At 66.0% G+C, this 114,062-nt stretch carries 108 protein-coding genes, 2 tRNA genes and 2 pseudogenes (1 of these 112 running past the window's edge); 47 read left to right on the top strand and 65 right to left on the bottom strand.

All coding sequences use genetic code 11. The features are described 5' to 3' along the window. A protein-coding gene (locus tag RI03_RS08810) for a cell wall hydrolase (protein ID WP_010216732.1) crosses the window boundary here: on the top strand, positions 1-693 show its 3' portion. It extends 630 nt beyond the left edge of the window; 693 of the gene's 1,323 nt are visible here — the last part of the coding sequence; the start codon falls outside the window, past its left edge; it ends in the stop codon at positions 691-693. 116 nt (positions 694-809) lie between these two features. Here the strand turns inward: RI03_RS08810 and RI03_RS08805 are convergent, their stop codons facing one another. The 6 genes from RI03_RS08805 to RI03_RS08780 all read right to left on the bottom strand — a co-directional run bounded on the left by RI03_RS08805 (position 810) and on the right by RI03_RS08780 (position 7,183). Further along, a complete protein-coding gene (locus tag RI03_RS08805) occupies positions 810-1,523 on the bottom strand; it encodes a class I SAM-dependent methyltransferase (RefSeq protein WP_010216731.1) in 714 nt (237 codons plus the stop codon). Between the two features lie 134 nt (positions 1,524-1,657). Continuing rightward, entirely contained in the window at positions 1,658-4,000 is a 2,343-nt protein-coding gene (locus RI03_RS08800; protein ID WP_238542326.1) for a TonB-dependent receptor domain-containing protein, read from the bottom strand. 7 nt (positions 4,001-4,007) lie between these two features. Beyond that, positions 4,008-4,961, bottom strand: a complete 954-nt coding sequence (locus RI03_RS08795; RefSeq protein ID WP_010216729.1) for a FecR family protein — start codon at positions 4,959-4,961, stop codon at positions 4,008-4,010. Next, the gene (locus RI03_RS08790; RefSeq protein ID WP_010216728.1) at positions 4,951-5,529 is read right to left on the bottom strand and encodes an RNA polymerase sigma factor; all 579 of its coding nucleotides are present in this window, start codon (positions 5,527-5,529) and stop codon (positions 4,951-4,953) included. Before RI03_RS08790 ends, RI03_RS08795 begins: the two co-directional genes overlap by 11 nt. 69 nt (positions 5,530-5,598) lie before the next feature. Continuing rightward, positions 5,599-6,390 (bottom strand): glycosyltransferase, encoded by a 792-nt coding sequence (locus tag RI03_RS08785; RefSeq protein ID WP_010216727.1) that lies wholly within the window; start codon positions 6,388-6,390, stop codon positions 5,599-5,601. 334 nt (positions 6,391-6,724) lie between these two features. Next, entirely contained in the window at positions 6,725-7,183 is a 459-nt protein-coding gene (locus RI03_RS08780) for a YaiI/YqxD family protein (protein ID WP_010216725.1), read from the bottom strand. A gap of 80 nt (positions 7,184-7,263) precedes the next feature. On the opposite strand from RI03_RS08780, the gene RI03_RS08775 reads away from it, so the two are divergent. Beyond that, positions 7,264-7,788 carry a gamma carbonic anhydrase family protein gene (locus RI03_RS08775; protein ID WP_010216723.1) on the top strand — a complete coding sequence of 175 codons (525 nt, stop codon included), beginning with the start codon at positions 7,264-7,266 and terminating at the stop codon, positions 7,786-7,788. Between the two features lie 87 nt (positions 7,789-7,875). Here RI03_RS08775 and RI03_RS22265 read toward each other — a convergent pair whose 3' ends face one another. Beyond that, on the bottom strand, positions 7,876-8,556 hold the full coding sequence (locus tag RI03_RS22265; RefSeq protein ID WP_010216722.1) for a class I SAM-dependent methyltransferase: 681 nt from the start codon (positions 8,554-8,556) through the stop codon (positions 7,876-7,878). 334 nt (positions 8,557-8,890) lie between these two features. On the opposite strand from RI03_RS22265, the gene RI03_RS08765 reads away from it, so the two are divergent. After that, positions 8,891-9,877, top strand: coding sequence for a class I SAM-dependent methyltransferase (locus RI03_RS08765; RefSeq protein ID WP_138995636.1), 987 nt, complete (start codon positions 8,891-8,893; stop codon positions 9,875-9,877). Positions 9,878-9,996: 119 nt separating this feature from the next. Here RI03_RS08765 and RI03_RS08760 read toward each other — a convergent pair whose 3' ends face one another. Continuing rightward, on the bottom strand, positions 9,997-12,588 hold the full coding sequence (locus tag RI03_RS08760) for a M1 family metallopeptidase (protein ID WP_026046573.1): 2,592 nt from the start codon (positions 12,586-12,588) through the stop codon (positions 9,997-9,999). Between the two features lie 109 nt (positions 12,589-12,697). On the opposite strand from RI03_RS08760, the gene RI03_RS08755 reads away from it, so the two are divergent. After that, a complete protein-coding gene (locus RI03_RS08755) occupies positions 12,698-13,657 on the top strand; it encodes an NAD(P)H-dependent flavin oxidoreductase (RefSeq protein ID WP_010163598.1) in 960 nt (319 codons plus the stop codon). 109 nt (positions 13,658-13,766) lie between these two features. Here the strand turns inward: RI03_RS08755 and RI03_RS08750 are convergent, their stop codons facing one another. Further along, positions 13,767-14,240, bottom strand: coding sequence for a DUF1465 family protein (locus tag RI03_RS08750; RefSeq protein WP_010163596.1), 474 nt, complete (start codon positions 14,238-14,240; stop codon positions 13,767-13,769). A gap of 91 nt (positions 14,241-14,331) precedes the next feature. Then, positions 14,332-14,529 carry a YdcH family protein gene (locus tag RI03_RS08745; RefSeq protein ID WP_010163594.1) on the bottom strand — a complete coding sequence of 66 codons (198 nt, stop codon included), beginning with the start codon at positions 14,527-14,529 and terminating at the stop codon, positions 14,332-14,334. 176 nt (positions 14,530-14,705) lie between these two features. On the opposite strand from RI03_RS08745, the gene RI03_RS22660 reads away from it, so the two are divergent. Next, positions 14,706-14,864, top strand: a complete 159-nt coding sequence (locus tag RI03_RS22660; protein WP_010163592.1) for a YdcH family protein — start codon at positions 14,706-14,708, stop codon at positions 14,862-14,864. 46 nt (positions 14,865-14,910) lie between these two features. Here the strand turns inward: RI03_RS22660 and RI03_RS08740 are convergent, their stop codons facing one another. Together RI03_RS08740 and dksA are read right to left on the bottom strand one after the other, a co-directional pair. After that, complete coding sequence (locus RI03_RS08740) at positions 14,911-15,318, bottom strand: PilZ domain-containing protein (protein WP_010216716.1); 408 nt, start codon at positions 15,316-15,318, stop codon at positions 14,911-14,913. A 61-nt stretch (positions 15,319-15,379) separates the two neighbouring features. After that, positions 15,380-15,841, bottom strand: coding sequence for an RNA polymerase-binding protein DksA (gene dksA / locus RI03_RS08735; RefSeq protein WP_010216714.1), 462 nt, complete (start codon positions 15,839-15,841; stop codon positions 15,380-15,382). 394 nt (positions 15,842-16,235) lie between these two features. On the opposite strand from dksA, the gene RI03_RS08730 reads away from it, so the two are divergent. From RI03_RS08730 to RI03_RS08705, 6 genes are all read left to right on the top strand, one after another. After that, positions 16,236-17,024 carry a hypothetical protein gene (locus RI03_RS08730; RefSeq protein ID WP_238542325.1) on the top strand — a complete coding sequence of 263 codons (789 nt, stop codon included), beginning with the start codon at positions 16,236-16,238 and terminating at the stop codon, positions 17,022-17,024. A gap of 69 nt (positions 17,025-17,093) precedes the next feature. Next, positions 17,094-18,374, top strand: coding sequence for a serine--tRNA ligase (serS, locus tag RI03_RS08725; protein ID WP_010216711.1), 1,281 nt, complete (start codon positions 17,094-17,096; stop codon positions 18,372-18,374). After that, the gene (surE, locus tag RI03_RS08720) at positions 18,374-19,144 is read left to right on the top strand and encodes a 5'/3'-nucleotidase SurE (RefSeq protein WP_010216710.1); all 771 of its coding nucleotides are present in this window, start codon (positions 18,374-18,376) and stop codon (positions 19,142-19,144) included. The genes serS and surE overlap by 1 nt, the downstream gene beginning before the upstream one ends. Before the next feature lie 152 nt (positions 19,145-19,296). Continuing rightward, a complete protein-coding gene (locus RI03_RS08715) occupies positions 19,297-20,451 on the top strand; it encodes a M23 family metallopeptidase (RefSeq protein WP_010216709.1) in 1,155 nt (384 codons plus the stop codon). 54 nt (positions 20,452-20,505) lie between these two features. After that, complete coding sequence (gene tyrS, locus RI03_RS08710; RefSeq protein ID WP_010216708.1) at positions 20,506-21,732, top strand: tyrosine--tRNA ligase; 1,227 nt, start codon at positions 20,506-20,508, stop codon at positions 21,730-21,732. A gap of 137 nt (positions 21,733-21,869) precedes the next feature. Then, positions 21,870-22,181 (top strand): pilus assembly protein PilZ, encoded by a 312-nt coding sequence (locus tag RI03_RS08705; protein ID WP_010216707.1) that lies wholly within the window; start codon positions 21,870-21,872, stop codon positions 22,179-22,181. A 40-nt stretch (positions 22,182-22,221) separates the two neighbouring features. Here RI03_RS08705 and recG read toward each other — a convergent pair whose 3' ends face one another. Next, positions 22,222-24,279: an ATP-dependent DNA helicase RecG gene (recG, locus tag RI03_RS08700; RefSeq protein ID WP_010216706.1), complete on the bottom strand. Its 2,058-nt coding sequence runs from the start codon at positions 24,277-24,279 to the stop codon at positions 22,222-22,224. Positions 24,280-24,364: 85 nt separating this feature from the next. On the opposite strand from recG, the gene RI03_RS08695 reads away from it, so the two are divergent. Together RI03_RS08695 and mfd are read left to right on the top strand one after the other, a co-directional pair. Then, positions 24,365-24,631: an FAD assembly factor SdhE gene (locus tag RI03_RS08695; protein WP_010216705.1), complete on the top strand. Its 267-nt coding sequence runs from the start codon at positions 24,365-24,367 to the stop codon at positions 24,629-24,631. Between the two features lie 112 nt (positions 24,632-24,743). Beyond that, positions 24,744-28,196: a transcription-repair coupling factor gene (mfd, locus tag RI03_RS08690; RefSeq protein ID WP_010216703.1), complete on the top strand. Its 3,453-nt coding sequence runs from the start codon at positions 24,744-24,746 to the stop codon at positions 28,194-28,196. A gap of 166 nt (positions 28,197-28,362) precedes the next feature. Here mfd and RI03_RS08685 read toward each other — a convergent pair whose 3' ends face one another. After that, the gene (locus RI03_RS08685) at positions 28,363-30,327 is read right to left on the bottom strand and encodes a putative bifunctional diguanylate cyclase/phosphodiesterase (protein ID WP_010216702.1); all 1,965 of its coding nucleotides are present in this window, start codon (positions 30,325-30,327) and stop codon (positions 28,363-28,365) included. A 148-nt stretch (positions 30,328-30,475) separates the two neighbouring features. On the opposite strand from RI03_RS08685, the gene moaA reads away from it, so the two are divergent. Continuing rightward, on the top strand, positions 30,476-31,486 hold the full coding sequence (moaA, locus tag RI03_RS08680) for a GTP 3',8-cyclase MoaA (RefSeq protein ID WP_026046571.1): 1,011 nt from the start codon (positions 30,476-30,478) through the stop codon (positions 31,484-31,486). Next, positions 31,483-32,262: an NAD kinase gene (locus RI03_RS08675; protein ID WP_010216698.1), complete on the top strand. Its 780-nt coding sequence runs from the start codon at positions 31,483-31,485 to the stop codon at positions 32,260-32,262. The genes moaA and RI03_RS08675 overlap by 4 nt, the downstream gene beginning before the upstream one ends. 27 nt (positions 32,263-32,289) lie before the next feature. On the opposite strand, the gene RI03_RS08670 is transcribed toward RI03_RS08675, so the two are convergent. From RI03_RS08670 to RI03_RS08655, 4 genes are all read right to left on the bottom strand, one after another. Continuing rightward, positions 32,290-32,820, bottom strand: a complete 531-nt coding sequence (locus RI03_RS08670; RefSeq protein ID WP_010216697.1) for a GNAT family N-acetyltransferase — start codon at positions 32,818-32,820, stop codon at positions 32,290-32,292. Further along, complete coding sequence (gene ndk, locus RI03_RS08665) at positions 32,813-33,235, bottom strand: nucleoside-diphosphate kinase (RefSeq protein WP_010163573.1); 423 nt, start codon at positions 33,233-33,235, stop codon at positions 32,813-32,815. The genes RI03_RS08670 and ndk overlap by 8 nt, the downstream gene beginning before the upstream one ends. 85 nt (positions 33,236-33,320) lie before the next feature. After that, entirely contained in the window at positions 33,321-33,764 is a 444-nt protein-coding gene (locus RI03_RS08660; protein ID WP_010216696.1) for a DNA polymerase III subunit chi, read from the bottom strand. 129 nt (positions 33,765-33,893) lie between these two features. Beyond that, complete coding sequence (locus tag RI03_RS08655; protein ID WP_010216695.1) at positions 33,894-35,366, bottom strand: leucyl aminopeptidase; 1,473 nt, start codon at positions 35,364-35,366, stop codon at positions 33,894-33,896. 168 nt (positions 35,367-35,534) lie between these two features. On the opposite strand from RI03_RS08655, the gene RI03_RS08650 reads away from it, so the two are divergent. From RI03_RS08650 to rsmA, 4 genes are all read left to right on the top strand, one after another. After that, a complete protein-coding gene (locus RI03_RS08650; RefSeq protein ID WP_010216694.1) occupies positions 35,535-37,772 on the top strand; it encodes an LPS-assembly protein LptD in 2,238 nt (745 codons plus the stop codon). Between the two features lie 98 nt (positions 37,773-37,870). Further along, positions 37,871-39,289 (top strand): peptidylprolyl isomerase, encoded by a 1,419-nt coding sequence (locus RI03_RS08645; protein ID WP_010216693.1) that lies wholly within the window; start codon positions 37,871-37,873, stop codon positions 39,287-39,289. After that, positions 39,267-40,301 carry a 4-hydroxythreonine-4-phosphate dehydrogenase PdxA gene (gene pdxA / locus RI03_RS08640; protein WP_081469553.1) on the top strand — a complete coding sequence of 345 codons (1,035 nt, stop codon included), beginning with the start codon at positions 39,267-39,269 and terminating at the stop codon, positions 40,299-40,301. The genes RI03_RS08645 and pdxA overlap by 23 nt, the downstream gene beginning before the upstream one ends. Then, the gene (gene rsmA / locus RI03_RS08635) at positions 40,298-41,140 is read left to right on the top strand and encodes a 16S rRNA (adenine(1518)-N(6)/adenine(1519)-N(6))-dimethyltransferase RsmA (RefSeq protein WP_010216692.1); all 843 of its coding nucleotides are present in this window, start codon (positions 40,298-40,300) and stop codon (positions 41,138-41,140) included. The genes pdxA and rsmA overlap by 4 nt, the downstream gene beginning before the upstream one ends. Before the next feature lie 65 nt (positions 41,141-41,205). Here rsmA and RI03_RS08630 read toward each other — a convergent pair whose 3' ends face one another. The 5 genes and pseudogenes from RI03_RS08630 to RI03_RS08610 all read right to left on the bottom strand — a co-directional run bounded on the left by RI03_RS08630 (position 41,206) and on the right by RI03_RS08610 (position 46,760). After that, positions 41,206-41,727 (bottom strand): tetratricopeptide repeat protein, encoded by a 522-nt coding sequence (locus tag RI03_RS08630; protein WP_170318363.1) that lies wholly within the window; start codon positions 41,725-41,727, stop codon positions 41,206-41,208. A 34-nt stretch (positions 41,728-41,761) separates the two neighbouring features. Further along, complete coding sequence (locus RI03_RS08625; RefSeq protein WP_010216690.1) at positions 41,762-42,934, bottom strand: RsmB/NOP family class I SAM-dependent RNA methyltransferase; 1,173 nt, start codon at positions 42,932-42,934, stop codon at positions 41,762-41,764. Between the two features lie 225 nt (positions 42,935-43,159). Beyond that, positions 43,160-44,617, bottom strand: coding sequence for an IMP dehydrogenase (gene guaB / locus RI03_RS08620; protein WP_010163562.1), 1,458 nt, complete (start codon positions 44,615-44,617; stop codon positions 43,160-43,162). 94 nt (positions 44,618-44,711) lie between these two features. Continuing rightward, a complete protein-coding gene (locus RI03_RS08615) occupies positions 44,712-45,026 on the bottom strand; it encodes a hypothetical protein (RefSeq protein ID WP_010216689.1) in 315 nt (104 codons plus the stop codon). Between the two features lie 127 nt (positions 45,027-45,153). Then, positions 45,154-46,760: pseudogene (locus tag RI03_RS08610) on the bottom strand (phosphoenolpyruvate carboxykinase). A gap of 222 nt (positions 46,761-46,982) precedes the next feature. Between RI03_RS08610 and RI03_RS08605 the strand changes: the two are divergent. The 7 genes and pseudogenes from RI03_RS08605 to RI03_RS08575 all read left to right on the top strand — a co-directional run bounded on the left by RI03_RS08605 (position 46,983) and on the right by RI03_RS08575 (position 52,149). Continuing rightward, positions 46,983-47,690: a response regulator transcription factor gene (locus RI03_RS08605; protein WP_010216687.1), complete on the top strand. Its 708-nt coding sequence runs from the start codon at positions 46,983-46,985 to the stop codon at positions 47,688-47,690. Continuing rightward, entirely contained in the window at positions 47,659-49,254 is a 1,596-nt protein-coding gene (locus RI03_RS08600) for a sensor histidine kinase (RefSeq protein WP_010216686.1), read from the top strand. Before RI03_RS08605 ends, RI03_RS08600 begins: the two co-directional genes overlap by 32 nt. Further along, complete coding sequence (locus RI03_RS08595) at positions 49,251-49,673, top strand: HPr kinase/phosphorylase (RefSeq protein ID WP_010163557.1); 423 nt, start codon at positions 49,251-49,253, stop codon at positions 49,671-49,673. Before RI03_RS08600 ends, RI03_RS08595 begins: the two co-directional genes overlap by 4 nt. Continuing rightward, positions 49,670-50,611, top strand: a complete 942-nt coding sequence (gene rapZ / locus RI03_RS08590) for an RNase adapter RapZ (protein WP_010216684.1) — start codon at positions 49,670-49,672, stop codon at positions 50,609-50,611. Before RI03_RS08595 ends, rapZ begins: the two co-directional genes overlap by 4 nt. Positions 50,612-50,658: 47 nt before the next feature. Continuing rightward, the gene (locus RI03_RS08585; RefSeq protein ID WP_010163554.1) at positions 50,659-51,066 is read left to right on the top strand and encodes a PTS sugar transporter subunit IIA; all 408 of its coding nucleotides are present in this window, start codon (positions 50,659-50,661) and stop codon (positions 51,064-51,066) included. After that, positions 51,066-51,338: an HPr family phosphocarrier protein gene (locus RI03_RS08580; RefSeq protein ID WP_010163553.1), complete on the top strand. Its 273-nt coding sequence runs from the start codon at positions 51,066-51,068 to the stop codon at positions 51,336-51,338. The genes RI03_RS08585 and RI03_RS08580 overlap by 1 nt, the downstream gene beginning before the upstream one ends. 8 nt (positions 51,339-51,346) lie before the next feature. Beyond that, positions 51,347-52,149 (top strand): annotated as a pseudogene (locus RI03_RS08575) (TrmH family RNA methyltransferase). A 191-nt stretch (positions 52,150-52,340) separates the two neighbouring features. Here the strand turns inward: RI03_RS08575 and RI03_RS08570 are convergent. Genes RI03_RS08570 through rmuC form a run of 3 tightly spaced genes read right to left on the bottom strand, consistent with a single transcriptional unit; the run spans position 52,341 to position 54,412 of the window. Continuing rightward, positions 52,341-52,751: a PilZ domain-containing protein gene (locus RI03_RS08570; protein WP_010216682.1), complete on the bottom strand. Its 411-nt coding sequence runs from the start codon at positions 52,749-52,751 to the stop codon at positions 52,341-52,343. 1 nt (position 52,752) lies between these two features. Beyond that, on the bottom strand, positions 52,753-52,890 hold the full coding sequence (locus tag RI03_RS24040) for a hypothetical protein (protein WP_170318362.1): 138 nt from the start codon (positions 52,888-52,890) through the stop codon (positions 52,753-52,755). A 37-nt stretch (positions 52,891-52,927) separates the two neighbouring features. Beyond that, entirely contained in the window at positions 52,928-54,412 is a 1,485-nt protein-coding gene (rmuC, locus tag RI03_RS08565; protein WP_010216681.1) for a DNA recombination protein RmuC, read from the bottom strand. Positions 54,413-54,543: 131 nt separating this feature from the next. Here rmuC and RI03_RS08560 point away from each other — a divergent pair, with 131 nt between their 5' ends. Next, positions 54,544-56,208 (top strand): formate--tetrahydrofolate ligase, encoded by a 1,665-nt coding sequence (locus tag RI03_RS08560; RefSeq protein ID WP_010216680.1) that lies wholly within the window; start codon positions 54,544-54,546, stop codon positions 56,206-56,208. A 113-nt stretch (positions 56,209-56,321) separates the two neighbouring features. Here RI03_RS08560 and def read toward each other — a convergent pair whose 3' ends face one another. Together def and recR are read right to left on the bottom strand one after the other, a co-directional pair. Then, positions 56,322-56,852: a peptide deformylase gene (def, locus tag RI03_RS08555; protein ID WP_010163547.1), complete on the bottom strand. Its 531-nt coding sequence runs from the start codon at positions 56,850-56,852 to the stop codon at positions 56,322-56,324. Positions 56,853-56,996: 144 nt separating this feature from the next. Then, the gene (gene recR, locus RI03_RS08550) at positions 56,997-57,593 is read right to left on the bottom strand and encodes a recombination mediator RecR (protein ID WP_010163546.1); all 597 of its coding nucleotides are present in this window, start codon (positions 57,591-57,593) and stop codon (positions 56,997-56,999) included. A 117-nt stretch (positions 57,594-57,710) separates the two neighbouring features. On the opposite strand from recR, the gene fmt reads away from it, so the two are divergent. Beyond that, positions 57,711-58,640: a methionyl-tRNA formyltransferase gene (fmt, locus tag RI03_RS08545; RefSeq protein ID WP_010216679.1), complete on the top strand. Its 930-nt coding sequence runs from the start codon at positions 57,711-57,713 to the stop codon at positions 58,638-58,640. Beyond that, complete coding sequence (gene truA, locus RI03_RS08540; protein WP_010216678.1) at positions 58,637-59,377, top strand: tRNA pseudouridine(38-40) synthase TruA; 741 nt, start codon at positions 58,637-58,639, stop codon at positions 59,375-59,377. Before fmt ends, truA begins: the two co-directional genes overlap by 4 nt. A 248-nt stretch (positions 59,378-59,625) precedes the next feature. Here the strand turns inward: truA and thiS are convergent, their stop codons facing one another. Continuing rightward, positions 59,626-60,630, bottom strand: coding sequence for a sulfur carrier protein ThiS (gene thiS, locus RI03_RS08535; RefSeq protein ID WP_170318366.1), 1,005 nt, complete (start codon positions 60,628-60,630; stop codon positions 59,626-59,628). 138 nt (positions 60,631-60,768) lie between these two features. Here thiS and aroQ point away from each other — a divergent pair, with 138 nt between their 5' ends. From aroQ to purL, 5 genes are all read left to right on the top strand, one after another. Beyond that, positions 60,769-61,215, top strand: coding sequence for a type II 3-dehydroquinate dehydratase (aroQ, locus tag RI03_RS08530; RefSeq protein WP_010216676.1), 447 nt, complete (start codon positions 60,769-60,771; stop codon positions 61,213-61,215). Positions 61,216-61,254: 39 nt separating this feature from the next. After that, positions 61,255-61,731, top strand: coding sequence for an acetyl-CoA carboxylase biotin carboxyl carrier protein (gene accB, locus RI03_RS08525; RefSeq protein ID WP_010216675.1), 477 nt, complete (start codon positions 61,255-61,257; stop codon positions 61,729-61,731). A 2-nt stretch (positions 61,732-61,733) separates the two neighbouring features. Continuing rightward, on the top strand, positions 61,734-63,086 hold the full coding sequence (gene accC, locus RI03_RS08520; protein WP_010216673.1) for an acetyl-CoA carboxylase biotin carboxylase subunit: 1,353 nt from the start codon (positions 61,734-61,736) through the stop codon (positions 63,084-63,086). Positions 63,087-63,449: 363 nt separating this feature from the next. Next, positions 63,450-64,433, top strand: a complete 984-nt coding sequence (locus tag RI03_RS08515) for an alpha/beta fold hydrolase (protein WP_026046569.1) — start codon at positions 63,450-63,452, stop codon at positions 64,431-64,433. A gap of 159 nt (positions 64,434-64,592) precedes the next feature. Continuing rightward, entirely contained in the window at positions 64,593-66,833 is a 2,241-nt protein-coding gene (purL, locus tag RI03_RS08510; RefSeq protein WP_010216671.1) for a phosphoribosylformylglycinamidine synthase subunit PurL, read from the top strand. A 184-nt stretch (positions 66,834-67,017) separates the two neighbouring features. On the opposite strand, the gene RI03_RS08505 is transcribed toward purL, so the two are convergent. The 22 genes from RI03_RS08505 to RI03_RS08400 all read right to left on the bottom strand — a co-directional run bounded on the left by RI03_RS08505 (position 67,018) and on the right by RI03_RS08400 (position 88,926). Continuing rightward, positions 67,018-67,296, bottom strand: a complete 279-nt coding sequence (locus RI03_RS08505) for a DUF1467 family protein (protein WP_010216669.1) — start codon at positions 67,294-67,296, stop codon at positions 67,018-67,020. Positions 67,297-67,326: 30 nt separating this feature from the next. Then, complete coding sequence (locus RI03_RS08500; protein WP_051007259.1) at positions 67,327-68,904, bottom strand: ribonuclease J; 1,578 nt, start codon at positions 68,902-68,904, stop codon at positions 67,327-67,329. A 193-nt stretch (positions 68,905-69,097) separates the two neighbouring features. Next, positions 69,098-69,880 carry a type III pantothenate kinase gene (locus tag RI03_RS08495; RefSeq protein WP_010216667.1) on the bottom strand — a complete coding sequence of 261 codons (783 nt, stop codon included), beginning with the start codon at positions 69,878-69,880 and terminating at the stop codon, positions 69,098-69,100. An 18-nt stretch (positions 69,881-69,898) separates the two neighbouring features. After that, positions 69,899-70,708 carry a biotin--[acetyl-CoA-carboxylase] ligase gene (locus RI03_RS24600; RefSeq protein ID WP_443208552.1) on the bottom strand — a complete coding sequence of 270 codons (810 nt, stop codon included), beginning with the start codon at positions 70,706-70,708 and terminating at the stop codon, positions 69,899-69,901. A gap of 56 nt (positions 70,709-70,764) precedes the next feature. Continuing rightward, positions 70,765-72,219: an NADH-quinone oxidoreductase subunit NuoN gene (gene nuoN / locus RI03_RS08485; RefSeq protein WP_010163530.1), complete on the bottom strand. Its 1,455-nt coding sequence runs from the start codon at positions 72,217-72,219 to the stop codon at positions 70,765-70,767. After that, a complete protein-coding gene (locus tag RI03_RS08480; protein WP_010216663.1) occupies positions 72,216-73,745 on the bottom strand; it encodes an NADH-quinone oxidoreductase subunit M in 1,530 nt (509 codons plus the stop codon). The genes nuoN and RI03_RS08480 overlap by 4 nt, the downstream gene beginning before the upstream one ends. After that, complete coding sequence (gene nuoL, locus RI03_RS08475; protein WP_010216659.1) at positions 73,742-75,928, bottom strand: NADH-quinone oxidoreductase subunit L; 2,187 nt, start codon at positions 75,926-75,928, stop codon at positions 73,742-73,744. Before nuoL ends, RI03_RS08480 begins: the two co-directional genes overlap by 4 nt. Positions 75,929-75,933: 5 nt before the next feature. Further along, positions 75,934-76,242, bottom strand: a complete 309-nt coding sequence (nuoK, locus tag RI03_RS08470; RefSeq protein WP_010163525.1) for an NADH-quinone oxidoreductase subunit NuoK — start codon at positions 76,240-76,242, stop codon at positions 75,934-75,936. Further along, on the bottom strand, positions 76,239-76,850 hold the full coding sequence (locus RI03_RS08465) for an NADH-quinone oxidoreductase subunit J (protein ID WP_010163524.1): 612 nt from the start codon (positions 76,848-76,850) through the stop codon (positions 76,239-76,241). Before RI03_RS08465 ends, nuoK begins: the two co-directional genes overlap by 4 nt. A 34-nt stretch (positions 76,851-76,884) precedes the next feature. Next, positions 76,885-77,370 (bottom strand): NADH-quinone oxidoreductase subunit NuoI, encoded by a 486-nt coding sequence (nuoI, locus tag RI03_RS08460; protein ID WP_010163523.1) that lies wholly within the window; start codon positions 77,368-77,370, stop codon positions 76,885-76,887. After that, entirely contained in the window at positions 77,367-78,536 is a 1,170-nt protein-coding gene (gene nuoH / locus RI03_RS08455; protein WP_010216654.1) for an NADH-quinone oxidoreductase subunit NuoH, read from the bottom strand. Before nuoH ends, nuoI begins: the two co-directional genes overlap by 4 nt. Further along, complete coding sequence (gene nuoG, locus RI03_RS08450; protein ID WP_010216651.1) at positions 78,533-80,533, bottom strand: NADH-quinone oxidoreductase subunit NuoG; 2,001 nt, start codon at positions 80,531-80,533, stop codon at positions 78,533-78,535. Before nuoG ends, nuoH begins: the two co-directional genes overlap by 4 nt. Next, entirely contained in the window at positions 80,533-81,837 is a 1,305-nt protein-coding gene (nuoF, locus tag RI03_RS08445; protein WP_010216648.1) for an NADH-quinone oxidoreductase subunit NuoF, read from the bottom strand. The genes nuoG and nuoF overlap by 1 nt, the downstream gene beginning before the upstream one ends. Then, positions 81,837-82,505, bottom strand: a complete 669-nt coding sequence (locus RI03_RS08440; protein WP_010216646.1) for a complex I 24 kDa subunit family protein — start codon at positions 82,503-82,505, stop codon at positions 81,837-81,839. Before RI03_RS08440 ends, nuoF begins: the two co-directional genes overlap by 1 nt. Further along, entirely contained in the window at positions 82,505-83,740 is a 1,236-nt protein-coding gene (locus RI03_RS08435; protein ID WP_010216644.1) for an NADH-quinone oxidoreductase subunit D, read from the bottom strand. Before RI03_RS08435 ends, RI03_RS08440 begins: the two co-directional genes overlap by 1 nt. Next, the gene (locus tag RI03_RS08430) at positions 83,737-84,561 is read right to left on the bottom strand and encodes an NADH-quinone oxidoreductase subunit C (protein ID WP_010216643.1); all 825 of its coding nucleotides are present in this window, start codon (positions 84,559-84,561) and stop codon (positions 83,737-83,739) included. The genes RI03_RS08435 and RI03_RS08430 overlap by 4 nt, the downstream gene beginning before the upstream one ends. Further along, on the bottom strand, positions 84,558-85,112 hold the full coding sequence (locus RI03_RS08425) for a NuoB/complex I 20 kDa subunit family protein (RefSeq protein ID WP_010216641.1): 555 nt from the start codon (positions 85,110-85,112) through the stop codon (positions 84,558-84,560). The genes RI03_RS08430 and RI03_RS08425 overlap by 4 nt, the downstream gene beginning before the upstream one ends. Continuing rightward, a complete protein-coding gene (gene ndhC / locus RI03_RS08420; RefSeq protein WP_010163508.1) occupies positions 85,103-85,477 on the bottom strand; it encodes an NADH-quinone oxidoreductase subunit A in 375 nt (124 codons plus the stop codon). Before ndhC ends, RI03_RS08425 begins: the two co-directional genes overlap by 10 nt. A gap of 277 nt (positions 85,478-85,754) precedes the next feature. Beyond that, complete coding sequence (locus tag RI03_RS08415; RefSeq protein WP_010216638.1) at positions 85,755-86,567, bottom strand: inositol monophosphatase family protein; 813 nt, start codon at positions 86,565-86,567, stop codon at positions 85,755-85,757. A gap of 148 nt (positions 86,568-86,715) precedes the next feature. After that, complete coding sequence (efp, locus tag RI03_RS08410) at positions 86,716-87,279, bottom strand: elongation factor P (RefSeq protein WP_010216636.1); 564 nt, start codon at positions 87,277-87,279, stop codon at positions 86,716-86,718. Positions 87,280-87,342: 63 nt separating this feature from the next. Beyond that, positions 87,343-87,969 carry a M23 family metallopeptidase gene (locus RI03_RS08405; RefSeq protein WP_010216634.1) on the bottom strand — a complete coding sequence of 209 codons (627 nt, stop codon included), beginning with the start codon at positions 87,967-87,969 and terminating at the stop codon, positions 87,343-87,345. A 15-nt stretch (positions 87,970-87,984) separates the two neighbouring features. Beyond that, entirely contained in the window at positions 87,985-88,926 is a 942-nt protein-coding gene (locus tag RI03_RS08400; RefSeq protein WP_010216632.1) for a L,D-transpeptidase family protein, read from the bottom strand. Between the two features lie 188 nt (positions 88,927-89,114). Here RI03_RS08400 and RI03_RS08395 point away from each other — a divergent pair, with 188 nt between their 5' ends. Further along, the gene (locus RI03_RS08395) at positions 89,115-89,639 is read left to right on the top strand and encodes a DUF882 domain-containing protein (protein ID WP_010216629.1); all 525 of its coding nucleotides are present in this window, start codon (positions 89,115-89,117) and stop codon (positions 89,637-89,639) included. Between the two features lies 1 nt (position 89,640). Here the strand turns inward: RI03_RS08395 and RI03_RS08390 are convergent, their stop codons facing one another. The 5 genes from RI03_RS08390 to RI03_RS08370 are packed head-to-tail and all read right to left on the bottom strand — an operon-like array spanning position 89,641 to position 92,189. After that, complete coding sequence (locus tag RI03_RS08390) at positions 89,641-89,913, bottom strand: type II toxin-antitoxin system RelE/ParE family toxin (RefSeq protein ID WP_010216627.1); 273 nt, start codon at positions 89,911-89,913, stop codon at positions 89,641-89,643. After that, on the bottom strand, positions 89,891-90,085 hold the full coding sequence (gene relB, locus RI03_RS08385) for a type II toxin-antitoxin system RelB family antitoxin (protein ID WP_010216625.1): 195 nt from the start codon (positions 90,083-90,085) through the stop codon (positions 89,891-89,893). The genes RI03_RS08390 and relB overlap by 23 nt, the downstream gene beginning before the upstream one ends. Positions 90,086-90,117: 32 nt before the next feature. Continuing rightward, on the bottom strand, positions 90,118-90,801 hold the full coding sequence (gene thiE, locus RI03_RS08380; protein ID WP_010216623.1) for a thiamine phosphate synthase: 684 nt from the start codon (positions 90,799-90,801) through the stop codon (positions 90,118-90,120). Then, positions 90,791-91,240: a hypothetical protein gene (locus RI03_RS08375; protein WP_010216621.1), complete on the bottom strand. Its 450-nt coding sequence runs from the start codon at positions 91,238-91,240 to the stop codon at positions 90,791-90,793. The genes thiE and RI03_RS08375 overlap by 11 nt, the downstream gene beginning before the upstream one ends. 40 nt (positions 91,241-91,280) lie before the next feature. Beyond that, positions 91,281-92,189, bottom strand: a complete 909-nt coding sequence (locus RI03_RS08370; protein ID WP_010216620.1) for a class I fructose-bisphosphate aldolase — start codon at positions 92,187-92,189, stop codon at positions 91,281-91,283. Positions 92,190-92,325: 136 nt separating this feature from the next. Here RI03_RS08370 and RI03_RS08365 point away from each other — a divergent pair, with 136 nt between their 5' ends. Then, positions 92,326-93,522, top strand: coding sequence for an MFS transporter (locus tag RI03_RS08365; protein ID WP_010216618.1), 1,197 nt, complete (start codon positions 92,326-92,328; stop codon positions 93,520-93,522). Between the two features lie 53 nt (positions 93,523-93,575). Continuing rightward, the gene (locus RI03_RS08360; protein WP_010216616.1) at positions 93,576-94,082 is read left to right on the top strand and encodes a TlpA family protein disulfide reductase; all 507 of its coding nucleotides are present in this window, start codon (positions 93,576-93,578) and stop codon (positions 94,080-94,082) included. Positions 94,083-94,110: 28 nt separating this feature from the next. Here the strand turns inward: RI03_RS08360 and RI03_RS08355 are convergent, their stop codons facing one another. Genes RI03_RS08355 through gap form a run of 3 tightly spaced genes read right to left on the bottom strand, consistent with a single transcriptional unit; the run spans position 94,111 to position 96,778 of the window. Further along, positions 94,111-95,304, bottom strand: a complete 1,194-nt coding sequence (locus RI03_RS08355; protein WP_026046566.1) for a phosphoglycerate kinase — start codon at positions 95,302-95,304, stop codon at positions 94,111-94,113. A 5-nt stretch (positions 95,305-95,309) separates the two neighbouring features. Beyond that, a complete protein-coding gene (locus RI03_RS08350) occupies positions 95,310-95,768 on the bottom strand; it encodes an MOSC domain-containing protein (RefSeq protein WP_026046565.1) in 459 nt (152 codons plus the stop codon). Then, positions 95,768-96,778: a type I glyceraldehyde-3-phosphate dehydrogenase gene (gap, locus tag RI03_RS08345; protein ID WP_010216607.1), complete on the bottom strand. Its 1,011-nt coding sequence runs from the start codon at positions 96,776-96,778 to the stop codon at positions 95,768-95,770. Before gap ends, RI03_RS08350 begins: the two co-directional genes overlap by 1 nt. A gap of 168 nt (positions 96,779-96,946) precedes the next feature. Here gap and RI03_RS24595 point away from each other — a divergent pair, with 168 nt between their 5' ends. From RI03_RS24595 to RI03_RS08325, 4 genes are all read left to right on the top strand, one after another. Then, positions 96,947-97,282 (top strand): hypothetical protein, encoded by a 336-nt coding sequence (locus RI03_RS24595; protein ID WP_238542324.1) that lies wholly within the window; start codon positions 96,947-96,949, stop codon positions 97,280-97,282. Continuing rightward, positions 97,282-97,581, top strand: a complete 300-nt coding sequence (locus RI03_RS08335; protein WP_010163486.1) for a cell division protein ZapA — start codon at positions 97,282-97,284, stop codon at positions 97,579-97,581. The genes RI03_RS24595 and RI03_RS08335 overlap by 1 nt, the downstream gene beginning before the upstream one ends. Before the next feature lie 459 nt (positions 97,582-98,040). After that, positions 98,041-98,622 carry a 5-formyltetrahydrofolate cyclo-ligase gene (locus RI03_RS08330; RefSeq protein WP_010216601.1) on the top strand — a complete coding sequence of 194 codons (582 nt, stop codon included), beginning with the start codon at positions 98,041-98,043 and terminating at the stop codon, positions 98,620-98,622. Continuing rightward, entirely contained in the window at positions 98,619-98,831 is a 213-nt protein-coding gene (locus RI03_RS08325; protein ID WP_010216597.1) for a DUF2842 domain-containing protein, read from the top strand. Before RI03_RS08330 ends, RI03_RS08325 begins: the two co-directional genes overlap by 4 nt. A 70-nt stretch (positions 98,832-98,901) precedes the next feature. Here RI03_RS08325 and RI03_RS08320 read toward each other — a convergent pair. The 3 genes from RI03_RS08320 to RI03_RS08310 all read right to left on the bottom strand — a co-directional run bounded on the left by RI03_RS08320 (position 98,902) and on the right by RI03_RS08310 (position 100,389). Further along, positions 98,902-98,978 (bottom strand) — tRNA-Asp (locus RI03_RS08320). A gap of 78 nt (positions 98,979-99,056) precedes the next feature. Further along, positions 99,057-99,133 (bottom strand) — tRNA-Asp (locus RI03_RS08315). 23 nt (positions 99,134-99,156) lie between these two features. Continuing rightward, positions 99,157-100,389: an AI-2E family transporter gene (locus RI03_RS08310; RefSeq protein WP_010216595.1), complete on the bottom strand. Its 1,233-nt coding sequence runs from the start codon at positions 100,387-100,389 to the stop codon at positions 99,157-99,159. 54 nt (positions 100,390-100,443) lie between these two features. On the opposite strand from RI03_RS08310, the gene RI03_RS08305 reads away from it, so the two are divergent. From RI03_RS08305 to RI03_RS08290, 4 genes are all read left to right on the top strand, one after another. Next, the gene (locus RI03_RS08305; RefSeq protein WP_010163481.1) at positions 100,444-101,925 is read left to right on the top strand and encodes an FGGY family carbohydrate kinase; all 1,482 of its coding nucleotides are present in this window, start codon (positions 100,444-100,446) and stop codon (positions 101,923-101,925) included. Between the two features lie 148 nt (positions 101,926-102,073). Beyond that, positions 102,074-103,465, top strand: a complete 1,392-nt coding sequence (locus RI03_RS08300; protein WP_010216592.1) for a carbohydrate porin — start codon at positions 102,074-102,076, stop codon at positions 103,463-103,465. A 113-nt stretch (positions 103,466-103,578) separates the two neighbouring features. Beyond that, complete coding sequence (locus tag RI03_RS08295) at positions 103,579-103,785, top strand: hypothetical protein (protein ID WP_010216589.1); 207 nt, start codon at positions 103,579-103,581, stop codon at positions 103,783-103,785. Between the two features lie 158 nt (positions 103,786-103,943). Further along, positions 103,944-104,876 carry a glycosyltransferase family 2 protein gene (locus tag RI03_RS08290; protein ID WP_138995638.1) on the top strand — a complete coding sequence of 311 codons (933 nt, stop codon included), beginning with the start codon at positions 103,944-103,946 and terminating at the stop codon, positions 104,874-104,876. A gap of 438 nt (positions 104,877-105,314) precedes the next feature. Here the strand turns inward: RI03_RS08290 and RI03_RS08285 are convergent, their stop codons facing one another. The 3 genes from RI03_RS08285 to RI03_RS08275 all read right to left on the bottom strand — a co-directional run bounded on the left by RI03_RS08285 (position 105,315) and on the right by RI03_RS08275 (position 110,419). Beyond that, positions 105,315-106,637 carry a hypothetical protein gene (locus RI03_RS08285; RefSeq protein ID WP_238542331.1) on the bottom strand — a complete coding sequence of 441 codons (1,323 nt, stop codon included), beginning with the start codon at positions 106,635-106,637 and terminating at the stop codon, positions 105,315-105,317. A 239-nt stretch (positions 106,638-106,876) separates the two neighbouring features. Beyond that, on the bottom strand, positions 106,877-108,625 hold the full coding sequence (locus RI03_RS08280; protein ID WP_010216581.1) for a chloride channel protein: 1,749 nt from the start codon (positions 108,623-108,625) through the stop codon (positions 106,877-106,879). Between the two features lie 48 nt (positions 108,626-108,673). After that, on the bottom strand, positions 108,674-110,419 hold the full coding sequence (locus tag RI03_RS08275) for a class I adenylate-forming enzyme family protein (RefSeq protein ID WP_010216579.1): 1,746 nt from the start codon (positions 110,417-110,419) through the stop codon (positions 108,674-108,676). A 141-nt stretch (positions 110,420-110,560) separates the two neighbouring features. Here RI03_RS08275 and RI03_RS08270 point away from each other — a divergent pair, with 141 nt between their 5' ends. Both RI03_RS08270 and RI03_RS08265 read left to right on the top strand, forming a co-directional pair. Continuing rightward, positions 110,561-111,796 carry a serine hydrolase domain-containing protein gene (locus RI03_RS08270; protein WP_010216577.1) on the top strand — a complete coding sequence of 412 codons (1,236 nt, stop codon included), beginning with the start codon at positions 110,561-110,563 and terminating at the stop codon, positions 111,794-111,796. A gap of 127 nt (positions 111,797-111,923) precedes the next feature. After that, positions 111,924-113,969, top strand: coding sequence for a 3-hydroxyacyl-CoA dehydrogenase NAD-binding domain-containing protein (locus RI03_RS08265; RefSeq protein WP_010216575.1), 2,046 nt, complete (start codon positions 111,924-111,926; stop codon positions 113,967-113,969). The last annotated feature ends 93 nt before the right edge of the window (positions 113,970-114,062 follow it).

The following is a 114,062-nucleotide window of genomic DNA, read 5'->3' as shown; positions in this document are numbered from 1 at the left end:
CATTTGTTTTTCCGCTGGACCGGCTGGTGGGGCACGCCCGCCGCCTTCAACCGCCAGGTGTCGAGCGCAGAACCGATCATCGCCGCGCTCGCGCCCTATTCCGAGGCGCATCGCGGCGCGGAGGGGTTCCCGATCGCGCAAGGCGCGCTGTACGACACCGCTGCCGCGGAATCCCCGCTCCCGCCCGCGTTGGCGGGGGATGGCAACAGCTTCCTTCTCACGCTCGACCCCGACACCATGTCGCCGGACGGCTTCGCGCAATTCGCCGCGCGGATCTGCGCAGACCGCTCCTATTGCAAGGTAATGGGCTGGATCGATCCGGCGATGACGCCGGCATCGCTCCCGCTGCAACCCGCGCAGGTGGCCGCGATGGCGTTCAGCTATCTGCGCGACAAACCGCGCGGCTATGACAAGGCGCTGTGGAATTGCCGCGAGTTCCGGCGTCCGGTGGCATCACAGTGCATGAAGGCGCAGACCTTCCTCACCACCGCCCGACTGGCGGCGGAAAGCCTGAAGATCGACGAGGAGCCCAGCCCGTCCGCCGCGCTGCCACCGCATGTCCCGCTGCTTTCCGACGGACTGACGGGCGTGCGGCGAAAGGGGGATGCACCTGTCATCGATGGCCCGGCGGGTGCCAAGCCACCGCTCGCGGTTCCCGCGCTCAGGACGTCGCCGGCAGCCGACAGGCGCTAACGCTACTAGCCGGCAGCGGACCCGATCGTTTCCGGCACCGACGGAAAACCGCACCCGCCCGTTCTTCGACCTGCGCCAAGCCACCGTAATCCGGCGATCCCCGAAGATCGTTCGGTTCAAACCCGGCCGTAAAGGGTGATGGTGTGGCACCCGCCGTGGTTCGAATGGTTGAAGTAATTGTGGGCGCACCCCGCCGCTATCGCAGACATGAGGATCCGGCTGACGTCATAGTCGTACATCAGCATCGTTCCTTCGGCGACGGCTTCGAGCGACATATGGGTCAGGGTCTCCCCGTCCCATCTCCCGCGACGAAAATACGGCGTGATACGCTCGAGATACTCGCGGTCCTTGAAGATCGGGAAGTGGAGCGTGAAGACACCGCCCGGGTTCAGCCGCGCCATGAGGTCGTCGATCAGGACGTACCCGCGCACCGGGGGGATATGTTGCAACACCATCGAGGAATGAACCCAGTCGACTTTGGCGGCGGGTATCTCCCGAACGTATTCGATGTTGGGAAGACGGTCCTTGCGCGCTTCGATCAGCATGCCTTCAGCCACGTCGACGCCGAAAACCCTGTCACATCGTTTCGCCATCGCGCGCGTCAGGCGACCGACACCACAGCCGAAGTCCAGCGCCGTATGCGGTTTGAAATCCCCCAGATGATGCTGGATCGTGGCGGTCAGGTGCGCGTAATCGGCCTCCCCGGTATCCCAGAAATCCTGCAAGGCCTGCCCGTCGATGTTTTTCCGCAGGAACCGATCATGCGTCAGGACGCCGTAATATGGCTCCTCCTGACCGATCCGTTCCCAATCCGCGTCCGTATCCCGCATTGCCCACCCCTTCGAGCGCGTCAGTTTGTCATGACGCCAGGACTGTGGGCGTTAGCATGCGCCCGGGAATCCGACCTGCGGGTTCCCGCAGGTGCAGGCCAGGACTCGCGTGATTCGAGCGCCGGGCCTCCCGCTCACCAGGCGATCGACGCCCCGATCCGCAGGCTTCGCGGCCGAAGCGGCGTGGCCTGCGCCTTGGTCGAGAGCATCAACGGATTGCCAAGCGCAAACTGGTTGGCGCGTGCGTTAAGGAGGTTGTCGCCCGATGCAACGAAGTCGACGTTGCGCCAACGCCATCCCGCATGCGCCGCAAGCACCGCATATTGCCCCTGGCTGATCTCAAGATAATCGCCGGTCCCCAACACCGAGCGCCCGACATAGCGCGCCTGGATGCCAACGTCGAACAGCGACCCGGCGCGATGCAGCCATTGATAGGACAGGCCCGCGTTGCCCGCGAACGGCGGGGTCTCGGGCAACCGCCGGTTGCTGCTCTTCGCCAGTTGCGCGAGGGCACCGTCGACGAGGTTGTAGGTGTAGAGGAAGGCGAAGGTCGCGTGCAGCCCGCGGACCGGCACCCAATCGCCGAGCGCCTCCAGTGCGGTGATGTCGGCATTGCCGATATTGGCGGTATAGGGCTGGCCGCGTCGATTGTAGAGGTCCGCCTGGATATCGCGCCAGCGCGCATAGGAAACCGCGCCGGAGAGTTCGAGACCGATTTCGCCCTGATGCTGCCGTCGGACCCCTGCCTCGCCGACGATGATCGAGTCCGAACGGTAATCTGCAACCCGTCCGATGCCGCTTGCCACCGCCAGCCCCCCGGTCCGATACCCCGACTGGACCTTGGCGAAAAGCGCGGTGCGCGGTGCGACTAGCCACGACGCGGCAAGGGTCGGATCGATCCGCCGCGTCGCCCGCCCCTTGATGAAACTGTTGTTGCGCGGTCGCACGGACGGCTCGCCGTCGGTGCGGGCTGCGGTGAGGCGGGCGCCTGCCGTCAGCGAAAAGGCAGGTGTGACCGGCCACGTCGCCTCGCCGAACGCCGAGACGCTTTCGGTGCGGTTGGTCACGCCGATGATCGTCGCGGTCTGCCCGGGCGGGCCGAGCGCCCGCGACTGGACGTCATTGTCGTTGAGGTACGCGACCCCGAGCAGCCAGCCGACGCGGGTCGTCGCCGGACGGACCAGCCGCGTTTCCTGGACGAACAGGCGGTCGATCTGGGCATTGCGATAGAGCACTGCCCCGACGCTGCCGAGCGCACGGCTGGCGTCGAACGTGTCGTCGGTCTGCCGGTCGACAAAGCCGGTGGCCGAGACCAGATCGAGCCCGCTGTCCCAGCTTTTCCGAACGACGCTGCGCACCAGCTTGATCGTGCTGTGATACGGCTGCGCATAGAGCGACTGGCGCTGGAGCGACCGCGCGTCCGCCGGGCTTCTGGGTTCGGTATATTGCGCATCCGCCGAATCGATGCGCTGCCCGAGCGCCCCGAGTTCGACGCTCCAGCCGTCGCCGGGATCGAATGCCACCGCCACCCGGCCGCCGACCGTATCGGTACGGTTGATCGCGGTCAGCTTGCGCGCGGGATCGTCGATATAGCCGCCCGCCTGCTGTCGATACGCCACTATCCGGGCGCCTGCCTGATCGCGAACCAGGGGCAAATTGGCCATGCCCGCAATGTCGAAACCGGGTGCGCCATCCTGTGTCAGCGTGACCCCGCCGGTCATCGCGGCGCTGCTGCGCTGGAACGAAACCGGGTTCGGCGTCAGCCGGATGATCCCGCCGATCGCGCCTGCGCCGTACAGCGTGCCCTGCGGCCCTTCGAGCACTTCGACGCTGTGCATGTCGTACAGGTTGAGGCTCGGTTCCGGGCCGGCGAAACCCAGCGGAACTTCGTCGAAATACTGGCTGGCGGTCGATTGGGTCGCGCCGTTGAAGCTGCTGTCCGCGATCCCGCGGATGAAGATCTTGTTTCGGCCGACGCCAAGCTCGGTGTTCTGCAGCACCGGAGTCGCGCGGGCCAATGTGTCCATGTCGATCGGCCGCGTCGCGCGGGATGCGGGCGCAAAACCACTCAGCATGATCGCGCTGCCGGGGAAGCGCAGCAGCGAGGACCGTTGCTTGCTCGCGGTCACCACGATGTCCGCCCCATCGCCGGGGATGGCGACTGCCTTTGGAGGTGGAGCGACGACGCGACGCGGGGCGCGGACGATTCGGAATCCGTGCGAACCAATCGGGACCGCGCGATAGCCGGTGTCCTTGAGCAACCGGCGAAGCGCCGTTTCAGCCGTCATCCGGCCGCGCAGCGGGCGACCCGCGACCGCGGGCAGCCCTGGTTCGGTACTGACGATATCGGTCCCGGTCTGCTCGGCGAGCGAGGTCAGTGCCCGGTCGAGGGGGACCGCTCGTATGCTGATCGTATTGGGTGCGGCGGCAACGGCCGTGGCAGACAGTAGCCACAGCGTGGCCAAACCCCGAAACATGCTGCCTTTATCGAGCCGAAATGGCCCACCGCTTCCCATCGTGCCGCCAATCCGCCCCGACCAGTGCGGCCAGATGCGGCACGTCCTGGGCGGGCTTCCCCGTCAGGTGAACCATGCCGGTGAACGCCTGCTGCGACAAGACCGGTTCGATCGACACCTCTGCCGCGTCGATCCGCCGCAAGGCATTGACGATACGCCCGAACGGTTCCCCCGCAAAAGCGATGTTGCCGGTTCGCCAGCCGCCGACGTGCGCGGGATCGACTTTGGATACCGCAACATGCCCGGTATCATCGCGCGCGGTCACCGCCGAGCCGGCGCGCAACGTCAGCTTGTCGCGCTTGGGCTGGAACAGTACCGCGCCTTCGCCGACCTGCACGTCAAGGCGGTAGCCTTCCCGTTCGGCGTTGAAGACGGTGCCCATGTCCTCGACCGCGAGATCGCCCGAGCGGAGCACGAACGGGTGATCCGCATCGTGCCGCACGTGGAAGGTCGCCTCGCCCGCGGCCAGCCGCGCGGTACGCGGATCAGACCGGTCGAGTTCGATCCGGGTCGCGCCGTTGAGTTCGATCCGCGTTCCGTCCGCCAGGGCGATCGCGCGCCGTTCGCCCGCCTTGGTCGCGACGACGTACGGCGCGGCAGCCGTATTGGGGAGCGACGGCAGCACCAAAAGCGAGAAGCTCGCCGCGAGCGCAAGTGCGCCCGCGCCAACACCCCAGCGCAACATTTTGCGCGCACGATTGCGCTCGACCGGCGGCACGCTTTCCGCGGCATCCACGGGAAACACTTCCGGATGATCGGCGATGAGGCTGGCGTCGAGCGTCAGCGTGTCGAACGCCCTGGCATGCGCCGGGTCCGCTTCCAGCCACGTCACGAACGCGCGCCATGCGGCATCGTCCATGTCATGCTGGCGCAACGACCACTCGATCGCCTGTTCGGTAATGGTCGAGGCGTCAACGGCCACCGTGCGTATCCCCTTCGCCTGACAGACGATGCCGCTCGCTGGAATCCGCCTCGTCGTTCGCACGATATACGGATATTTGCTGCATAGCGCGGCGCAGCAGCTTTTCGACGCCGCTCACCGTCATGCCAAGATGGACCGCAATGTCTTTCTGCGGCTGTTCCTCGACGCGGTACAGCCGGAGCGCGGTGCGCATCCGATCCGGCATGCCCGCAAGCGCCTTTTCGATCTGCTGAAGCCGTTCACGTGCGAGCAGCCCGCGTTCGGCGTCGGGCTGTTCGTCGGCAGCGGGCTGGACATCGTGCCACGCGGTTTCGCGCGCCCCCGAGCGTGCCGCGGAAATCCGTCGGTCCGCCGCAAGGTTCGACGCCATCCGGTACAGATAGGCCGCCGGTTGCGCGATCGGCGCGCGCACCTCTTGCTGGTCGAGCTTCAGCCAGATATCCTGCAGCGCATCCTCGGCATCGTCGCGACTGGACAACCGGGCGACCAGCAGGCGCAGCAACATCGGGCGTTCCTGAAGGAACACCGCCTTGAGCCCGGTCTCGGTCACGAGCGTGGCGAATCGCACTGCATCGCCGTCAGCTAAAGCCGCGTTTCCGGTCCATCGCAAGGGGGAGATGCTGGGCAACCGGACCGGTCAGGCGGCCAGCCGTGCCTCTGGCTGGATGATGCCGACCGACTGGAATTCCCGCTCGCGGATCCGGTCGCTGGTCAGCTTGCGCTGCTGCAACCGTCGCGCCAGGAAGCCGTAAAAGAACCAGTCGCGTGCCGGGGTCGGCGTGAGGTGATAGGCAAGCCGTTCGACCAGCGTCCAGCGGATCGACTCCCGGTCGCGTTCACGCGGCGACGGCGCACACCAGAAGGCATCTCCATACGCAATCGGTCCGTGCTTGCCGACGCGGTGCAGGATCTCGTGATCCTCGAGCACATAGCCCCAGCGACGGGCATCGAACTGTCCGGCGCGGCGTAGCGCGGTGGTACGGAACACCTGCCCCGCGCCGCCGGTATGACACTGGTCGGGCAGCAGCGCCGCCGAGCGCATCATCCGCCGTGCGGCCCTGGCGTGATCCGCCGCGCCTGCCCCGGGCGCAACGAAATACGCACCCGCGGCAACCGCGCCCCGATCGAGCAGCCGCGCTGCCTGCCGCAGGTAATCGCTCGGATACAGCGTATCCGCGTCGCAGGTGGCGACATAGCAGGTGCGAACGAGGTCGACCCCGGCGGCCAGCGCGTTGACCTTCCCCGGTTTCGACTCGACCAGCAGCGTATGGGCAAGGCCCAGTCGCGCGCATGTGGCCGCAGCGACCGCGCCGCTGCCGTCGGTCGATCCGTTGTCGATCAGGATCAATTCGAACCGCATGTCCTGTGCGGCGAGGCTCTCGATCGTCGGGCCGATCATGTCGCGTTCGTTGAAGAACGGGACAAGCACGGTCCAACTGCACGGAATGACCGTCGTTGAAAGCGGCTCCCATGGACGATCCCAGGAGCGAAAATCCGGCGATTCAAGATACATGTGGCGGTTCCGTGGAGGCGGTGTGCGACGGTTGGGAGAAGACGCGGGGCCGAGCCTATCGCGTCATTGATCCGGCGATGGTCGAAACGGGGCGTTAGGTCGGCATCGGTGCGGCAAGTCTCCTTGCAGACACGACGATGCTGCCCGGGCAAAACCGCACAGGTATTTTTACGATTCAGGAACTATTTCGCACGCCGAGCGTGTCGTTCGCGAGGGACCGGCCGCCTTGCCGGGGCCCGTGCCTGCACGGTCAGCGGCGCGCCAGCCGCCCCAGCAGTTCGTCCAGCGCCGACAGGAAGCGCGAGCGATCGGTCTTGGCGAAGGGTGGCGGCCCCCCGACCGCGTCCCCGCCGGCCCGCGAATCCGCCATGATCGCGCGCACGGCGATCGCATTGCCGATCGAGGCGGTGGTGAACGGCTTGCCGTTTGGCGCCAGCACGCTAGCCCCGGCCTTGAGGCACCGGTCGGCGAGCAGGATATCCCCGGTGACGACGACGCTTGCGGTGCCGGCGCGCTCGGCGATCCAGTCATCCGCCTCGTCGAACCCCGCCCCCACCACGATCCGTGCGAGCAAGGGATGAATCGGGATCCGGATCGGGCTGTTACTGACGATCGTCACCGCGACCGCGCGGCGGAGCGCGACCTTGTAGATCTCGTCCTTCACCGGGCATGCATCGGCATCGACATAGATGTGCAGCGGCAGGCTCATTTGCGGATCCGTAGCGAAACCGTCGCCGACATGCCATGCCGCGGACGCGACAAGAGCGTAGCGACAAGAAAGGATCTGCGATGCCGCTGTACGAAATCGACGGAAAGGCCCCGGAGCTCGGCGAGGCGAGCTGGGTCGCGCCCAGTGCCGAGCTGATCGGCGAGGTGGTGCTGGGGCCTGACGTGGGCGTCTGGTTCGGCGCGGTGATCCGCGCGGACAATACCCCGATCACGATCGGTGCGCGCAGCAACATTCAGGAGGGCGCGATGGGGCACAGCGACCCGGGCGCGCCGCTCACCGTCGGGGAAGATTGCACGATCGGGCATCATGCGATCCTCCACGGCTGCACGATCGGTGACCGCGTGCTCGTCGGCATGGGCGCGACGATCCTCAACCATGCGGTGATCGGCGCAGATTCCCTGGTCGGCGCGGGGGCTCTCGTCACCGAGGGCAAGGTCTTCCCGCCCGGCAGCCTGATCGTCGGCAGCCCAGCCCGCGCGGTGCGCGAGTTGGACGATGCGGCAAAGGCGGGACTGCTGTTGTCGGCGCGGCATTATGTCGCAAATGCGCGGAAATATGCGGCGGGGTTGAAGCGGGTTGACTAGCGGCCGCCGCGGCGGACGACGCGATCCATGCCTTGCAATTTTGGGCGGTAGCAATCCGAACGGTCGCTACCGCCGAGACCCGATGCCTCACTGCTTCGCAAGATGCGGAAGGATTGCCGCCAGAGGCGTAAAGTTGAACGCGGCCTTGCCCATCACCGCATCTATATAGCCCAGCCGGCTGATCGTCTCGATCCGGGCAGGATTGGACGAGACGTGCCGCGGCTTTTTCCAAAGTACCGTTTGCCCATGATTCTCTTCGACGGTCGCGTAAGAGAAACTGCCCAAAAAGTCCTGAATGAAGAAGATCAGCCGATAGACGTCACCCATCCACGATCCGTCGGGATTGTTGGTGGCAGTCCAGAATTGCCGGGTCAGGTCAAGATCTGGGATGGACGCCGCATACCCCGACGGCATTACGTCATCGACGACGATCGTCCCACCCTCCGCCAAGACATAGCTGGCGTTCAACAAATCGCGTAAAGTCTGCTCGAACGTGTGTAGTCCGTCGATAAAAACGACGTCGAACTTCGGTGCTGTCAGAGCGCGATCGGCGAAAAACGCGTCGCTCGCTGTCTCATGATATTCGCAACGAACCGAGTCTGCCGAAGCACGAGCAGCGGCGAGATCGAAGGCAAATCGGACATCGACGGCGACTTTGAGATTAGCCCTCAGGGCGTCAAAAGTAACCCCTTGGTCTACTCCAATTTCAAGATATGTAGGGTCTTTATAAAGGTCAAGAATAAACTGAATAACGGTCGAACGTTCCATCGTGAACCAGCCCCTCTTACGTCAGCGGTAATATGCTAGCACGAGCAAGATCCAGATATACGTATTTTCAAGAGGTGGCGCAGAATTTTCAGGCAACGAACGCCGCGTTATTCCCGCGATCGCCATCGATCCGATTGGCGTCAGATCGTTCGCCCCCAGCCTTCGCTAATCGGACCAAACTAAAATAGAACCTGTTTCGACAGGACAACATGAATTGATACATTTTGCTTTGCAGTGGGTAAGGTTACTGTTTGATGACGTATTACTATTGTGTCGACTCGATATAGATTTACCGTATAAGTCAGAAGCCGGAGATCATTTTAGGGGTTTATAGGTGGATCGCAAACAGGCGCTCAGACGCTTGGTTCAAAACCAAGGACTTGGCTTGGAAATTGGTCCAAGCCATGCCCCTGTTTTTGCGAGGGCCGATGGGTTCGACGTGGAGACCCTTGACCATGCAGATGCGGACACCTTGCGGCAGAAATACGCTTTGATGGGTGTCGACACTTCGGAGATTGAGGATGTAACCTATGTTTCCGATGGTCGGCCGTTACACGAAATCATAACGCGTCGAGGCGAGTATGACTATATTTTCTCCTCGCACGTCATAGAACATGTCACTGACATCGTGTCCTATTTTCAAAGTTGTGAGCTTTTGCTCAAACCAACAGGTATTGCCGCATTGGCGATACCCGACAAACGATATACTTTCGATTTTATGCAGCCTTACAGCACGACCGGACAGGCGCTAGAGGCACACCACCTCTTGTCGGGTCGGCATTCGCCAGCGGCGGTATTCGATTTCAACGTGAATACCTGCGTTCTTGGGCAGAGCGGCGTATGGACGAAGTTCGATCAGGGGGCGTTCAGTTTCGTAAATACGCCTCAGATCGCTAAAACGCAGTTCGATCAATCCATCACGCCGAATTGTCCATATCAAGACGTTCACGGCTGGTATTTCACCCCGAACAGCTTCCGCCTCTTGATGCATGACCTCAAGGAAATCGGACTGACCGACCTTCGTGAAATTTACATGATGGAGCACGGTAGCTTGGAGTTCCACGTCGCGTATTCGCGGGATCATGCCGGCAATGGACTGACCCGACTAGAAATTCAAAGCAACGTCATCGCCGAACAGGTCTTGGCGGGTTTGCAAGCGCTAGCGCCCAATAGTCCCAAATTCGCTAACTTGTTCCAACAGTCGATGGCCTACGGCACCGACCCTTCGCAAGACGCCGAACCCGTTCTGCCCGAACCGGCACATGTGACGGCGCCGAAAGCGCGATCGCTGCTCCGTAAAGTGCTTAGCCAGGTATTCTGACAAGATGCTCGTTCATGCTGTGCATTGCACGAACGGGCATCTAGTATTTCGATCACCAACTTGTCTATTTGCACGACAAGCAGTAACCACAGCGACCGATTAGCGACATCAAACCGCGGTCAGCCCCCGCTTCGCCCCCAGGCGGCGACGTCACCGCTGATCCGCGCGTCGACCATCCGCCGCGCCGCCATCGTCGAGACCGTCCGGTCCGCCGCGCCGCGTGCCTCAGCCGGCAGATTGGCGGTCGCGAAGGCCTTGATCTTGCCCGGCATCGCCGGATCGTCCGACCCTGCGCCCAGACCTGCCACGAAGCCCGCGCGCGTGCTCGTCTCGACCAGCGTGTTGACCAGCGCGAGATGAGCGACCGCAAAATCGAACGCCATGTCGGGATGCTCGTTCGCGACCGTGCGCAGCAGGCTTGCCTTCTGCGGCGCGGTGAAACGGTCGGTCGTGAGCAGATCGAGCGCGCGCCGTGCGAGCGCATCGTCCTTCACCACGCCCAGCAGGCGGACGTAGCTATTCTTGGTCACCGGGTTCTTTTCCGCAAGCGTCAGGGCGAGGAGCGCATCCCAGTCCGCTGCACTCCCGTTCTGCGCGAACGCGCCAAGGATCGGGGCACGGATCGGTGCCGGGATCGCATCGGGGTTTTTCTGCAACGCCGCGAACAGCGTCCGCGACCGTGCGAGCACTGCAGGATCCCCGAGATCGCCCAGGACAGAGATCAGCGTCTCGCGCAGCGTTGCGGTGAGCGCGCCTTCGCCGGGGGAAGCGGCGAAGCCGACCCGCGCCATCGCGGGCTGGATCGTCCGGATGATCTTCGCCGAGACCGCATCGCGCGCCGCACCCTTGGGGACACGCCCGCCAAGATCCGAGAGCTGCCCCGCGACGGTCTGCCACAGCAAGGGGTTCGCATCGGTGCCGAGCGCGCCGACATCCGCGAAATACCGGTCGAGCCCCTGGTTGCCGCCCTTCGCCAGCGCGAAGTCATCGCCGAGCGTCCCGAGCTGGTCGGTCAAGGCGAGCCGCCCGAAATCGCGAACGATCGCGGCATGCGCGGGCGCCGTGTAGACGGTGCGGGTGTAGCTGCCCTTGCCGCGGTTGAGCACCACGGTTCCGCAGCCGGGCATGGTCACCGGTTGCACCCCCGCGCCGCGCACCGTCGCGCGGACGTCGGCCTGCCCGATCACGCCCAGCGTCATCGGCACCCGCCACGTCTGCGTCTGCTTGGCGGACGTGTCATAAGCGAACCGTCCCTGCGTCAGGCTGACCTGCGTCTGGCCGCCAACGCACCGCACGTCCGTCATCGTCACCAGCGGGACGCCCGGCTGCAGCGTGAAATCATGCGCGATCGGCGCGACCGGGGTGTTCGCCGCGGTCGACAGTTCGCTCCACAGCTGGTCCGTGACGGTGTTGCCGTACTTATACTTGGCCATGTAGCCACGGATCCCGGCGCGGAACGTGTCCGCCCCGAGCGTCGACTCGAGCATGCCGATCACCGCCTGCCCCTTCATGTAGGTGATCCCGTCGAACGCCTGACCGATCTGATCGACCGTCTCGACATGACGGATGATCGGATGCGTGCCTACGGTCGAATCGACCTGCAGCGCGCCCTCGCGGTCCTGCGCGACCGCCGTCGCATCGGCGTGCCATTCGGGGTTGAGGTCGATGCTCGACTTGTTCTCCATCCACGAAGCGAACCCCTCGTTGAGCCACAGGTCGTCCCACCAGTTCATCGTCACGAGATCGCCGAACCACTGGTGCGCCATTTCATGCGCGACGACCGTGAAGATTCGCTGCTTGCCGCTCTGCGTAGCGCGCTTGGCGTCGTAGAGGAGCTCGGGCTCGAAATAGAAAATCGCGCCCCAATTCTCCATCGCGCCGAAGAACTGGCTCGAGCCCGGCCCCGCGATCATGTCGAGCTTGGGGAGCGGGTACGGCTGGCCGAAATAATTGTTGTAATAGGTCAGCAGCCGCTTCGCCTGCGCCAGCGAGTAGTCGCCCTGGTCGACCACGCCGCGCCGTGTAATTATTCCGATCTCGGTCTTGCCCGCCATCACCGTCTTGCGCTCGACGTCGCCCATGCCGAGGAACATCAGATAGCTCGACATCTTGGGCGTCTCGGCAAAGCGGTACAGCTTGCTGCCGTCCGCCTGCCTGGTCACGCTGGTCGCGGGCATGTTGGAAAAGGCGGTCTGGTCACCGGGCGCAACCGTGCTGATCGTGAAGCGCGCCTTGTATGCCGGCTCGTCCCACAGCGGCGCGAAGCGGCGGGCGTCGGGCGCCTCGAACTGCGTGACGAGCATCCGCGCGGCGGATCCGTCCTTGTTGGTATAGTCGATCGCGAACAGCCCGGCGGCCGAGGTGTTGATCGTCCCCGTCCAGGCGAAAGCGAGCGCGTGCTTGCCCGCCGAGACCGCGGTTCCCGGGGTCAGCACGAGCTGCTGCTTGGCGGTGTCGAGTCGGAAGGTCACCGGCTTGCCGTCGAGCGTTGCGCGCGAGATCTTGAGGTCGGCGGCGTTGAGTACGATCGTCCGGCTTGCCTTGGCCACTTCGATCGCGACGGTTTCCTCACCCGAGAAGGTCATCGCCTTCGCATCGGGGCGGACCATGATGTCGTAGCTGAGCGGTGTGACACCGCCGGGCAACTGCCCCACGGCGAACGCCGGAGTCGCGACGGCGGACAACAAGGCAGCGACAAGAGAAAGCTTCACGCGCGAGACTCCGGAATGACATATTTGCGAGCCGTGCCTTAACCCTTTCAGTTACCTCTGCAACTATAGGCTTGCTGGACAGGCGTTTCGGTTGCGCTATGAAACGCATATGAGCATTCCTCCGCTGTTCGATCGCCTCCGGCTTCCCATCATCGGATCGCCGCTGTTCATCATCTCGGGGCCGGAGCTGGTCATCGCGCAGTGCAAGGCGGGGATCGTCGGATCCTTCCCGGCGCTCAACGCACGACCGCAGGCCTTGCTCGACGAATGGCTGCATCGGATCACCGAGGAACTGGCGGCGCACAATCGCGATCATCCGGAGCGTCCTGCAGCCCCCTTCGCGGTCAACCAGATCGTCCACCGCTCGAACGAGCGGCTCGAGGCGGATCTTGCGACCTGTGCGAAGTGGCAGGTGCCGATCGTCATCACCTCACTCGGCGCGCGCGAGGATCTCAACACCGCGGTCCACAGCTGGGGCGGGATTACGCTCCACGACGTGATCGATGACCGTTTCGCGCACAAGGCGATCGAAAAGGGCGCGGACGGGCTGATCGCGGTGGCGGCGGGTGCCGGCGGCCACGCCGGGCGGCTATCGCCCTTCGCGATCATCCAGGAAATCCGGCAATGGTTCGACGGGCCGCTCGCGCTCTCGGGCTCGATCGCGACCGGCGACGCGGTCCTTGCCGCGCAGGCAATGGGGGCGGACTTCGGCTATATCGGCTCGCCGTTCATCGCGAGCGCGGAAGCCAATGCAGACGCGGACTACAAGCAAGGGATCGTCGAGGGGAAGGCCTCGGACATCATCTACTCCAACCTGTTCACCGGGGTTCACGGCAACTACCTGCGCGGCTCGATCGAGCGCGCGGGGATGGACCCGGACAACCTGCCCGAGGGCGATCTCAAGACAATGGATTTCGGGACGGGCAACGGCGCGAAGCCGAAAGCGTGGAAAGACATCTGGGGTTCGGGCCAGGGGATCGGCGTGATCGACCGGGTCGAACCCGTGGCGGCGATGGTCGACCGGTTCGAAGCGCAATATCGCGCTGCGCGCGCGCGGCTGGCGCTCTAAGGCAACCGAACGCGCATATCGCGTGAATCTCCGGATCCTGCCCGTCGATCACCGGCAGCGACGGGACAGGAGCCGGACGGGGTCGCTGCAGACCGCCTGCGGCAGTCGATCAGAACGCCCCTGCCAGCCGCCCCTGCAGGAAATGCACCGGGCTTGGCAGGACCATCGGAGCCTCCGCCTGCGCCGCATCGAGCCGCGCGACTCGCTCATGCAAATCGCAACTCGCCGCGATCAGCCGGCCTGCGGCGAGCGGCATCGCAGCGAGCGCCGCCGGGTGGCTCGCCGGCGCGGACCCGAGCCGTCGCGACGGGTCGAGCGCCTCGCGTGGCTCCATTTCGCCGGAGTCGACCGCGCGCTGCGTCAGCAACCATGCGATCACGTGCATCAGTCGCGTCGTCACCTTGAGCGATTCGCAACTGAAGGAGACCCGCGCCATCGGGTCGAGCGAGTCGCGATCCGCTCGGCCACCTTCATCGAAATAGCTCCGCGCCTCGTCAGCCAGGATCATTGCGTCGAGGTAGAGCGTATCGATCACGCGGCGATGCATCCGCGAATCATACAGGGGGCGCTTCATCCAATTCATTTCCCACAAATGCGCGGCGCACGGTACGGTTTCGAGCGGTAGGGCCGGCCAGTGCCAAGTGTCACAGAATGGGACAGTCGGAGTGATCGACTCAGGCAATGATATCCGGGACGAGCTGATCCTCGAGCAACGCGATCTCGTCGCGCAGCCGCAGCTTCCGCTTCTTCAGCCGCGCCAACTGCAACTGGTCTCCCCCGCCGCCATCGACGAGCGCGGCGATTGCCGAGTCGAGGTCACGATGTTCGACGCGCAACACTTCGAGGCGCTTTGCGATCAGGTTGTCGTCCATCGGATCCCCATATGCTGAACCGACCCTAGCAAATCGCGACATGCCGGTCCGGGGAAAAGCGATCGGTCGCGCAAATCGGGGGACATATCCCATCCGTACGATTCCAGAGGAGACAATTACGGGATCGCGTGGTTTATTGAGTTCCCCAAGCAGCACATGAAGGAGGTACGCAGACTATGCAGACCGCACATCATTCGGCTCTCGCCGCCAAGCATGCAGTCCTCGACCGGCAGATCGCGGCGGAAACGCAGCGCCCCCTGCCCGACGCGACGACGATCGCCGCGCTGAAGAAGCAGAAGCTGTTGATCAAAGAAGAACTGACGCAAATTCAGTAGATTCGTCAGGTCCGGGCGTCTCGGCGTCCGGACCGCGCGTTACCCGTCAGCGAAGATTGCCCCGCGGCAGGATCGGCTTGACGAACACGGGCGTATGCCCCCCCTGCCCCACCGGCTTGCGGGCGAGCAATGGATCGATCGGTCGATCGAAGGCGATCCCGATCCGACCTGCGGTACACCATGCGACCTGTCCGGGAACCCAGCCGATGCCGCGGATCTCGATCTGGACCGGTACGGCCTGGTCGAGCCCCTCGGGATAATCCGCCATCAACCCACCGGCGGAGAGATTGCGGACGCGGACGGGGATCGACCCGGTTTCGCCAGCGAGACGCAACATCGCCATCAGGAACAGACTGTCCCGAGCGTCCTGCCGGCCACTGGCGGGATCGTCCACATGCTCCTGCGGGTCTGTCGGCGAATACTGGTCCATCACGTTGGTCGTACCGGTCTCCAATCAAAGCGAAGCCATAGGCTTAAAATGGTTTAGAACTGGTTAACCCAGCCTTTTGCCGAGGTCATTCCTCGCGCGAAACCTTTTCGTGCCGCTCGTGGCGCTCCTGCGCCTCGACCGTCATCGTCGCGATCGGCCGCGCTTCGAGACGGGCGAGCGAGATCGGTTCGCCGGTGACTTCGCAATATCCGTATTCGCCCTCGTCGATCCGGCGCATCGCCGCTTCGATCTTGGAGATCAGCTTGCGCTGCCGGTCACGCGTGCGGAGTTCGATCGACCAGTCGGTCTCGCTGGAGGCGCGGTCGGTCAGGTCCGCCTCGCGCAACGTATCGACCTGCAATTGCGACAGCGTTCCCGCCGCCTCGCGCAGGATCGAGTCTTTCCACGCCTGCAGCTTGGCGCGGAAATACGCCTGCTGCCGCGGGTTCATGAACGCCTCATCGGCGCTCGGGCGGTACCCGTCGTCGGTGCTCGTCGGCACCGCGAACTGTTCGGATTCGTCCAATCGATTCAAGACCGTCGCCATCCCACTCTCTCCGCTCGGTCACTGGGTGCGTTGTGCACCTCTGGACCCCCCCGGGCCAACTCCATGTCGAGCGCGCCTATAGCATGCCAAATTTACTCCACAAGCATCCCTCGTACCGAAGCTTCCGAGTTTCTTTTCGGAATGTTGCAGGCGCGCAAACCGCAATTGTTGCAGAACGGCCGAGAAATGGCGTGGCGGGTCGCGAAGTGGCACCGATTTGTATCGTCCCGGTACAGTTGCACTGACCTTGGCCCGGATCTTTGTGGAACCGGGGCCAAACCCGTCGAAAACCGGCGCGCGGTCTAGCCGCTTAACGCAATCTTGAGTGCTCATCGGCTTAATTGGTTCGGATATGTCCGTCGCGCGTCCTGCGTCGGAGAGTAGCGAGTTGCGTATGTCGGTCCGTATGGCGTTGGCGAAACTGTGTGCATGCGTCTGCGGCGGCGCGGTCGTCGGAGGCGGTGCGGTACATGTCGTAGACCGCGCGCAGTCGCGCAGCCATGTCGCGCGGCCGCTGGTCAAGCGCGTCGCGCATGGCAACAAACCCGCCGGGCCGGTGGCCCGGTCGCGCGCCGGTCTGCGCGCGCGCCCCGGCGCTGCCACGACGTGCCCTGCCGGCGCCCAACCGCAGGTCGTGGTCGTCTCCCCGCAAGGTGCCCCCTTCCCGCTGCCTTATGATGGAACGGGCTCCACCGGTGGGGGCGGCGGTGGTGGTGCTCCCCTGGTCATCGGCGGGAACAGCGGGTTCGGGGGTGGCGGGTTCCTGCCAGTTGGCTTTGCCGGCGGCGGCGCGGTTGGCGGTGGCGGTGGCGGTATCACCATCCCCGCGACATCGACCGGCCCCTCGAGCGGCGGCAGTACGGGTTCGGGACCGAGCGGAGGTTCAACCACACCGACGACGGCGGTCACCGATCCCGCCGGGGAGACCGGCGGTCGTCCAACCGCGTCGCCCACGCCCGGCTCGGGCGGATCGGCGAGCGGCGGTTCGACCGGAGGCCCGGCCCCCGGGGTCGGGATCAGCCCCGGAACGAGTTACGATCAGAAGACGACCGAGGGCACCGGCAAGCCGGGCGGCCCGCCGGCCCCAGTCCCCGCGCCGCCGATGGTGGTGTTGTTCGGCGCAGCGGCGGCGGCGCTCGTCGCGCGGAAACGCTTTGCCCGCCGCCCGTCGGCACCTGCCTGATCCGTTCGTGCGCGCGGGCAGAGCGGCCGCCCGCTTGCCTAGCCGCGCGGGCGACGCCATAGCCGGGCGATGCATGATATTCGCCTGATCCGGGATAATCCCGCCGCGTTCGATGCCGCGCTCGCCCGTCGCGGCGTAGCCCCCGTTGCCGCCGAACTGGTCGCGCTCGACGAGCGCCACCGCGCGTTGACCACCGAGTCGCAGCTTGCACTCGCGCGGCGAAACGAGGCTTCGAAGGCAATCGGTGCCGCAAAGGCCGCGAAAGACGAGGTTACCTCCGCCGCGCTGATGGAAGAGGTCGCCACGCTGAAGCAGCGGCTCCCCGCGCTCGAGGCCGAGGCCAAGACGCTGGGCGATGCGCTGCAGGAGCGATTGGCGGTCCTGCCCAACCTCCCGCTCGCGGATGTCCCCGAAGGTGCCGACGAGGATGCGAACGTCGTTGTCGCCGAGCATGGCGCGCGGACGACCTTCGCGTTCAAGCCGGCCGAGCACGACGCGATCGGCCCGCCGCTCGGGCTAGATTTTGAAACCGGCGCGGCAATGTCGGGCGCGCGCTTCACCCTGGTGCGCGGCGCGGCAGCGCGGCTCCACCGCGCGCTCGGGCAATTCATGCTCGACACGCTGTCGGGCGAGCATGGCTATGAACAGGTCGTCCCGCCGCTGCTGGTGCGGGACGAGGCGTTGTTCGGCACCGGGCAACTTCCCAAGTTCGCCGAGGACCTGTTCCACACCACCGACGGCCGCTGGCTGATCCCGACCGCGGAAGTGAGCCTGACCAACATCGTCGCGAACCAGATCCTCGGCGAGGCGGAACTGCCGCTGCGGTTCGCCGCGCTGACCGCCTGCTTCCGCTCCGAGGCGGGCGCGGCCGGGCGCGACACCCGTGGGTTCATCCGCCAGCACCAGTTCGAAAAGGTCGAGATGGTCTCGATCGTCCCGCCCGACGCCTCCGAAGCGGAACATGAGCGGATGACCGGGTGCGCCGAGGGGATCCTCACCGCGCTTGACCTGCCGTTCCGCCGGATGAAGCTGTGCACCGGCGACATGGGGTTCACCGCCGCGCGGACCTATGATCTCGAGGTGTGGCTGCCGGGCCAGGACCGCTATCGCGAAATTTCGAGCTGCTCGACCTGCACCGACTTCCAGGCGCGCCGGATGAACGCGCGCTACCGCCCCGAGGGCGAAAAGGGGACGCGGTTCGTCCACACGCTCAATGGCTCCGGCCTCGCGGTCGGTCGCACGCTGGTCGCGGTGCTCGAAAACTATCAGCAGGAGAACGGCACGGTGTCCGTCCCCGACGTGCTGGTACCCTACCTTGGCGGCACCACGCTGCTCGAGCCCGCACGCTGATGCGGATCCTGCTGACCAACGACGACGGCTATCATGCGCCGGGGTTGAAGGTCCTCGAGGACATTGCGGCGCGCCTGTCGGACGACGTCTGGGTCGTCGCCCCCGCCGACGAGCAATCGGGGGCCGGGCATTCGCTGACGCTGACCCGGCCGATCCGCGTCCGACGCCATGGCGAAAAGCGGTTCGCGGTGGCAGGCACGCCGACCGATGCGGTGATGATGGGGCTTGCCCGGATCCTGCAGGACCACAAGCCCGACCTGATCCTGTCGGGGGTCAACCGCGGTGCGAACCTGGCGGAGGACGTGACCTATTCGGGGACCGTCTCCGCGGCGATGGAAGGGGCGCTCGCGGGCGTACGATCGATCGCGTTGAGCCAGGCGTACAAGCGCGAAGGTGCCGGCGACACCGTGCCGTTCGAAGCCGCCGCCGCCTGGGGCGAACGGGTGCTGCGCCCGCTGCTGGACGCGCCGCTGGAACCCCGGACGCTGGTCAACGTCAATTTCCCCGCCGTCGCGGCGGACGTGGTCAAGGGCGTCCGGATCGCGCAACAGGGCCTGCGCGATTATGGACGGCTCCAGATCGTCACCAACCGCGATCCGCGCGGCTATGAATATCATTGGTTCGCGCTCGGGCAGACGGTCGAGACGCCAGCGCATGCGACCGACCTCGAAGCGGTGGCGGACGGCTATGTTTCGGTCACGCCGCTGCATCTCGACCTGACACATCGCCCGTCGCTTTCGATGCTCGCGGAGCTTTACGGCGCGGGGTGACGAGGCAAGCGCCTCGGTTCGTCAGGAGGGTATTTGGGGAATACAGCCACGATCACCGTGCCTGGTTCCTCGACAGCGCTCGAAACGAACGGTCCGGGTGTGTAAGGGGAATGTCGTTTCGTTTTAGCGGCATGGGAATAAGGCTTTACGGAATGGCAGGCGTTCCTCTCGCCCTGATCGCGCTGACGATGACGGCGTGCATCCCGCAGGACGACGATCCGCGACGTGGCTATCCGATGGCGGACAGTCGCGACCGCCAGGATACCAGGTTCGACGATCGCTACCCCGAGGATAGCCCCCCACCGCGTCGCGCGCGGCGCGAACCACGGCGCTACGAACCCCGCGACAATCAGCGCCCGTATGAGCCGCAAGGCGGCTACCCGCCCGAGCGGATCGCTACCCTCCCCGCGCCGCTCGCCGCGTGGCAGGCGAGCCCCGTTACGCCCTCGGCGCGGCAGGTTGCGCCCTCGGTCTATGTCGTTCGTCCCGGTGATTCGCTCAGCGCGATCGGCGACCGGACGGGTGCCGGCTCCGACGCGATCGCGCGCGCCAACCGTCTCCCGCTGCCGTTCGTCGTCCGGCCGGGGCAGCGGCTGACGATCCCCGGCGGTCGCTATCACCGCGTCGCGGCGGGGCAAACCGGGATCGCGATTTCGCGCGCCTACGGGATCGACTGGTCGCGGATCATCGCCGCGAACGACCTGCGCGAACCGTATACGCTCCGCGTCGGCATGCGCGTGCTGATCCCCGACACCACGACGAGGAGCGCCGCCGCCGAGCGCGCCGCCGCCTTCACGCTCGACATCGACGATATCGTCACCGGCAGCGAACCCGCGCTCGCCGCCAACCAGCGTCCTGCCCGCCCGTCCGCATCGCCGCAGCGCAGGCTCGCGCCGACCCAGGCGATCGCTGCGCCCGCCCGGCTGACCAGCGGGTTCGACTGGCCAGTGCATGGGCGGATCGTAACTCGCTTCGGCCCCGGCGCGCGCGGGGAACGCTACAATGGCGTCAAGATCGCCGTCCCGCTCCGCACGCCGGTGCTGGCGGCGGCGGATGGCGTCGTTGCCTATGCAGGCAGCGGGATTCCGCAACTGGGCGGGGTGGTCATCGTCCGCCACGGTGATGGCTGGGCAACCGTCTACGGCCACGCGAGCAAGCTGCTCGTCCAGCGCGGTCAGGCGGTGCGGCGTGGACAGACGATCGCGATGTCGGGCGACACCGGGGGTGCCAGCCGCCCCGAGGTGCATTTCGAGATGCGCAAGGGCCGCACCCCGATCGACCCGCAACGACAACTGCCCGCGATCTGACGCCCTGCGCGTGGCAGGGTGACGCGCGGATCGGACTTTTGTAGAGCGGCTGCCATGACCGACTATTCCTCCGACCTGCTCCGCCTGCTGTCGACGCGCGGCTACATCCACCAGCTGACCGACGCGACCGCGCTCGATGCGCTTGCGGCACGGCAGGTCATCCCGGGGTATATCGGGTTCGACCCGACCGCGCCGTCGCTCCACGTCGGCAGCCTGGTCCAGATCATGCTGCTGCGCCGCCTCCAGCAGAGCGGCCACAAGCCGATCGTGCTGATGGGCGGCGGGACCGGCAAGATCGGCGACCCGAGCTTCAAGGACGAAGCGCGCAAGATGCTGACCGAGGATACGCTCGCCACCAACGTCGCGTCGATCCGGCGGATCTTCGAGCGTTTCCTGACCTTTGGCGACGGGCCAACCGATGCGGTGATGCTCGACAACGCGCAGTGGCTCGATGCGCTCGAGTACATCCCGTTCCTGCGCGACGTCGGCCAGCATTTTTCGATCAACCGGATGCTGAGCTTCGATTCGGTCAAGCTCCGGCTCGATCGCGAACAGTCGCTGAGCTTCCTCGAGTTCAACTACATGATCCTCCAGGCCTATGACTTCCTGGAACTGTCGCGTCGCGCCGGATGTCGCCTGCAGTTGGGCGGATCGGACCAATGGGGCAATATCGTCAACGGGATCGAACTTGCGCGCCGGATGGACGGGACCGAGGTGTTCGGCGTCACCACCCCGCTGATCACGACCGCCGATGGCGGCAAGATGGGCAAGACGATGGCGGGCGCGGTGTGGCTCCACGAGGACCAGCTGCCGCATTTCGATTACTGGCAATTCTGGCGGAACACCGACGACCGCGATGTCGGGCGATTCCTCCGGTTGTTCACCGACCTGCCGCTTGACGAGATCGCGCGGCTCGAGGCGCTCGAGGGGGCTGAGATCAACGAGGCGAAGAAGATCCTCGCCGACGCAGCGACCGCGCTGTGCCGTGGCGCGGATGCCGCCGCCGAGGCCGCCGAGACGGCGCGCAAGACGTTCGAGGAAGGGAGCGCAGGGGGCTCGCTCCCGACTTTCGTCGTCGAGGGCAGTATCGGGATCGTCGATGCGCTCGTCGGACTCGGGCTTGCCGCGTCGAGGGGCGAGGCGCGCCGTCTCATCAAGGGCGGTGGCGCGCGGGTCGGCGCGGACAAGGTGACCGATGAGGCGCTGGTCGTCACGGTCGGCGACGAACCGGTCCGGATTGCAGCGGGAAAGAAGCACCACGGCCTTCTGGTGCGCGGCTGACGTCCATCGCGCGTTGCCTTCAACCGCAAGTAAATCGGGCACATTCCAAGAGAGCTTACCGCGCGTTCACCGTATTCGTTACGGTCTGCTTCATCCGAAAGGACTAGCGCTACCAAAGCCGAACAAAGGAACGCGCGATGGCGAAGGCACTGGCTCTCAAGGCATCCAACCAACGCGCCCTGCAACGGGACGAAGTTCATTATCGCGCGCGCGCGACCGATGCCAAGGGGGCACCCGCCTCATTGCTGATCGTCAACATCACCGTGATGGGGATGATGGCACGCGGCGAAATGGCGGGCGATGTCGGCGATCACGTGCGGATCACGCTCCCCGTGGTCGGCGCTGTGGCAGCGGAAATCCGCTGGGCACTCGGCGGGCGGATCGGGTTCGAATTCACCCCGCCGATCGCGCTGACCGATTATGACGCGGTGCTGAAAGCCATGGTGTAAGGCGGGAGAAAGCGCTCGAACCGAGCGAACACCGCCAAACTTACCCAGACCGCAGCAACGCCACCCCGGCATCCCGTTCGAACAAATACAGCGCCGTCCGCGCCGCCTGTCCCCGCGCGCCGTCCAAGCCACCATCGCGATCGATCAGCAACCGCGCGTCGTCCGTCGCCACGGGGAGCAAGGCCCCGAGCATTTCGGGCGTCGCCAGCCGGAACCCCGCCTCCCCGGACTGACGCGTCCCGAGCAGTTCGCCCGCGCCGCGCAGCCGCAGGTCCTCCTCCGCGATGCGGAACCCGTCGGTCGTCTCGCGCATCAGCGCAAGCCGCGCGCGGGATGTCTCGCTCAAGGATCCGCCGCGGATCAGCAGGCAGTTGGACTTGCCGCCCCCGCGCCCGACTCGCCCGCGCAACTGGTGGAGCTGCGCGAGGCCGAAGCGATCGGCATGTTCGATCACGATCAAAGTAGCATTGGGCACGTCGACCCCGACCTCGATCACCGTAGTGGCGACCAGCACGCCGTGCCGTGCCTCCGAAAAGGCCTGCATCGTCGCGTCCTTGTCGGCGGGCTTCATCCGGCCGTGGACCAGCCCGACCGCATCCCCTAACCGCGCACGCAGCGTCTCGGCGCGCGCTTCCGCCGCCGCCATGTCGCTCTTCTCGCTTTCCTCGACCAGCGGGCACACCCAATAGGCCTGCCCACCATCCGCTAGATGCCGCGCGAGCGCCTCGACCACTTCGGGGAGCCGGTCCTCGGAGATCACGCGCGTTTCGATCGGTTGCCGGCCCGGGGGCATCTCGTCGAGCTGGCTGACGTCCATCTCGCCGTAATTGGCGAGCGTCAGTGTCCGCGGGATCGGCGTCGCGGTCATCGCGAGCAGATGCGGGCTGCGGCCCTTGGCCTGCAGCAACATCCGCTGCGCGACTCCGAAGCGGTGCTGCTCGTCGACCACGACCAGCCCGAGGTCCTTGTACGCTACGGTCTCCTGGAAGATCGCATGCGTGCCGATCAGGATATGGATCTGCCCCGCGGCAAGCCCCATCAGCACGCCCTCGCGCACGCGGCCCTTGTCACGCCCGGTCAGCACCGCGATCTCGATCGGCAGGCCACCGAGCAGCCGCCGCAGCGATTCGTAATGCTGTCGCGCGAGAATTTCGGTCGGCGCGAGCAACGCGGCCTGTGCGCCACCCTCGACCGCGACGAGCATCGCGAGTGCCGCGACCAGGGTCTTGCCCGATCCGACGTCGCCCTGGAGCAGCCGCAACATCGGTTGTGCCTGCGCCAGATCGCCCTCGATCTCGCGGATCGTCCGCGCCTGCGCCCCGGTCAAAACGTAAGGCAACTTCAACGCATCGCGCAGCCGCCCATCGCCCGCGAGCGCGCGTCCCTTGCGCGCGCGCGACGATTGCCGGACCAGCATCAGCGCGAGCTGGTTGGCGAACAGCTCATCATAGGCGAGCCGCTCGCGCGCCTTGGCGTCGGCGGGGTCGGCATGGATCCGCGCGAGCGCCTCCCGCCACGCGGGCCATTCGTTCTTCGCGAGCAGCCCGGGCTCGATCCATTCGGGGAGATCGGGCGCGCGCTCGACCGACTGCGCGGCGAGCTGGCTCATCCGCCGCGAGGAAATCCCTTCGGACAGCGGGTAGATCGCCTCGCGCTCGGCCATCTCACCGGCCTCGTCGAGCGGCAGGACATAGTCCGGGTGGACCATCTGCAGATCCTGGCCGTAATGCTCGAGCTTGCCCGACACACGCCGCGGCTCGCCGAGCGGCGCGAGTTTCTTCGCCCAGCCCGGATGCCCGCCGAAATAGACGAGGCTGACGTAATTCCCCTTGGCGTCGGTCGCCTGTACGCGCGTCGGCCCGCGCCCGTTGCTCGACCGGTAGGAGACCGCGGTCAGCGTGATGACGATGATCCGCCCTGAATCCGCCATGTCGAGCTCATCGCGCGGGAAGCGATCGACCCAGCCGGTCGGCAGATGGAACGCCACGTCGACCACGCGCGCCAACCCCAGACGGTCAAGCGGCTTGGCCAGCGCGGGGCCGATGCCCTTCAATGCCGTAACTTCGGCGAACAATGGATTGAGGATGTCGGGTCGCATGTCTATCTGAAGCGCTCTTACCCCTCCCCGATCCCCGCCGCCAGCACCCGCGGACGGGTGTCGGGCAATTGTCGTTGGGATCCGCATGGACCGAGATATCCGCCTCAAGCGCCTGCATTTTCGCAGCCATCATCGTGGCACGAAGGAAGCCGATCTGTTGATCGGCGGGTTCTTCGATTCCGCGCACCAACGCTGGGACGATGCGGAAATCGCCTTGTTCGAGGAATTGATCGAGGAACAGGACGTCGACATCATGGCGTGGGCGATCGGGATGGAACCTGCGCCGGAACGCTACGCCGGGTCGATCGTCGAGGCGCTGAAGCAGCTCAATTACGTGCCGATCGCGAAGTAAATCGCGTCACCCTGAACGTGTTTCAGGGTCCACTCCTCCACTCGGACGGCATTCTCCGCTGCCCGGTGGACCCCGAAACGCGTTCGGGGTGACGGATACCAAGACTAGACCTATGCCCAACCTTCAGACGATCCTCACTGCCAAGACCCCGCTGACGCTTGCCGGCGTGCCGACCGGGTTCGAACCTTGGCTGCTCGCCGACCTGTCGCGAGCCGCGACGGCGCGCGCGGTGTTCGTCGCGCCGGACGAGGCCGCGATGCGGGCGATCGCCTCGACCGCGCAGACGTTCGCGCCTGAACTGGAGGTGCTGACCTTCCCGGCATGGGACTGCCTGCCCTACGACCGCGCGTCCCCGACGTTGCGTGTCATGGCGGAACGCATGGCGACGCTCCACCGGCTCCAACAGAAACCGAGCGGCCCGCAATTGCTGGTGACGACCGTCAACGCGGTCGCGCAGCGCACGCTGACCCCGTTCCGCATCCGCCAGCTCGTCGCGCGGCTCGCGCCGAAGGAGCGGATCGGGCGCGACCGGCTGGCCACGCTGTTGCAAGCCAATGGCTATGTCCGGGTGGAAACCGTTGCGGACGCTGGCGAATTTGCCGTACGCGGCGGGCTGGTCGACCTGTATCCGTCGGGGGAATCGCAGGCACTCCGGCTCGATTTCTTCGGCGACGAGATCGAAAGCGTCCGCACCTTCGACCCCGCGGACCAGCGCACGACCGGGCGGATCGACGGCTTCGTCCTGCTCCCCGCCTCGGAGACGCTGCTCGACGAGGACAGCATCAAGCGGTTCCGCGCGCGCTACCGCGAGCGCTTCGGCGCGACCGCGACGGGCGACCCGCTGTACCAGGCGATCAGCGACGGGCGTCGGCTCGCGGGGATGGAGCATTGGCTCCCGTTGTTCGAGGAGAAGATGGCGACGCTGTTCGACCATCTCGGCGATGACGCGGTCATGGTCCGCGATGCGGGCGCGGTCGCGGCGGCCGAGGCGCGGTTCGAAGCGATCACCGATTATCACGGCAATCGCGTCAAGGCGCAGTCGAGCGATCCGGGCAGCTATCGGCCGCTTCCGCCAGACGCCCTGTACCTCACCGCCAAGGACTTCGCGCAACAGCTCGATGCCGCCCCGGCGCATCGCATCACCGCGTTCCATGAACCCGAGAGCGCAAGCGTGCTCGATTTCGGCGTCGACGGCCCGCGCGACTTCGGCGCGGAGCGTGCGAGCGGCGTCAATATCTACGAAGCGGTCGTCGAACATCTCGGCAAGTTACGGAAAGACGGCAAGAAAGCGATCCTCGCCAGCTACTCCACGGGTTCGCGCGACCGCCTCGCCGGCCTGCTCGCAGACCACGAACTGACCAATACGGTCAAGGTCGATAGCTGGCAGCAAGCGCTCGGCGTCGGTGCCAAGTCCGTGGCGTTGCTGGTCCTGCCGCTCGACCACGGCTTCTCGGGGCCCGAAGTCGCGTTGCTGACCGAGCAGGACATGCTCGGCGACCGGCTCGTGCGTCGGAACAAGCGCAAGAAGTCCGCCGACGCGTTCCTTGCCGAACTGGCGATGCTGACGCCGGGCGATCTCGTCGTCCACGCGGACCACGGCATCGGCCGCTATGAAGGCCTGACCTCGATCCCGGTCGGCCAGGCCCCGCATGACTGCGTCGCGCTGACCTACTCGGGCGGCGACAAACTGTTCGTGCCGGTCGAGAACCTCGAGGTTCTGACCCGCTACGGTTCCGACGCCGACGGCGCGAGCCTCGACAAACTCGGTGGCGAGGCATGGCAGCGCCGCAAGAGCCGGATGAAGGAGCGCATCCGCGAAATTGCGGGCGAACTCATCGCGACCGCCGCTGAACGCGCGCTGCGCCCGGCGGATACGATCGAGCGCGACAGCGGCTATGCCGCCTTCGTCGACCGCTTCCCCTACGAAGAGACCGAGGATCAGGATCGCGCGATCGAGGACGTCATGGGCGATCTCGAAAAGGGCACGCCGATGGACCGGCTCGTCGTCGGTGACGTCGGCTTTGGCAAGACCGAGGTCGCGCTGCGTGCCGCATTTGCCGCCGCGATGGCGGGGCTGCAGGTCGCAGTGGTCTGCCCGACGACATTGCTTGCGCGGCAGCATTTCAACAATTTCAAGGCACGGCTCGAAGGCTTCCCACTCAACGTCGGGCGGCTGTCGCGGCTGGTGCCCGCGGGTGAGGCCAAGACGACCAAGGAAGGCCTCGCGGACGGGACGATCGACGTCGTTGTCGGTACCCATGCGATCCTGGCAAAGGGTATCGATTTCAAGCGCTTGGGTCTCGTCATCGTCGATGAGGAACAACGGTTCGGCGTCACGCACAAGGAACGGTTGAAGTCGCTCAAGGCCAACGTCCATGTCCTGACGCTCACCGCCACGCCGATCCCGCGCACGCTCCAGATGGCGATGTCGGGTCTGCGCGAACTGTCGGTGATCCAGACCCCGCCGGTCGATCGCCTAGCGGTCCGCACCTATGTCATGCCGTGGGATCCGATCGTGCTGCGGGAGGCGCTGCTGCGCGAACATTATCGCGGCGGGCAGAGCTTCTTCGTCACACCGCGGATCAAGGATCTCCCGGATATCGAGGAATTCCTTCGCGAATCCGTCCCCGAAGTGCGCTTCGTCGTGGCACACGGGCAGATGTCGCCGACCGAGGTCGAGGAGCGCATGTCTGCCTTCTACGACAAGAAGTTCGAGGTGCTCGTCTCGACCACGATCGTCGAAAGCGGGCTCGATATTCCGAGCGCGAACACGATGATCATCCATCGCGCCGATCGCTTCGGGCTGGCGCAACTCTACCAGCTTCGTGGTCGGGTCGGCCGCGCGAAGACGCGGGCCTATGCCTATCTCACCACGCCCGCCGACCGGATCCTGACCGAGACCGCCGAGAAGCGGCTCAAGATCCTGTCCGACCTCGATAGCCTCGGCGGCGGGTTCCAGCTTGCCAGCCATGACCTCGACCAGCGCGGCGCGGGCAATCTGCTCGGTGACGAACAATCGGGGCATATTAAGGAGGTTGGCTACGAACTCTACCAGTCGATGCTGGAAGAGGCGATCATGGATGCCAAGGCTGGCGGCCAGCGGCTGCGCCCGAAGGACTTCTCGCCGCAGATCACGGTCGACGCGCCGATCCTCATCCCCGAGACCTATGTCCCCGACCTCGACCTGCGGATGGGGCTGTATCGTCGCCTCAACGATGTCGAGGACCAGAATGCGCTGGAAGGTTTCGCTGCCGAACTGATCGATCGTTTCGGCGCGCTGCCCGGACCAACCGAGAACCTTGTCCGCCTCATCGAAATCAAGCTCAACGCCAAGAAGGCGTGCGTCTCGAAAATCGACGTCGGACCGAAGGGCGCGCTGGTCTCGTTCTTCAACGATGCCCCGCCGAATGTCGCGGGGCTGCTCGCGTGGGTCGCCAAGCTCGACGGGGTCGCGCGGTTGCGCCCCGATTCGAAGCTGGTGGTGACGCGCAGCTGGGGCGATCCCAAGGCGCGGCTGCATGGCGCATTGCAGTTGTCGAAGGGGCTTGCGCGGGCGGCCGGGTAACGCGGGATCGTTTTCGCATTCACCGCGCCCCTGGGCACGAACCCGACTCGCCGCACGGTGGCCCCTGAAACGAGCTCGGGGTGACGGCGGAAGGGATGCCCCTGGTTCGCCTCCCGCTTCGACGACCCCGGGAAAAACCCGGGGTGACGGACGAGCGGTCCGCCCGCTAGCAAACCTTCGCGAGCAACGCGGTCAATGCCGTGACGGAAAGCGGCTCGGCGCACAGGAAGCCTTGATAAATCTGACACCCTTCCGCCGCGAGACCCTCGAGTTGCTCGGGAGTCTCGACCCCCTCGGCGATCACGGTCAGGCCAAGCGAGCGCGCCATGTCGATGACCCCGCGCACGACGATCCGGTCGCGCGGCGATCCGGTAATGTCCTGCGCGAGCTTCTTGTCGATCTTGAGATAATCGAGCGGCAGGGCCTTGAGATAGGCAAGGCTCGAATAGCCCGTGCCGAAATCGTCGATCGCGGTCCGGCATCCCGCCCCGCGCAACAGCGACAACAGTCCGGCCGCAACGCCGAGATCCTCGATCAAACCGCTTTCCGTGATTTCGAGCGTCAGCCGCGTTCGCGGGAACCCGCTTGCATCGACCCGGTCGAGGAACAGATCGGCGAAACCCGGCCGCGCGATGTCGGCCGCGGTCAGGTTGAGCGAAAGCCGCAGGTTGGACAAAGCCGCTGGCCAACCCGCCGCCTGCTTCAGTGCAACGCTCTGGATATGATCGGAAAGGCCGATTTCGAGATCCGCCCGTTGCGCCGCGGCGAACAGCGTTTCAGCGCCGATCGTGCCCAACGCCGGGTGTTGCCACCGCGCGAGCGCCTCGACGCCGATAATCTCCCCCGTTGCAATCGCGACCTGCGGCTGGAGCAGGATGCCGATGTCGCCGCGTTCGATTGCATGGTGCAGTTCGACTGCAAGCCGGTCGATCGTCGCGCTACCGCCGTCGGCATCCGCCACGCGCAACGTCGCGCTGTCCGATTCGCGCGCTTCCGCCAGCGCTTCACTCGCGCGTCGCAGCAACCGCGCGGCATCGTCCTCGGGGAACGCCTCTGCCAGCCCGATCCTGCACCCGAGCACCGCAATCGAATCACCGCTGACAAAGGGCCGGGCGAGCGCGGACGCGATCCGTTCGGCGACAAGATCGATCCGCAATCGCGGCGCGCACATCGCCACCAGGAAGGTCGAGCCCCCCATGCGGGCAACCAGCGCATCGCGCCCGAGAATTTCCTGCACCGCATCCTTGACCCGCGTCTGCGCCGACCGCAGCAGCGCGTCGCCGGCCGCGCGCCCGTAGGCGGTGTTGACCATCTCGAAGCGATTGAGCGCGATCAGCAGGACGTGGAGCGGTCCGGCGGCCTCGCCGGCAAGATGCCGCGTCAGCCAGCGCCGTGCGCTACCCGCGTCGCGCGCGCCGGCAAGCGCCTCGCGCACTTCGGCAGCGGGTTCGGGCTTGCTGCCGAGCGGTTCGACCACCGCATCGATTCGCCCGGTGTCGGTATCCAGTTGCAGATGCTGGACGATTCGCCCGATCCCATCGAGATCATGCGCGAATGCCGTCGCGGGCCGCGCCCCGCTCATGCGGCGGATCGCGGCGGTCGCGGCAAGCCGGTCGCCACGATCGAGGTGCAGCAGCAGCGTCCGAAGGCCTGGTGCTTCGACGCAGTCGAGCAACGCCGCCAGACCGGGCGTCAGTAGCAAGGAGCGGGTTACCGGATCGTACCGCCAGCCGAGCGGGGCGAAAACCGCACCCGCTTGCCATTCGCGCGCCATCCGTTCCGCATGGCGTGAGGCGAAGCGCAATGCCTGCAGAAATTCGGCGTCGCTGAAGGGACTTGCGAGGAAATGTGTTGCGCCTGAATCAAACAGCGCGGTGATCGACCCATTTTCGCCACGCGATACCAGCGCAAGCAAGGCACCGCCATTGGCCTCGACCGCGCTGCCCAGTGCCGCGGTCGCTGCGATCCCGTCCGCGGTTGCGCCGCGCGCATCGATGACGGCCACCGCGGCACCGCTCGACAGGAACCGACGCTCGGCCCCGCCGGCACGCCGCGCGGCGACGACCTGCCACCCGGCGGCAGCGGCAACAGAGGCGAGTTCGTCGCGCTGGCGGAACGACAATACGAACAACGGAGCGGTCTGCGGGGCGATGACGGACGTCTTTCTTCGATCGGCGGGAGCAGATGTGCCCGTCCGGGGTTTAGAAGATAACAACAAGATGTCCTAGGGTGTGCGGTGGGGTTGTTCCGTGCCAAATGAAGGCTTAGCTCACATAGCAATGACCACAGTCGCCCCCTCCCCGAACCGCCCGTTGCAGGATAGCCACGGACGGACGATCAGTTATCTTCGGATATCCGTGACGGATCGTTGTGACCTGCGGTGTCGCTACTGCATGTCCGAGAAGATGACGTTCCTCCCCCGCAGTGCGTTGTTAAGTCTCGAAGAAATCGCGATTATCGCGGAACGGTTCATCGCCCGCGGGGTCACCAAGATCCGGCTCAGCGGCGGCGAGCCGCTGGTCCGGCGCGATGTCGGGGAGCTGGTGAAGCGGCTTGGCCGACATGTCGGGAGAGGGCTCGACGAGCTGACGATGACGACGAACGGCAATGCGCTTGCGCAGCATGCCGAGGCAATGGTCGATGCCGGGATACGGCGAATCAACGTCAGCCTCGACAGTCTGGACGCAGAGACGTTTCGCTACATCACCCGTTACGGCGACGTAGATCGCGTGACGGGGGGTATTCTGGCGGCGCGCGATGCGGGAATCGCGGTCAAAATCAACATGGTCGTCCTCAAGGGCCTGAACGAGGACCATGTCGCTCCAATGCTCGCGTGGTGCGTGGCGGAGGGGCTCGACCTGACGTTGATCGAGACGATGCCGCTCGGCCAGATCGACGAGGATCGCGCGGACCGGTTCGTTCCGCTTCCGGTCGTGTTCGACCGTCTGTCCGCTCAATTCCCGCTGGCGCGCGATTCGCATCGCAGCGGTGGGCCGGCGCGCTACTGGCGGGTCGAGGGGACGCAGACGAAGCTCGGCCTGATCTCGCCGTTGACCGGGAATTTCTGCGAAACCTGCAACCGCGTGCGGCTGACGACGGAGGGCGTGCTCTACACCTGCCTCGGGCACGACGATAAGGTCGATCTCAAGGCGGTCCTGCGCGAGCAGGGCGTCGCGGGGCTCGACGCGGCGCTGGACGGCGCGATGCGGACCAAGCCCGCGCGGCACGATTTCGACATCGATGCGGCGGCTCCGGCGGTCGCCCGGCACATGAGCGTCACCGGCGGATGACCATGCCGCAGCGTCGGGCACTCGTCGCGTCGCCGACCCCGCCTGCGCAGGCCGCCTTCCAGGCGTTGACCGAGACCCATGAATGGGTGCCGCCCGAGGAAGCCGAGCTGATCGTCGCGCTGGGCGGCGACGGGTTCATGCTGCAGACGCTGCATGCGATGCTCGAGCGTCGCAAGCCGATCGTGCCGGTGTTCGGGATGAATCTCGGGACCGTCGGCTTCCTGATGAACGAGTGGCGGTCGCACGGGCTCGAAGGACGGCTTGAACGGACCAAGGCGTTCAAGGTCGTTCCGCTCGCAATGACCGCGACGACGATTTCGGGCGAGGTGTTCGCACTCCCCGCAATCAACGAAGTCTCGCTGCTCCGCGAGACCCGGCAGACCGCGAAGCTCGAGGTGACCGTCAACGACCGCGTCGTGCTAAGCGAGCTCGCGTGCGACGGGATCCTGGTGGCGACGCCGGCGGGATCGACCGCCTACAATCTCTCGGCGCACGGGCCGATCTTGCCGCTCGGATCGAACATGCTCGCGCTCACCCCGATCAGCCCGTTCCGCCCGCGGCGCTGGCGGGGCGCAATCCTGCCCGACAAGGCGCGGATCGGGTTGCGCGTGCTGGAACCCGGCAAGCGCCCGGTCAGCGCGGTCGCCGATCAGCGCGAAATCCGCGACGTCGCCCTGGTCGAAATCGCGATCGATCGGACACGCGAACTGACGCTGTTGTTCGACCCCGAACATGCGCTCGACGACCGGATCACGATGGAACAGTTCGTGGCCTGACCGTCTGTTACGGTGAGAAACTCGACTTCAAACCGGTCGCGCGTATACCAGATCGTCATGAACGACCGCGCCGACGCGGAACTGTCGGGTGCCGATGACGGTAAACCCCTGGCGTTCATAGAACCGATGCGCGCGGTGATTCTCTCCCCACACGCCAAGCAGAATGCGACGCGAGCCGAACTGGATCGCTGCATCGACCGCCTGTTGCATCAGCGCCGGACCGAGTCCGGACCCATGCATGCGCGAGAGACTGTAGATCCGCCGAAGCTCGATATCGCCCGCCTCGAGCGGGACCGGAAGATCGATCGTGCTGGTGAGAACCGCATAGCCGACCGGCGCATGACCCGGGATGATCTCCCCGAGCAGCACCGCGTCGCGCGGGTCGCTTGCCCAGGCGACGAAGGTTTCCGGGCGGTTCTTGGCGGCGCAATGCTCGACCATGTCGCTTCCGTCGAGCGACCCGGCGTAGGTATCCAGGAAGGTCGCGGACGCGACGAGCGACAGGGCATCGGCATCCGCCGGCCCCGCCGCCCGTACGCGCCAGTTGGGGTCAGCCAACGATTTCTTCGGGCTTGAAGAAATAGGCGATCTCGATCTCGGCATTCTCGTCGCTGTCCGAACCGTGCACCGTGTTCGCTTCGATCGACTCGGCGAGTTCCTTGCGGATCGTGCCGGCGTCGGCGTTTGCCGGGTTGGTCGCGCCCATGATGTCGCGGTTGCGCTGCATCGCGTTCTCGCCCTCGAGAACCTGGACGACGACCGGGCCCGAGATCATGAAGGAGACGAGCTCGCCGAAGAAGGGGCGTTCCTTGTGAACGGCATAGAAGCCTTCTGCCTGCTCGCGGGTCATCTGGATGCGCTTCGAAGCCACGACGCGCAGGCCGGCTTCCTCGAGCATCTTGGTGACGGCACCCGTCAGGTTGCGACGCGTCGCGTCGGGCTTGATGATCGAAAACGTGCGGTTCGCGGCCATGACCGTGAAGCTCCTGTGTAATGAGAAAGGAATGTGCGCGTCCCCTAGTCGGGGCATCGGGGCGATGCAACCCGCCCGCTGGCGCTCAGGCCGCCTGCTCCCAGCGGCCTTCGTCATTCTGCTTCCAGTAGCGCCGGTCGACCCCGTCGCGGTCGCCGAGCGCCCGCCACGCAGCGCGCGCCTCGACGATTCGTTCGTCATCGAAGAAATGGAAAGCGCGATCGAATCCGAGCGCATCTTCGCGCCACACCCCATCGGCAATCGCGACGTTGCGCGCGGCATTGGCGGCGTTCGGTTCGGCGGAGATCAGGATTGGCTGCACCGCATCGGTCTCGTCGCCAGCGGCCTGCGCGTGCGGAAGGAAGCTTTCGGGCGCGTAGGTCCACAGCAGCCGGTCCAGCGCAGCGCGCTGTTCGCCGCTCTCGGCAACGACCAGCAGACGCCCGCCGCCGCCGACCACGCGCTCCGCGATCCGCGGAAGCACGCGGTCGAGCGGTTGTAGTGTCAGATGGTAGAAATCGACCTGCATTCAGACACCACTTACCCCATCCGTCACCCCGGCCTCGTGCCGGGGTCCACCGTGCCGCACACCGGACGATTGTCGGAGCCGAACCACGGTGGACCCCGGGACAAGCCCGGGGCGACGCGGACCGTCGAATCAGCCCTCTAAGTTGTCCGACACGAACCGGTCGAGCAGCCGCACGCCATAACCGGTCGCGCCCTTTTCGTAGTTCGAACCCGCCTTGTCCGCCCACACCATGCCGGCGATGTCGAGATGAGCCCACTTCACGCCAGTATCGATGTAGCGCTGGAGGAACTGCGCCGCCGTGATCGACCCAGCCCCGCGTGGCCCGACGTTCTTCATGTCGGCGATCGGCGAATCGATCAGCTTGTTGTACGAATCGCTCAGCGGGAAGCGCCACAACAGGTCGCCTGACGCCTTGCCCGCCGCGAGCAGCTGGTCCGCCAGCGAATCGTCGTTCGCGAAGCAGCCGCCATGCTCATGGCCGAGGGCGATGATCATCGCGCCGGTCAGCGTCGCGAGATCGACGATCGTCTTGGGATGGTGCGTCCGCTGGACCCAGGTCAGCGCGTCGCACAGCACGAGACGGCCCTCGGCGTCGGTGTTGAGCACTTCGATCGTCTGCCCCGACATCGAGGTCAGCACGTCGCCCGGGCGAATCGCGTTGCCGTCGGGCATGTTCTCGACGAGGCCGCATACGCCGATGACGTTCGCCTTGGCCTTGCGCCCGGCGATTGCCTTCATCGCGCCGACCACGGCACCCGCGCCGCCCATGTCCCACTTCATGTCTTCCATGCCGGCACCAGGCTTGAGCGAGATGCCGCCGGTGTCGAACGTCACGCCCTTGCCGACCAGCGCCAGGTCGGGATCGCCCGCGCCCTTGCCGCTCCACTTGAGCGCGAGCAGCTGCGCGTTCTTGACCGAGCCCTGGCTGACGCCGAGCAGTGCGCCCATGCCGAGCGCGTGCATCTCGTCCTCGCCGAGCACGGTGACTTCGAGCCCGAGGCCCTCGACTTCGGCCAGCACCTTGGCGACGAAGCTCTCGGGATAGATGACGTTCGGCGGCTCGGCGACGAGCGTACGGGTCAGTTCGAGCCCCTCGGTCAGCGCCTTCTGCGGCGCCCAGGCGGCGTCGCTGCCCTCGGGCGCGTTGTGGAGCACGATGCTCGTTAGCGTCGGCTTCGATTTTTCCGGGAGCTTGGTGCGGTAGATGTCATGCCGCCAGCCGCGCTGCGCCGCTGCGCCCGCGAACCGCGCGACCGCCTTGGGGCTGGCACCCGCGCTCGCGAAATCGACGCTCGCCTGCGTGACGCCCGACGTGGCCAGACGCCCGGTCAGCGCACCGCCGGCCTTTTCATAGTCCATCTCGCTGCCGGCACCCGTGCCGATCAGCAGGATGCGGCGCGCGGTCCCGCCCTCGTCGACGAAGATCTCGACGATTGCGCCGGACTCGCCCTCGAACCGGCTCGCCTTGGCGGCGGCCTTGAGCAGATCCAGCGCAGCCGGTGCAACCAGCGTCGTCGTCAACCGCCCGAGCGCGTCCTTTTCGACGGGGAAGGCAAGCGTCGCATCGGATGCGGGTGCAGCGCTGGAAAACTCGATATGCATGGAAACGGGCCTCGATCGATCATTCACAATGAGTCGTCAGTCTCTAGGCCGTTGCACCGTCGGTGGCAAAGCGCGCGTTTGCGCGATTGCAGCGCGCCGATGTCGATGCGATACCGCATGATCGACCAGCGGCCGCCGGCCTCATCGCATTTGGGTGTTTGTTCCGACGTGAAGCGTGCCGTTCTCCTCGCCTCCTGCGCTGCGCCGCTCGCGCTGCTTGCTCATCCCGCCCTCGCGCAGGATCTGCACACCCGCACCGTCGCGCCCCCGCCCCCGCCGATTACGCCGAGCGTCAATGACGATCAGGTGCAGTTCAACGCGGGGACGCTTGAATATGACATCAACAACGAGATCGTCACCGCGACCGGCGATGTCCGCATGTATCGCACCGGCGACCGGCTGCGCGCCGACAAGGTCGTGTGGAATCGCAAGACCGGCAAGGTCATGGCGACCGGCAACATCGCGATCGTCAATCCCGGCGGCGACACGGCCTATGGCGATTCGATCGAGCTGACCGACGCGCTCAAGGACGGCATGGTCGACAACATGCTGCTCGTGCTGGAAAAAGGCGGACGACTGGCAGCGCGCAGAGGCACGCGCGCGCTCGACGAGACGGTCACGCTCGAGGAAGCGGCCTATACTCCGTGCGCGGTCACGACCTCGGCGAACTGCCCCAAGGAACCATCCTGGAAGATCACCGCGACCCGTGTGATCTACCGCCCCGAACGCGGGCGGATCTATTACAAGGGCGCGCGGATCGACCTGTTCGGGTTGCCGTCGCTCCCGCTTCCCGCTTTCTCCAACCCGATCGGCGGCGGAAATGACAGCGGGCTGCTCAGCCCCGACTTCCGCTATGGCCGCGTCAACGGTCTCGAATTCGCGCAACCCTACCACTTCGCGCTCTCGCCGAACCGCGGCCTGACGATCACGCCCCGCGTGTTCACCGACGTACTGCCGATGTTGCAGGCGGACTATCAGGCGCTCAACACGCTCGGGGCCTATCGCATCACCGGCTATGCGACCGCGAGCCCGCGCAGCAACAACCTGCTCGAGCCGACACCGCCGGGCACGCCCAATTCCTTCCGCGGCTATTTCGATGCGTCGGGCCGGTTCCAGCTTTCGCCCAACTGGAGCGTGAGCGGGTCGGTCCGGCTCGCGAGCGACCGCACCTTCCTGCGCCGCTACGACATTTCGCGCGACGACCGGCTGCGCACCACCGCGAGCCTCGAGCGGATCGACCAGAACAGCTATTTCGCGATCACCGGCTGGTACGTCCAGACGCTGCGTGTTGCCGACCAGCAGGGGCTCCAGCCGATCGCGTTGCCCGAAATCGACTATCGCAAGCGCATTCCCAACAGCTTCCTGGGCGGTACGTTCGAGTTTCAGGTCAACAGCCTCGCGATCACGCGCACCGCCGGACAGGACACGCAGCGCGCGTTCGGCAGCGCCCGCTGGGATTTGCGCAAGCTGACGCCGTGGGGGCAGGAAATCACCTTCACCGCCTTCGGCCGGGGGGACGTCTACAACACCAACGATGCGCTCGCGACGACGATCGCGTCGTACCGTGGCGAGGACGGCTTCCACGGCCGACTGATCGGCGCCTTCGCGGTCGACGTGAAATATCCGCTGATCGGCACGTTCCTGAGCGGCACGCAGCGCCTGATCCCGCGCTTCCAGATCGTCGCATCGCCGCAGACCGGAACGATGGCGATCCCGAACGAGGATGCGCGGTCGGTCGATCTGGAGGATTCGAACCTCTTCGCGCTCAACCGTTTCCCCGGCTACGACCGGTTCGAGGATTCAGCCCGCTTCACCTACGGCCTCGACTGGCAGGTCGATTTGCCCGGCATCGCGTTCAGCACCAACGTCGGCCAAAGCTACCGGCTCAACAGTCGCCCGACGCTGTTCCCCGATGGCACCGGATTGTCGCGTCGCCTTTCCGACATCGTCGGACGGACCGAACTGCGCTTCCGCGATTTCGTCTCGGTGATCCATCGCTACCGGCTCGACAAGGATGGCCTCGCCTTCCGCCGCAACGAGCTCGACGCGACGATCGGCTCGCGCAACACGTATCTCCTCGTCGGCTACCTGCGGCTCAACCGCAACATCGATCCGACGCTCGAGGATCTGCGCGATCGCGAGGAAGTCCGGCTTGGCGGACGCGTCCAGTTCGCACGCTTCTGGTCGGCGTTCGGCTCGACCGTGATCGACCTGACCGACCGCAACGAGGACCCGCTTTCGCTGGCGGACGGGTTCGACCCGATCCGGCATCGGCTGGGTGTCCAATATGAGGACGATTGCCTTCGCCTCGGTGTCACGTGGAAGCGCGATTACCAGAACACCGGCGATGCGCGCAGCGGCAACAGCTATCTGTTGACGCTGGCGTTCAAGAATTTGGGGCGCTAACGCTGGGCGCGAAGACTGTGGCCGCTAAGCCACGGTTCAGCCACATGGCTGCATTAGGGGCATGGCCGAAGTTGGGTCGTGCGGGATGGGATTGGGATTTGGTGACGACGACTAATGGCAAGACGGCGCGCACACTGCGCCGCTTCGGGTTCGGCACGATGCTCGTGGCGTCGCTGGCGATGGCAGGCGGCTCGATCGCGCAAACCACGCCCGATGCGCCACAGGACGGGGGCACGCCCGAAGCCTCGGCCAATCGCGGCGGCAACCTCGATCTGCCGAGCAACCCGCAGATCTTCGGCAAGATCGACCCCAACGTCCGCAAGCCCACCGCGATCGTCAACGGCACCGTCATCACCGGTACCGACGTCGATCAGCGCCTCGCCTTCCTGCTCGCCGCGCGCGACATGAAGCTGTCCGAGCAGGAAATGGGACAATACCGCCTGCTCGTAATCCGCCAGCTGGTCGACGAGACGCTGCAGATCCAGGAGGCCAAGACCGCCGACGTCAAGATCTCGCTCGAGGAGGTCAACAAGAGCTACGATTCGATCGTCCGAAGCAATTTCGGCAAGTCCGCGCAGGAAATGCGCACCTATCTGCGCAGCATTGGCTCGTCCGAGCGGTCGTTCAAGCGCCAGGTCGAGGCCGAGCTGTCGTGGAACCGCTACCTCCGCCGCAAGGTCGACATCAATGTCGGCGACGAAGAGGTCCAGGCAATCATCGACAAGCTGAAAAAACAGCAGGGCACGACCGAATATCACGTCCGCGAGATCTATCTCTCGGCCGGTGGGGACCGCGCGCAGGAAGTGTTCGCGCAGGAACAGCAGATCATGGGGTCGATCCAGAAGCGCGAGAAGGGCGACGACAGCTTCGGCTATTACGCTGGCGCGATGTCGGAAGCCTCGACCAAGTCGACCGGCGGCGATCTCGGCTGGCTTAACGAGAACCAGCTTGCCCAGCTGCCCCCGGCGCTGGTGGAAGCGATCAAGACGATGCAGCCCGAGCATCTCGCCGGGCCGATCGAAGTGCCGGGCGGTTTCTCGATCATCTATCTGGTCGATACGCGCAAGGTCGGCGTCGCCGATCCGCTCGATGCGAAGCTGACCCTAAAGCAGCTCAGCGTTCGCTTCCCCGACGGGATCAGCAAGGCGCAGGCCGACGCGCGCGTCACCGAATTCGCGAAGCTGTCGCAGACGATCCGCGGGTGCGGCGAGGTCGCCAAGGTCGCCTCGGCGCTCGGCGCGGAAGTCGTCGACAATGATTCGGTCCGGATCCGCGATCTCCCGCCTGCGCTCCGCGACATCATGGCGAAGCTGAGCGTCGGCGAATCGACCCCGCCGTTCGGCTCGCCCAAGGACGGCATTCGTTCGCTCGTCCTGTGCGGTCGAGACGAAGCCGGCGGCAGCACCGTCCCCGGGGTCGAACAGGTCCGCGGCCAGATGGAGAACGCGCGGGTCAACCTGCGGGCCAACCAACTGTTGCGCGATCTCCGCCGCGATGCGATCATCGAATATCGCTAATCCCGTCGCCTCGTCGCCGCTGGCCCCGATCGTCATCTCGATGGGCGATCCTGCCGGGATCGGGCCCGAGATCCTGGCGAAGGCATGGGCGCGTCGGGACGAAGCGGGCTTGCCGCCGTTCTTCGCCACAGGCGACGCCCGTGCCATTTCGGCGATCTGGGATGGCCCGGTCCAGCCGATCACGCACCCCGATGCAGCGCGGGGCGTGTTCGAGCACGCCTTGCCGATCCTGACGGTCGAGGATGGCGGCGAGATCGTTCCCGGAACACCGGACGTGGAAGGCGCGCGCTGCGCCTTGCGCGCGCTCGAGCTCGCGGCGGGACTGGTCCGCTCGGGCGCAGCCCGCGCGCTGGTGACCGCGCCCGTCTCCAAGTCTCAGCTCTACAACATCGGCTTCACCTACCCCGGCCAGACTGAGTTCGTTGCCGAACGCTGCGGGATCGCAGGCGAGAATGCGGTGATGATGCTCGCCGCGCCCGATCTGCGGGTCGTACCGATCACGACGCACGTCCCGCTGGCCGAGGTCAGCGCGTTGCTGTCGATCGAGCTGCTCGTCGCGAAGGGCCGTGCCACCGCACGTGGCCTGACCCGCAATTTCGGGATCGTCGCGCCGCGGATCTGCTTTGCCGGGTTCAACCCGCATGCGGGCGAGAGCGGTGCGATCGGGCGCGAGGAGATCGACATCATCGCCCCCGCGGTCGCCCTGCTGTGCGAGGAAGGGATTGCCGCGACCGGCCCGTTTGCCGCCGATACGCTGTTCCACGCGCGCGCACGCCTGAAATATGATGCGGTGCTGTGCTGTTACCACGATCAGGCGCTGATCCCGATCAAGACGCTGTACTTCGACGATGGCGTCAACATCACGCTTGGCTTGCCGATTGTGCGGACCTCGCCCGATCATGGCACTGCGTTCGACATCGCGGGTCGGAACATCGCCAACCCGGGCGCAATGATCGCGGCGATCCGGATGGCGGGTGACGCCGCCGAACGCCGCGCCGCCGCCGACGCGTGACGGCTCCGAAAGCGCCGACCGCGCGACCCGAATTGCCGCCGCTGCGCGACGTCATTGCGCGTCATGGCCTCGCCGCCAGCAAGGCGCTGGGGCAGAATTTCCTGCTCGACGCGCAATTGCTCGCGCGGATCGCGAGAATTCCGGGTGACCTCACCGACGCCGAAGTGCTCGAGATCGGCCCCGGTCCCGGCGGCCTGACGCGCGCGCTGCTCGCGGCGGGTGCGCGCGTCACCGCGATCGAGCGTGACCATCGGTGCATCCCCGCGCTCGCCGAACTCGGCGAGGCCTATCCCGGCAAGCTTACCGTCATCGAGGGCGACGCGCTCGAGATCGACGCGGTGCCGCTGTTCGCGGGCAAGCCGCATATCGCCTCGAACCTCCCGTATAACATCGGGACCGCGTTGCTCGTCCGCTGGCTGTCGGCGGACTGGGCACCATGGTGGCAGAGCCTGACGCTGATGTTCCAGCGCGAAGTCGCAGACCGGATCGTCGCGCGGACCGACGACGACGCCTATGGACGACTGGCGGTGCTGGCGCAGTGGCGGAGCAAGGCGACGCTGGCGATGCCGGTCCACCGCTCGGCGTTCACCCCGCCGCCCAAGGTAATGTCAGCGGTGGTGCATATCGTGCCCGAAGCAGCGCCCGAGAACGTGCGCTTCGCGACTTTGGAACGGCTCACGGGCGCTGCCTTCGGGCAGCGGCGCAAGATGCTGCGGCAGAGCCTGAAGGGCGTGCCGGGTGCGCTCGATGCGCTGGATGCGGTCGGGATCGACCCAACGCGCCGTGCCGAGACGGTCAGCGTCGCAGAGTTCGTCGCGGTTGCCCGCGCGCTGGGATAGAGCGTCCGTCAGGCGATAAGCACGTTGCCGACACCAGCATCGCGGACGAGCCGCCCAACAAACCGTCAGTTTTTCGCCGTCGGGATCCCGGCTGGTGGTGGCACGACCGTCGCTGCCGACGCCGTTACGACTGGCGGCCCCTTGGCGATCGACGCGGTCAGCGCAGCGATCTCGGGGCAGGCACGCTTCGCGCAGACGGTGCGGATCTTGGCGAGGTTCTCCTTCGCGCGCATGACCGCGCCGCGGGCGACTAGCGCCTCGCCCTGCCCGCGCAATGCGACGACGTCGTTCGAATCGAGCGACAGCGCCTCGCGATAGAGACGGATCGCCTTGCCGGGGAGTGCCCGCGACTGCGCGACCTGACCCAGCGCGGTGAACGCATCGCGGTTGCGGGGGTCGATCGCGACGGCGCTTTCGAGCAGGTCGGTCGCCGCATCCAGGTTGCCCGCCGCCTGAAGCGCACGCCCCTTCGCCAGCAGCGCGAGCGACCGCGCGTCGATCGCGTCCTCGGCACGCTGCCCCTGAACGGCGGTGCCAATCGTCACCAGCGTCAGCGCGGCTGCGACGGCAAACGAGGTATAGCGCATGAGATCCTCCAGCTTCGGCACGCTCACAGGGGTATCACCCCCGCGTCAGTCGTGCGACAAAAAACCCATCGGTGGCGTCATGCGCCGGGGTGAGGCGAACCCCTGCCCCATGGCTGCGCCCGGCGGGCAGATCGATCCGCTCGGCATGCCAGCCCGCATGGTCTGCGAGAAACGCCGCAACCTGCCCCGCACCTTCTTCGTCGAGCAACGAACAGACGATATAGACCATCGCCCCGCCCGGCCGCACCAGATCCGCACCGATCGCGAGCACATGCTGCTGCGTCGCGACCAGCCGGTCGAGCCGTTCCGGGCTCAGCCGCCAGCGCGCCTCGGGGTTGCGGCGCCACGTCCCCGTGCCCGAGCAGGGCGCGTCGATCAGCACACAATCCGCGCTGCTGCCCCAGTCAGCCAGCATCTCCGCCTCGCGCCCGGGGTTGAGCAGCCGCGTCTCGACCGTCGTCACTCCGGCGCGCTCGGCACGCGGCGCGAGGCGTGAGAGGCGATTGCGATCGGTATCGGTCGCGAGGATCGCGCCCTCGTCCCCCATCGACGCCGCGAGCGCGAGCGTCTTGCCCCCCGCCCCCGCGCACAAATCGACGATCCGCTGCCCAGGCTTCGCCTTCGCGGCGAGCGTGACGATCTGGCTCCCGGCGTCCTGCACCTCGAGCGCGCCATCGGGCATTCCCTCGATTCGCTCGACATCCATGCCGCCGGGGAGGCGCAGGCCATCGGCCAGACCGGCGATCGGCTCGGCGCCGTCGATCTCGACGGTCGCCGCCTTGCTGCGATTGATCCGAACGTCCAGCGGCGCACGCTCGATAAGCGCGGGAAATTCCGCGTCATCGAGGCCGGAGCCGCGCAGCCGCTCGAGCAGCCAGTTGGGCGCGACGCCGGGCCATGCCTTGCTTTCGCTGTCCCCAATCTTCGCTGGACCATGGCCGACGCCGTCGAAGGTCGCCGCGAGCGCCGGATCTTCGGCCGCAAGCGCCAGCATCGCGGCGCGGCCCGAACGGGGCCGCTCGCCGAGCGTGCGGATCGCCGCATAAACCAGTTCGCGTACCGCGCGCCGGTCCTTGCTTCCGGCATACCGCCGGTTCGCGAAATAGCGCGCGACGATCGTGTCCGCCGCCGCCCCGGAATCGCGCGCCGCCACGATGATCTCGTCGAGCAGCTCGATGGCGGCCTGGGTTCTTGCAGCGGGGGTCATTGGCGGTCTTTCCGGGGGCAGTCTTGTGTCGAAGGGGGGCCATAGCCTGTTTAGGACTCAATCACCTAAAGCCCCTTCCGCCTCAACGCCCTTCCCCGGCGGAGGCCGGGGCCCAGTAGCGCAGGTTTTGCCAACCTGAGGCGACGCCCTGAACCAACCGCTCCTCTACTGGGCCCCGGCCTTCGCCGGGGAAAGTTAGAAGGTGAGAAGGTCGGAAAGCGCCCCTCAGCGCGTCGGGTAGTTGGGGGCCTCGCGCGTGATATCCACGTCGTGCACATGGCTTTCCTTCAAGCCCGCACCCGTGATCTGCACGAAGCGCGCCCGCTCCTGCAGCGCGGTGATGCTCGACGAGCCGGTATAGCCCATCGCCGCGCGAATGCCGCCGACGAGCTGGTGGATGACGTCCCGCGCAGGACCTTTGAACGCGACCTGGCCCTCGATCCCTTCGGGAACGAGCTTCATCTGGTCCTTGATATCGCCCTGGAAATACCGATCCGCCGACCCACGCCCCATCGCGCCGACCGAGCCCATGCCGCGATACGACTTGTACGCGCGGCCCTGGAACAGGAAAGTATCGCCGGGGGCTTCCTCAGTCCCTGCGAGCAGCGACCCGATCATGCAGGCCGAAGCCCCCGCCGCGAGTGCCTTGGCGAGATCGCCCGAGGTGCGCAGGCCGCCATCGGCGATCACGGGAACGCCCGCCTTCTGGCCGACTTCGGCGCAATCCATGACAGCGGTCAGCTGCGGCACGCCGACACCCGCGACGACGCGCGTGGTGCAGATCGAGCCCGGGCCGATCCCGACCTTGATCCCGTCCGCGCCCGCATCGATCAGCGCACGCGTCGCCTCGGCAGTCGCGACGTTGCCCGCGATCACCTGGACCGAATTGCTCAGCTTCTTGACCCGCTCGACCGCGCGCGCGACGTCGCGGTTATGGCCGTGCGCGGTGTCGATGACGACGAGATCGAGCTCGGCATCGACCAGCGCGGCGGTCCGGTCGAACCCCTTGTCGCCGACCGTCGTCGCCGCTGCGACACGGAGCCGTCCGGCGGCGTCCTTGGTCGCGTTCGGGTAGGTGACGGCCTTCTCGATGTCCTTGACGGTGATGAGGCCGATGCAGCGATACGCCTCATCGACCACGAGCAGCTTCTCGATCCGGCGCTGATGAAGCAGGCGGCGTGCCTCCTCCTGCGTGACGCCCGGCGAAACCGTCGCGAGATTTTCGTGCGTCATCAGCTCGGAGACCGGCTGGCGCGGGTTTTCGGCGAAGCGGACGTCGCGGTTGGTGAGGATGCCGACGAGCACGCCGTCCGCGCGGACGACCGGGATGCCGCTGATCCGGTGGTGCTTCATCAACGCCTGCGCGTCGGCGAGCGTCGCGTGCGGCTCGATCGTGATCGGGTTGACGACCATGCCGCTTTCGAACCGCTTGACCGCGCGGACGGCGGCGACCTGTTCGTCGACTTCCATGTTGCGGTGGAGCACCCCGATGCCGCCGAGCTGCGCCATGACGATCGCCATGTCGGCTTCGGTCACGGTGTCCATCGCGGACGAGAGGATCGGGATGTCGAGCGAGATGCCCCGCGTCACGCGGGTCGCGGTGTTGGTCTGGCTCGGGACGATGTCCGATTCAGCGGGCACCAAGAGGACATCGTCGAAAGTGAGTCCGAGGCGAATGTCCATGGGTGCCGGTCCTGCGCGGGGGGAGAAAGCGAGTCGTGGCGGTCCATGTAACCGCCGACCCCGCAAAGCGCCAGACCGGAGCCCGAATTCCCCTTCAGCGCTTTGCGAAGAACCCCGAGGCGAGCGTGCCGAGTTGCCCGAGCACCCCGCCCTGCTCCCCCAGCAGCCCGGCGAATTTGGCGAGCGCGCCCTCGCCGCCGATCTGCGCGATGATCTGCTGGAGCGTCTCGGCCGAGAACCCCGTGCTGGCGGCGGCAGTGCCGACGGTATCCCCCGGGGCGGCATGCGCCTGGCCCAGGGCTTGGATCGCCTGCTCGACCTGTTCCGGGGAGAGGCCGACCTTCGCCGCGAGGTTCTTGACGTCCACGTTCTGCGAAACCTTGCCGAGCAAATCGTCGAGCATTCCCATGCCGTTGGTCCTCCATCTAGAGTCGTCATGCCGGGGTCGTCCCGGCATCAACGGTGGCGCGCATCCTGCGCTGCCGAATGTGGCGCAAGGGGGACCCCGGGACAAGCCCGGGGTCACCCATTGCGGTTCAGGCCGGCGCGTGGACCTTCGGTGCGGACTGCCGCACGCCTTCGTCGACATGCTCCGCGAACTGCGCGAAGTTCTCAACGAACAGATCGACGAGCCTTGCCGCCGTAGCGTCATAGGCTTCCTTGTCGGCCCAGGTTGCGCGGGGATCGAGGATCGCACTGTCCACCCCGGGAACCGCGACCGGAACCTTGAACCCGAAGTTCGGATCAGTGCGGAACTCGGCGTCATTCAGCGACCCGTCGAGCGCCGCATTCAGCAGCGCGCGCGTCGCCTTGATCGGCATGCGGTTGCCGACGCCGTATTTGCCGCCGGTCCAGCCGGTGTTGACCAGCCAGCAATCGACCCCGCCCTTGGCGATCCGCTCCTTGAGCAGATTGCCGTAAACCGACGGATGCCGCGCCATGAACGGTGCGCCGAAGCAAGTCGAGAAGGTCGCGTCGGGTTCGGTCACGCCGATCTCGGTCCCGGCGACGCGCGCGGTATAGCCCGAGAGGAAGTGGTACATCGCCTGTTCCGGCGTCAGCTTCGCGATCGGCGGCAGGATGCCGTAGGCGTCCGCGGTCAGCATCACGATGTTGCGCGGGACCGGCCCCATGTTGTTCTCGGACGCATTGGGGATGAAGTCGATCGGATAGGCCCCGCGGCTGTTCTCGGCGAGGCTGGCGTCGTCGAGGTCGAGCTGGCGCGTCACCGGGTCCATCACGACGTTCTCGAGGATCGTCCCGAACCGCTTGGTCGTAGCGAAGATTTCCGGCTCCGCATCGGCGGAAAGCCGGATCATCTTGGCGTAGCAGCCGCCCTCGAAATTGAAGACCGCGGTGTCCGACCAGCCATGCTCGTCATCGCCGATCAGCGTCCGGCTCGCGTCCGCGCTCAGGGTCGTCTTGCCCGTCCCCGACAGACCGAAGAACACCGCGGTGTCGCCGTCCGGCCCCATGTTGGCCGAGCAATGCATCGGCATCACGCCCGTCGGCGGGAGGAGATAATTGAGCAGGCTGAACACCGACTTCTTCATCTCGCCGGCGTAGCGCGTGCCGCCGATCAGGATCAGCTTCTCGGTGAAGTTGACCGCGATCACGGTCTCGCTGCGGCAGCCGTGGCGTGCCGGATCGGCGCGGAAGCTCGGCAAGTCGATGATCGTATAGTCCGGCACGAAGTCGCGCAGTTCCGATTCCGCCGGGCGAACCAGCATCGTGCGGATGAAGCTGTTGTGCCACGCCAGCTCGTTGACGACCCGCACCTTCACGCGGTGCTCGGGTTGCGACCCGCCGAACAGATCCTGGACGAACAGGTCTTCCTTGTGGCGGAGGGCGGCGAGGAAATCGGTCTTGAGCGCGGCGAAATGCTCAGGGCTCATCGCCTTGTTGCTTTTGCCCCACCAGACGGTCGATTCGGTTTCGGCGTCGCGCACGATGAACTTGTCCTGTGCCGAACGGCCCGTATGCGCGCCGGTTTCCACAACAAGCGGACCGTCGCGGACAATTTGCCCTCGCCGCGCGAGATGGCGGCCTGGATCAGGCGCGCGGTAACTAGGTTCCAGTGAAGGCTCGCGCGGGTCTCAATGCCCTGCGTGTCGAGCCCCGAAGTCGGGATGCGATCGCTCACGGTATTACTCTCCTACTGTGCCGACCATCGAGGGCCTGCATACGTATGTTTTGGGTGATCCCGCGCATATCGTCGCTACCGGTTCCGGTCAAACCGCAGGTCCGTAACGACCGACCGATGCCGGGACAGTCCGTTCAGCTTCCATTGAGGCCGGAGGCGTAATGGATTAGGCCCAACCCTTTCCGGCGCCCCGCGCATCAACGACATGAGGCCCCACCGCCGATGACGGCAACGATTGCCCTGGTCGATGACGACCGCAACATCCTGACGTCGGTGTCGATCACGCTGCAGGCCGAGGGGTTCGTAACCCGGCTCTATTCGGATGGCGAGACCGCGCTCAAGGCGCTCGTCGACAACCCGCCCGACATTGCGATCCTCGACATCAAGATGCCGCGGATGGACGGGCTCGAGCTGCTCCGCCGCCTGCGCGAGAAGAGCATGGTCCCGGTCATTTTCCTGACCTCGAAGGACGACGAGCTCGACGAGGCGCTCGGGCTTGCGATGGGGGCGGACGACTATATTGCCAAGCCCTTCTCGCAACGCCTGCTGATCGCGCGGATCCGCGCGATCCTGCGGCGCGCCGAAGTGTCGCAGGGTGGCCCCGGCGCGGAAGAACCCGCCGCCGAGACCAATCTGGTGCGGGGCCGGCTCGCGATGGATACCGCGCGCCACCGTGTGACGTGGGACGGCGCGGCGGTCACTTTGACCGTCACCGAATTTCTCATCCTCGAAACGCTCGCGCAGCGCCCGGGGATCGTGAAGACGCGCAACCAGCTGATGGACGCGGCGTATCACGACGACATCTATGTCGACGATCGCACGATCGACAGCCACATCAAGCGCGTCCGTCGCAAGTTCCGGCAGGCGGACCCCACCTTCGACGCGATCGAGACTCTCTATGGAGCGGGTTATCGATTCTCCGAGGAATGACGAGCCGGCGCGCGAGGACGATGTTCGCGCGCTGTCGCTCCGCTGGTCGGCGCGGGTTTCGCTCACGCCGCGAATCCTGTTCGTCAACGTCTTCGCGCTGGCGATGCTGGCGGGCGGGTTCTTCTATCTCGATTCGTACCGCAGCCGGATCGTCGACGGGCGAGTCACCCAGTCGATCCGCGAGGCCCGGCTGATCGCGGAAGCGATCGTCGCAGTCCCCGAAAAGCAACGCGCCGACCTCGCGCTCAAGCTCGCGCGCGACATGGGCGCGCGAGTCCGCATCTACGACAGCGCCGCGCGGCCGGTGATCGACACGCGCGCGCTCGGGCTGCGCAACTTCGTGTTGCAGGATCCCGACAAGCAGGATTGGAGCCAGGCGTCCGCGCGGTTCCTGGACGCGGTGATCGATACCGTGGTCGGCACGCCGCGCGCGCCGCTCTATCGCGAACATCGCAACGGGCTTGACTGGCCCGACGTCCGGACCGCGCGCGACACCCCGACCGTCGCTGCGACGGTCTGGCGCGCGCCCGACCGGACCCCGGTGATCACCGCCGCGGCCCCGCTGCCGCGCGGCGGCGTGGTGATGACGACCAACAACGCGCAGGACATCACGCAGACGGTACGGGTCGAACGCTTCCGGCTCAGCGTCGTGCTGATGATCGTCGCGGTCGTGTCGGTGCTGTTGTCGCTGTTTCTGGCGCGGACGATCGTGCGGCCGCTGCGGCGGCTTGCGCGGGCGGCGGTGCGCGTGCGGCTCGGGCGTGCGCGCGAGGTCGTCGTGCCGCGCCTGCCCGAGCGGCGCGACGAGATCGGCATGCTCGCGCGCGCCCTGTCCGACATGAGTCTCGCGCTGCGTGCGCGGATCGACGCGATCGAGGCCTTCGCCGCCGATGTGACGCATGAGATGAAGAACCCGCTCGCGTCGCTGCGTTCGGCGGTCGAGGGAATGGCGCTGGTCAAGGACCCGGAATTGCAGGAACGCTTGCTCGGGATCGTCCGCGACGATGTCCACCGGCTCGACCGGCTGATCACCGACATCGCCGAAGCGTCGCGACTCGACGCGCAATTGAGCCGCGCGAAATTCGAGGAAGTCGATCTCCACGCGATGCTCGCCGCGCTGATCGCGGGCCGCGAAGCGCGCGGGGTCGAGCGCGGGGTCCGGCTGCGGCTCGATCTGCACGATCCGATGCTGGCGGGGTTCGTCGTGCTCGGAGAGGGTGCGCGGCTCGAACGCGTGTTCGACAATCTGATCGACAATGCGGTGTCCTTCTCGCCCGACAACGGCCTGATCGCGATCACCGCCGACCGCGACCCCGAGGCCGTGGTGCTCGATTTCGAGGACGAAGGGCCGGGTGTACCCGCCGACGCGCGCGAGCAGGTGTTCCGTCGGTTCCAGTCGCTGCGTCCCGAGGGCGAGGCGTTCGGCAAGCATTCGGGGCTTGGCCTCGCGATCGCGCGGACGATCGTCGAGGCGCATCAGGGTGAGATCACCGCCGAGGCGCGGCACGCCGGGCTTGGCGGCGCGCGCTTCGTGGTGCGGCTCCCGATCGGCGAAGCGCGATGACCCCGCTGCTGCTCCATGCGACGACGGTTGCGATCCAGGGTGCTGCGGTCCTGCTGCGCGGGCCGTCGGGCTCGGGCAAGTCGGATCTCGCGCTGCGGCTGATCGACCGCGGTGCGACTCTGGTCAGCGACGATTACACGCTGCTGACCGTGCAGGACGGGCGTTTGCTGGCCAGCGCCCCGGCGACGATCGCGGGCAAGATCGAGGTTCGCGGGCTCGGGATCGTCGCGGTCGAACCGGCCGGAGATGCCCCGGTCGCACTGGTCGTCCGGCTCGACCAGTCGATGGAACGGATGCCGCCCGAAGTGCGTAGTCTCTATAATGGCGTATCGATCGTCGAGGTCGCGATCGACCCGTTCGAGCTTTCCGCGCCGATCAAGGTGGAATTGGCGCTGCGGCACGCTAGAGAGGCGTCATGACGCACGATCCAAAGGAAATCCTGCTCGTCACCGGCATGTCCGGCGCGGGCAAGTCGACCGTGCTCCGCACGCTCGAGGATCTTGGCTGGGAAGTGGTCGACAACCTGCCACTTCTGCTGCTCGACCGGTTGCTCAGCGCGCCGCTGCCGGAGGGGTTCGATCGGTCCGCGCGACCGCTCGCGCTCGGGATCGGGACGCGGACGCGCGACTTCGATTCGGATCGGATTGTCGACCGGATCAAGCACCTTCGACAGACCTATGGCCATGACATCGGCACCTTGTTCCTCGATTGCGCCGGTGGCGAGCTGGAACGCCGCTATTCCGAGACCCGCCGCCGCCACCCGATCGCGCTCGATCGTCCCGCCGCCGACGGGATCGCGCGCGAACGCGAATTGCTCGCGCCGCTGCGGCAATGGGCGAACCGGCTGATCGACACGACCGACCTGACCGCCAACCAGCTCGCGCAACAGGTCCGCGACACCTTCTCGCGCGATCATCAGGACGGGCCGACGCTGTCGGTGATGTCGTTCGGGTTCGCGCGCGGCGTGCCACGCAACGCCGATCTCGTGTTCGACATGCGGTTCCTGCGCAATCCCCACTGGGTGCCCGCCTTGCGTCCCGGAACGGGACTCGATGCCGACGTCTCCGCCTATGTCGCGGAGGACCCCGCCTATGCCGAGGCGGTCGGGCGGATCGAGGATCTGCTGCTCCTGCTGCTCCCGCGCTATCGTGCTGAAGGCAAATCCTATTTGACGGTCGCGTTCGGCTGTACCGGCGGAAGACACCGCTCGGTCCACGTGACGGAACGCGTTGCGGCCCGGTTGCGCGACGCCGGATTTTCGCCCACGGTCGCGCACCGCGATCTCGCCGCCGCCCCGCAAGACTCGCTCGAAGGGGTGCCCGACGATCAACATCAGGACGGGACGAATTCGGCGTGAAATGGGCTTTGGCGTGAAATGGGCGATGGCATGATTGGGTCGGTACGATGATCGGGCTGGTTCTCGTTACGCACGGCCGTCTGGCCGAGGAATTCGTCACCGCGATGGAACACGTCGTCGGCAAGCAGGAGCGGGTCGAGACGGTCTGTATCGGCCCCGAGGACGATATGGAGGAACGCCGCAACGACATCGCCGCCGCGATCGCGCGAGTCGATGCCGGACGCGGGGTGATCCTGCTGACCGACCTGTTCGGCGGAACGCCGTCCAATCTCGCGATCTCGCTGCTCGAACGCGGGCGGATCGAAGTGATCGCGGGGATCAACCTGCCGATGCTGATCCGGCTCGAATCCGCACGTAAGGCAATGAAGATCGTCGATGCGGTCGCTGCCGCGCGCGAGGCGGGGCGGAAGTATATTTCGGTCGCCTCCGAAGTCCTGGGCGAGGCTGCCGCCTGATGTCGGCGAGCCGGAGCGTCCAGATCACCAACCGGCGCGGGCTGCACGCGCGCGCCAGCGCCAAGTTCGTGACGCTTGCCGCAACCCAGCCGTGCGAGCTCCATGTCGAGAAGGACGGCGCCGGATCGGTGACGGGCACCTCGATCATGGGGCTGATGATGCTCGGCGCGGCGATGGGCGACACGATCGTCATCTCCGCCGAGGGCGAGCATGCCGAGACGGCGGTCGGGGCGCTGTGCGCTCTGGTCGAGGCCAAGTTCGGCGAGGACTGAACACTTCAATGCCCCGCGAAATCACGGCCTATTCGAACCCGCTGATCAAGCGCGTCCGGTCCTTGCGCGAAAAGCGCCACCGCCGCGAGGAAGGGCTGTTTCTCGCCGAGGGCCTGCGCATCCTGACCGAGGCGCGCGAGGCGGGGCGGATCCCGCACTATCTGTTCTTCGCGCGTGACAGCGCCGCGCATCCGCTGGTGCAGGTGCTGGTCGAGGCGGTCGAGGCGGCGGGGGGCGAGGCGATCGAGACCGTGCCCGATATCCTGTCGAAACTGTCGGGCAAGGATAACCCGCAGGCGGTGGTCGGCGTCTTCGCCGAATTCACGCGGACGCTCGACGCGCTTGACCGCAGCACATCGCCGATCTGGCTGGTCGCGGAACGGTTGCGCGATCCGGGAATCTCGGGACGATCCTGCGCACCGGCGATGCGGTCGGCGCGGGCGGGCTGATCCTGATCGGCGAATGTGTCGACCCCTTCTCGGTCGAGGCGGTCCGCGCGAGCATGGGCGCGCTGTTCACCGTGCCGGTCGTCCAGTGCGAGTGGGACGCGTTCCTACCGTGGTTGCGGGGTGGGCCGGGGCAGCTCGTCGGGCTGAGCCTCGATACCACGACGGATTACCGCGCGGCGACCTATGCCGCGCCGACCTTCCTGCTGACGGGGAACGAGGCGCAGGGGATGCCCGCAGACTATGCCGCCGCGTGCGACACGCTGGTCAAGATCCCGATGCTCGGGAAGGCCGACAGCCTCAATGCGGCGGTTGCGACCGCGGTAATGGCATATCAGGTTCTGGACGCGGTCAAACGTAACTGACCTGATCGCTTCTGCGGCGAACGCCGTGACCCGGGCGTGAGGGCGATGGTACCTGGCGGATGCGCGCCCGGACCTCGCACGTCCCTACTCAGCCCAGGCTTTCGCCGGGGAAGCGCGTCTGGGGATACTTCCGTTCTGAAACAGACGGAGGCATGTCTCCCCCTCCCCGTCCGAGGGAGAAAGGGCGAACCTCAGCGCACGACCACGCCAGCGTTGCGCGCGATGAAATGGTCGAACACCGCGGGGTGCATCGGTTGCTGGAAGCGGATCCCGCACTGCCATCCCTGACACCAGCTCACCTTCGCCTCGAACGGCTCGAGCCCGGGGAGCTTCACCCACACGACCGTGCCCGCCGCGATCGTCAGGTTGTTGACGCGGCACCCGGTGCGCGACAGGTCGATCAGCCCGGCGGGTTGCGCCTTCCAGTTGCGCTCGCGCAGCGTGATGCCGACGGTCAACGCGACCCGGTCGCCGAGCCGGCGTTCCGCTTCGGCGTCGTCGGAGGTTCCATCAGGTGCGGCTTCGGAGACGACGCCGGTTAGCGCGGGCGTCGTTGGTTCTGTGGACGCGCTTTCGGGCGGCGCTGCGTGAAGACGGATCATGTCAGGCGGACGGCGTTTGGTCCGGCATCGCGCGGCGGTCGTGCCTGCGCCGCTCCTCCCCGCGATAGGATGGCGACGCCGCGACACGGCGGTCGCCGTCCCGGCGTTCCGGCCTCTCGTCCTGACTGATACGCGACATACACCGTCCTTTCGGCGTCAGGCTATCGCGCGGAACGTTAAGAAGCGGTCAACGCCTCTGCGTCCTTGGCCGACTCTTCGGGGGTCGGAAGCGAAGCAGGCTCGCCATAGCGCGCGAGCGCCTCGACCGGGGGGACGTCCTCGATCTCGCGCGCGGTCGTCTCGATGTTAAGGTCGCGGAACTTGCGCCCCGTCACCAGCACGCGGCTCTCGAAGCTGGAGACGAACGTGTTGTAATTGTTGACCGCGCTCGTCAGCCCGCTGCCGACCTTGCGCATGTCCCCCGCCGCCTTGGCAAGCCGCTCGTACAATTCCTTGCCGAGACGCCCGATCTCCGCCGCTTCCTTGGCGAGTCGCTCCTGCCGCCACACCGCCGCCACCGTCCGCGCGATTGCGATCAGGTTGGTCGGCGTCGCAAGCAGCACGCGCTTGTCGAACGCGAAGTCCCACAAGGTCGGATCCTGCTCGAGCGCCGCCGTGAGGAAATGCTCGCCCGGCACGAACATGATGACGTAATCCGGCGCATCGGCGAACTGGCTCCAATAGGCCTTGTTGCCCAGCCCGTTGACGTGCGCACGCATCGCCGCGGCGTGCATTGTCAGTCCCTTCGTCCGCTCCGCCTCGTCGACCGCGCCGAACGCATCCTGATAGGCGTTGAGCGAGACCTTGGCGTCGATCACCAGGCTGCGCCCGCCCGGCACGGTCACGATCGCATCCGGCCGCAGCCGACCGCCCTCGTCGCCACCCGCGACCGAAACTTCGGTCTGGAAATCGGTATGTTCCGACAAGCCACAGGTTTCCAACACATTCTTGAGCTGCTGCTCGCCCCACCGCCCGCGTGACTTGGGCGCGTTGCGGAGCGAATTGACGAGTTTCGCCGCTTCGCTCGAAACCTTTTCCTGGCCAACCCGAAGCCCCTCGAGCTGCCCCTTCAACTGGTCGAACGCGCTGACGCGGTCGACCTCGACCTTGGTCACCGCCTCCTCATAGCGCAGCAGGCGATCGCTGACCGGCTGGAGCATCGACTTGAGGTTCTGCCCCGCGGTCTCCTCGGACTGGCGGAAGCGTTCGTCGGCGCGCTTGAGGAAGACTTCCTGCGCATCCTTGAGCAGCTTGTTCGAAACCTCGGCGAATTGCGTTGCGAGCAGGTCCTTGGCGTGGAGCAGTTCGGCGATCCGCGTCTCATGCGTCTCACGCACCATCTTCAACCGCGCCTCATCCGCATCGCGCATCTCGGCGAGCCGATTCTCGAACGCCGAGGCGTGCGTCTTGAGCGCAGTGCTCTCGAGTCGCGCAACGTCGCGCTCGTCGCGCAGCGCCGCCAGGTCGACTTTCAATTGCTCCGCCTCGCGCGCGCGCTGTTCGGCGCTCGCAAGATCGACGATCGCGCGGCGGAAATCGGCATCGCGCGCAGCGGCATCGGCGCGCGCGGCAGCGAGCGGGCGATTGCCGAGCAGCCAGCCGAACGCGAGCCCGACGAGCAAGGCGCCGATCGCGAGCAGGGAAATCGTCAGGCCGGTCATGCAAGATCTTTCTGGAACATTTTGGGAACTGTACCCGCGGGGACGTGGGCGGACAAGCACGGGCGGTCGCAAATCCCGCGCGGGTTACGTTCCCCCTCCCCCTTCGGCAAGACACGCGATAAGGCGGTCGCATGCTCTCTGACATCGCGATCTCGCGCGCCGCCACCCTGCTCCCGATCGGGACGATTGCCGCCACCGCCGGAATCCCGGCCGAAGCGGTCGAGCCCTATGGGCATTACAAGGCAAAGCTCGACCTTTCGCGGCTCCCCGCCGCGACCGAGACGGGCAAGCTGATCCTCGTCACCGCGATCAACCCGACGCCGGCGGGCGAAGGCAAGTCGACCACGTCGGTCGGACTTGCGGACGCGCTGGTGCGGACCGGGCGCAAGACGATGCTCGCGCTGCGCGAGCCTTCGCTCGGCCCGTGCTTCGGCACCAAGGGCGGCGCGACCGGGGGCGGTTATGCGCAGGTCGTGCCGATGGAAGACATCAACCTTCACTTCACCGGCGATTTCCACGCGATCACTTCGGCGCATAATCTGCTCGCGGCGATGATCGACAACCACGTCCACTGGGGCAATGCGCTCGACATCGACGTGCGGCGGATCGTGTGGCGGCGCGTGCTCGACATGAACGACCGTGCGCTGCGCGACATCGCGCAGTCGCTGGGCGGCCCGGCCAACGGCTTCCCGCGCGAGAGCGGGTTCGACATCACCGTCGCCTCGGAAGTGATGGCGATCCTGTGTCTCGCCACCGACCTGCACGATCTCGAGGCGCGGCTCGGTCGAATCGTCGTCGCCTATACGCGCGACCGCCAGCCAGTGACCGCGCGCGACCTCAAGGCCGACGGCGCGATGGCGGTGCTGCTCGCGCAGGCTATCAAGCCCAACCTCGTCCAGACGCTCGAGGGCACGCCCGCGCTGATCCACGGCGGGCCGTTCGCCAATATCGCGCATGGCTGCAACTCGGTGATCGCGACGCGCACCGCGCTCGGGCTGGCCGATTACGTCGTGACCGAGGCGGGCTTCGGCGCGGACCTCGGCGCGGAGAAGTTCTTCGACATCAAATGCCGCCAGGCGGGGCTCAAGCCCGCCGCAACCGTAATCGTCGCGACCGTCCGCGCGCTGAAGATGAACGGCGGGGTCGCTAAGGCGGACCTGTCCGCCCCCGACGTCGAGGCGGTCCGGCGCGGTGGCGTCAACCTCGCGCGGCATATCGAGAATGTCCGCGCGTTCGGGGTTCCGGTGGTGGTCGCGGTCAACCGCTTCGACAGCGACACGCCCGAGGAATTCGAGGCGATCCGCGGCATCGCGGCGGCACAGGGGTGCGAGGCGATCCTGTGCACGCATTGGGCAGACGGCGGTGCAGGCGCGGAGGCGCTGGCGGAGGCGGTGGTCGCCCTGTGCGATCACGGCGCGGGACAGTTCGCACCGCTCTATCCCGACGACCTGTCGCTGTTCGACAAGATCAACACCGTCGCGACGCGCATCTACCGCGCCGAGGAAGCGGTCGCCGATCCGTCGGTGCTGGCGCAGCTCGCACGTTGGGAAGCGGCCGGCTTCGGGCATCTGCCGGTGTGCATGGCGAAGACGCAGTACAGCTTTTCGACCGACCCCGCGAAGCTTGGCGCGCCGACCGGGCATGTCGTGCCGGTCCGCGAGGTTCGGCTCAGCGCGGGTGCGGGGTTCGTGGTCGCGATTTGCGGGGAGATCATGACGATGCCGGGCCTGCCGCGCGTTCCGGCGGCGGAGGGAATCCGGTTCGGGGCTGAGGGCGAAATCGAGGGGTTGTTCTGAAGGAGCCGGGGATCAGCCACCGTTCTCCTGCGAAAGCAGGGGTCCAGGGTAACAAGAAACTGCGCTCGTAACCCTGGGCTCCTGCTTTCGCAGGAGAACACAGGAGATTGGTTTCAGCCCGCCTTGCGCATCTTGTTCAGCTTTTTCATCAGCATGTCGCGCTTGAGCTTCGAGATGTGATCGATGAACAGCACGCCGTTGAGGTGGTCGATCTCATGCTGGAGCGCGGTCGCCAGCAGGCCGTCCATGTCGCCCTCCTGCCGCGTGCCCTGCTCGTCGAGCCACGCCGCGCGGCACCGCGCGGGGCGCTCGACATCGGCATATTGCTCGGGGATCGACAGGCATCCCTCGGCGTAAAACGAGGTTTCCTCGCTGACCGAGAGCAGCTCCGGGTTGATGAACACCAGCGGGTTCTTAACCGGCTTGGCGTCTTCGCCCTCGCCTTCGGTTTCCTGCAGGTCGATCACGACGATCCGCTGCTCGATCGCGACCTGGGTCGCGGCGAGGCCGATCCCCCGCGCATCGTACATCGTGTCGAACATGTCGGAGACGATCTTGCGGACCGAATCATCGACGGTTGCGACGGGCTTCGCGACGGCGCGGAGGCCGGGATGCGGGACTTCTAGGATTTCGAGGATTGCCATGCCCGCGAGCTAGGAAAGCCCGCGCAGCGCGTCAAGGTTGCTGCCCTGCTTCTTCGTGCCTTTGTGGCTTCGTGCGAAAAGGTCTTTTTCGCACAAAGCCACAAAGGCGCAAAGATAAGAAGAGGTTAGAGTAGGTTTCAATCCCTAGGCGACAGGCCGCCGGGCGCGCAGGGCCTGTGCCAGCGTTCCTTCATCGAGATAATCGAGCTCGCCGCCGACCGGCAAACCGTGTGCAAGCTGCGTGATCCGGACCGGGAAGCGTTCGATCCGCTCGGCGATGTAATGCGCGGTGGTCTGCCCCTCGAGCGTCGCGTTCATCGCGAGCACGACCTCGTCGATCCCGCCTTCCGCAATCCGCCGCACCAGCGAATCGATCGCGAGGTCTTCGGGGCGAACCCCCTCGAGCGCCGACAGCCGCCCGCCAAGAACATGGAAACGCCCCGGGAACAGGCGCGAGCGATCGAGCGCCCACAGGTCCGCAACCTCCTCGACGACACATAAGGCGCGCGCGTCGCGGCGTTGATCGCTGCACACGCCGCATGGGTTGGTCGTGTCGACATTCCCGCAAATTGAACAGGTTGCGAGGTTTTCATCGACGGCCATGAGAGCATTGAGCAGCGGGCCAAGCGCCGCCTCGCGCTTCTTGAGGAGGTGCAGCACCGCCCGCCTTGCCGATCGCGGCCCGAGCCCGGGAAGCTTGCTGAGCGCCTGCGTAAGGGCTTCGATTTCGGGAGACGCCATCCAGAACAGATAGGGCCGCGATACGCGTTCGTCACCCCGGCGTCGGTCGGGGGCGTCGCTCCACGGGGCGGACGCGAAGCCTTGTGTTTGGCCGCACGCCCTCGCAAGAGCCGTGGCATGCGTATCATCTTCATGGGCACGCCCGACTTCTCGGTCCCGATCCTGCAGGCGCTGGTTGATGCGGGGCATGACGTCGTCGCGTCGTACAGCCAGCCGCCGCGTCGCGCCGGACGCGGCAAGACGTTGACCCCCACCCCGGTCCACGCGCGCGCGGAGGCACTCGGGATCCCCGTCCGCACCCCCGTCACGCTACGCGACCCCGCGGCGCAGGCCGAATTCGCCGGGTTCGCCGCCGATCTTGCGGTGGTCGCCGCTTATGGCCTCATCCTGCCGCGCGCGATCCTCAATGCGCCGGCGCACGGGTGTCTCAACGTCCACGCCTCGCTGCTCCCGCGCTGGCGCGGCGCGGCGCCGATCCAGCGCGCGATCCTCGCCGGGGATGCCGCGACCGGCGTGTGCATCATGCAGATGGAGGCCGGACTCGATACCGGCCCGGTGCTGTTGCGCGACGAAACACCGATCGGCGCAAAGACCGCGGGGATGATGACCGACGAACTCAGCGCGATGGGAGCGCGGCTGATGATCACGACGCTCGCTGACCTGCCGGCTTATCCCCCGATCGTGCAGCCCGAGGACGGCGTCACCTACGCCGCCAAGATCGACAAGGCCGAGACACGGCTCGACTTCGCGCAGGATGCGGCCGCGGTCGAGCGCCAGACCCGCGCGTTCAACCCTCCAGGGGCGTGGTTCGAAATCGGCGGTGAGCGCGTTCGCGTTCTGGCGGCCGAGATCGTCCGGTCGTCCGGCGCGCCCGCGCCACAGGACGGAACCGACAACGCCACCGGAAGCGTGCTCGACGCCGACCTCACTATCGCCTGCGCGGAGGGCGCGATCCGGCCGACGTTGCTTCAGCGCGCGGGACGTGGCGTCATGACCGCGCCCGAGTTGCTCCGTGGATTCGCGATCCCCGTCGGAACCCAACTTTGACGCGGTTCGCGCTGACGGTCGAATATGACGGCCGCCCGTTCATGGGTTGGCAGCGGCAACACCACGGCCCGACCGTCCAGGCCTCGATCGAGCGCGCGGCACACGCGATCACCGGCGAAACGGTCGCGGTCCACGCCGCCGGGCGGACCGACGCTGGGGTCCACGGGATCGCGATGCGCGCGCATATCGATCTCGCGCGCGATATCGCCCCCTTCCGACTGCAGGAGGCGCTCAACGCCAAGCTGCGGCCCGATCCTGTAGCGATCACGGGGTGCGAGATCGTGCCGGACGACTGGCACGCGCGTTTCTCCTGCATCGGGCGGCATTACGAGTTCCGCATCGTCACCCGCCGCGCGCCGCTGACGTTCGAACGCGGCCTCGCATGGCGGATCCCCGCGGCGCTCGATGTCGCCGCGATGGCGGACGGAGCGGCGCGGCTGGTCGGGCGGCACGACTTCACCACCTTCCGCTCGGCGCATTGCCAGGCGGACAGCCCGCTGCGCACGCTCGACCGGCTGGAGGTCGTGGCGGAGGGGGAACGGATCAGCGTGTTCGCCTCGGCGCGGTCGTTCCTGCATCATCAGGTGCGGTCGATGGTCGGGTGTCTGGCGTTGGTCGGCGAAGGGAAATGGGCGCCCGCCGACATGACGACCGCGCTCGACGCGCGCGACCGGACCGCATTGGGGTTCAATGCGCCGCCTGATGGGCTGTATTTCTTGCGGGCGGATTATCGCTGAGGTCGCGGCGGGTGGCGGGTGGCGGGTGGCGGGTGGCGGGTGGCGTACCAGCGGGCTATACCGTTCCCGGTCCATCATATTTCCCACCGTCACCCTGAACGCGTTTCAGGGTCCACCGCGGGCCGAGTCCGGTCCGAACCCGCTACACGGTGGATGCTAGAACAAGTTCAGCATGACGCTGCTTCGGGGAGCGTCGGCGTAACGGGGCAGCGGCGGCCACGACGCCCCCCGCCCCCTCAACTATTTCCTCAGATCAGCCCCGCCAGCGGGCTAGACGGATCGGCGTAGCGTCGCATCCCCATCCGCCCCGCGAGATACGACAGCCGTCCCGCCTCGACCCCGGCCTTCATCGCCGCCGCCATCATGATCGGGTCCTTCGCTTCGGCGATCGCGGTGTTCATCAACACCCCGTCGCACCCGAGCTCCATCGCGACCGCGGCATCCGACGCCGAACCCACGCCCGCATCGACCAGCACCGGCACGCTCGCACCTTCGACGATGAGGCGGATCGTCACGCGGTTCTGGATCCCCAGCCCCGATCCGATCGGCGCGCCGAGCGGCATGATCGCGACCGCGCCTGCATTCTCGAGCCGCTTCGCCGCGATCGGATCGTCGACGCAATAGACCATCGGCAGGAACCCCTCGTTCGCGAGCACTTCGGTGGCGCGGAGCGTCTCGACCATGTCGGGATACAGCGTCCGTGCCTCGCCGAGCACCTCGAGCTTGACCAGGTCCCAGCCGCCCGCCTCGCGCGCCAGCCGCAGCGTGCGGATCGCCGAGTCGGCATCGAAGCAACCCGCGGTATTGGGCAGATAAGTGACCTTCTTGGGATCGATGAAGTCGGTCAGCATCGGCGCGTTCGGATCGCTGACGTTCACCCGCCGCACCGCGACGGTGACGATCTCCGCGCCCGAGGCTTCGAGCGCGGCGGCATTCTGCGCGAAATCCTTATACTTGCCCGTGCCGACGATCAGCCGTGAGCGGAACGTCCGCCCCGCAACGGTCCAGCTATCCGCCTTGACCGAAGGCGCATGATCCCCGCCGCCGACGAAATGGACGATCTCCAGCTCGTCGCCGTCCTCGACCATCACCTCGCCGAGCGTGGAACGCGGCACCACCGCCAGATTGCGTTCGACCGCGACCTTTTCGGGCATCAGCCCGAGATCGGCGGCGAGATCGGCGAGGCTCAACCCGCTGCGAACCCGGCGATGCTCGCCATTGACCTGAATGCTGACAGTTCCATCGGTATGCACGATCATTGACCTTCCGTTCCGCCCGTCCCGCGCCCCGTCGGCACCTGCGTCTCGACTTCACGCGACACGACCGGGTAAAGAGGGGTGATAGCGCGATATACGCGGGGCCGCACGGCCCGCAACCGAAAGCCTCGCCCGATGCCCGTCAGCAAAGCCGAAACGATCTTCGTCCTCAACGGCCCCAACCTCAACCTGCTCGGCATGCGCGAGCCCGAGATCTATGGTGCGGACACGCTCGACGACATTGCGGGGCAGCTGGAAGACCGTGCGCGGGAACTCGGGCTCGCGATCGACCTGCGGCAATCGAACCACGAAGGCCATCTGGTCGACTGGATCCACGAGGCGCAGGCGCTCCCCGCCAAGGCGTTGATTCTCAACGCCGCCGCCTTCACGCATACCTCGGTCGCGATCCTCGATGCGATCAAGGCGGTGCGCACCCCGGTGATCGAAGTGCATCTGTCGAACCCGCACGCGCGCGAAGCCTTTCGCCACGTCAGCCGTATCTCCCCTGCCGTAAAAGGCACGATCAGCGGGTTCGGCGCGTTATCCTATCTGCTGGCGCTTGAAGCGGCGGCGCGACTCTGACAGGACGCACCCTCGAAAAACAGGGAGCATAGGGAATTTATGCCCGAGGACACCACTGCCGACGCCATGCGGATCGATGTCGATCTGGTGCGTCAGCTCGCACAACTGCTCGACGACACGTCGCTGACCGAAATCGAGGTCGAGGACGGCGGCCGCAAGATTCGCATCGCGCGCAAGGCCGCGGCCGCTGCTGCTGCGCCGGTGCAATACGCGCCCGCCCCGATGTCGGTCGTCCCCAATGGCGCACCGGCGGCGGAAATCGTCGCGGTCCCGCCGTCGATGGTCAACGCGGTCAAGTCGCCGATGGTCGGCACCGCCTATCTGTCGCCCAACCCCGAGGCGAAGGCATTCGTCAGCGTCGGCGATACGGTTGCGGCGGGTGATACGCTGCTGATCGTCGAGGCGATGAAGGTGATGAACCCGATCCTCGCGCCGAGCGCAGGCCGCGTGACGGCGGTGCTGGTGACGAGCGGGCAGCCGGTCGAATTCGACCAACCCCTGGTGGTCGTCGAATAATCATGGCCGAAATCAAGAAGCTGTTGATTGCGAACCGCGGCGAGATCGCGCTGCGCATCCATCGCGCGTGCCATGAAATGGGCATCCAGACGGTCGCGGTCCATTCGACCGCGGACGCGGACGCGATGCACGTGCGGCTTGCCGACCAGGCGATCTGCATCGGCCCGCCGTCGGCGACCGAAAGCTACCTCAACATTCCGAACATTATCTCGGCGGCCGAAATCTCGGGTGCCGACGCGATTCATCCGGGCTACGGTTTCCTCTCGGAAAACGCCAAGTTCGCCGAGATCGTCGAGGCGCACGACATCATCTTCGTCGGCCCCAAGCCTGAACACATCCGCACGATGGGCGACAAGATCGAGGCCAAGCGGACCGCAGGCGCGCTCGGCCTTCCGCTCGTGCCGGGCTCGGCCGGGCCGATCAGCGATCTGGCGGAAGCCAAGGAAATCGCGGCGACGGCGGGCTATCCCGTCATCATCAAGGCGGCGTCGGGCGGCGGTGGTCGCGGCATGAAGGTCTGCACCTCCGAGGACCAGCTCGAGACGCTGATGCAGCAGGCCGGCAGCGAGGCGAAAGCCGCGTTCGGCGATGCGACGGTCTATCTCGAAAAGTACCTCGGAAACCCGCGCCACATCGAGTTCCAGGTGTTCGGCGACGGCGAGGGCAATGCGATCCATCTGGGCGAGCGCGACTGCTCGCTCCAGCGCCGCCACCAGAAGGTGCTCGAAGAGGCCCCCTCGCCAGTACTCGGCGAAGAGGACCGTGCACGGATGGGCGGGATCTGCGCCAAGGCGGTGGCCGACATGGGCTATCGCGGTGCCGGAACGATCGAATTCCTGTGGGAAAACGGCGAGTTCTATTTCATCGAAATGAATACGCGGCTGCAGGTCGAGCATCCTGTGACCGAGGCGATCACCGGGCTCGATCTGGTGCGCGAACAGATCCGCATCGCCGAGGGCCACGGCCTGACGCTGCGGCAGGAAGACGTGCAGTTCCGCGGCCACGCGATCGAATGCCGGATCAACGCCGAGGACCCGCGCACCTTCGCGCCGTCGCCGGGGCTGATCAAGCAGTTCCACGCGCCGGGCGGGATGAACGTCCGCGTCGATAGCGGGTTGTATGCGGGCTACCGAGTGCCCCCTTACTATGATTCGATGATCGCAAAGCTGATCGTCTACGGCACCACCCGCGCGGGCGCGATCCGCCGGCTGCGGCGTGCGCTCGAGGAGTTCGTGATCGACGGGCCGACCACGACGATCCCGCTGCATCAGGCGCTGATCGAGGATCCTGAATTCCAGGCGGGGGACTATACGATCAAGTGGCTCGAGGAATGGCTCGCGCGCGAGCCTGCCTGATGTGTTTTCCGGCGAAGGCCGGAGCCCAGGGTTACGGGGGCTTGCTCCCGTAACCCTGGGTTCCCGTTCTCGCGGGACCTCCGCCTAAATAATCCAGGGTTTGATCGCCCCCCTCGCCCAAAAGCTACCGTCATGCTGAACTTGTTTCAGCATCCACCGCGCAACAGGCAAAGTCCGGACTTGCGGAGAGCTGGATCCTGAAACGAGTTCAGGATGACGGACGGGTTTGGCGAACTCTCGCCTTCCGGCAAACAAGACAGTTCGATGAACCCGTTGGCGCGGCGACTTGCCAGCGCGCCTCAAACGGGCGACTCTCCCCGGACAATCGCTTCGTCGGAGCGGAACGGTGGTGGGGGGACAGCAATGCGGTGGCGAATCGTGGGGTATGGCGTGGCGGCAGTGGTCGCGCTGCTGATCATCGCGTTCCTCTATTACCGCACCCCCGATACCAACCCCGCCGCAATGCGCGCCAAATACGGCGCGCCGCCCTCGCAGTTCGTCGACCTCGGCAACGGCCTGACCGTCCACCTGCGCGACACCGGCCCGCGCGACGCCCCCGCACTCATGCTGATCCACGGATCGAACGCCTCGCTCCAGACGTGGGAGCCGTGGGCGGAGCGGCTCGCCCAGCGCTATCGCATCATCCGCATGGACTTGCCCGGCCACGGCCTGACCGGCGCCAGCCCGACGCGCGACTACACCCCCGCCGCCTATGTCAACGTGGTCGAGCGCATCCGCACGAAACTCGGCGTCGACCATATCGTGCTCGCGGGTAACTCGATGGGCGGCGGGGTCGCGTGGCATTATGCGCTCGCGCACCCCGAGCATCTCCGCGGCCTGGTCCTGATCGACTCGGTCGGACAGCCCGAGCCGGGCAACGCCAAGCCGCCGCTCGCCTTCCGCATCGCGCGCCTGCCGGTGCTGCGCGAGATCGCCTCGGCGATCACCCCGCGCAGCCTGATCGCCGACAGCCTGCCCAGCGTGTTCGGCGATCCGAAGCTAGCCGATGCCGCAATGATCGATCGCTATTGGGAATTGCTGCGCTATCCGGGCAATCGCAAGGCCACGCTCGACCGGTTCGCGCTCGCGCCCGACAGCGCGACCGCAGCGGAACTGGCCGCGCTCAGGCTGCCGGTGCTGATCCTGTGGGGCGCAAAGGACCAGTTGATCCCGCGCGCGTCGGGCGACTGGCTCCACGCGCGCATTCCGGGGAGCAAGCTGATCGTCTATCCCGGCACCGGCCACTTGCCGATGGAGGAACGGCCCGACGATAGCGCGCGTGACGTGGAGCGGTTCGTGCAAGGGTTGCGCGATGGAAGCATCCTCCAGAGCAACCGTTCGCCCTAAGCGAAGTCGAAGGGCCCTCGCACATCGCCGAACCACTGAAGTGAAAGGGGGGCTTCGACTTCGCTCAGCCCGAACGGGTCTACGAAAAATGCGTCCGGCGCGTCCCCCAGCCACGCGATGAGGTGACGGACCCGCACCACCGCGTTAAAGGCTCAGGCCATGACCGACATCACCCCCGAGATCGTCGCCCAGCACGGGCTTTCCACCGAAGAATATGACCGCGTCCTCCACGCGCTGGGCCGCGAGCCCAATTTGACCGAGCTCGGCATCTTCTCGGTGATGTGGTCCGAGCATTGTTCGTACAAATCCAGTCGTATCCATCTGAAGAAGCTGCCCACCACCGGCCCGCAGGTCATCTGCGGCCCCGGCGAGAATGCCGGCGTCGTCGACATCGGCGACGGTCAGGCGGCGATCTTCAAGATGGAGAGCCACAACCACCCCTCGTACATCGAACCCTATCAGGGTGCCGCGACCGGCGTCGGCGGGATCCTGCGTGACGTGTTCACGATGGGCGCGCGCCCGATCGCCAACCTCAACGCGCTCCGCTTTGGGCGGCCCGATCATCCAAAGATGCGTCACCTGATCTCGGGCGTCGTTCACGGCATCGGCGGCTACGGCAATTGCGTCGGGGTGCCCACGGTCGGCGGCGAGGTGAACTTCCACCCCGCCTATGACGGCAACATCCTCGTCAACGCGATGACGGTCGGCGTCGCCGAGACCGACAAGATCTTCTATTCCGCCGCCTCCGGGATCGGCAATTCGATCGTCTATGTCGGTTCCAAGACCGGCCGCGACGGGATCCACGGCGCGACGATGGCCTCGGCCGATTTCGGCGAGGATTCGGAATCGAAGCGCCCGACCGTCCAGGTTGGCGATCCCTTCACCGAGAAGCTGCTGATCGAGGCGTGCCTCGAGCTAATGGCATCGGACGCGATCGTCGCGATCCAGGACATGGGCGCGGCTGGGCTTACGTCCTCCGCGGTCGAGATGGCGTCCAAGGGCGGGGTCGGGATCGAACTCAACATGAATGCGGTGCCGCAGCGCGAAACCGGCATGACGCCCTATGAGATGATGCTGAGCGAAAGCCAGGAGCGGATGCTCATGGTGCTCAAGCCCGGCCGCGAGGATTTCGCCGAGGCGATCTTCCGCAAGTGGGAGCTCGACTTCGCGGTGATCGGCCAGGTGACCGACACCGGTCACATGGTCCTCAAGTTCCACGGCGAGACGGTGTGCGACATCCCGCTCGCGCCGCTTGCCGACGAAGCGCCGTTGTACGACCGCCCCGCCGCGTCGAAGGAAGAATATCAGGCCTGGGCCAAGGTCACGCCGCTCGGCGAGATCCCGCAGACGCCGAACGTCGCCGCCGACTTGCTCACGCTGATGGCCTCCCCCGATGTCGCCTCGCGCCGCTGGATCTGGGAGCAGTACGACACGCAGGTCGGCGCGGACACGATCCAGCGCCCAGGTGGTGATGCCGCGGTCGTCCGCGTCCACGGCACGCAAAAGGGGCTCGCGATGAGCACCGATTGCACCCCGCGCTATTGCTATGCCGATCCCTATGAAGGCGGCAAACAGGCGATCGCGGAATGCTATCGCAACCTCTCGGCGGTCGGCGCGACCCCGCTTGCGGTGACCAACTGCCTCAACTTCGCCAACCCGCAGCGCCCCGAGATCATGGCGCAGTTCGTCGGCTGTCTCGACGGCATGGGCGATGCCTGCCGCGCGCTCGACTTCCCGATCGTGTCGGGCAACGTCTCGCTCTACAACGAGAGCAAGGCGACCGGCGGCGGCTCGGCGATCCTCCCGACGCCCGCGATCGGCGCGATCGGGTTGCTCGCCGACTGGTCGAAGTCCGCGACGATCGCGTTCAAGGGCACCGGCGACGTGATCGTGCTGATCGGCGAACGCTCTGGGCATCTCGGACAGTCGCTGTGGCTGCGCGAAGTCCATGGCCGCGAGGAAGGCCCCCCGCCCCCGGTCGATCTCGAAGCCGAACGCCGCAACAGCGAATTCGTCCGAGCGCATATCGCGACCGGCGCGCTGACCGCCGTTCATGACGTGTCCGACGGCGGGATTGCGGTGACGATCGCCGAGATGGCGCTCGCGGGGAATGTCGGCGCGATGCTGCACGCGCCGCTGCCGTGCGGAATCGCCTGCGCGTTGTTCGGCGAAGACCAGGGGCTGTATGTCGCGACCGTCGCGGATCACCTGCTGCTAGAGACGCTGACCGCAGCCGATGCCGCCGGAGTCGAGATCGAGCGGATCGGGCGGACGATCGCCAACCGGCTGATCTTCGAGCTTCCCGATGACGATCACGTCGTGACGCTGGACGCATTGCGGGCAGCGCACGAGGGGTTCTTCCCCAAGCTGATGGGGGATGTTGCGCCGGTCGAGAATTGAGGGGGCGGAGGCTTCCCTCCCCACTTCACCCCCCTACTTCCCCGGCGAAGGCCGGGGCCCAGTAGTGAGGGTCGAGGTAACGAGGCGCAGCCGGCAGCAACACCTGCGTCGCTACTGGGTCCCGGCCTTCGCCGGGGAAGTGGAAGGTAGCAGAAGTGCGTGAGGGAGGGTCCCAAAGACCCCCCTACTCCACGTCCTTCCACGCCCCCCAGAAGTCGAGCATCTTCGGCGTCAGCCAACCATAGCTGAAGTTGAGCATATACAGCCCCCACAGCACCGTCGCGACGATCGTTACCCGCAGCGCAATCCGCCCCGCGCGAAACTCGTGCGGCGCGCTGTCCGCCTGCCCCGGTACGCGCTCAATGCCGGCCTCGTCCGCGGTCTTCACCCCGAACGGCAGGACGAAGAATACCGAAAACGCCCAGAACAGGAAGTAGATCGCCAGCGCCGAAGTCCACCGCATGCCGTTCTCCTTCCCGTTCCGAGCCTAAATTCAGGCCTCGATCAGCAAAACGTCAACGATCGGCTTCTTGCCGGTCCAACGGGTCGCGACCTTGCGGGTCGCGAGACGGATCTGCTCGCGCATCTTGTCGCGGTCGCGCCCGCCCTGCTTGACCGCCGCGATCACCGCGCCGATCGTTTCGTCGAGGAACGGCTCGCGGTCTTCCTCGACTGGGATCCCCTGGATGCGAACCTGCGGCTGGCCGATCATCCCGCGCTGCCCGATCGCGACCGCGACCGAGATCTGCCCGAACAGGCCGAGCTTGCGACGCTCGTTGATCGTCGAGCCATCGCCCGGCAGGATCACGTCGCCATCGAGCACGAGACGACCGACGGCAGCGTTGCCGATCTTGGTCGGGTTGCCCGGCGCGAGGCGGATGATGTCGCCGTTGGTCTGCACCACCGCACGCGGCACGCCCTCCGACAGGGCAAAGCGCGCCTGCTCCATCAGATGGCGCATTTCACCATGCACCGGCATCAGGATCTCGGGCTTCATCCACTTGTACATCTGGAGCAGCTCGGGGCGACCCGGATGGCCCGACACATGCACATGCGCCTGGCGATCGGTGATCATGATCACGCCCTTGGCGGCGAGCTGGTTCTGGATCCGCCCGATCGCGACTTCATTGCCCGGGATCTGCTTCGACGAGAAGACGACCGTATCGCCCTGGTCGAGCGAGATCGGATGCTGGCCGTTCGCGACACGTGCGAGCGCTGCGCGGTCCTCGCCCTGCCCGCCAGTCGCGATGACCAGCACCTTGTCGCGCGGCAGGCGCATCGCTGCCTCGGCGTCGATCGTCTCGGGGAAGTCCTTCAGATAGCCGGTCGCGCGGGCGACCTTGAGGATGCGGTCGAGCGACCGCCCCTGGACCGACAATTGCCGCCCGGTCTCGATCGCGACCTTGCCGAGCGTGTGCAAACGCGCGGCGTTGGAAGCGAACGACGTCACCAGCACGCGGCCCTTGGCCTTGCCGATCACGTCCATCAGGCCCGAAAGCACGTCGCTCTCGGAACCCGATGCGTCGTTGTTGAAGACGTTGGTCGAATCGCACACCAACGCGAGGATGCCGTCCTTGCCGATCGCCGCGAGCTGGTCGGGCGTGGCAGGGCTACCGATGACCGGCCGCGCATCGAGCTTCCAGTCGCCGGTGTGGAAGATACGGCCATAGGGCGTATCGATCAGCAGCGCGCTCGCTTCGGGGATCGAATGCGACATCGGCACGAAGGTGATGCCGAACGGCCCGAGGTCGAACGGCGCGTCCGGCTGGATCACGCGCAGCTTTACGCGGCTGGCGTTGCCCTCTTCCTCGAGCTTGCCGCGGATCAGGCCAGCGGTGAACGGGGTGGCATAAAGCGGCACGCCGAGATCCTCGGCGAGATACGGTAGCGCGCCGATGTGATCCTCATGACCATGCGTCAGCACGATCCCGATCAGATCGTCGAGGCGTTCCTCGATGAACTGCAGGTCGGGCAGGATCACGTCGATGCCGGGATATTGCGGATCGGCGAAGGTGATGCCGCAATCGACCATCAGCCACTTGCCGTTGCAGCCGTACAGATTGACGTTCATGCCAATCTCGCCCGACCCACCGAGAGCCAGGAACAGCAGTTCTTTCTTAGGAGTAGTCACTAACGCTTTGTTCTTTCAATTGAACGCCGCCAGCTTCACAAGCGGCGCAGGGAGGATGCGCCGGTCAGGCGCGATGAATTTCGTAGAGGTCTGGAAAGCGGGGCACCGAGGTCGGCGCACACACGCATGGACTCTAGGCCTGTATATGGGCGCGTTCCCACAAAATCGCCAGCCCCTGAATGGTAAGATCGGGTTCGATCGCGTCGAAAGCGTCGGTATGCTGTTCGAACAGCACCGCTAGCCCTCCGGTTGCGACCACCGTACAGGGCCGCCCGACCTCCGCCTTCATCCGCGCAACCAGTCCCTCGATCATCGCGACATAGCCCCAATAGATGCCGATATGCATCTGCGTGACGGTGTCGCGCCCGATGACGCTGGTGTCGCCAGGCGCCTCGATCGCGATCCGCGGCAGCTTGGCGGCGGCGGTGACGAGCGCGTCGAGCGACAGGTTGATGCCGGGCGCGATGATCCCGCCCTTGTACGCGCCGGTATAGTCGACGACGTCGAAGGTCGCTGCCGTACCGAAGTCGATCACGATGAGATCGCCCGGATGCCGCGCGTGCGCCGCGATCATCGTGACGGCGCGGTCCGCGCCGACGCTATTGGGTTCGAGCACGTCGAGCTGCATGCCCCATTCCACCGGTGCCTGCCCCGCGATCAGCGGCTCGCTGTCGAAATACTTGCGCGCAAGCGTCTGGAGGTTGTGGAGCGCGCGCGGGACGACGGTCGCGATGATGACACCCGTCACCTGCTTGCGATCATAGCCTTCGAGGTTGAGCAACTGGCTCAGCCATACCGCATATTCGTCCGCGGTGCGCCGCGGGTCGGTTGCGATACGCCAGCGTGCCTTGATCGCTTGCCCTTCGAGCAGCGCGAAGACGATGTTGGTATTCCCGGCGTCGATCGCGAGCAGCATGGCGGGGAGAAGACCTTGTCAGAGGAGGAATACGTCGCCCGCGTGAATGACACGCGCGGTGCCATCCGCCAAGCGCAGGATGAGCGCGCCGTCGCTGTCGAGCCCGTTGAACAGCCCGTCGGTCGCGCTGCCGTCCGGGAGCCGCGCGGTGAGCGCGGTGCCGATCGGGTGCGCACGCTCGAGCCAGCGGCTGCGGACGGGCGCGAGGCCTTGCCCGCGCCAGATGCCCAGCCAGCGCGCGAAGGAGTCGGCGAGCGTTTCGGCGAAGTCGGCGGGGTCGGGGGTTGCTCCGTGTGCGGCGAGGCTTGTGGCGAGGCGATCGGTATTGGTCGGGTGATGCGCGAGGTTGACTCCGATCCCGACGACGATCGCGTCGCCGGTGCGTTCGAGCAGGATGCCGGAGATCTTGGCGCCGTCGATGAGGAGGTCATTGGGCCATTTCAGGACCAAGCCTTCCCCGCTTCCCCTTTCACTACCCCGGCGAAGGCCGGGGCCTAGCAGCGACTCCGGAGTTTGCTTACTGCTGCGCCCAGTTACCTCGGCCTGCGCGACTGGGCCCCGGCCTTCGCCGGGGAAGCGTGAGGTGAGTGGGAAGGGCGAAACTGGTGGGGAGTATGGAGGGAGGTACGCCCGGACCACCTCTTCCAGCGCAACCGCGGCCGCCAGCGCAAGGGTGGCCGGAGCAGGATCCCCACCGCGCACCCGGACCACACTCGACCCATAGAAATTCCCGACCGGCGAAACCCAGAGCCGCCCTTGCCGCCCGCGCCCCCCGGTCTGCCGCTCGGCGCGCAACCAGATCCCCTCGGAGATCCCGCTGCGCGCCAACTCCAGCATGTCGGCATTGGTAGACCCCGTCTCGGCGACGGTACAAACCCGCTCGCTCAGAACAGCGCCTTCGCCGCAACCATCGTCGCGCCACCGAGGCTCGCAAGACCAAGCCAACCGATCGGCGAGATCGCTGCCGCCATCACCGCGATCAGCCCGCCCTCGACCGGGTCGGTCCGCACTGCAAGCGGCGCGCCCTCGACCGTCTCGGCGGGGGCATCGATGTACATCACCTTCACGACGCGCAGGTAATAGAAGGCACCGATCACCGAAGCGACGAAACCGACCACCGCGAGCGGGTACAGCCCGGCAACGATCGCCGCTTGGAACACCGCGACCTTGGCGTTGAAGCCGAGCATCGGCGGGATGCCTGCGAGCGAGAACATGAAGATCGCCATCGCCAGCGCCAGACCCGGTCGCGTCCGCGACAGGCCGGCAAGCGCGGTGATGCTCTCGACCGGCTGCCCGGCGGCATCCTTCATCTGAAGGACGATCAGGAAGCTGCCCAGCGTCATCACGACATAGACCGTCAGGTAGAACAGCACCGCCGCAACACCCGCCTGCGTGCCGGCCGCAAGACCGATCAGCACGAAGCCGACGTTGTTGATCGACGAATAAGCGAGCAGCCGCTTGATGTTGGTTTGCCCGATCGCCGCGACCGCACCGAAGATGATCGACGCGAGCGCCGCGAAGATCACGATCTGACGCCACTGGTCCGTCGCCGGACCCATCGCCTCGACCGCGACGCGGACCGACAAGGCGACGGCTGCCACCTTGGGGGCGGAAGCGAAGAAGGTCGTCACCGGCGTCGGCGCGCCCTCGTATACGTCCGGGGTCCACATGTGGAACGGAACGACGCTCATCTTGAACGCGAGGCCAGCGAAGACGAAGACGAGGCCAAAGGTCAGCCCGAGCGAACGGCCAGCGCCGTACGCGGTCGCGATCGACGAGAACAGCGTGGTACCGCTGAAGCCGTACACCAGCGATATGCCGTACAGCAGGATCCCGCTCGCCAGCGCGCCCAGCACGAAATACTTGAGGCCAGCTTCCGCCGACCGCGTGTCGCGGCGCATGAAGCTCGCCAGCACGTAGGCCGCGAGGCTCTGGAGTTCGAGACCGACGTACAACGTCAGCAGGTCACCCGCGGACACCATCATGCTCATGCCCGCTGCGGACAGCAGGATCAGCACGGGATATTCGGGCCGCAGATCATCGCCACGGCCCGCCGCGAAGAAGCGCGGCGCGACGATGATCGCAACCGCTGACGCGCCGAAGATCAGGACCTTGGCAAAGGTCGCGAACGCATCCGCGCGGAACAGCCCGCCGAACGCGGCACCGCCATAAGACGCAGGCCCGGTCAGCGCGATCATCGCGCCCGCCAGCACCGCAACCGCGGCAACGGACACCATCCGCGTCGACGCCTGGCCGCCCCAGGCAGACACCAGCATGAGAGCAATCGCCCCGAGCGCGAGGATCTCCTCGGGGAGAACCATCAGAAGCGACATGTTCATGGCCGTGCCTCCATATGCGTGGCGGGCAGTGCGATGGCCTTGCCCGCGGTCGGCAGCGAGTCACCCGCCGGGGTCGCGCGGGCGATCCGCGCCTGCAGCGTCGCGACGTCCTTGCGCATCGGCGCGAGGAAGCTCTCGGGATACACGCCCATCCACAGCGCTACCGCTGCAATCGGGGCCAGCAGCGCAATTTCACGCAGCGAAAGATCGGGCATTGCGCGCACATCGTCCTTGGTCAGATCGCCGAATACGACACGGCGGTAGAGGTAGAGCATATAGGCAGCCCCGAGGATGATCCCGGTGGTGCACAACAGCGTGATGACGGTCGAGACGCGATACGTCCCAGCGAGACTCAGGAACTCGCCGACGAACCCGCTCGTGCCCGGCAAGCCAATCGATGCCATCGTGAAGAACAGGAACAGCACGGCGTATCGCGGCATGTTTATCGCGAGACCCCCATAACGCGAGATCTCGCGGGTATGGAGCCGGTCGTAGATCACGCCGACACACAGGAACAAGGCTGCCGAGACGAGGCCATGGCTGAGCATGACGATCATCGCGCCCTCGATCCCCTGCCGGTTGAACGCGAACAGGCCGATCGTCACGATCGCCATATGCGCGACCGACGAATACGCGATCAGCTTCTTCATGTCCGACTGCACGAGGGCCACCAGCGAGGTGTAGATCACCGCGATCGCCGACAGGCCGAGCACCAGCCACGTCAGCTGCGCCGACGCTTCAGGGAACATCGGCAGCGAAAAGCGCAGGAAGCCGTATCCGCCAAGCTTGAGCAGAACGCCCGCCAGGATCACCGAGCCAGCGGTCGGCGCCTGGACGTGCGCGTCGGGAAGCCAGGTGTGGAACGGCCACATCGGCATCTTGACCGCGAACGACGCGAAGAACGCCAGCCACAGGAAGGTCTGCGCCTTCACCGGGAAGTCGGTCCGCAGCAGCGTCGGAATGTCGCTGGTCCCTGCGAAATTCGCCATCCACAGCATCGCCACCAGCATCAGCACCGAGCCGAGCAACGTATAGAGGAAGAATTTATACGAGGCGTAGATGCGGTTCACGCCACCCCAGATGCCGATGATGAGATACATCGGGATCAGGCCGGCTTCGAAGAAGATGTAGAACAGGAACAGGTCCTGCGCCGCGAACGTGCCGATCATCAGCACTTCGGTGACGAGGAATGCCGCCATATATTCCTGAACGCGGTTGGTCACCGCGACCCAGCTCGCCCCGATGCACACCGGCATCAGGAACACGCTGAGCATCACCAGCAGCAGCGCGAACCCGTCGATGCCCAGCTTCCAGCTGAAGATGCCGAGGTTGCCGGCGTCCTCGACGAACTGCCACTGCGCCCCGCCGATGTCATAGCTGGTCCACAGGCCGATCCCGAGCACAAGATCGACCAGCGTCGCGATCAGCGCAATCCAGCGTGCGCCTTGCGCGCTGGAAAAGAGGCAGGCCACGGCCGCGATCGCAGGGATCGCGAGCATGATCGAAAGGATTGGAATGCCGCTCACTTGCTCGTCGCCCAGATGTTGATCGCCCAGGTCACGGCTCCGGTGAGACCGAGCAGCATGACGAACGCGTAAGTGTAGACATAACCCGACTGGATCCGGCCCGCGACGCGCGAGCTACGCTCGACGATCCAGGCCGAACCGTTCGGCCCGAAGCGATCGATCGTCTTCTCGTCCCCGCGGTGCCAGAAGAAGCGGCCGATGGCGAACGCCGGCTTCACGAACAGCAGATCGTACAATTCGTCGAAATACCACTTGTGGAGCAGGAAGTCGTAAACCGGCGCAAACGTCTCGGCGAGCTTCTGCGACACACCCGGTGACCGGATGTAGAAGACGTACGCGCCGACCAGACCGGTCAGCATCGCGATCGTGGCGGACAGCTTCACCAGCAACGGAACCTCGTGCATCGCGTGCATCAGATGTTCGCGGAACGCGATCGCGCCGTGCCAATACTCTTCGCCCGCGGTCGGCTCGATGAAGTAGCCGTGGAACACGAACCCGGCCGCAATCGCACCGATCGAGAGAATGATCAGCGGGATAAGGATCGGGAACGGGCTTTCGTGCGGATGATAGCCACCCGTGCCGTCGCCCTTGGTCGTAAACACCGGATGCAGCGGGACGGCATGGCCGTGCGCGCCGTGTGCATGGTCGTCATGACCGTGCGGCTCACTGCCCTGCCCTTCCTTGGCGGCTTCCCCGTGATGCGCGTGCGCAGCAGTGGTGCCGTGATCGTCGTGGCCAGCGTGGACGGCGTCATGGCCGTGGCCGTGCGCGTCGTGGATCGCATGCTGGATATGCTCGGACTGCTCCCAACGCGGCTTGCCCCAGAAGGTGAGGAACATCAGACGCCACGAGTAGAAGCTCGTCAGCAACGCCACGATGATCCCGACGATCGACGCGCCGTGATTGCCCGAAGCCCAGGCCGCCTCGATGATCGCGTCCTTCGAGTGGAAGCCGGCGAACCCGATTGCGAGCGTATTGCCGAACACCGCAGGGATACCGACGCCAGTGATCGCCAGCGTGCCCATCATCATGCCCCAGAAGGTGATCGGGATGCTTTTCCGCAGACCACCATAATAGCGCATGTCCTGCTCGTGATGCATCGAGTGGATCACCGAACCGGCACCAAGGAACAGCAGCGCCTTGAAGAACGCGTGCGTGAACAGATGGAACATCGCGGCGCCATACGCCCCGCACCCGGCGGCAAAGAACATGTACCCGAGCTGCGAGCAAGTCGAATACGCGATGACGCGCTTGATGTCGGTCTGCACCAGCCCGACCGTCGCAGCGAACAGGCAGGTCGCTGCCCCGACCGTCATCACGACCGTCAGCGCGAACGGCGACGTCTCGAACATCGGCGACAGGCGGCACACCATGAACACGCCGGCGGTCACCATCGTCGCTGCGTGGATCAGCGCCGACACCGGGGTCGGGCCTTCCATCGCGTCCGGCAACCAGGTGTGGAGGCCGAGCTGCGCCGACTTGCCCATCGCACCGACGAATAGCAGTAGGCACAGCAGCGTCATCGTATCGACACGGTAGCCCCAGAAGCCGATCGTCGAGCCCATCATCCCCGGCGCGAGCCGCAGGATCTCGGGGATCGAGACGGTGTGGAAGACGAGATACGTGCCGAAAATACCGAGCATGAAGCCGAGATCGCCGACGCGATTGACGACGAACGCCTTGATCGCGGCGGCATTGGCGCTGGGCTTGCGGAACCAGAAACCGATCAGGAGGTAGGATGCGAGACCCACGCCTTCCCAGCCGAAGAACATCTGAACGAGGTTGTCCGCGGTCACCAGCATCAGCATCGCGAAGGTGAACAGCGACAGATACGCGAAGAAGCGCGGCTGGTCGGGGTCCTCCTCCATATAGCCCCAGCTATACAGATGGACGAGCGCCGAGACGCTGGTGATGACGACGAGCATGACCGCGGTCAGCGCGTCGACGCGGAGCGACCAGTCGATCACCATGTCGCCGGAATGGATCCAGTCGAGCACCGGCACGACCGTCGCTTCGCCACCACCGAGGTAATGGATGAAGATCGGCCAGCTGAGCAGGCACGACGCGAACAGCGCGCCGGTCGTCACGATCTTGGGCAGCGCGGAGCCGAAGCCCTTGTTCGCGAACCCAGCAATCAGTGACGCAAGCAGCGGGACGAAGACGATGAGAAGAATCGAATGCACGTAACTTACCCCTGCATCCGGTTGGCGTCGTCGACCGAGATCGTCCCGCGGCTACGGAAATAGATAACGAGGATGGCAAGCCCGATGGCCGCCTCACCCGCCGCGACCGTCAGCACGAACATCGCGAACACCTGTCCGACGAGATCGTGGAGATAGCCCGAGAAGGCGACGAAGTTGAGGTTCACCGCGAGCAGGATCAGCTCGACCGCCATCAGCATGACGATGAGGTTCTTGCGGTTGGCGATGATGCCCAGCACGCCGAGCGCGAACAGGATCGCGCCCACGACGAGATAATGGCCCAAACCGATCGTCATAGCTCCACCCCTGCGCCGACCGTCGGCTGCGTATTGCGCGTCGCGTCCTGCGGACGGCGCGCGTTCTGCCGCGAAATGTTCTGCTTGCGCGACCCCGAGCGTTCGCGGTGCGTCAGCACGATCGCGCCGATCATCGCGACGAGCAACACGAGCCCTGCGCCTTCGAACACGAACAGATAGCGCGTGTAGAGCACCATCCCGAGCGCCTGGATGTTCGAGATCGTCTCGGGCGTCGGTGCCGCCCGGCGGGCGAGCTCGATCTTGCCCGCGCTCCAGGCCCCGAAAGCGAGCATGATCTCGGCCGCCAGCCCGACCGCGAACACCGCGCCGATCGCGGCGTAGCGCGCGAAGCCGGCGCGCAATTCGGCGAAATCGATGTTGAGCATCATCACGACGAACAGGAACAGCACGGCGACGGCGCCCACGTACACGATGACGAGCAGCATCGCGATGAACTCGGCACCGACGAGGACCATCAGGCCCGCTGCGTTGAAGAAGGCCAGAATCAGCCACAACACGGCATGCACCGGGTTGCGCGAGGTGATGGTCAGCGCGGCTGACGCGATCACGATCGCTGCGAAAAGATAAAAGGCGAGTGCCTGGATCACGGTTTTCTGGGGCCCCTCAGAGTCGGTGCGGCGCTTAACGGTAAGGCGCGTCGGCGGCAAGGTTCGCGGCGATCGCGCTTTCCCAACGGTCGCCATTCGCCAGCAGCTTGGTCTTGTCGTAGATCAGTTCTTCGCGCGTCTCGGTCGCATATTCGAAGTTCGGACCCTCGACGACCGCGTCGACCGGGCAGGCTTCCTGGCACAGGCCACAGAAGATGCACTTGGTCATGTCGATGTCGTAACGCGTCGTGCGGCGCGAACCGTCGTCCCGCGGCTCGGCCTCGATCGTGATCGCCTGCGCCGGGCACACTGCTTCACACAGCTTGCACGCGATGCAGCGTTCCTCGCCGTTGGGATAGCGGCGCAGCACATGCTCGCCACGGAAGCGCGGGCTGATCGGGTTCTTCTCGAACGGATAGTTGATTGTCGCCTTGGCCTTGAAGAAATACTTCAGAGTCAGTGCGTGTGCCTTGAGGAATTCCCAAAGCGTATAGGACTTGATGATCTGGGCGACGCTCACGAGCGCTTCTCCAACTGGTTCACGGGAGCAGCCTGGCACACGCCATCGGTGGGATAGCGCGGACGACCGTCGTCGTAGAGATATTGCTTGGTATAGATCCGGTTCTCGGGCGCGCACTCGGTGCCGACGCGCGTGACCATCAGGACACCGGAGACGAGGAACACCCAGAACAGCGACAGCGGGAGGAAAATCTTCCAGCCCAGCCGCATCAGCTGGTCATAACGGTAGCGCGGGACCGTCGCCTTGACCCAGCTGAACACGAAGAAGAACATCAGGATCTTGATGAACAGCCAGATGATCCCCGGCACGACATAGAGCGGTGCCCAGTCAAACGGCGGCAGATACCCGCCCCAGAACAGCGTCGCGTTGAGCGCGCACATCAGGATCACGTTGGCATATTCGCCGAGCCAGTAGAGCGCGAACGACATCGACGAATATTCGGTCTGGTAGCCGGCGACGAGCTCGCTCTCCGCCTCGGCCAGATCGAACGGCGCACGCTGCGTTTCCGCAAGCGACGAGATGAAGAACACCACCGCCATCGGGAACAGCAAGGGGTTGAGGAAGAAGCCGTTGATCGGCGTCCCCATCACGCTCTTCTGCGCCTCGACGATGTTGGTCAGGTTGAAGCTGCCGCTCCACAGTACGATCGAGATGAGCACGAAGCCGATCGCGACTTCATACGACACCATCTGCGCCGCGGCGCGGATCGCGGAGAAGAACGGATATTTCGAGTTGGACGACCAGCCTGCGAGGATCACGCCGTACACGCCGATCGAGGAGGCGGCGAGAACGTACAACAGTCCGACGTTGATGTCGGCAAGCGCGGCGCGCGCATCGAACGGGACCACCGCCCAGACGATCAATGCGACCGTGAAGGTGATGATCGGCGCGATGATGAACAGCGTCTTGTTCGCCGCCGACGGGATGATCGTTTCCTGCAGGAAAACCTTCAGACCGTCTGCGAACGACTGGAGCAACCCGAACGGGCCGACCACGTTGGGACCACGCCGGAGCGCCATCGACGCCCAGATCTTACGATCCGCGTAGATCAGCATCGCGACCGCCAGCATGACCGGCAGCGCGATCAGCAGGATGTCCATCAGCGTGGCGAGAAACCACGCCCAGCCATAGGGCATGCCGAAACGGTAAGTAAAAAACGACGTCATTCCGCTGCCTCCGCGAAATCTTCGCCGTGGACAAGTTCAGCCGAGCAGCGCTGCATCGTCGGGCTCGCCCGGCAAATCGCGTTGGTCAGATAGAAATCCTGAATTGGGTAACCGGTCAGTGCGCCCGAAGCCGCCGCGTTGAGCGCAGGCGGTGCCCAGTCGAACGTCGCCAGCCCGAGCGTTGCGAGCGCAGGCGTGTCGTTCGCCATGTCGGCGCGCAACGCTTCGATCGTGTCGAACGGCAGCGTCTTGCCCATCATGCCCGACAAAGCGCGCAGGATCGTCCAGTCCTCGCGTGCGTCGCCCGGCGGGAACACCGCACGCTCGCCACGCTGAACGCGACCCTCGAGGTTGACGTACGTCCCCGATTTCTCGGCATAGCTCGCACCCGGCAGAACGACGTCGGCAGCAGCCGCGCCCTTGTCGCCATGATGGCCGATGTACACCTTGAACGTGCCCTCGAACGCGCCGAAGTCGACCTCGTCCGCGCCCAGGAAGAACGCGAGCTTCGGCTTGGCCGCGACGACGTCCGCGATGCCGCCCTTCTGCGCATAACCAAGCATCAGCCCGCCCATGCGGCTCGCCGCCATGTGGAGCACGTTGAAGCCGTTCCACCCATCCTTGACCAGACCCAGCGGCGACACCAGCGCAAGCGCCGCACCCAGCGACTTGAGCGCTGCCCCGCCGACGATCATCATCGGACGCTCGGCCTTGGCGAACGCCTCGGTCACCGCCTCGGGCAGATTGCCGAGCACGCCGAGATCCTCGCCGAGCCATTCGACCTTATAGGTCAGCTCGGTTTCCGGCCCGATCGCGAAGACCTTCGCGCCGCGCTTGATGGCTTTCCGAATCCGCGTGTTCACCAGCGGCGCTTCCCAGCGCACGTTGCTGCCCACGATCAGGATCACGTCGGCCTGTTCGGTGCCCGCGATCGTCGTGTTGAAATTGACCGCGGCCAGATTGGTCGTGTCGTAATCCATGCCGGTCTGGCGGCCTTCGAGCAGGGTCGAGCCCATGCTGCCGAGCAGCGCCTTGGCGGCATACATCGTCTCGCAATCGACCAGATCGCCAGCGACTGCAGCAATACTCGACCCGGCATCGACCTGCGAAATCGCGAGGAATGCGGCATCCCACGAGGCTTCGGTCAGGCGGCCGCCTTTACGGATATACGGCTTGTCGAGACGGCGACGGACCAGGCCGTCAACCGCGTGGCGCGTCTTGTCGCTCGCCCATTCCTCGTTCACGTCCTCGTTGATCCGCGGCACCGCGCGCAGCACCTGACGACCACGGCTGTCGAGCCGGATGTTGGTGCCGACCGCGTCCATTACGTCGATCGTCAGCGTCTTGCGGAGTTCCCACGGACGCGCCTCGAACGCGTACGGCTTGGAGGTCAGCGCACCGACCGGGCACAGATCGACGACGTTGCCCGACAGCTCGCTCGTCACGGCATGTTCGAGATAGGACACGATCTGCATGTCCTCGCCGCGACCGATCGCGCCGATTTCCTCGACGCCGGCGACCTCCTCGGCAAAGCGGATGCAACGCGTGCACTGGATGCACCGCGTCATCACCGTCTTGACGATCGGCCCCATGTACTTCTCGGTGACCGCGCGCTTGTTCTCGTCATAGCGCGACTGGCCGCGCCCATAAGCGAGGCTCTGGTCCTGCAGGTCGCATTCGCCACCCTGATCGCAGATCGGGCAATCGAGCGGATGGTTTATCAGGAGGAACTCCATCACCCCTTCGCGCGCGTTCTTGACCATCGGCGAGTTGGTGAAGATCTCCTGCTTGTCGGCGGCCGGCAGTGCGCACGATGCCTGTGGCTTCGGAGGTCCGGGCTTCACCTCGACCAGGCACATGCGGCAATTGCCCGCGATGCTCAGACGCTCGTGATAGCAGAAGCGCGGGATTTCCTTGCCCGCGATTTCGCACGCCTGGAGCACAGTGGCACCAGCGGGCACTTCGACTTCGACGCCGTCGACTTTGACAATAGGCATTATTCAGCCGCTTCCATCATCGGGCTCAGCCCGCCGCCACGCTTTTCGGTGATCCGCCGCTCCATTTCGGGGCGGAAGTGCTTGATCAGGCCCTGAATCGGCCATGCCGCAGCATCGCCGAGCGCACAGATCGTGTGGCCCTCGACCTGCTTGGTCACCTGATACAGCGTATCGATCTCGGAAATGTCCGCGTCGCCGGTGCGCATCCGCTCCATCACGCGCCACATCCAGCCAGTGCCCTCGCGGCACGGCGTGCACTGGCCGCAGCTCTCATGCTTGTAGAAGTAGGAGAGACGGCTGATCGCACGGACGATGTCGGTCGACTTGTCCATCACGATGATCGCAGCGGTACCCAGGCCCGAGCCGACCTTCTTGAGGCCGTCGAAGTCCATCGGGCAATCCATGATCTCGGCGGCCGGCACCAGCGGCACCGACGACCCGCCCGGGATGACCGCGAGCAGATTGTCCCACCCGCCGCGGATCCCGCCGCAATGCGTTTCGATCAGTTCGCGGAAGGTGATGCTCATCGCCTCCTCGACCACGCACGGCTTGTTCACATGCCCGCTGATCTGGAACAACTTGGTGCCGCGGTTGCCCTCGGCGCCGAAGCTCGCGAACCACTCCGGCGAGCGCCGCAGGATCGTCGGGACGACTGCGATCGACTCGACGTTGTTGACCGTCGTCGGGCAGCCATAGAGCCCTGCCCCGGCCGGGAACGGCGGCTTGAGCCGCGGCTGGCCCTTCTTGCCCTCGAGGCTCTCGAGCATCGCGGTCTCTTCGCCGCAGATGTACGCGCCCGCGCCCCGATGGACGAAGACATCGAAGTCATAACCCGAGCCGCTGGCGTTCTTGCCGATCAGGCCCTTGTCATACGCCTCGGCGACCGCGGCGAAGAGGACTTCGGCCTCGCGGATATATTCTCCACGGATGTAGATGTACGCAGCGCGCGCACGCATCGCATAGCCCGCGATCAACGCACCCTCGATCAGCTTGTGCGGATCGTGACGGATGATCTCGCGATCCTTGCACGAGCCCGGCTCGGACTCGTCGGCGTTGATGACGAGGAAGTTCGGCCGGTCCGGTTTGGGCTCCTTGGGCATGAACGACCATTTGGTCCCGGTCGGGAAGCCAGCGCCGCCACGGCCGCGCAAGCCCGATGCCTTAACCGCGTCGATCAAAGCATCCTGCCCGCGCGCCATCAGGCCCTTGGTGTCGTCCCAATCGCCACGCTTGATCGCGGCCTCAAGGTTCCACGGCTGGAAGCCGTAGACGTTGGTGAAAATGCGGTCCTTATCGGCGAGCATCAGGCCCACTCCCCCCGATAGTCATGGTTCTCGTCGACCATCGCGACGAGATTGGTCGGGCCGCCTGCCGCGCAGCTGTCACGCCGCCCGGTCTGCGATCCCGGAGTGACCGGCGTGCCGTTGGCAAGCGCCTCGAGCAATGCGCTGGTCTTGTCGTAATCGAGATCTTCGAAGTTATCATCGTTGATCTGGACCATCGGCGCGTTGGCGCAGGCGCCCAGGCACTCGACTTCGGTCAGCGTGAACATGCCGTCCGGGGTCGTGCGCCCCTTGATCAGCCCCTTGTTCTTGCATGCAGCCAGAACGTCGTCGCTCCCGCCGAGCAGGCACGGCGTCGTGCCGCAAACCTGAACGTGATAGCGGCCGACCGGCGCCATATTGAACATCGTGTAGAAGGTCGCGACCTCATAGACGCGCATGTACGGCACGCTGATCGCCCGCGCGACGAACTCGATCACCGGGACCGGCAGCCATCCCTGCGTCTGCGTCTCTTCGCCGACCTGGCGCTGCGCCAGATCGAGGAACGGGATCGACGCGGATTGCTCGCGCCCTTTGGGATAGCGACCGAGGATCTCGTTCGCTTTCTTCTGGTTTTCCTCGTTCCACGCGAACGCACCCCAGCGGGCGCGGGTCTCGGCTTCGTCGGGGATCTTGGGGGCTTCAGCCATTATCGGTCACATTCACCAAAAACGATATCCATCGCGCCCAGGATCGCGGTCGTATCCGCGAGCATGTGGCCCTTCGACATGAAGTCCATCGCCTGCAGATGCGAGAACGCCGTGGGGCGGATCTTGCAGCGGTACGGCTTGTTCGTGCCATCGGCGACCAGATACACGCCGAACTCGCCCTTGGGGCTTTCGGTCGCGACATAGACGTCGCCTGCGGGCACGTGGAAGCCCTCGGTGTACAGCTTGAAGTGATGGATCAGCGCTTCCATCGACCGCTTCATCTCGGCGCGCTTGGGCGGCACGACCTTGCGGTCGAGCGACGCGATCGGCCCCTCGGGCATGTCGCGCAGGCACTGCTTCATGATCTTCGCGGACTGGCGGACTTCCTCGACGCGCACCATGAACCGGTCATAGCAATCGCCGCGCGTACCGACCGGCACGTCGAATTCCATCCGGTCGTACACGTCGTACGGCTGCGACTTGCGCAGATCCCAGGCGATGCCCGAGCCGCGGATCATCGGACCTGAAAAGCCCCACTTGATCGCGTCGTCACGGCTGACCGTCGCGATGTCGACGTTGCGCTGCTTGAAGATGCGGTTGTCCGCCACAAGCGAGATCGCATCCTCGAACAGCCGCGGCAGGCGCGTATCAAGCCAGTCCGCCAGATCGGCGAGCAGCTTGAGCGGCGCATCCTGATGCACGCCACCCGGACGGAAATACGCGCTGTGCATCCGCGCACCCGAGACCCGCTCGAAGAAGTTCATGCAATCTTCGCGAATCTCGAACAGCCACAGGTTCGGCGTCATCGCGCCGACGTCCATCACGTGCGACCCGAGATTTAGCATGTGGTTCGAAATGCGCGTCAGTTCGGCGAACAGCACGCGGAGGTACTGTGCGCGGAGCGGCACTTCCAGATCGAGCAGCTTCTCGACCGCGAGCACATAGGTATGCTCCATGCACAGCGGCGAGCAATAATCGAGCCGATCGAAATAGGGCAGCGCCTGCATGTACGTCTTGTACTCGATCAGCTTCTCGGTGCCGCGATGCAGCAGCCCGACGTGCGGATCGACCCGCTCGACGATCTCGCCGTCAAGCTCCATCACCAGCCGCAACACCCCGTGCGCGGCGGGATGCTGCGGGCCGAAGTTGATCGTGTAATTCTGGATTTCGACGTCGCCGACTTCCGGGTTTTCCCCGTCGTAGCGATCCTCGAGCTGGTCGAGATACTCGGTCACTGGTTCTGCCCCTTGTTGGAGGGAACGACGTCGGGATCCGCCGGCTTCTCGCCCGCACCCGGACCAGGCTTGCCGGCACCCGATTGCGTGGTGTTCTCGGTCGTCTTGGGCTCGGTCACACCCGACACGGGGCTCTTCGCGGCGTCCGCCTTGACGATCTCGTCCGCCTTGAGCGGCGTGGCCGCTCCCTTGGCTTCGGGAGCTTTCGCCTTCTCGTCACCCGGGAGGACGTATTCGGCACCTTCCCACGGGCTCATGAAGTCGAACGTCCGGAAATCCTGCGCCAGTGCGACGGGCTCATAGACCACGCGCTTGGCTTCTTCCGAATAGCGCAGCTCGACATAGCCGGTCAGCGGGAAGTCCTTGCGCTGCGGGTGCCCACGGAAACCGTAGTCGGTCAGGATTCGGCGCAGATCCGAATTGCCCGAGAACAGCACCCCGTACATGTCGTACACTTCGCGCTCGAGCCAGCCAGCGACCGGCCAGATCCCCGTCACCGACGGCACCGGCTTCTCGTCATCCGTCTGCACGTGAACGCGGAGGCGGTGATTGCGGGTCAGCGACAACAGGCAATAGACGATCTCGAACCGGTCGATCCCGCGATCGGGATAATCGACGCCCGCAATCTCCATCAGCTGCTGATATTCGAGACCCGGCGTGTCGCGCAGCGCGACCATCGTCTCAACCAGCGAAGCGCGGTCGACGTGCAGCGCGACTTCGCCGACCGCATCGAGCGAATGCAGCAGCCGACCACCGAGCGCAGCGGTTGCCGCGTCGATCACGCCGTCATTGGCGCGATAGGCAGGAGCCGGCGCCCTCATCGTTCGATCGTCCCGACGCGACGGATCTTCCGCTGGAGCTGCATGATCCCGTACAGCAACGCTTCCGCGGTTGGCGGGCAACCAGGGACATAGATGTCAACGGGCACGATTCGGTCACAGCCGCGCACGACCGAATAGCTGTAATGGTAATAACCGCCGCCATTGGCGCACGAGCCCATCGAGATGACGTACTTCGGTTCCGACATCTGGTCGTAGACCTTGCGGAGCGCCGGAGCCATCTTGTTGCACAGCGTGCCCGCGACGATCATCACGTCCGACTGGCGCGGGGACGCGCGCGGCGCCGCACCGAAACGCTCGAGATCATAGCGCGGCATGTTGACGTGGATCATCTCGACCGCGCAGCACGCGAGCCCGAAGGTCATCCACCACAGCGAGCCGGTGCGCGCCCAGTGAAACAGGTCCTCGGTCGAGGTGACGAGGAAACCCTTGTCGCCAAGCTCGCCGTTCAGATCGTTGAAGAACGCGGCGTCGGGTTGAACCAGATCCTGGCCCGGCAGGCCAGTGGTCGGGTGCGTCAGTTCTACTCCCATTCGAGAGCTCCCTTCTTCCACGCATAAACAAGGCCGAGCGCGAGTTCGGCGATAAAAAGCATCATCGATCCCCATGCGACCCAGCCAAGCTGGAACACGCTGACCGCCCATGGATACAGGAACGCTGCCTCGAGATCGAAGATGATGAACAGGATCGCGACGAGGTAGAAGCGCACGTCGAACTGGCTGCGCGGATCCTCGAACGCGGGGAAGCCGCACTCATATTCGGAAAGCTTTTCCGCGGTCGGCTTGTGCGCACCGGTCAGGCGCGCGACGAGCATCGGCAGGAACACGAACACGCTGGACAGCACGAGCGCGACGCCGAGGAACAGCAGGATCGGGAGATATTGTGACAGGTCAACCAAGGGTGTTCTCGCATGTGCGAAGGGATGCTGAGGGCTTTAGGACCACAGGCTTTTAGGGGCAAGGGTTGCGGGCGTGAGAATGAATCGCAACAGCGGGTTGGAGGGCGTTGCTAGTAAGCGAGTGCTCCCCGCTCACCGCCCGCCCCGTCCGTCATTCCCGCGAAGGCGGGAAACCATTGACGCAGCGGCAGCAAGGGCGACCAAGGCCAGCCAGTATGGATCCCCGCCTTCGCGAGGATGACGGAGTCGGGAGGAGCGCAGCCCCTCCCCCACCCACTTAACGCAGCGCGCCTGCCAGCAATTTGTGGAGTCGCGACTGCAACCCGTCGTTCGCGGCGAGGAACTCGCTGCGTTCCATCATCTTCTCGCCGCCCCGGAAGTCGGTGACGAACCCGCCCGCTTCTTTCACCAGAAGCAAGCCAGCGGCGACGTCCCACGGCTTGAGACCCGATTCCCAATAGCCGTCGTACCGCCCCGCCGCGACCCAGGCCAGATCGAGCGCCGCCGATCCCATCCGCCGGATGCCGGCGACCTCGGGTGCGATCGCGCCGAAAATGCGCGACCATTCCGCGAAATTGCCGTGTCCCAGGAACGGGATGCCCGTCGCAATCAGCGAGTCGGCAAGGTCACGCCGCGCCGAAACGCGCAGCCGCTGCTCCTGAACCCATGCGCCCCGGCCCTTCTCGGCCCAGAACGCTTCGTCGGTGATCGGCTGATAGACCATCGCCGACGTAATCTCGCGCTTGCCGTTGGGCATCGGCTCCTCGACCGCGATCGAGATCGCGAAGTGCGGGATGCCGTGGAGGAAGTTGGTCGTGCCATCGAGCGGATCGACGATGAAGCGCGGCTTGCTGGGGTCGCCCGGGACTTCGCCGCGCTCTTCCATCAGGAAACCCCAATCGGGGCGTGCCCGCGACAGTTCCTCGTACAGCGTCTGCTCGGCGCGCTGGTCGGCGATCGTCACGAAGTCGGCCGGGCCCTTGCGGCTGACCTGGAGCTGCTGGACCTCGTTGAAGTCACGGCGCAGGCGTGGACCGGCCTTGCGCGCGGCGCGATCGATGACGGTCATCAGACCGGAATGGGAGGGCATATCTTTTTCTTTCTTCTCCCTCTCCCCGCCTGCGGGGAGAGGGTCGGGGAGAGGGGCAGTACAGTGCGGTGCGCTACGATACTGCCCCTCTCCCGTCCTCGCTTCGCTCGGCCACCCTCTCCCCGCAAGCGGGGAGAGGGAGAAGGCGTTATTCCGCGCGCTTCACATAGGTCTGTTCGTACACGTCGACGACGATCCGCGTGCCCGCGCCGATATGCGGCGGGACCATCACGCGGACGCCATTCTCGAGGATCGCGGGCTTGTAGCTCGACGAGGCGGTCTGCCCCTTCACCACCGCGTCCGCCTCGACGATCAGCGCCTCGATCGTGTCGGGGAGCTGGACCGAGATCGGGCGCTCCTCCCACAATTCCATCACGACATCCATGCCGTCCTGCAGGAACGCCGCCGCATCGCCGAGGATATCCGCGTCGAGCGTGATCTGCTCATAATTGATCTTGTCCATGAAGGTCAGCGTGTCGCCCTCGCGGAACAGGAACTGGAAGTCGACCGTGTCGAGCCGCACCTTCTCGAGGCTCTCGGCCGAGCGGAAACGGACGTTGTTCTTGCGGCCGTCGATGAGGTTCTTCAGCTCGACCTGCATGTAGGCACCGCCCTTGCCGGGCTGCGTGTGCTGGATCTTCACCGCACGCCAGATGCCGCCTTCATATTCGAGAATGTTGCCGGGACGGATTTCGACCGCGTTGATCTTCATGGGGTGAGCCTGCGTTGGAAAGAGCCAATCGGCACCCGTTGCAGCGTGCCGTGGCGCGAGGCCTTAGCCGGGCAGCGGCTTGCCCGCAAGATAGGGGAACGGATCGACGTCGGTGCCCTCATACCAATGCTGGGCTGGATCGGTGCGGGTGAGCCCGAAATGCAGGTGGTAATTCCCTGCCCCCGCGTTGCCGGTGTCGCCGACGTAGCCGAGCAACTGCCCGGTCGTGACCGGCTGCCCTTCGTGCAGGCCGGGTGCATAGCCGGCCAGATGCGCGTAATAGAGCGTCCAGGTCCGCGACTGTGAGCGGACGTACACCGTCGTGCCGCCCGCCGCGCTGTCCCACAACTTCTCGACCACGCCGGATGCGGCCGCGATGACCGGCGTGTTCGCGGCCCCCATCACGTCCGTGCCGTGATGCTCCCGCTCCCCGTTCTCGCGCGGATCGCCCCATGAGTCGCTGATATCGCCGCGCCGTACGCCCGACACCGGGACTGCCAGGACGATCGAACCACCCCGCCCCGCGCCGATATCGACCGGCTGCGGCTGACCACGGACCGCGAGCCGCAACCGCGCGATCGGCCCATTGCGCGTGCCGCCCGGCGCGTCGGGAAGGAACACCAGCGCCGCCACCCAGAGGCCGACGACTCCGAGCAGCATCGCAACGACGATCAAACCTACCTTCTTCATCCCCCGCGTCCCGGATTAGCTCTGGAACACGGCTGGCGTTCCCGCCTTGACCATCATCGCCAGGCGGGCGGCATCCCAATTGGTCAGGCGGATGCAGCCATGGCTCTCCGCGCGACCGATCGTCTCGGGCGACGGCGTCCCGTGGATGCCGTAATGCGGCTTGGACAGGTCAAGCCAGACCACGCCGACCGGACCGTTCGGCCCCGGCGGAAGCAGCGCCTGCTTGGAGCCCTTCTTGGCATCCCAGAACAGCGTCGGGTTATAGTGGAACTCCGGGTTGTAGCTTGGCCCGAGTACCTTCCACGTGCCGATCGGCAACGGATCGTGCGTGCTGCCCATCGTCGCCATGAACTGCGCGACGAGCTTGCCGTCCTTGTCGAGGACGCGAAGGACTTCCTTCGACTTGGAAACGACGATCTTCGCGCCCTGCGGCTGCGTCGAGTCGACATTGAGATCGCTCAGCGTCTTGCGCCATGCCTCAGGCAACTTGGGATCATAGGCGCGCTCGGTCGTGATGGCGTTAGGGACGACGATCTGCGTCCCGGCGGTCAGCTTCGTGTCCGGGCTATTGAGCTCGATCAGCACTGCGGGCGTGGTGTGGAACATCTCGCCCATCTTCTCCATCACCGACTTGTAGCCGAGCGCGGGTAGCTTCGACTGGAGCGCCGGGTCCTTGGGGAACGGGTTGGTGAACGGTCCCGTGAGGATGTCGTTGGTCAGCGTGATCTTCTGCGTCGGCCGAAACGCACGATGCGGATACAGCGCCTTCAACGTCGGCTGATCGAGCTTGCCGGTCTTCGGCAGGCCCTGAACTTCCTGGAAGCCCGTGACCGCCGCGACCAGCGACTTGCCTTCCCGCCCGTCGAGCACCCCCGGCGAGAAACCGAGATGATCGAGAATGACCTGTGCATGGAGGACCGAGAGATCGAGCTTCGTTTGCGCGGCGGGAACTGGCAATGGTGCATTGGTTCCCGCCGCGCTGGCGGCAACGAGACCAACCGGGGCCAACGCCAGACAAGCGACGCCGGCAAAGGTTTTGAGCACGGTTTCAGTCTCCTACATGCAAATCCATGCAGATAACGACAGACCGGGACGTTGGGTCCGTTACGACTTCGAAATGTAGCGCGCTGTTTTCGCGACGCGCCTTGCTTGGCGGCGCGATCGCCGGAGGCGCCGCTCTGGCGCTGCCCTTGCCCGCGATGGCGGCAGGGATCGAATGGCGTCTCGCGATCCGCAACGTCCACACCAACGAGAGCGTCGATGCCGTGTTCGCGCGCTCGGGCCGGTTCGTTCCGGCCGGGCTCGCAGAGTTGAACCACGGCCTGCGGGACTGGCGCACGGGCGATTCGATCGGCATGGATCGACGCCTGCTGGCGCTGCTCGTATCGCTGCGACAGAAGCTGGAGCTCAGCGGCAACCGCAAGATCGACCTGATCTGCGGTTATCGCTCGCCGCAGACCAATGCGAAGCTTCGCGCCCGGGGCGGGTCGCACAGCGGGGTTGCGAGCCAGAGCCAACACATGCTCGGCAAGGCAACCGATATCGTGGTGCCCGGCGTGTCGCTCGACCGGTTGCGCGGCGCAGCGCTTGCCCTGGGCGGGGGTGGCGTCGGCTATTATCCGCGCGACGGGTTCGTCCATGTCGATACCGGGCGCGTGCGGCACTGGTAGGTCAGGGATACCTTTGACGGGCGTGTAGAACGGCCAAGATCGTCACAACATCATCAACCACGCGATAAACGATGATATAGTTGCGATGGATAACCGCTTCCCGCGTGCCAGGAAGGCGGCCCGGCTTGTACAACAATGGCCGGACCTGCAGGGTCCCCACCGCCCTCTCGATCAGGGCCTCTACTCGATCGGCCTCACTCGGATTGCGTTCGGCGAGATACTCTACAATCGCTTCGACATCCCGGCGCGTCCTAGCGCGCCAGACGAGCCGCACCGTTCTTTTTCCGATCGATGATCTCGCGAATGCTCGCCATTACCGCTTCGTGCGGAACGTCCGCCTCGGTCGAATCGAGCGCCGACTGAACCTTGGCGCGAAACCAGACGTCGTAGGCTGCAGCATCTTCGGGCATCTCGAATTCGGGCTCGATCGGGGAGAGCTTCGACATGCGCGCGTCCTAGCACGGATCGGGCCTGCGCTCTACCGCTTGAGCACCTCGGCGAACGCCTTCACCGCTGCTGCTTCGTCCTCGCCCCAGACGCCGTGCGATACGGCGAGGAAATCCGCCCCCGCCTTCACCAGCGGCGGCGCATTGGCGGGCGTGATCCCGCCGATCGCGACGCAGGGCAGTTCGAACACGGTCGACCACCAGCTCAGCAACACCGGGTCGGCGACATGCTCCGCAACCTTGGTCGTCGTGGGGTAGAAAGCGCCGAACGCGACATAATCCGCGCCGCCTTCCCCCGCTTCCATCGCGAGATGGCGGCTGGCGTGACAGCTGATACCGATCTGCGCCGTAGCCCCGAGCTCGCTCCGCGCCTCCTGCGGATCGCCATCGTCCTGACCGAGATGCACACCGTCCGCGCCGAGGCGCTTGGCAAGCGCGATGCTGTCGTTGACGATGAAGGCGACGTCCGCATCCGCGCAGATCCGCTGCAGCGGCTCGGCGAGCGCGGCCGCGGCATGCTGGTCGATGTCCTTGACGCGGAACTGGAACGCCGCGACCGGCCCGGCGTCGAGCGCGCGTTTCAGCCGGTCGGCGAAACCCCCGGTGACGTCGAGCGGGGAGACGAGGTACAGCTGGCACGGCGGCCGGCGATAGTCGCGCTTGAACTGCGCGCCGAAATCGGGGTCGAGCGGGCCGAGGGGGTCTTCAATATCCATGCGCTGCCGATAGCGCCGAGATCGCGGCATGGAAAGCCGCGGGATCGTCAAGCTTGTGCGCAACCGCGTGGATCGGCTTACCGCTACGGAGTACCATCGGCTCGGAGAGATCCAGGAAAACGTTCGGCCAGCTTGCCAGCGCGAGGTTGACGACACCGGGTCGCTTCAATGCTGCGGCATCCCATGCCGTTCGCAAACCGGCGATGCTGGATGTCGGGACGGCAATCCGCTTCAGGCTCCCGGCGCGGAGCGTGAGAACCCTGTCGTCCAGCGTTACCGGCAACCGCCTGAACGACCGCAAGAGTAGGACGAGACCGACCACCACGGCCAAATCGAGCGCGCCGACGACGATCGCAGCCGTCGTCCCGAACAGCCCGACGATGACGAGATGCACGACCAGCAGTTCGACGACCGCCAGTCCCAGGAGAACGCCTACCACCGGGCCGAGGCTCCGGTGATAGGCGAACGCCTGCGCGTCCTTACGCTTCGCCCTTGTAGATCGCGATGATCTTGCCGAGCATCTCGAGCGCTTCGTCGCGCGGGCGCTGGAAGGTGTTGCGACCGATGATCGAGCCATTGCCCCCGCCCGCGAGAATGTCGCGCGCATCCTGGTAGACCGCGTCTGCGCCCTTGGCCGCGCCGCCCGAGAAGACGACGATCCGGCGTCCCGCGAAGCTCGACTGGACGACGTGGCGGACGCGGTCCGCCTGGTTCGACCAGTCGGTGCCCTCATACATCGGCTTGGCTTCCTTCTGCTCGATATGATCGCTCGGCAGCTTCACCTTGATGATGTGCGCGCCCAGCATAGCCGCCATGTGCGCGGCATAGGCACCGACGTCGAGCGCGAGCTCACCCGACTTGGGGAGTATCCCGCCGCGCGGATACGACCAGATCACGGTCGCGATCCCGACCGACTTGGCCTCCGCCGACATCTCGCGGATCTGGCCGATCATGTCGAACAGGTCGTCGGAGCCCGGATAGATGGTGAAGCCGATCGCCGCGCAGCCGAGCCGAACCGCGTCCTCGACCGAGCCGGTCACCGCCTGGTTCGCGCCCTGCGCCCAGCTGTTCGAGCTGTTGACCTTGAGGATCGTCGGGATCTGCCCGGCGAAGGTCATCGCGCCAGCTTCCAGCATGCCCAGCGGTGCGGCATAGGCCGAGAGCCCCGCGTCGATCGCAAGCTGATAGTGGTAATGCGGGTCGTACGCCGGCGGATTGATCGCAAAGCTGCGCGCCGGGCCATGCTCGAACCCCTGGTCGACCGGCAGGATGACGAGCTTGCCGGTGCCGCCGAGATGGCCGTGCATCAGGATGCGGCCGAGGTTGGCCTTGGTTGCGGGGCTGTCCGACTCATACTTGTCGAGAATGGCTTTGACGGCAGGCGTCATTGTCTGGATCCTCTTCATTCGTAGTTTTCGGGCGTGATAGTCAGCCGCATGCCGGACTGCAACGCGCCATTCCGGCGTCCGGGCGATTGCACGCGGCGCACTTGCTTTTTACGCTACGGCAAGGCTTTCGGTCCGGATGAGCCATCCCGACACCCACGATCTTTCCCCCGCGGTCACGCTGTTGATGGCGGTCGCGTGCGGCGCGATGGTCGCGAATCTCTATTATGCGCAGACGCTGATCGAGACGATCGGTCCCGACATCGGGCTATCGCCGGGTCTGGCGGGGGCGATCGTCACGCTGACCCAGCTCGGCTACGGGCTCGGGCTCGCCTTCATCGTGCCGCTGTCGGATCTGGTCGAGAACAAGCGGCTGATCCTCATCGCGACGGTCGGCGCGGTGCTCGGCTGCGTCGGGATCGCGATGGCGGAAGGACCGATCACCTTCCTCGCCGCCGCGCTTGTGACGGGTGTCTGCTCGGTCGGCGCGCAGGTGCTGGTGCCGCTCGCCGCCAAATTGAGCAGCCGGGAACGGCAGGGCCGCACGATCGGGCTGGTGATGAGCGGGCTGCTCACCGGCATCATGCTCGCGCGGCCCGTCGCCAGCTTCGTTGCTGGGCTCGCGGGCTGGCGCGCGATGTTCTTCGTGTCGGCCGGGGTTACCGCGCTCGTCGGCGTCGCGCTGCTGCTGATGCTACCCGCGCGCCGTCCGGACAGCACGTTGCGCTACGGCGCATTGCTGGCCTCGTCCGTCGACCTGCTCCGGCGCTACCCGATGCTGCGGTTGCGCGCGGCGTATCAGGCGTTGCTGTTCATCGCGTTCAACATGTTCTGGACCGCCGCACCGATCGTGTTGACGCAGCGCTTCGGGCTGGGGCCGAACGGCGTCGCGCTGTTCGCGCTCGCCGGTGCCGGAGGCGCACTGGCCGCGCCGATCGCCGGGCATTTCGCCGACAAGGGCCGTGCGCGCGCGACCACGCTCGGGGCGCTGGTGCTGCTGACGCTGTCGTTCCTGGCGACCGACATGGTCGTCGCGGCGGGCAGCGTGATCGCCTTCGCGCTCGGCGCGGTGCTGATCGACGCGGCGGTCCAGCTCAACCAGATCTCCGGGCAGCGAATCATCTTCGGGCTCGACCCGGCAGCGGGCGGGCGGATCAACGCCGCGTACATGACGATCGTCTTCCTGTTCGGCGCGACGGGATCGGTGATCGGCAGCGCGAGCATCGCGGCGGGGGGCTGGACGCTGACCAGCCTGATCGGCGCGGGGATCGGGGGCGTGGCGCTGGGGCTGTACGCGCTGTTCGACCATTCCCAGGAAAAGGTCGCAAGGCATTGACCTAGCGGCATTCGTCTTCCACGCTGCCGAATTTGGTCAATGGGGGCATTGATATGCAGGGGTTCGGAAAGATTGTGCGGGGTGCCGCACTCGCATGCGCGGCACTGGGGCTGATCGGGGCGAAGGCGCCGAAGGTCGGCGACGACGCGCCGCCGTTCGTCCTGACGCTGGTCGATGGCAGCAAGGTCTCGTCCGACCAGCTACGCGGACAGGTCGTCGTGCTCAACTTCTGGGCAACCTGGTGCGGTCCGTGCAAGGCCGAACTGCCGCTGCTCGACGCCTATTACGACCTGCAGAAGGCGCACGGCCTGAAGGTCTATGCAATCGCGACCGAGGATTCGGTCCCGATTTCCCAGATGAAGAAGCTGTTCGCGCAGTTGCACATTTCGCCGGCGCGGGCGGTCAAGGGACCGTATCAGACGCTGGGCGCGGTCCCGACCAACTACATCATCGATCGCGCCGGTCGGGTCCGCTACGCCAAAGCCAGCGCTTTCGGGCTGGAGGAGTTGAACAGCGAGCTCGTGCCGCTGCTCAAGGAGCGCATACCGCCGGCCGGTTGAAGCGGCCAGACGGTACGGTAGCAGAGGGTCAGCCGCGCGCGAGCGCCGCGACGCCGGGCAGGTCCTTGCCTTCCATCCACTCCAGGAACGCCCCGCCAGCGGTTGAGACGAAGGTGAAGTCGTCCGCCACGCCCGCCTGGTTGAGCGCGGCAACCGTGTCCCCGCCCCCAGCGACCGAAACGAGCGACCCGCTCTTGGTCAGCGCCGCCGCAGTCTTTGCCAGCGCGACCGTCGCGGTATCGAACGGCGGCGTCTCGAACGCACCGAGCGGGCCGTTCCACACCAGCGTCCGGCAGTTCTTGAGCACGTCCGCCAATGCTTCGGTCGCCGCCGGGCCGACGTCGAGGATCATCTCGTCCGCCGCGACCTCATGCACGTTGACCGTGCGGATCGGCGGGTTGGCGCGGAATTCCTTCGCCACCACCACGTCATAGGGCAGATGGATCGTGCAATTCGCCCCGTCTGCCGCCGCGAAGATCTCGTCCGCGGTGCCGGTCAGCTCATGCTCGCACAGCGACTTGCCGACGTTCACGCCGCGCGCCGCGAGGAAGGTGTTCGCCATCCCGCCGCCGATGATGAGGTGATCGACCTTGGTGACGAGGTGCTTGAGCACGTCGAGCTTGGTCGAAACCTTCGCCCCGCCGACGACCGCCGCGACCGGATGCTCGGGGTTGCCGAGCGCCTTGTCGAGTGCGTCGAGCTCCGCTTCCATCGCACGCCCGGCGAAAGCAGGCAGCTTGTGCGCCAGCCCCTCGGTCGAGGCATGCGCGCGGTGCGCGGCGGAGAAGGCGTCGTTGACGTACAGGTCGCCAAGCGATGCGAACCGATCGACCACCGCCGGATCGTTCTTTTCCTCGCCACCGAAGAAGCGCGTATTCTCGAGGATCGCGACGTCGCCGGGTGCAAGCGCGGCAACCGCCGCTGCATCGCCTTCCCAGTCGACATACTTGACGGGCCGCCCGAGCACGTTGGCATAAGGCTCGACCAGTTGCTTGAGCGACAGTTCGGCCGAAGGCGTGCCCTTGGGCCGCCCGAAATGCGCGAGGATCAGGACGATCGCGCCCTTGTCCGCCAGCTCGGTGACGGTCGGCAGCGTCGCGCGCAACCGCGTGTCGTCGCTGACCGCGCCGTCCTGCATCGGCACATTGAGATCCTCGCGCACCAGCACGCGCTTGCCGCGTACGTCGCCGATATCGTCCAGCGTCTTGAAGGCCCGTGTCATGTCCATCACTCTCCAAGAATCAAAATCGTGTCGCCGACGCGGATCGTCCCGCCGACAAGGACGCGCGAGCACGCGCCCCCGCGCCAGTCGATCATCATTGCCGCGCGCAGGCCCGGCGCGAGCGCTTCCATCCGCTCGCACGGATCGGTCTCGCGCGTGATCATCAGCTCGACCGTATCGCCGATCCGCAGCCGCGTGCCCGGCACCTGCGGCAGGTCGAGTCCCTCGACCAGCAGGTTGGCGCGTCGCGCGGACCAGGGCAGACTATGCCCGACCTCGGCCATCGCGGCGGCCCAGTCGCCTGCCTCGAGCAACGTCACCTGCCGCCGCCCCTTGCCGCCGGGCTTGATCGTCCCGCGAAAGTCGCCGTGGAGACCACCGTCCAGCGTCACTTCGACGTGGTCGATGGTCTCCATCGGTCCCTTGGGCCGACTGTGGCGAGCGATTCCCGCCAGCGTCCCCATCAGAGGAACTTGCCCATCGCCCCCGCGGTGTCGACCATGCGGTTCGAGAACCCCCACTCATTGTCATACCAGCTGACGACGCGGACGAGCTTGCCGTCGAGCACGGCGGTCTCGAGGCTGTCGATCGTCGACGACGCGGGCGTGTGGACGATGTCGATCGAAACCAGCGGCTCGTCCGAATAGACCAGCACGCCCTTGAGCGGACCGCTCTCCGACGCAGCCTTGAGGATCGCGTTGACCTCTTCCTTGGTCGTGTCGCGCTTGGGCATGAAGGTCAGGTCGATCAGGCTGCCGTCCGGAACGGGAACGCGGATCGCCGACCCGTCGAGCTTGCCCTTGAGCTCAGGCAGAACCTCGCCGACCGCGCGCGCGGCACCGGTGGTGGTCGGGATCATCGACATGGCGGCGGCACGCGCGCGACGCAGGTCGGGGTGGATCTGGTCGAGGATCTTCTGGTCGTTGGTGTATGCATGGACCGTCGTCATCAGCCCGCGCTCGATCCCGATCGCATCGTTGAGAACCTTAGCGACCGGCGCGAGGCAGTTGGTGGTGCAAGACGCGTTCGAGACGATCGTGTGCCCGGCTTCGAGCTTGTCGTGGTTGACGCCGTAGACGACCGTCAGGTCGACGCCCTTGCCGGGTGCCGAGATCAGCACGCGCTTGGCGCCCGCATCAAGATGCTTCTGGCAACTCTCGCGATCGGTGAAGAAGCCGGTGCATTCGAGCACGATGTCGATGCCCTGCTCGGCATGCGGCAGGTTGGCGGGGTCACGCTCTGCGGTGACGCGGATGCGCTTGCCGTCGACGACCAGATCGTTGCCCTCGGCCGAGACATCGCCCGGATACCGTCCGTGGACCGAATCGCGGCTGAACAGCCACGCGTTCGACTTGGCATCGGCAAGGTCGTTGATCGTGACGAGCTCGAGCCCGCTGTCGGCCCGCTCGAGAATCGCGCGCGCGACGAGGCGACCAATGCGCCCGAAACCGTTGATCGCTACCTTGACCGTCATCGTGATGCGCTCCTCAAGCTCTTGCTCGGCGCGGCACGGGCCGACGCCGACTCTAATTGCACGAGCGCGTCTTTGCGGGGCGCAAGCCAGCGCGTCAACCGCCCGGCATGACGCAAAGCCGTCACAAATGCGCCTTGTAGCGGGACGGTCCCATGCTATCTCGCGACGATGGCAGACCCCATCGCCACCCAGGCACCCCCCGCAGTATCGCCCGATCGTACCCCCCAGCCCCCCGTTCCCACGGCAGAGCCGGGGGCGCCGACGTCGCTTTCGCCCGAAGACGCGCAAAAGCGGATGATCGACCGGATCGAGGATGCGCTCACGCGGATCGACCTTGCCACCCGCAAGCGGGCAGAGGCGCTGTCCCGGATGGAGCAGCGCCACAGCGCGTTGCGCGAGCGGATGACCCAGACGGTCGCAGCACTCGATACGGTCCTCGCTGCGGCCGACGCGGCGAGTCCCGCAGAACTCGCTCCCGATGCCGCCGAAGAGGGAGACGCCTGATGGCCGAAGTCACGCTCACGTTCGGCACGCGCCGTCACACCGTCGCCTGTCCCGACGGGCAGGAAGAGCATTTGCGCAGTCTCGGCGCGATGCTGGCCGCGAACTATGCGGTCGCCGAAAAAGCCTCGGGCGGACTCAGCGGCGAGCGCACGATGCTGTTCGTCGCGCTGATGCTCGCGGACAGCCTCGACGAGGCCAATCGCCGCCCCGCGCCGTCCCCCGCCGTCTCTCATGACGAGGTGCTGCTGGGGTTGATCGCTGAGCAACTCGAAATGCTCGCGCACCGGCTTGAGCAATAAGCCGCAAGCGCCTATATCAGTACGTGGCGGGCACTGCCCGGTACGAGCCTTTATTATCCCTGAGGCTATTCTTCATCCAAGGGGGTTGTCCCTGCCCGGGCCCTGGCCCGACGCACATGATCCCCACCTGACGTACCGTGCGTCAGAGGATAACCCGGCACACGGCCACGGCGGTCCCGCCACCCGCTTCTTATATCGCGTCCGCCCGCCTCGATGGGGGCGTTGAGGCGAAGCAGTGCGCCGATCGACGCTTGCCGCAAACACGCCGTCGCGTTGATAGCCCCCACCCTCTCAGCGCCGTCATCCCGAACTTGTTTCAGGATCCACCGTGCCGCTAAGCCTGCCGCCGGACGAACGCGCACCTTGGTGGACCCTGAAACGGGTTCAGGGTGACGAGGTGCAGAGGGTCGGGCGCGACGCTATCGACGCCCAACGCGGCTTCAGCCTATCACCGGCCGGATGACGCCCCCAGCCACCCCCGCAATCGACAAACCCGCCCTCCGCGCCCGGATCCGCGCCACGCGCGACGCCTTCCACGCCGCCGCCGCACCCGTACTCACGCCGCCCGCGCCGTTCCTCGCGCTGCTGGCGCCCGGCCGCGTCGTCACCGCCTACGTCCCCGTCGGGAGCGAGGCCGACCCTGCCCCGCTCGCCCGCGCCGCCATCGCCGCCGGCTGCACGCTGGCGCTGCCGCACGTGACCACGCGCGCCGCGCCGATGCGCTTCCTCGTCTGGCATCCCGACGACGCCCTCCACCCCGGCCCCTTCGGCCTGACCCAGCCGCACCGCGAATCCCCCGCGCTGGCTCCCGACGTCATCCTCGCCCCGCTGCTCGCGTTCGACGCCAAGTTCGACCGGCTCGGCCAGGGCGCGGGCTATTACGACCGCGCGTTCGCCGCCTTCCCGGATGCACGCCGGATCGGGGTTGCGTGGAGCGTGCAACAGGTCGACACCCTGCCGACCGATGCGTGGGACATGCCGCTCCACGCGATCATTACCGAAAATGGATGGATAGCCCGACCGATGGACCGAGCAGAATGACCCCGAGCTGGCGCAAACCCGTAGGCATGCTCGCGATCCTCGCGCTCGTCACGATCTGGTGCGTGCTTGCCGCAAGCCTGTCGGGTGTGGTCGGCGGATGGCACCCGCTGCTGCAGGCGCTTTATTATCTGGTCGCGGGAATCGCGTGGATCTGGGTGCTGCCGCTGCGGCGCATGCTGGCATGGATGGAAACCGGCCGCTGGAGCTGACGGTTTGGGGCTGAAGGGGTTGTCGCGCTGAACGGGCCTCGGCCCAGGGCGCCATTCCCCGGATGAGGAATGGCGCGAGTGACGGGGCTCGAACCCGCGACCTCCGGCGTGACAGGCCGGCGCTCTAACCAACTGAGCTACACCCGCGCAGATCGGACCCGAAGGGCCCGAGATACCGGATCATGACACTTCCCGTACCATCCTGCACCGAAAAAATCGGGGGAATGGCGCGAGTGACGGGGCTCGAACCCGCGACCTCCGGCGTGACAGGCCGGCGCTCTAACCAACTGAGCTACACCCGCTTGAGAAGCGTGAGGCGCGGCTCCTAAGCGACCCCCCCTACCCTGTCAACAACCGTTTCTGCATCGGTCGCGGTTGTCGCGAAATTCGGCTGGCTGCGCTTGGTCAGCGTACCGTGTTCGAACAGGAAACCCGCGATATCGGGCTTGCCCGCCGCGCGCACCACGGTCTGCAGGATAATCAGCAGCGGCACCGCGAGCAGCGTCCCCGCCGTTCCCCACACCCACGACCAGAAGCTGATCGAGACGAGAATCAGGATCGGGTTGATCGTCAGGCGATGCCCGACGATCAGCGGCGTCACCGCATTCGCCTCGATGAGATGGCACCCCATCATGATGAACGCGGGAAGCAAGGCGACCCAGATGTCGTGGAAGGTCATCAGCCCGCCCAGCGCGAGCAGCCCGGCCGCCGCGATCGGCCCGAAATAGGGGACGTAGTTGAGCAATGCGACGATCCCGCCCCACATCAGCGGGTACGGCATCCCCATCACGTACAGCACGCCCGCGATCAGCACGCCCAGCGTGAAGTTGATGATCGTGATCGTCCCGAGATAGGCCGAGGTATCGTCGACCACGTTCTGGATCACGCGCGCGGTCGCCATCGCACCGCCGAAGCTCGACCGGCTGGTGATCGTGCGCTTGCGCATCCGGGTCCAGCCCGAGAGGAAGAAATACACCACCAGCACCCCGAAGAACACCTGGATGATGACCGACGGCGCGGACGTGGCGGCGAGTTCGAGGATCGAGCTGGGGGGCGCGACCGCCGCGGTCTGCGGCGACTTGACCGGGCCCGACGCGGCGAGGTGCTGGACCGTTCGGTTGAGATATTTTTCGAGGCTCGAATAGAGATCGATCAGCGGCGCGATGTTCATCTGGATCCGGTCGATCCGCTCGGGCAGCCGGCGGAAGAATTCGGTCGCGGGCACGATGATCGCCGCGAGCGCGACGTTCGCCGCGACCAGGAACAGCAGCACGCAGGTCAGTGCCGCGAGCGCGGAGGGCACGCGCCGCCGCTCGAGCCATTCGAGCACCGGCACGAGCGAAATCGCGATCACCAGCGCCGCCGTCGTCGGCAGGAAGAACTCCGCCCCCGCCTTGAGCGCGAACGGCATCGCCATCGCCAGCCCGACCCCCGCGGTCAGCGTCAGCGCCGCCAGCAACCGGTCGCGCCTGAGCCCGATCCGCGCCTCGTCCTCCGGTTCGCCGCCCGGTGACGCCAGCCCGAAGGCGCCCGATGTGTTGTCGTCTCGTTCCGCCATGCGGACGACCCTAGCGGCATTCCCTCGTTCCGCAATCGGCGCTAGCGTATCGCGATGTCAGATCTGATCCTGGTTATCGACGAAGGCACCACGTCGACCCGCGCGATGCTGTTCCAGCACGATGGCACCTGCATCGCGACTCGCGCGGCGGAACTGACCCAGCATTATCCAGAGCCCGGCCGGGTCGAGCATGACGCCGCCGAAATCTGGGAGCGCACGCTCGCGGTGACGCGCGCGGCGATCGCGGAGGCTGGCGGCGCTGAACGAATCGCCGCGATCGGGATCACCAACCAGCGCGAGACGGTGGTGTTCTGGGATCGCGAGACCGGCGAACCGCTTGCCCCCGCGATTGTCTGGCAGGACCGCCGCACCGCGCCGACCTGCCGCGCGATGAAGGAGGCGGGGCATGAAAGCATGGTCCAGGCCAAGACCGGCCTACTGCTCGACCCCTATTTCTCGGGCTCCAAGATCGGCTGGGCGATGCAGCACTGGCCCGCGGTGCGCGACGCGGGCGACCGGCTCGCGGTCGGCACGGTCGAGAGCTGGCTGATCTGGAAACTCACCGCGACCGACGGGCGCGGCGGGCTCCACATCACCGATGCGACCAACGCCAGCCGCACCGCGCTGATGGCGATCGGCAGCGGGAACTGGGACGACGGGCTGGTCGAACTGTTCGGAGTCCCGCGCGGCGCGCTCCCCGAGATCGTGGATTGCGCGGGGCAATTCGGCGAAACCACCCTGTTCGGCCCCGCGATCCCGATTTGCGGGATCGCGGGCGACCAGCAGGCTGCGACGATCGGGCAAAGCTGCCTCAAGATCGGGCAGACCAAGGCGACCTTCGGGACCGGCGCGTTCGTGCTGAGCCAGGCCGGACCGATCCCGCCGACCTCGCGCAACCGGCTGCTCTCGACGATCGCGTGGCAGATCGGCGGGCGGCGCTCCTATGCGCTCGAAGGCTCGGTGTTCGTCGCGGGATCGCTGATCAAATGGTTGCGCGACGAGATCGGGCTGATCGGCACCGCTGCCGAATCCGAGGCGCATGCGCATAGCGTGGCGGACAATGGCGGGGTCTATCTCGTCCCCGCGCTGTCCGGCATGGGCGCGCCGTGGTGGGAGCCCGATGCGCGGGGTGCCTTGTCCGGCCTGAGCTTCTCGACCCGCAAGGCGCATATCGTCCGTGCCGCGCTCGAGGCGATGGCGCATCAGGCGCACGACCTGATGACCGCCTTTGCCGCCGACGGGGTCGACTGGGCGTGCGTGCGGATCGACGGCGGGATGGTCGCCAACAACTGGATGGCGCAGGACATGGCGGACATGCTCGGGATCGACGTCGAACGCCCGAAGTTTGCCGAAACCACCGCGCTGGGCGCGGCGATGCTCGCGGGGGTCGGCTGCGGCTGGTTCGACAGCCTCGAGGCGGCGAGCGCGATGCGCGGCGCGGTCGAGACGTTCTCGCCGACGCTGGACGAGGCGCCCCGCCAGGCACGCCTGGCGGGCTGGAAACGCGCGGTCGAGGCGGTGATCGCCGGCGCGTAAGCCGACCGCCTCGGGCATCCGCTGGATGCCCGTCCCGGCCCGCCTGCCCGACCGGCATTCCGGCTTTGACCCGTCGAGCCCCCCCGGCTAGGCGCGGCGGCGAGTCGGGGTACGGCGGTGTCGTCGCCGTTGCGGCAAGGGGTGCGTCATGGTTCATCAGGCTCTGCGGCTGCTTCGGCAGGCGGCACCGTTCGCGCTCGCGCTGGGTGCGTCGCCGGTGTTCGCGCAGGCGGGTTCCTCCGCGACCGCCGGCTCGGCCCCGATTGCCGCCAAGCCCGCAGCGCCCGAGGCTGATACCAGGCCAGAGACGATCGCGTTCCACGCGCAATTCACCTTCGTCGGACAGGCGAACGCGGCGTTCCGCGCCCCCTCGGATGGCCCCAACAGCCTCAAGTCAGGTGGTGACGCCCGCGAGACGACCGATTTCACCGTTTACGCCGGGGTGCGCCCCTGGACGGGTGCGGAACTCTGGATCAATCCCGAGATCGACCAGGGCTTCGGCCTGGCGAACACCCTGGGCGCGGCGGGCTTTCCCAGTGGCGAGGCGTATAAGGTCGGCAAGCGCGCGCCCTATTTCCGGCTGCAACGCCTGTTCCTGCGCCAGACCATCGCGCTGGGCGGTCCCGCCGAACGGGTTGCGGGCGATCTCAACCAGCTCGGTGGCGCGCGTACTGCGAACCGGGTCGTGCTGACGCTCGGCAAGATCAGCGTCGGCGATATCTTCGACACCAACAGCTACGCGCACGACCCGCGCGCGGACTTCCTCAACTGGACCGTGATCGAGGCAGGCGCGTTCGATTATGCCGCCGATGCATGGGGCTACACCACCGGCGGCACCGCGGAACTGTATCGCGGGCGGTTCGCGGTGCGCGCCGGGCTGCTCAACCTGTCGACCGTCCCCAACAGCGAACGGATCGATACCGGCTTGCGCCAGTATGAACTGGTCGGCGAGATCGAGGAGCGCCACACGATCGCCGGGCAGCCGGGCAAGCTCAAGCTGACCGGCTTCGCCAACCACGGCCGCATGGCGCGGCTTGCGGAGGCGACCGCGCTTGCGGCGACGACCGGCCTGCCCGCCGATCCCGCGCCGCTCCGCCGCTTCGCGACCCGCGCGGGGGTGAGCGTCAACCTCGAACAGGCGCTTGGCCCCGACCTCGGGCTGTTCGCGCGCGCGGGCCTTGCCGATGGGCGCTACGAGGCGTTCGAATTCACCGACGTCGATCGCAGCGTCTCCGCGGGCGTATCGATCGCGGGGCACCGGTGGCACCGCACGGACGATCGCGTCGGCGTGGCGCTGGTCGTCAACGCCGCCTCGACCGAACGCCAGCGCTACCTTGCGGCGGGCGGGCTCGGCATCCTCGTCGGCGATGGCAGCCTTCTCCACCCCGCCAGCGAAGACATTGCCGAACTCTATTACGATCTCGCGTTGGCGCACGCCGCGCATCTCACCGCCGATTTCCAGGCGATCGACCATCCGGCGTACAATCGGGATCGCGGACCGGTCGCGGTGATCGGCCTGCGGCTCCACGGACAGATCTGACCGCGCCGCGCGACCGCCGGACGGGCGCGTTTCGAGGCCCCTGCACCGCACCGGGCTTGCGCCGCTTCTCCGCCGGAACCTATTGCGCGGCCGAGCCTTTTCTAGTTCCCATTGTGGCGATCCATACCAAGACCATGCCGACCAAGACCAACCGTTCCGAGTCCCGCGCCACGCGATTGCACCGCGAAGCGATGAATTGCGTGACGTTCGCGGTCCGCGAACGCGACGAAAGCCACGCTGCCGAATTGATCGACGAGGCGATCCGGCTGAAGCGGCGGTCGACCGAGCTCGCTCCATCGACCGATCCCGCGCAGGACTGATAAATCGAACGCCGGTACCAACCGGGTACCGCCGGGGGCCGCGAAACGCGCCCGGACCCTGCTTTTGTGCGGTGGCGTAATCCAAATGGACCGGCTATCGCGCGAGTCGAATGCATTATGACGCCGATGCGTCGCAGCCAGAACAGATGGAGTTCGCGATGACCGCGCCGAAGATTGCCGTTCTTCTCCCGTGCTATAACGAAGAGGCGGCGATCGCCCAGACGGTCGCGGGGTTCCGCGCTGCGTTGCCCGACGCGACCATCTACGTGTACGACAACAACAGCAAGGATCGCACCGTCGCGGTTGCCGAAGCCGCGGGCGCGATCGTCCGGCGCGAACGGATCCAGGGCAAGGGCGCGGTCGTCCGCCGGATGTTCGCGGACATCGATGCCGACGTCTATGTCATGGCGGATGGCGACGCGACCTACGACGCGGCGTCCGCGCCCGCGCTGGTCGCCAAGCTGGTCGACGAGCAGCTCGACATGATCGTCGGTTCGCGGATCAGCGAAGTCCAGGAATCGTACCGGCGCGGGCATCGCTTCGGCAATGCGCTGCTGACGGGAATGCTGGCGAAGCTGTTCGGGCGGTCGTTCACCGACATCCTGTCGGGCTACCGCGTCTTCTCGCGGCGCTTCACCAAGAGCTTCCCGTCACTTTCGGCCGGGTTTGAGATTGAGACCGAGATCAGCGTCCACGCGCTCGAGCTCAAGATGCCCGTCGCCGAGATCGAAACGCCCTATTACGCACGCCCCGAGGGGTCGACCTCGAAGCTGTCGACCTACCGCGACGGCTGGCGGATCCTGCGGACGATCATGACGCTGTACCGGATCGAGCGTCCGGTGCTGTTCTTCGGCGCGATCGCCGCGGCGTTCCTGCTGATCGCCGCGATCCTGACGATCCCGCTGGTCGTGACCTATGCGCAGACCGGGCTCGTCCCGCGCTTCCCGACCGCGATCCTGATCTCGGGGATCATCATCCTCGCGGCGCTCAACCTGTTCACCGGGTTGATCCTCGATACGGTCGTGCGCGGGCGGCTCGAGGTTCGCCGGCTGGCGTATCTGTCTTATCCAGCCCCGGGCGCGCGCGGCTGAGGCGCTACAGCGCGACGATTTTCCGGCTGAGGGTGCCGGAATACGTCTGAGCCCGGAGAGCATCCAGCGGAACCGCTAGCGCGGCGATGCGGCATGCTCTCCGGGCTAAGGCGCGCATGGTGTCGGATCACAACAACGGACCCGCTGCCGGAACGCGCTCCACCTGCCGACAACTGGTCGCGGGGCGTTGGAGGTTGAGCCAACGCCTTAAGCGCGGCGCTCGCGGAGGGACCGCGTGGACCGGATCAGCTACGGGATGCCCCCGGTGTCGTCGCGGCGCTTTATATAGCGAACCGTCCTCGAGGAGCACGGTCTACCCGGGACCATTTCGACCGCTTGGAAACCCCGCGGTCGCGCGCCAACGTCCTCACCGATTCAACGGAAAACGAACTGACAAGACGTCGAGCCATCCTGTTCGACATGGCCCCGGCCACGGCGCTATTGCGCCGCCGGCCGAGACCTCGACAGCACCAAGCCGACGACCCGCCGGACGAACTCGATCGCCATGAAGATCGTTATCCCGTGGATGAGATAATGGTAACGAAGAACCGGCTGGACCACGGCATAGGTCACCGCCGGAACCAGGACCATGATGGCAGGATAGAAATAAGGTCCGCGCCATCTGACCAGCCCAAAGAGCGCGCCGAGCAGACCCAAAGCCGAGAAGAGATATACGAGCATCAACTTCAACTTCATCGTTCGGGTCGGGAAGTCTACGTAGATATTCCACTGCCATTCGGGCGGGAAATAGAACTGTACCACATGCCGAAGGCTCAACGCGGCGAATTGGGTCGGGTGCGCCGCGATCCAGGCCTTTGCCTCCGCGCCGAGCTTGTCGGCATAGATCCGTTCGCCCCCCATCGCCTGCATGGTGTCGAACGCACGCTGGCTTTCCTGCGGATGGATTTCGCGAAGCCGCTCGAGCATGACCGCCTTCTCGTCCCGGTTGCTGACCGCACCCGGATGGTTCGCCAGCGCCAGCTCCATCCCCATGTTGCTGCGCAACGGAATGAACCGGCCGAACGCTTCGTAATTGCGGATCGTCCACGGCGCCAGCACGACGGCAAGCACCACCGCGCCCGCCGCGATGTAGCCCGGCCAGGCGCGGATCGACCGATGGCGGAACAACCAGACCGCCAGCATCGCGAACCCGGCAAGGCCCGCTGCCGGGTTCAGGAAGAACAGGAACGACCCGACGAGGCTGGAGACAACCCATGACCGGATCGTTTGCGGCCCCGGCTGTTCGGGGCGAGTCACGCAATACAGCAATAGTGCGCTCACGAAGCTGGCAAGCCCCCCCTCCCAGATCCGAAAGGTGACGATCTCCAGTTGCGGGAACAAGGGGACGAGGCAGAATGCAGCGAGCGCTGCCAGGCGCCATATCGGCGTCATGCCGATGTGCCCGAAACTCAGGAAAAGGAGATAGGCGGCAGCCAGAACGGTGATGACTGCGGTGGAACTGAGAATGAAGTCCGACACCGCGGAATTCATGCCGAAGATCCGGTAAACATAGCCGGCGTAAAGGACGAGGACAGGCGGCAGATGCGCGGTAAGGCCACTGCCCTTCTCAAAGGCATCAGCAATGGTTCCGTTTCGCGCCACGGACTGGGCTACATTGAGCGCTTCGCCGCCGACGTATTGATCCTTTGCCCTGACCGCGAGCCACCAGACGCGCTCGAACAGTCCGACAAGAAGGATCAGATGCGCTATTCGCCTATAGTTGCCTTCTACTATTTGGATTATACGCACCATTTCGACCACCAACGCTGAATACTGAAACAGAACACGCAGAAACGCTACCATCGAACCGATAGGTATAGTTTCTCCATATATGAGATTCGCTTACCTTCGAACGCGTTATGATTGCCGGTTCAAGGCGCGACTTGCATTGTTTGAACAAAGAGCCTGCGCGGCTGACTATACCGGCAGTGTATAATCACGCTAACGCCAAAGTCCCGGCATCGGTTGCATTCAAAAGCAAACCTGAAACAGCGACTGTCCTAGCGCTCCCCGAACAGGTCGCTCTGCGCCTTCTCGAGCTCCTCCGCATAGCGCCGACGGACGTAGGATTCCGACAGGATCCCGACCACATGCCGGTCCGCGTCGAGCACCGCGAGCTCGTCCGCGCCGCTTGCGTCGAACCGCTTCATCACGCCGGCGATATCCATGTCGATCGCCAGCGCCGCATCGCCGTTGATCGCGACCGTGCCGATCGGTGCCGCCGCGTCCAGCCCCTCGGCATAAGCCGCAGGGGTCTGCACGATCCCGGCGTAGCGCTCGTCTGCATCCACCAGCACGACCCGGCTCGTCGCGCCGAGCGGGAAGCGGTGGCGGAAGTCGGCGATGCTGATGGCGCTGTCGGTCGCGCGGGTTTCACGGCGCATCATCGTGTCGACCGTCAGCGACCGGATCCAGCCGATGTCGCGCGCGCTCTTAATCGTCTCGCCGCGCAGGTGGAGCCGCCAGGTCGAGAAGGAATAACCGAACGTCTCGCGCACGATCGTCGACGACACGAGCGCGGCGGCAAGCACCGCGCCGGTCAGCGCGAAATCCTGCGTCGCCTCCAGCACGAGCATCGCCATCGTCATCGGCCCGCCGACCACCGCGACCGCGAGCGCCGCCATCCCGACCATCGCGGCATTGTGCGGATCGACCACCGGATAGCCCGCGATCAGGTCGAGCACGCCTGCGAACAGATGCCCGACCAGCGTCCCCAGGAACAGCGACGCGAAGAACAACCCGCCGCGATAGCCGAACCCAAGCGAAACGATCGACGCCGAAACCTTCGCCACGAACACCAGCGCCACGAACCCGAGCGACGCCCCCACCGCGATATCCATGTGGAGCGCCCCATGCCCCGATGACAGCACCTGCGGCGACCAGTAAGCGATCGGCATTAGCAGCGCGCCGCCGAGGATCGGCCGCGTCCAGTCCGGCAAGGGAATTTTCCGCGAACCCTGCTCCGCCAGCGCGACCAGTCGCATCAGCGCGATGCCGAGCAGCGCACACACCCCGCCTAGCCCCGCGTACAGCAGATAATGGTGGCTCTCCGGGGGGAGGGTCGCGAAGGAATCGATGACATAGGGCTGCGCGCCGAACAGTTGCGACACGAACACCGCGGAAATCGCCGCCGCCGCAATCGGCGCGATCGCCGACGGGGTGTACGCGCCGATGACGATCTCGAACGCATAGAAGGCCCCCGTCAGCGGCGCGCCGAACGCCGCCGCAATCGAGGCCCCCGCCCCCGCGCCGACCAGATTGCGCAAGTCGCTTCGCCGCAATTGCAGCGTGGCGCCGCTGACCGAGGCGATCACGCTGCCGATCTGCGCATACGCCGCCTCGAGCCCGACCGAAGCGCCGAACCCGTTGGAGATGACCGTCTGTCCCGAGACGACCAGGCTGTCAGAAACCGACATGCGTCCGCCGTGCAGCGCATTCGCCTCGACCGCGTCGACCATCCGCCGCTGCCGGCTCCGCACACCCAAGGAAAAGATCGCCAGCACCGCGCCGCCGAGCGGCAGGATCGCGAGTTGCGGCCACCCGAGCGCAGCCGTCTCGCTGAGCCGCTGCCCGACCGGCAGCGCGAACATCCAGTGCTGCACGGTCCGCGCTAGCGCCGCGACGATCACCGTCCCCAGCCCCGCCGCGGAGCCGATCGCCACTGCGAGCGCGATCAACGCAAATTCGCTCGCGCGGATCTGGCGGCGCATCCAGGCGAGCGGGAGGAACAGGCGACGACGCAACGACATGGCGCCCGTTACTGTGCGCAGCGCGCGCCGCCTACCCCCGGCGGTCGCTCACGCCGCCGCCTCGAACCGATCCGCGAACAGCATCTTGAGGTCCTTCTTGAGGATCTTCCCGTTGGCGTTGCGCGGGAGCGTCTCGGGAACGAAGCGGATTGCGACGGGCGTCTTGAAGATCGCGAGCCGGTCCTTGACCCATTGCTGCAACTCCGCCTCGCTTGCGGTCTTGCCCGCGGCGAGGTGGACCACCGCGACGGGTTCCTCGCCCAATGTCCGATGCGGCACGCCGATCAGCGCGCAATCGGTGACCGCGGGGTGCGCGTACAGGACGTTCTCGACCTCGGAGGAATAGATGTTCTCACCACCACGGATGATCATGTCCTTGGCGCGATCAACAATGAAGACGAACCCTTCCGCGTCCACCCGCGCGAGGTCGCCGGTGCGAACCCAGCCATTTACGAACGTCTCGGCGGTCGCATCGGGCTTGTTCCAATAGCCCTTCACGATCATCGCCCCGCGCGCCCACAATTCGCCGACCTCGCCGATGGCAAGTTCCTGCTCGCCCGCTTCGTCCATGATCCGCAGGTCCGCCACTGCAACCGGTGGCCCCGCGCTGGTCGGGCGGTTGAGATAGTCCTCGCCTGCGTGGCTGGTGACCGTCGCCATCGTCTCGGTCATCCCCCAGCCGTTGCCGGGGAGCGCGCCGAATTCGGTATAGATCCGCTTGACCAGCTCGGGCGCGGAGGGCGCGCCGCCGTAAGCGATCGCCTCGAGCGAAGAGAGATCGTAGCGTGACCGATCGGGATGTTCGAGGATCTGCCAAGCGATCGTCGGCACGCCCCCGGTCATGTGGACTCGCTCGGTCTCGATCAGCTCCATCGCGCGGACGGTGTCCCATTTGCGCATGAAGACGAGCGTGTTCCCCGCCGCGATCGACCCCATCATCGTCGCCGAGCAGGCGGTGACATGGAACAACGGGATCACCATCAGCAGCGTCTTGGGGGTAGGCTCGGGCGGCGCTTCGCCCCGCCGCAGGCTCGCGCGCGCCGCGGAATAGGCCGCCGACAGGATGTTGGTCGTCAGGTTGCGATGCGAGCCGAGCGCCCCCTTGGGCGCGCCGGTCGTGCCGCTGGTGTAGAAGATCGTCGCGGGATCGTCGGTCGCGATCGCGACCTCCGGCCACACCGGCTCGGGGAGCGTGGCATAAGCGTGCGGCGTGCCGATCAGATCCTCCAGCCGCCCCGCGCCCGCGCCCAGCGGCGTCGAGGCGCGCGCGACGAGCGTCGTCTCCACCGCGGGGAACGCCACCCCATGCTCGATCAGCCGCCGATAGCGCTCGTCGTCGACGAACAGCGTCCTGCATCCCGAATCGGTGATCCCGTACGCCAGCTCCCCCGCGGTCCACCACGCGTTGAGCGGCACGACGATCGCGCCGACGATCGCCGCGGCGAAGAAGATCACCGGCCACTCCGGCAGATTGCGCATCGCCAGCCCGATCCGGTCGCCCTTCGCCACCCCCCGCGCAAGCAACGCCTGCGCCAGCGCCGCCACCGCGCGCGCATTGGCATCGTAGGTGACGCGCTCGTCCTCATAGACCGTGAACACCCGCTCCCCATGCGCACGCGACGCCGCGACCAGCCAGCCGAGCGACGGCGGCGCATGTTTCCACACACGAGTCGCGATGCCGTCGACATCGACGGTCTCCATCTCGAACTTCGTCCCCGGCGCGGTCAGCGTGGCGGCGGCATCGGCGAGCGTCATTCGGGGCCAGGCCGGATCGAGCACGACAAGCGGTTGCATATCCAAGACGACTCTCTCCTGCCATCGCGCAAACCGCCAAGTTGAAGGTCGGGTTTGCCGCGTAATCCTGTTTCGCACAGGTTAGTGTTGATTTGCACGCCGCTCAAGGCAATAGGGTGGCAAGCGTTTCGAACGGGGGGTATGGAAGCCGAGATGAATGTCGCGACACCCGTAACCAGCCGATTCGACACCGGCCGCCTGGCGCGGATCGATGCGTTTCTGCAGCAACGCTACCTCGACACCGGCAAGCTCCCGCACGCGCAGATCCTGATCGCGCAAGCTGGCGAGATCGCGCACTTTTCCTCGCTCGGCCCGGCGCGCGAGGGCGAGGCCGCACCGATCGACCAGCAGTCGCTGTTCCGGATCGCGAGCATGACCAAGCCGGTGACCTCGGTCGCGTTCATGATGCTGGTCGAGGAAGGCCGTGTCGCGCTCGACACACCCGTCCACCACGTCCTCCCCGAGTTCAAGGGCGTCGGCGTCTATGCCGGCGGCGGTGGCGGCGTGCCGTTCCAGACCCGCCCGACCGCCGAGCCGATGCGGATGATCGACCTGCTCCGGCACACCGCAGGGCTCACCTACGGCTTCCAGAACCGCACCAACGTCGACGCCGCGCACCGCGAACTCCGGCTGGAGAGCTGGCACGGCAACCACGACCTCGACGGCTTCATCGCCGCGCTCGCCAAACTACCGCTCGAATTCTCGCCGGGCGACGCGTGGAACTACTCGGTCGCAACCGACGTGCTCGGCGCGGTCGTGCAGCGCGTTTCGGGGATGCCGCTCGAACAGGTCTTCCGCGACCGCATCTTCGCGCCGCTCGGGATGGACGACACCTTCTTCCACGTCCCCGAAGGCAAGATCGACCGCCTCACCGACTGCTACACCTTCGTCCCCGAAAAAGGCCGCATCCTCTACGACCGCGGTGCCGCAAGCGCGTGGAGCCGCGCGCCCAAGCTGGTCTCGGGCGGCGGCGGGCTGGTGTCGACCGCGCTCGATTATCATCGCTTCTGCTGCATGCTGCTGGGCGGCGGCGGCCTCGACGGCGAACGCATCCTCGCGCGCAAGACGATCGACCTGATGACGCACAACCATCTTCCCGGCGGGTCCGACCTGTCGAGAATGTCCAAGTCACTGTTCAGCGAAGCGGCGAATGCGGGGACGGGCTTCGGGCTCGGCTTCGCGGTCAACGTCGACGTTGCGCGCTCGATGATCCCGGGCTCGGTCGGCGAATATTATTGGGGCGGGATGTTCTCGACCGCCTTCTTCATCGATCCGGTCGAGCAATTGCACATGGTGTTCATGACGCAGCTCTCGCCGTCGAGCCTCTACCCGATCCGCCGTGAGTTGAAGACGTTGATTTACAGTGCGTTGACCTGACCCTTCGCTTCCCCGGCGAAGGCCGGGGCCCAGTAGCGCCACCTGAGTTGGCGGGCGCTGCGCACGATTACAAAAACCTGCGCGACTCGGCCACGGCCTTCGCCGGGGAAGCAAACAGGAGAGAAGAATGACCGACCCGATGACCGGCCCGATCACCACCCAGCTCCACGACGACGTCCTCGTCATCATCTCGAACAACCCGCCGGTCAACGCGCTCGGCGCGGCGGTCCGCCAGGGCCTCGAAGCCGGGATCAAGGAGGGTCTCGCCAACCCGCAGGTCAAGGCGATGGTGATCCGCTGCGACGGCCGCACCTTCTTCGCCGGCGCGGACATCACCGAATTCGGCAAACCGATGCAGGAGCCGGGCCTCCCCACCGTGGTCGACATGATCGAGGCATCGGACAAGCCCGTCATCGCCGCGATCCACGGCACCGCGCTCGGCGGCGGGTGCGAGGTCACGCTCGGCTGCCATTATCGCATCGCGGTCCCTAGCGCGAAGATCGGCACGCCCGAGGTCAAGCTCGGCCTGCTCCCCGGCGCGGGCGGGACGCAACGCCTGCCGCGCATCGCGGGCGTCAAGCTCGCGCTCGAACTCACCGCCAAGGGTGACCCGATCCCCGCCAAGCTCGCGCTCTCCGCCGGGCTGATCGACAGACTTGCCAATGAAAACAACCTCGAAGCGGACGCGATTGCGTTCGCCCGCGAAGTCGCCGACACCAAAACCTTGCCCCGCGCGCGAGACAAGGTGGCGCAGGCCGCTCCCGAGTCTGTCGCTCAGTTCAAGAAGGACAACGCCAAGCGCTTCCGCGGCTTCGAAGCCCCCGCCGCCAACATCGCCTGCGTCGAGAAAGCCACCGATGGCTCGAGCTTCGACGAGGGTATCGCCTTCGAACGGCAGGAATTCATGAAGCTGATGATGGGCGTGCAATCCGCCGCCCAGCGCCACATCTTCTTCGCCGAGCGCCAGGCTGCCAAGATCGACGGCATCGATCCCAAGATCCCGCTCCGCGAGATCAAGCGCGTCGGCGTCATCGGCGCGGGCACGATGGGCGGCGGGATTTCGATGAACTTCCTGTCGGCGGGCATCCCGGTGACGATCGTCGAAATGGCGCAGGAAGCGCTCGACCGCGGTGCCGGCACGATCCGCAAGAATTACGAAGCCTCCGCCGCCAAGGGCCGGTTGAAGCCCGAGCAGGTCGAACAGGCGATGGGTGCGCTCACCCCGACGCTCGATTTCGACGCGCTCGCGGACTGCGACCTCATCATCGAGGCGGTGTATGAGAATATGGACGTGAAGAAGGAGATCTTCACCCGGCTCGACGCGATCGCCAAGCCCGGTGCGATCCTCGCGTCGAACACCTCCTATCTCGACATCGACGAGATCGCCTCGGTCACCAAGCGGCCCGGCGACGTTGTCGGCATGCACTTCTTCTCGCCCGCCAACGTGATGAAATTGCTCGAAGTGGTGCGCGGCGCGCAGACCGAGGACGATGTGCTCGCGACCGTGATGGCACTGTCCAAGACGATCCGGAAGGTCGCGGTGGTCGCCGGCGTGTGCGACGGGTTCATCGGCAACCGGATGCTGAAGCCCCGCCAGGTCGAGGCGATGAAGCTGCTGATGGAAGGTGCCACCCCCGAGCAGATCGACAAGGTCCATGTCGCATTCGGCATGCCGATGGGGCCGTTCCAGATGAGCGACCTCGCAGGGGTGGACATCGGCTGGCACCGCGACCCCACCCGCATCGAGAACATCCGCGATGCGCTCGCCGCCGAGGGCCGCTGGGGGCAGAAGACCGGCAAGGGCTTCTATGACTATGACGAGAAGCGGACTCCGACGCCGTCCCCGCGCGTGGCCGAGATCATCGAGGATTTCCGCTCGAAATCGAACCTGCAGAAGCGCGAGATCAGCGACCAGGAGATCGTCGAGAAGACGCTCTACACGATGGTCAACGAAGGCGCGCTGATCCTCGAGGAGAAGATGGCGCAGCGCGCGAGCGACATCGATGTCGTGTGGATCTACGGCTACGGCTGGCCGGTCTATCGCGGCGGGCCGATGTTCTGGGCGGATACCGAGGGGTTGAAGACGATCGTTGCGGGGCTCGAGAAGCACGGGTTCGCGGTGGCGGAATTGCTGAAGTCGAAGGCCGAGAGCGGTGGCCGGTTCAATGGGTAACGCACTTTCTTCTCCCTCTCCCCGCTTGCGGGGAGAGGGCAAGCGAGGCGCAGCCGAAGCGCGGGAGAGGGGCAGTACAGACAGGTCGCTCTG

The sequence above is a fragment of the Sphingomonas sp. PAMC 26621 genome (assembly GCF_000251145.1).
GTDB lineage: Bacteria > Pseudomonadota > Alphaproteobacteria > Sphingomonadales > Sphingomonadaceae > Sphingomonas.
The sequence above is the reverse complement of the archived record's forward strand: the minus strand, read 5'-3'. Positions and strand labels throughout refer to the sequence as shown.

What these genes read in the sequence shown, in the direction of transcription:
- RI03_RS08805 (WP_010216731.1), bottom strand. Translation starts at nt 1,523, where the DNA reads ATGCGGGATACGGACGCGGATTGGGAACGGATCGGTCAGGAGGAGCCA.
- RI03_RS08800 (WP_238542326.1), bottom strand. Translation starts at nt 4,000, where the DNA reads ATGTTTCGGGGTTTGGCCACGCTGTGGCTACTGTCTGCCACGGCCGTT.
- RI03_RS08780 (WP_010216725.1), bottom strand. Translation starts at nt 7,183, where the DNA reads ATGAGCCTGCCGCTGCACATCTATGTCGATGCCGATGCATGCCCGGTG.
- RI03_RS08775 (WP_010216723.1), top strand. Translation starts at nt 7,264, where the DNA reads ATGCCGCTGTACGAAATCGACGGAAAGGCCCCGGAGCTCGGCGAGGCG.
- RI03_RS22265 (WP_010216722.1), bottom strand. Translation starts at nt 8,556, where the DNA reads ATGGAACGTTCGACCGTTATTCAGTTTATTCTTGACCTTTATAAAGAC.
- RI03_RS08755 (WP_010163598.1), top strand. Translation starts at nt 12,698, where the DNA reads ATGAGCATTCCTCCGCTGTTCGATCGCCTCCGGCTTCCCATCATCGGA.
- RI03_RS08750 (WP_010163596.1), bottom strand. Translation starts at nt 14,240, where the DNA reads ATGAATTGGATGAAGCGCCCCCTGTATGATTCGCGGATGCATCGCCGC.
- RI03_RS08745 (WP_010163594.1), bottom strand. Translation starts at nt 14,529, where the DNA reads ATGGACGACAACCTGATCGCAAAGCGCCTCGAAGTGTTGCGCGTCGAA.
- RI03_RS22660 (WP_010163592.1), top strand. Translation starts at nt 14,706, where the DNA reads ATGCAGACCGCACATCATTCGGCTCTCGCCGCCAAGCATGCAGTCCTC.
- dksA (WP_010216714.1), bottom strand. Translation starts at nt 15,841, where the DNA reads ATGGCGACGGTCTTGAATCGATTGGACGAATCCGAACAGTTCGCGGTG.
- RI03_RS08730 (WP_238542325.1), top strand. Translation starts at nt 16,236, where the DNA reads ATGTCGGTCCGTATGGCGTTGGCGAAACTGTGTGCATGCGTCTGCGGC.
- serS (WP_010216711.1), top strand. Translation starts at nt 17,094, where the DNA reads ATGCATGATATTCGCCTGATCCGGGATAATCCCGCCGCGTTCGATGCC.
- surE (WP_010216710.1), top strand. Translation starts at nt 18,374, where the DNA reads ATGCGGATCCTGCTGACCAACGACGACGGCTATCATGCGCCGGGGTTG.
- RI03_RS08715 (WP_010216709.1), top strand. Translation starts at nt 19,297, where the DNA reads ATGGCAGGCGTTCCTCTCGCCCTGATCGCGCTGACGATGACGGCGTGC.
- tyrS (WP_010216708.1), top strand. Translation starts at nt 20,506, where the DNA reads ATGACCGACTATTCCTCCGACCTGCTCCGCCTGCTGTCGACGCGCGGC.
- RI03_RS08705 (WP_010216707.1), top strand. Translation starts at nt 21,870, where the DNA reads ATGGCGAAGGCACTGGCTCTCAAGGCATCCAACCAACGCGCCCTGCAA.
- recG (WP_010216706.1), bottom strand. Translation starts at nt 24,279, where the DNA reads ATGCGACCCGACATCCTCAATCCATTGTTCGCCGAAGTTACGGCATTG.
- RI03_RS08695 (WP_010216705.1), top strand. Translation starts at nt 24,365, where the DNA reads ATGGACCGAGATATCCGCCTCAAGCGCCTGCATTTTCGCAGCCATCAT.
- mfd (WP_010216703.1), top strand. Translation starts at nt 24,744, where the DNA reads ATGCCCAACCTTCAGACGATCCTCACTGCCAAGACCCCGCTGACGCTT.
- moaA (WP_026046571.1), top strand. Translation starts at nt 30,476, where the DNA reads ATGACCACAGTCGCCCCCTCCCCGAACCGCCCGTTGCAGGATAGCCAC.
- RI03_RS08675 (WP_010216698.1), top strand. Translation starts at nt 31,483, where the DNA reads ATGACCATGCCGCAGCGTCGGGCACTCGTCGCGTCGCCGACCCCGCCT.
- ndk (WP_010163573.1), bottom strand. Translation starts at nt 33,235, where the DNA reads ATGGCCGCGAACCGCACGTTTTCGATCATCAAGCCCGACGCGACGCGT.
- RI03_RS08660 (WP_010216696.1), bottom strand. Translation starts at nt 33,764, where the DNA reads ATGCAGGTCGATTTCTACCATCTGACACTACAACCGCTCGACCGCGTG.
- RI03_RS08655 (WP_010216695.1), bottom strand. Translation starts at nt 35,366, where the DNA reads ATGCATATCGAGTTTTCCAGCGCTGCACCCGCATCCGATGCGACGCTT.
- pdxA (WP_081469553.1), top strand. Translation starts at nt 39,267, where the DNA reads ATGCGATCATCGAATATCGCTAATCCCGTCGCCTCGTCGCCGCTGGCC.
- RI03_RS08630 (WP_170318363.1), bottom strand. Translation starts at nt 41,727, where the DNA reads ATGCGCTATACCTCGTTTGCCGTCGCAGCCGCGCTGACGCTGGTGACG.
- RI03_RS08625 (WP_010216690.1), bottom strand. Translation starts at nt 42,934, where the DNA reads ATGACCCCCGCTGCAAGAACCCAGGCCGCCATCGAGCTGCTCGACGAG.
- guaB (WP_010163562.1), bottom strand. Translation starts at nt 44,617, where the DNA reads ATGGACATTCGCCTCGGACTCACTTTCGACGATGTCCTCTTGGTGCCC.
- RI03_RS08615 (WP_010216689.1), bottom strand. Translation starts at nt 45,026, where the DNA reads ATGGGAATGCTCGACGATTTGCTCGGCAAGGTTTCGCAGAACGTGGAC.
- RI03_RS08605 (WP_010216687.1), top strand. Translation starts at nt 46,983, where the DNA reads ATGACGGCAACGATTGCCCTGGTCGATGACGACCGCAACATCCTGACG.
- RI03_RS08600 (WP_010216686.1), top strand. Translation starts at nt 47,659, where the DNA reads ATGGAGCGGGTTATCGATTCTCCGAGGAATGACGAGCCGGCGCGCGAG.
- RI03_RS08595 (WP_010163557.1), top strand. Translation starts at nt 49,251, where the DNA reads ATGACCCCGCTGCTGCTCCATGCGACGACGGTTGCGATCCAGGGTGCT.
- rapZ (WP_010216684.1), top strand. Translation starts at nt 49,670, where the DNA reads ATGACGCACGATCCAAAGGAAATCCTGCTCGTCACCGGCATGTCCGGC.
- RI03_RS08585 (WP_010163554.1), top strand. Translation starts at nt 50,659, where the DNA reads ATGATCGGGCTGGTTCTCGTTACGCACGGCCGTCTGGCCGAGGAATTC.
- RI03_RS08580 (WP_010163553.1), top strand. Translation starts at nt 51,066, where the DNA reads ATGTCGGCGAGCCGGAGCGTCCAGATCACCAACCGGCGCGGGCTGCAC.
- RI03_RS08570 (WP_010216682.1), bottom strand. Translation starts at nt 52,751, where the DNA reads ATGATCCGTCTTCACGCAGCGCCGCCCGAAAGCGCGTCCACAGAACCA.
- RI03_RS24040 (WP_170318362.1), bottom strand. Translation starts at nt 52,890, where the DNA reads ATGTCGCGTATCAGTCAGGACGAGAGGCCGGAACGCCGGGACGGCGAC.
- rmuC (WP_010216681.1), bottom strand. Translation starts at nt 54,412, where the DNA reads ATGACCGGCCTGACGATTTCCCTGCTCGCGATCGGCGCCTTGCTCGTC.
- RI03_RS08560 (WP_010216680.1), top strand. Translation starts at nt 54,544, where the DNA reads ATGCTCTCTGACATCGCGATCTCGCGCGCCGCCACCCTGCTCCCGATC.
- def (WP_010163547.1), bottom strand. Translation starts at nt 56,852, where the DNA reads ATGGCAATCCTCGAAATCCTAGAAGTCCCGCATCCCGGCCTCCGCGCC.
- recR (WP_010163546.1), bottom strand. Translation starts at nt 57,593, where the DNA reads ATGGCGTCTCCCGAAATCGAAGCCCTTACGCAGGCGCTCAGCAAGCTT.
- fmt (WP_010216679.1), top strand. Translation starts at nt 57,711, where the DNA reads ATGCGTATCATCTTCATGGGCACGCCCGACTTCTCGGTCCCGATCCTG.
- aroQ (WP_010216676.1), top strand. Translation starts at nt 60,769, where the DNA reads ATGCCCGTCAGCAAAGCCGAAACGATCTTCGTCCTCAACGGCCCCAAC.
- accB (WP_010216675.1), top strand. Translation starts at nt 61,255, where the DNA reads ATGCCCGAGGACACCACTGCCGACGCCATGCGGATCGATGTCGATCTG.
- accC (WP_010216673.1), top strand. Translation starts at nt 61,734, where the DNA reads ATGGCCGAAATCAAGAAGCTGTTGATTGCGAACCGCGGCGAGATCGCG.
- RI03_RS08515 (WP_026046569.1), top strand. Translation starts at nt 63,450, where the DNA reads ATGCGGTGGCGAATCGTGGGGTATGGCGTGGCGGCAGTGGTCGCGCTG.
- purL (WP_010216671.1), top strand. Translation starts at nt 64,593, where the DNA reads ATGACCGACATCACCCCCGAGATCGTCGCCCAGCACGGGCTTTCCACC.
- RI03_RS08505 (WP_010216669.1), bottom strand. Translation starts at nt 67,296, where the DNA reads ATGCGGTGGACTTCGGCGCTGGCGATCTACTTCCTGTTCTGGGCGTTT.
- RI03_RS08500 (WP_051007259.1), bottom strand. Translation starts at nt 68,904, where the DNA reads ATGAACGTCAATCTGTACGGCTGCAACGGCAAGTGGCTGATGGTCGAT.
- RI03_RS08495 (WP_010216667.1), bottom strand. Translation starts at nt 69,880, where the DNA reads ATGCTGCTCGCGATCGACGCCGGGAATACCAACATCGTCTTCGCGCTG.
- nuoN (WP_010163530.1), bottom strand. Translation starts at nt 72,219, where the DNA reads ATGAACATGTCGCTTCTGATGGTTCTCCCCGAGGAGATCCTCGCGCTC.
- nuoK (WP_010163525.1), bottom strand. Translation starts at nt 76,242, where the DNA reads ATGACGATCGGTTTGGGCCATTATCTCGTCGTGGGCGCGATCCTGTTC.
- nuoH (WP_010216654.1), bottom strand. Translation starts at nt 78,536, where the DNA reads ATGACGTCGTTTTTTACTTACCGTTTCGGCATGCCCTATGGCTGGGCG.
- nuoG (WP_010216651.1), bottom strand. Translation starts at nt 80,533, where the DNA reads ATGCCTATTGTCAAAGTCGACGGCGTCGAAGTCGAAGTGCCCGCTGGT.
- nuoF (WP_010216648.1), bottom strand. Translation starts at nt 81,837, where the DNA reads ATGCTCGCCGATAAGGACCGCATTTTCACCAACGTCTACGGCTTCCAG.
- RI03_RS08440 (WP_010216646.1), bottom strand. Translation starts at nt 82,505, where the DNA reads ATGGCTGAAGCCCCCAAGATCCCCGACGAAGCCGAGACCCGCGCCCGC.
- RI03_RS08430 (WP_010216643.1), bottom strand. Translation starts at nt 84,561, where the DNA reads ATGAGGGCGCCGGCTCCTGCCTATCGCGCCAATGACGGCGTGATCGAC.
- RI03_RS08425 (WP_010216641.1), bottom strand. Translation starts at nt 85,112, where the DNA reads ATGGGAGTAGAACTGACGCACCCGACCACTGGCCTGCCGGGCCAGGAT.
- RI03_RS08415 (WP_010216638.1), bottom strand. Translation starts at nt 86,567, where the DNA reads ATGCCCTCCCATTCCGGTCTGATGACCGTCATCGATCGCGCCGCGCGC.
- efp (WP_010216636.1), bottom strand. Translation starts at nt 87,279, where the DNA reads ATGAAGATCAACGCGGTCGAAATCCGTCCCGGCAACATTCTCGAATAT.
- RI03_RS08405 (WP_010216634.1), bottom strand. Translation starts at nt 87,969, where the DNA reads ATGAAGAAGGTAGGTTTGATCGTCGTTGCGATGCTGCTCGGAGTCGTC.
- relB (WP_010216625.1), bottom strand. Translation starts at nt 90,085, where the DNA reads ATGTCGAAGCTCTCCCCGATCGAGCCCGAATTCGAGATGCCCGAAGAT.
- thiE (WP_010216623.1), bottom strand. Translation starts at nt 90,801, where the DNA reads ATGGATATTGAAGACCCCCTCGGCCCGCTCGACCCCGATTTCGGCGCG.
- RI03_RS08370 (WP_010216620.1), bottom strand. Translation starts at nt 92,189, where the DNA reads ATGACGCCTGCCGTCAAAGCCATTCTCGACAAGTATGAGTCGGACAGC.
- RI03_RS08365 (WP_010216618.1), top strand. Translation starts at nt 92,326, where the DNA reads ATGAGCCATCCCGACACCCACGATCTTTCCCCCGCGGTCACGCTGTTG.
- RI03_RS08360 (WP_010216616.1), top strand. Translation starts at nt 93,576, where the DNA reads ATGCAGGGGTTCGGAAAGATTGTGCGGGGTGCCGCACTCGCATGCGCG.
- RI03_RS08355 (WP_026046566.1), bottom strand. Translation starts at nt 95,304, where the DNA reads ATGACACGGGCCTTCAAGACGCTGGACGATATCGGCGACGTACGCGGC.
- RI03_RS08350 (WP_026046565.1), bottom strand. Translation starts at nt 95,768, where the DNA reads ATGGGGACGCTGGCGGGAATCGCTCGCCACAGTCGGCCCAAGGGACCG.
- gap (WP_010216607.1), bottom strand. Translation starts at nt 96,778, where the DNA reads ATGACGGTCAAGGTAGCGATCAACGGTTTCGGGCGCATTGGTCGCCTC.
- RI03_RS24595 (WP_238542324.1), top strand. Translation starts at nt 96,947, where the DNA reads ATGGCAGACCCCATCGCCACCCAGGCACCCCCCGCAGTATCGCCCGAT.
- RI03_RS08335 (WP_010163486.1), top strand. Translation starts at nt 97,282, where the DNA reads ATGGCCGAAGTCACGCTCACGTTCGGCACGCGCCGTCACACCGTCGCC.
- RI03_RS08330 (WP_010216601.1), top strand. Translation starts at nt 98,041, where the DNA reads ATGACGCCCCCAGCCACCCCCGCAATCGACAAACCCGCCCTCCGCGCC.
- RI03_RS08325 (WP_010216597.1), top strand. Translation starts at nt 98,619, where the DNA reads ATGACCCCGAGCTGGCGCAAACCCGTAGGCATGCTCGCGATCCTCGCG.
- RI03_RS08310 (WP_010216595.1), bottom strand. Translation starts at nt 100,389, where the DNA reads ATGGCGGAACGAGACGACAACACATCGGGCGCCTTCGGGCTGGCGTCA.
- RI03_RS08305 (WP_010163481.1), top strand. Translation starts at nt 100,444, where the DNA reads ATGTCAGATCTGATCCTGGTTATCGACGAAGGCACCACGTCGACCCGC.
- RI03_RS08300 (WP_010216592.1), top strand. Translation starts at nt 102,074, where the DNA reads ATGGTTCATCAGGCTCTGCGGCTGCTTCGGCAGGCGGCACCGTTCGCG.
- RI03_RS08290 (WP_138995638.1), top strand. Translation starts at nt 103,944, where the DNA reads ATGACCGCGCCGAAGATTGCCGTTCTTCTCCCGTGCTATAACGAAGAG.
- RI03_RS08280 (WP_010216581.1), bottom strand. Translation starts at nt 108,625, where the DNA reads ATGTCGTTGCGTCGTCGCCTGTTCCTCCCGCTCGCCTGGATGCGCCGC.
- RI03_RS08275 (WP_010216579.1), bottom strand. Translation starts at nt 110,419, where the DNA reads ATGCAACCGCTTGTCGTGCTCGATCCGGCCTGGCCCCGAATGACGCTC.
- RI03_RS08270 (WP_010216577.1), top strand. Translation starts at nt 110,561, where the DNA reads ATGGAAGCCGAGATGAATGTCGCGACACCCGTAACCAGCCGATTCGAC.
- RI03_RS08265 (WP_010216575.1), top strand. Translation starts at nt 111,924, where the DNA reads ATGACCGACCCGATGACCGGCCCGATCACCACCCAGCTCCACGACGAC.